Genomic DNA, 115,343 nt, shown 5'->3' on the forward strand with positions numbered 1-115,343 from the left:
ATTGGGTTATGGATCAAATCTTTGATCTATTCGACAACTTAGGCGCAACTGATGAGCAACTAGACTTCACTACTGTTTACGCATCAGCACTTAACGGCTGGGCGACAATGGAAGAAGGCGAGACTGGCGAAAACATGGAACCATTGTTCCAAGCAGTAGTTGATAACGTAGATGCGCCAAGCGTAGACATCGACGGTTCTCTACAAATGCAAGTTTCTCAACTAGATTACAACTCTTATGTTGGTGTTATCGGTGTTTGTCGTGTTACTCGTGGTTCTGTAAAAGCAAACCAACAAGTAACTATCGTAGGCGCAGATGGTTCTAAGCGTAATGGTAAAGTAGGTACAGTTCTTGGCTACCTAGGTCTTGACCGTCACGAAGTTGAAGTTGCAAATGCTGGTGACATCATTGCAATCACAGGTCTTGGTGAGCTGAAAATTTCAGACACAATCTGTGACGTAAACAACGTTGAAGCGATGAAGCCACTGTCTGTTGATGAACCAACAGTAACAATGACTTTCCAAGTAAACAACTCACCTTTCGCTGGTAAAGAAGGTAAGTTCGTTACTTCACGTAACATCCTTGAGCGTCTAGAAAAAGAACTAGTTCACAACGTAGCATTACGTGTTGAGCAAGCGTCAGATCCAGATAAATTCCGCGTATCAGGCCGTGGTGAACTTCACCTATCTATCCTGATCGAAAACATGCGTCGTGAAGGTTTCGAGCTAGCAGTATCTCGTCCAGAAGTTATCATCAAACATGATGAAAACGGTGTTCTAACAGAACCGTTTGAAACAGTAACTATCGATGTTATGGAAGAGCACCAAGGTGCAATCATGGAAAACATCGGTATCCGTAAGGGTGAGCTAACAGATATGGCTCCAGATGGTAAAGGCCGTATTCGTATGGACTTCATGATGCCTTCTCGTGGTCTTATCGGTTTCCAAACTGAATTCCTAACAATGACGTCTGGTTCTGGTCTAATTTACCACTCGTTTGATCACTACGGTCCACACAAAGGTGGCGAAATTGGTCAACGTGCTAACGGCGTATTAATCTCGAACGGTATGGGTAAAGCAGTAACTTACTCTCTATTCAACCTTCAAGATCGTGGCCGTTTATTTGCAGAGCACGGTGATGAAGTATATGAAGGTCAAATCATCGGTATTCATAACCGTGCTAACGACCTGACTATCAACTGTCTACGTGGTAAGCAACTGACTAACGTACGTGCATCTGGTACTGATGAAGCTCAAACGCTTTCTCCTGCTATCAAATACACACTTGAGCAAGCTCTAGAATTCATCGATGATGATGAACTAGTAGAAGTAACACCAGTAAGCATCCGTATCCGTAAGCGTCATCTTACAGAGAACGATCGTAAACGTGCTGGTCGTGCACCTAAGTAATTATTGATTCGGATTTAACTTTAGTTAAATCACAAATCAAATAAAATTTAAAATCCCTTTGCAGTTGACTGCAAGGGGATTTTTTTTATCTGTTATGATGTACAAAGGCCGATATTTTTAAAGAGTGAATTGATGGAAGAAAAAATCAAACATAAGCTAAGGATTAGCTGGTCATATCTGCTTTTCTTAAAGCAACGGATTATCCATGACAGACTAACCGTCAGTGCCGGATATATGGCCTACATTACGTTATTGTCTTTGGTGCCGTTAATTACCGTTTTATTGTCTGTATTGTCGCAATTTCCAATCTTCTCTGGTGCAGGAGACACAATACAGGCATTTGTGATTCAGAATTTTGTACCCGCTGCCAGTGATGCAGTTGAAGCCAGTTTAAAAGAGTTTATTTCTAATACAGGAAAGATGACGGCGGTCGGTTCTGGATTCTTATTTGTTGCTTCAGTAATGCTGATTTCTGCTATCGATAAAAGTTTGAATTATATTTGGCGAGTAAAGAAAAAGCGTCGTCCAATGTATTCATTTTCTTTGTATTGGATGATCTTAACTTTAGGCCCTTTATTGGTCGGTGCAAGTTTAGCTGCGACGTCATATGTGACTTCACTAAAGATCATGGATGATGAAATAGTGTCGAGTTTTTACCGGACTTTATTAGGTTGGTTGCCTATCATATTGTCGTTCTCAGCATTTGTTGGTTTGTATTTATTAGTGCCGAACAAAAAGGTTCGAATAACGCATGCGCTTGTTGGAGCTATGTCTGCAGGTTGCTTATTTGAGTTTAGTAAAGTGGGGTTTGCGCAATACATAACACAATTTCCATCGTACCAAGTGATTTATGGCGCGTTGGCTGCGGTACCCATTTTATTTGTTTGGGTTTATTTATGTTGGATTATTGTCTTAATTGGCGCTGAAATTACAGCAAGTCTCGGCGAGTTTGAGGGATGGAGAGCTGGTAAGGTAAGCACTAATATATTGGAATCAGACATTAAAGCATTAACAGAACAACAAGGGTTGATAGAAAGTGATAGCACTGATCCAGAGAGTAAGTGAAGCTGCTGTAAAAGTAGATGGCGAGATTACCGGTGAAATTAATCAAGGTTTATTAATTTTATTAGGCGTTGAAAAAGAAGATGATGAAGCAAAAGCTAAGCGTCTAATGGAAAGAGTATTAACTTACCGAATCTTTGAAGATCAAGACGGTAAGATGAACTTAAATGTGCAACAAGTAAATGGTAGCGTATTGGTTGTATCGCAATTTACGCTACCTGCAGATACCAAGAAGGGCACTCGCCCAGGTTTTTCAAAAGGGGCGCATCCTGTGGATGCAGAGCGCTTATATGACTACTTCTCTGACTTATGTGAAGAGAAGTTACATACTCAAAGAGGACGTTTTGCTGCGGACATGAAGGTGTCGCTAGTGAATGATGGTCCAGTGACGTTTTGGTTGCAGGTTTAAGGGTAGAGATTAGGTTCGAGGAGTAACGGCTGAGAGTTTAGATTCGCTTGCTGTTTTGCTCCTCCCTCTTAGTAAGGGGGAGGTTGGGAGGGGGTCAAGAACTAACAGCGTATAATCAAGGTGGATTGGTATTCAATTCTACTTGTCTCGCAATGACCCCTCCCTAACCCTCCCCTTATTAAGGGGGAGGGAACAGTATATTTTACGCTGAAATCACAACGATCACCCTTGAGCCCAGCAAGGGAGCTTGCGACCGATCTGAACCCTTAGCTCTTTCTCACCCTTAACAACAATAAAAGGATTTATATGTTTCGATTGATCACACCAACCACAGACGCGGAATTAAAAGCGTATTACCATTTTCGTTGGCAAGTATTGCGTGAGCCCTGGCGTCAGCCTGAAGGCTCTGAGCGTGATGCGTATGATGACATGAGCCAACATCGAATGATTTTAGATGGTCGTGATCAACCTGTCGCAGTAGGGCGTTTATATTTAACGCCTGATAATGATGGCCAAATTCGCTATATGGCCGTTGCAGCACATTGTCGAGGCAAAGGTATAGGCGCATTGATTTTAGTGGCTCTGGAGTCTTATGCGCGCCAAGAGAATGCTAAACGTCTGGTATGTAATGCTCGTGAAGATGCAATTCCTTTCTATGTGAGAAATGGATTTACTAACCAAGGTGAACTGAGTGATGAGAGAGGCCCAATTCGTCACCAACAAATGCTTAAACATTTAGATCCTCTGGCTGATGTACTTCGACGTCCAGATTGGTGCGCAGAGCTTCAAAAACGTTGGGAAAATGAAATTCCAATCAGTGATAAAATGGGCATAAAAATCACTCAATATACAGGTTATCGCTTTGAAGTCAGTGCGATTTTAAATGCGAATCTAAATCCGCATAATACGATGTTTGCAGGCAGCATCTTTACGATGGGAACCCTGACTGCTTGGGGGATGGTATGGCTGCTGCTAAAAGAGCAAGGTTTAGATGCAACCAGTATTATGTTGGTAGACAGTCATATTCGTTATCGCCAACCGATCACCGAAAATCCAAAAGGCATTACGTCATTAAACTGTTTGCAAGGGGACTTTGACCGCTTGAAATTAGGCAAGAGAGCCAGAGTGAAAGTGAAGGTTGATTTATGTAATGGGGAGCAGCCAGCGGCCGAGTTTTCAGGAACGTTTATGTTGATGAGGGATTGAGAGTAGGACGCAACAAGTTGCTGAAGGGCGCTTCGCTTGAGGACGGACTTCGTCCTAAAGGATTCAGGAAGAGCAAGAGCAGAGCTCAGAGGTTTTCTTTTTGGCTTTTAGCTCCTCCCCCTTACTAAGGGGGAGGCTGGGAGGGGGTCAAGAACCAACAGCGTATAATTAAGGTTGATTGGTACTCAATTTTACCTGTATCGCAATGACCCCTCCTTAACCCTCCCCTTATTAAAGGGAGGGAACAGTATTGTAATCTCTATTGTAATCTCTGAAATCACAACGATCACCTCTGAACTCTGCAAGGGAGCTTGCGACCGATCTGAGCCCTAAGCTCTAGCCCCTAATCCGCCGCCTGCATTCTTGCCCACCACGCTTCATCCGCCACGATCTGCCCAGTTTCATCAAGCTGCGGTAATTCAAGGCCTTTACGTTTGGCTACTTTCGCAAGTACAGGGTGGCCACGCTCAAACAACACCTTATTGATGTACTCTTTTGGTAACATACTCTCTTCACGGTCATACATACCGGCTAAATCGCGTTGACGTTGTGCTTCATACAAAACTAATGCACTAGCAACAGAAACATTCAGAGATTGCACCATACCGACCATAGGAATAATAATATCCTGATCTGCGAGGGCTAAAGCTTCTTTGCTGATCCCAGTTTTTTCACTGCCTAAAATGATAGCGGTTGGCTTGGTGTAATCAATTTCACGAAAATCGACGGCCGTATCAGACAAGTTAGTTGCTAAAATTTGCATGCCTTGCTCTTTTAAAACAGCAACAGCATCCTCAATACTCTTATGAGTTTCAACATCAACCCAGTTACGAGCCCCAGCTGAGGTATGCCCTAACATTTGCATTTGCTCTGTTGGCCATACCGCATGAATCTTATGGATGCCGGTTGCATCGGCTGTACGAACAATGGCAGAAACGTTATTGGATTTATGGGTTTCTTCTAAGCACAGAGTAAGATCAGTTTGACGAGCTTTTAATACGGAAGTAATTCGTTGATAGCGTTCTAAGTTCATGATTTTTATTTCTTGAAATAGGTGAGTAAGAGCAGGGCGCAGCAAGCTGCTTAAGGTTGCTTCGCTTAAGGAAGACTTCGTCCCACAGTCGCTACGCTTGAGAAGAGCAAATTAAAGAGATTACTATCTTTTTATTGATCTTGAATGTTTAAGCGTAGCGTCCTCAGGCAGCTTGCTGTTCCTTAAGCGAAGCGCCCTTAAGACGAAGTCGCACTGCCTTTAGTTCTTATGCCTACGAACTTTCAGTGCGTGTGGCATAACACGAATTCGACGCATGATCTCCGCTAAGTGCGTACGATCTTTAGCCGTTAATTCAACCGTAATTGTGTATAAACGGCCGTCTTTCTCTTCGGTACTAATACCACGGATATTTGAGCCCGTACCTGCAATTACATTGGCTAAATCGGCTAATGCACCTTGGTGGTTCTGAATATCAATATCCAGAGCAGTTGCGAATTCTTGATCGAACTCATCAGCCCACTCAACGCCCATGTACTTATCAAGTTCTTTTTGATAACCACGAACGTTTGCACACTCTTCCATGTGAACCACAAGACCACGGCCAGGGCTTACATGAGCAATGATGTGATCGCCAGGAATTGGACGACAACAATTAGCGAAGGTCAGCAAGATACCGTCAGCACCACGGATGGGTAATTTTTTACCTGTACTGGTTTCAATGTTTGATGAGTCTTGCTCTGTTAGTTCATCCGCATCGCCAAGTAGACGACGAGCAACCACAATACTCATTAACTCACCAAGACCAATGGCCGCCAGTAAATCCTCAGTGTCTGCAAGCTTAAGATCAGACAGAACATGAGTAATGTTATCTTGTGAAATATCATCCAGAGATACATTGTGGCCCAGCGCATGGTTAAGTAGACGGCGACCTAAAATCACAGAGTCTTCTTTACGCATGGTTTTCAGTACTTGGCGGATCTTAGTACGAGCTTTTGAGGTCACTACATAGTTTAACCAAGCTGCATTTGGACGCGCACCTGGAGCACTGATGATCTCAACCGTTTGGCCGCTTTTCAGTGGTTTACTTAGAGGGTAAGGTTGACGGTTAACGCGTGAACCAACACAGCTGTTACCAACATCAGAGTGAACGGCATAAGCAAAATCAACCGCAGTTGCGCCAACAGGCAGTTCAAAAATGCGGCCTTTTGGTGTGAAGACGTAAATTTCGTTCGGGAATAGATCCGATTTTACGTTTTCAATAAATTCAAATGAGCTACCTGCACTTTGTTGAAGTTCAAGTAAGCTTTGCATCCAGCGCTGAGCGCGGATTTGAGCGGTAGTACTAGAGTTATCACCCTCTTTGTACGACCAATGTGCCGCTACACCTTTATTTGCCATTTGTTCCATGTCTTCAGTACGGATCTGTACTTCAACTGGAACGCCGTGAGGGCCAACCATAGAGGTATGAAGAGATTGATAACCATTGGCTTTTGGTACAGCAATGTAATCTTTAATACGGCCTGGGCGAGGCTTATAAATACTATGAACCTGGCCTAGTGCGCGATAACACGTATCGACATTGTCAGTAATCACTCGGAACGCGTAGATATCCATAATAGTATGGAAACGCTGCTCTTTATTTTTCATTTTATTGTAAATAGCGAACAGGTTTTTCTCTCTACCAATCACTCGACCTTTAATGCCAGCTTCAGCAATACGGCCTTCAATTTCTGAGTGAATTTTTTGGATCATCTCTTTACGGTTACCACGAGCTGACTTTACCACTTCTTTTAATACGCGATAGCGATTTGGGTAAAGGGCTTCAAAACCTAACTCTTCAAGTTCAGTTTTAATGTTGTGGATACCAAGGCGATGCGCCAAAGGAGAGAATATTTCTAAGGTTTCACGAGCAATGCGACGACGTTTATCAGGGCGTAATGCACCTAATGTACGCATGTTGTGGGTACGGTCAGCAAGTTTGATCAAAATAACGCGGATGTCTTGCACCATCGCCATGACCATTTTTCGGAAGTTTTCAGCCTGTGCTTCTTTTTTATCGCGGAACTTGAGTTTGTCCAGCTTAGAAACGCCATCCACTAATTCAGCAACCGTATCGCCAAATTGTTCTGCTAGCTCTTCCTTGCTAACTTCAGTGTCTTCAATAACATCGTGAAGCAGTGCAGCCATTAGCGTTTTATGGTCGAGTCGCATTTCTGCAAGAATACGAGCCACAGCTACTGGGTGAATGATGTAAGGTTCGCCACTTGAGCGAGTCTGCCCTTCATGGGCCTCTTTTGCTACCAGGTAAGATCGACGAAGAGCCTCAATGTGAGGCTCTGGCAGGTAATCTTTGGCAACATCTTTCAGGCTATCGAATAAATCCAAATTTCGCCCCGTCAGGTTTGCTGTAATTTATAATCTATAAAAGATTATAGAGATTAACGATTGTGTGTGATTGAGCTTACTGCTGCTAATTCAGCGGCATCTTGCTCTTGTTGCTCTTGACGTTCACGAGCATCAAGTAATTCTTTAGTGATCAGGCCTTCTTCAATTTCACGAAGAGCGATAACAGTCGTTTTATCGTTCTCTTCAGGCACTAGCGCATCTTTACCACCAGTTTGCATTTGACGTGCGCGACGAGATGAAACTAAAACAAGGTCGAAACGGTTGCCGATTTTTTCAACTGCGTCTTGAACGGTTACACGTGCCATGAGGACTCCAATTTATTAACAAAAATAGTTATATGTTGAGAAAGTATACAAGTAACTAGTATAAGTTTCTAGCTAGGGTTACGAGATACTAATAGAAATACGAAGAAATTAGTCGGCTAATAGCGCGTCTAACATGCCTTTGTATTTCATAGTTTGTTTGTCTTGCTTTAAACGCTCTGCACGGATAATGGAACGGAAGTCCATTTGTGCAGTATCAAAGTCATCATTAATAATCACATAATCGTATTCATCATAGTGAGAAATTTCTGACTTTGCTTCGCTCATGCGCTTAGCAATAACAGCATCGCTGTCTTGACCACGTGCATTTAGGCGTCGTTCAAGTTCTCCATTTGATGGAGGTAAAATGAACACACTTTTTGCTAAAGGCATTTGTTCACGGATTTGACGAGCGCCTTGCCAGTCAATGTCCAAGAATACATCAATGCCTTTATCAAGCGTTTCTTCGATCCATACACGAGAGGTTCCGTAATAATTACCAAACACTTCCGCATATTCTAAGAATTCATTTTTTCCAATCAACTCTTCAAAATGCTCTTTCTGAATAAAGTGATAATGAACACCATCAGTTTCTCCTGGGCGCATACCACGAGTAGTATGAGACACAGAGACTTTCATAGCATAAGTTGGGTTGCTTTCTAACAGTGCCGAGATCAAACTCGACTTACCAGCACCACTTGGCGCTGACACAATATAAAGTGTACCTTTACTCATGATGGATTCTCTTGGGAGTTATGGCATTTCTCTTTACGTTACACTTTAAAAGGTAAAATAAAGATGGATGCGAAGCATAGAAAATTGGGTGGCGAAGAATAGCACAATCGAGAATTAATTTGAATGAAATAAATACGCTAATTGAAATAATAATTTTGTGTTAACTTGGCTTGGCACTATCATTAGAGCGTAACCAATTAATTATCATATTTATTATAGCAATAACGGTGGATAACTCCTTATGCCTTCTCATTTACCCAAATCATTTAGTAAGCCTTTCTTAAAAGTATTTCATATTTTAGAAGCGATCCTGTTGGTTGCGATAACGTTAGCGACCTTATTTGCGATGGTGAATGAATTTATTCATGTTTTTGTTGAGCAGCAAATTCAGTTAACTGATATTTTATTGATGTTTATCTATCTTGAAGTGTTGGCCATGGTGCAGCAATTTGTGATGAACGGAAAAATCCCGGTGCGTTACCCTATCTATATCGCTATGATGGCCATTGCTCGTTACATCACGCTAGGAATGAAAGAGATCGATGCGGTATTAGTGGTTTGGTTGGCGCTAGCGGCCTTTATCCTTGCAGCAGCGACATTATTGATCCGTGTTGGGCATCATTATTGGCCGTATGAAATAAACGAAAACAAACATCATGATGAGTAGTGAGTAATTCCAATCCAGATAATAAAAAGCCTCGAAGATATGCATCAACGAGGCTTTTTTGTAAGCGATGATCAGAACTGATTATTCAATATTCTGAATTTGTTCACGCATTTGTTCGATAAGTACTTTTAACTCAACACCCGATGCTGTGATGTCTGTGCTAATAGATTTAGACGCCAGCGTATTTGCTTCACGGTTAAATTCTTGCATCATGAAATCAAGTTTACGGCCACAAGCGCCGCCTTTCTTCATTACGTTGGTTGTTTCTTTTACGTGTGAATCTAAACGGTCTAGCTCTTCAGCTACGTCAGATTTTTGAGCAAGAAGGATAAGCTCTTGTTCAACACGAGAAGAGTCTAATTCAATTTTCGCATCTTCAAATTTAGTTAGCAGACGGTTACGTTGCCATTCTAGAATCTCAGGCATACGAGCACGAACTTTTGCGGCTTCTTCAGTGATCGCATCTAAACGCTGAACGATCAGTGCTTTCATGTTTTCGCCTTCGCTCGCACGTGCTTCAACAAAATCATTCACAGCCAGTTCAAATTCCGCCAATAATTCTTTATTGATTGAATCGAAATCTTGCTCTGGTGCTTCCATCACACCTTGCCATTGCAGAACTTGGAAAGGGTTAATGCCGCCTTCGCCAGATTCTGTTTTCACCCACTGCGCCGCTTTAATTACTTGGCGAGCTAAATCTTCATTAATTTTTAGTTCGTTGCTTGCTGCGTTGTTTGCTTCAAAACGTAGATGACATTCTACTTTACCGCGAGCAAGACGCTTACGGAAACGCTCACGAAGAACAGGCTCTAAACCTCGGAACTGTTCTGGCATACGGAAATAAGTTTCTAAATAACGTTGGTTCACTGAGCGGATTTCCCACACAGCGTTACCCCAATCAGCTTTTACTTCGCGGCGTGCATAAGCCGTCATACTGTAGATCATGTAAGCGTCCTCAAATCATCAATAGGAAGGATGATGAATAAAATATCGCAATACTATAACAGATAAGCGCAATAGTGAGTAACTAGAGAAACGGGAGCTATGCTTTATTATACGAGTTCGGTATAATCGCCGACAATTTGTCATAATCAAGGTATCTGCCATGCGTCCTAGCGGAAGAACAGCTCAGCAAGTCCGTCCAATTACTCTTACTCGTAACTTTACTGCACACGCAGAAGGCTCTGTATTAGTTGAATTTGGTAATACAAAAGTAATTTGTACTGCAAGTGTTGAAGAAAATGTTCCTCGCTGGTTAAAAGGCAAAGGTAAAGGTTGGGTAACGGCTGAATACGGCATGCTACCTCGCGCAACACACACTCGTAATCGCCGTGAAGCAGCAAGCGGTAAACAAGGTGGTCGTACGATGGAAATCCAACGTTTGATCGCTCGTAGTTTACGTGCAGCCGTTGACCTAGAAGCACTAGGTGAGCAAATGATCACAGTTGACTGTGACGTTATTCAAGCTGACGGTGGTACTCGTACGGCATCTATCACAGGCGCAAGTGTTGCATTAGCAGACGCTATCAATCACATGATTGCATCGGGCAAGTTAAAGACGAACCCTATGAAAGGCCATGTTGCTGCGGTTTCTGTTGGTATCTACAACGGCGAAGCGATTTGTGACTTGGAGTATGTAGAAGACTCAGCAGCCGATACCGATATGAACGTCGTAATGATGGAAGACGGTAAGATGATTGAAGTGCAGGGCACGGCAGAAGAAGCGCCGTTCTCTCACCAAGAATTGTTAGACATGCTGGCTCTGGCGCAACAGGGCATCAATGATATCATTGAGAAGCAGAAAGCGGCGTTGGCCGAATAATTGATTTTAATGGCTCCTGATTCAGGGGCTATTTTTTTATGTGTTAAGAGCTGAGTTCTAGGATTCAGGACGCTACGCTTGCAGGTTTCAGGTGTACTCGCTTTTGACCTTCCTGAAACCTGAGACCTGAACCCTTTGCTCTTATAGGAGCGAAGCGGTCTAGTTTCTAGTTAGCGTAGCGTATAGTTTTTTATTTTAAATATCACAATACCAAAAAGAGAGAATGAAAATGAAAGCATACCAGCGTGAGTTTATTGAATTTGCCCTTGAGAAAGAAGTACTAAAATTTGGTGGGTTTACTTTAAAGTCAGGCCGCACAAGCCCATATTTTTTCAACGCTGGCTTATTTAATACCGGTCGTGATCTAGCGCGTCTAGGTCGTTTTTACGCGGCAGCATTGGCAGACTCAGGTATTGATTACGATGTATTATTCGGCCCAGCGTATAAAGGTATCCCAATCGCTACAACCACAGCAGTAGCGCTAGCGGATCACCATGACACAGATAAGCCATACTGCTTTAACCGTAAAGAAGCAAAAGATCACGGTGAAGGTGGCAACCTAGTCGGTAGTGCTCTTGAAGGTCGTATTATGCTAGTGGATGACGTGATTACGGCTGGTACCGCAATCCGTGAATCAATGGAAATCATCCAAGCAAATGGTGCTGATCTGGCTGGTGTTCTTGTTGCGATTGATCGCCAAGAAAAAGGCAAAGGTGAGTTATCTGCGATTCAAGAAGTTGAACGTGATTTTGGTTGTTCAATTATCTCAATCGTAAGCTTAACTGACTTGATCTCATTCTTAGAAGAAAAAGGCGGTAATGCTGAGCAACTTGAAGCGGTAAAAGCGTATCGTGCAGAGTTTGGTATCTAATTTCAAACACCAAACAATAAGGCACTAATAACGCCTTTTCAATAGAGAACGATAAGTGGTTGGCTTCGGCTCAGCCACTTTTTTTATTTCTGGCTCTGCTGTTTGTGGTGGTGTCATATCAACATTTAGCCACTGTTTCATGTTTTGCCATAGTGGTTTATCTAAATCAGGGTGATGAATCAAAAAGCTGTTTTTTTCAGAAAACATATTTTGATATGCCTGACTTTCCGACATGGTTCCTAATAAAGGATATTTCATGTGTTGTAGTACTTTATTGACGAACTCAGTGCCTTGTTTGTTTTCTTTACAACGAGTGATCACAAACGCAAGCTCAACATTGTTTTGTTTAAAAGCAGGAGATTTAATTAAATCTTTAATAAACCCTAGCATAGAGTGGACATCAATGGGTGAGGGTTGTACCGGAAAGACAATTTTATCCACCATTGAAATGTATTTTTCCATCTCAAATTGACTAAAGTTAGAAGGCGAATCAATTACCGTAATTCGAGTATCTGCTTCTAATCGCAAAGCTAAAGAAAAAGGCACATTAGAAGAAGGTAAAAATTTAGTTGTTCTAACCCCATCGTTTTTGCTTCCCCAAAAGTGACTAGTACCCTGAGGGTCGAGATCGATAATTTCAGTTTTTACATTCTGATGAGCGTAGAAAGATGCCATTGCAATCGCAAAGGTTGATTTCCCAGCACCACCTTTACGGTTGATAACCAGAACCTTTTTGCATTGTGCTCGTTTATATCCGACTAACATATTTACTCACTAATCTATCGTGCCCATGATTGTTATTAACTAAATAGTCAATATGACATGTAAAGCTATCTTAATTCTTTATTTTATACGTAAAATTTGAAGCTGTTACATAAAAAGTAACAATTTCACCTCTCATTTTTTATGAAATAGCACTTCTATTGCTTAAAGTTACGAGTAAACTGAAATAAGACATATATTGAGGTTAAGCCCATGCAAGAAAACCATAAGATTTTAGTAGTTGATGATGATGCTCGCCTTCGTTCGTTATTAGAGCGTTATTTATCAGAGCAAGGCTTTCAAGTACGTAGTGTAGCTAATAGTGAGCAAATGGATCGCTTATTGGCTCGTGAAACGTTTCACCTAATGGTATTGGACTTAATGTTGCCAGGTGAAGATGGCCTATCTATTTGCCGTCGTTTACGCAGCGCGAACAATATGTTGCCGATTTTAATGCTGACAGCAAAAGGCGATGAAATCGATCGTATTGTTGGTTTAGAAGTGGGTGCAGATGATTACCTTCCAAAACCATTTAATCCACGTGAACTATTAGCGCGTATTCGTGCGGTTCTGCGTCGTCAAGTAATTGAAGCACCTGGAGCACCAAGCGCAGAAGACAAAATGGTTGAGTTTGGCGAGTTCCGTCTAAACTTAGGTACGCGTGAGATGTTCCGCAACGAAGAGCCGATGCCATTAACATCAGGTGAATTTGCAGTACTTAAATCACTTGTGACGAACATGCGTGAGCCAATGTCGCGTGATAAGTTGATGAACATGGCACGTGGTCGTGAGTATTCAGCAATGGAACGCTCTATCGATGTTCAGATCTCTCGTCTTCGCCGTATGATTGAAGAAGATCCAAGCCGTCCTCGTTATATCCAAACGGTATGGGGATTAGGTTATGTGTTTGTTCCTGATGGGGCAGAAGCGTAAGAGCGGGATTCAGGTTTTAGGAAGAGCAAAAGCAGGATTCAGATCGGTCGCAAGCTCCCTTGCCGGTTTCAGGGGGGAGCGTTGTAATTGAAGCGTCAAAAATACAGTTCCCTCTCCTTGATAAGGGGAGGGCTAGGGAGGGGTTATTGCGGTGAAGTTGGAGTTGAGTTCATAGCTAACTTGATTATGCGCTGTTAGTTCTTGACCCCCTCCCAGCCTCCCCCTTATTAAGGGGGAGGAGCTAAAAGCTAATACCTCCGAATTCTGCTAGCGAAGTGATCTGAACTCTGTTCTTCCTGAAACCTGCAAGCGAAGCGCCCTGAAACCTAGAATTTACTACATCAACCATACCTGCTGTTATCGTTTCTAGCTCTCTTCAACTTAACAACCACAGAGAACTCCCATGAAAAGTACCTTCGCCAGAACCCTTTTACTCCTCGCATCCCTTCTTATTGCTAGTCAGGTATTCTCTTATCTCGCTGTATTTAATTACGCTTTACTACCTAGTTTGCAGCAATTCAACCGCATTTTGGCTTATGAAGTTCGGTTAATGTTGGCTGAAGACGTCACATTGAAAAATGGAACAAATATTCAACTAGACCAACCATTGCGCCGTCAATTACTAGAGCAGCTTGGTGTCAGTATTCATGATGAGCATGATCCTGAAATGAGAGAGTATTATCAGGCGAACCCAGTTGAATTTTTAAGTGAAGAGATGACTCAGGAGTTAGAGTCACCAACAGAAGTGCGTTTGATATTAGGAGCTGAAAGCTATGTTCTCTGGATGAAAACAGAAGCAATGCCAGAGTTTTATATGCGAATACCGCTTTCGGAGTTACAAGAAGAAGACTTTGCTCCGTTATTCAGAAATAGTCTATTTATCGCGTTATTAGTGATTTTGGGTGGGTGGGCATTTATTAAAATTCAAAATCGGCCATTAATGGCTCTGCAAACCGCCGCACGTAAAGTAGGTAAAGGTGAGATCCCAGAACCATTACCAGAAAAAGGCGCATCAGAAATTCAAGCGGTAACTCGTGCTTTTAACCAAATGTCAAAAGGGATCCAGCAACTAGAACAAGACAGAGCATTATTAATGGCTGGGGTGAGTCATGATATTCGTACTCCATTAACACGCATTCGTTTAGCAACCGAAATGATGTCACCTCAAGATGATTACTTAGCTGAAAGTATGATTAAAGATACTGAGGAGTGTAATGAAATCATCGGTCAGTTTATGGATTATCTTAAGCCAGTAGCAAAACAAGACTTCATTGATGTTGATATCAACACTATCGTTAATGAAGTGATTTTGGCTGAAGGGGGCTATGAGCGTGAAATCAAAACCAACTTAGCTGAGATCCCTAAATCTCTTCACGGTAATGCGATTGCCATTAAACGAGTTGTGACTAATCTTGTAGTGAATGCGATTCGTTATGGCGGCGATTGGATTTCAGTCTCCACTCGTGTCTCTGCTGATCACAAAACAGCATGGATTATTATTGAAGATAATGGCTCGGGTATTGATGAATCCCAATTAGAATCGGTATTTGAACCATTTACTCGCGGTGATACAGCTAGAGGTAGCGAAGGAACGGGCTTAGGTTTGGCGATTGTTAAGCGAATTGTTGGTCAACACCAAGGTGCGGTGAGTTTGTCGAACCGTCGTGAAGGTGGGTTGAAGGTTCAGGTTGAATTGCCGCTGGGGTAGAGCAGTGGCGAAGAAGAGCAAAAGCGAGGGTTCAGGTCTCAGGTTTCAGGAAACTCAAAAGCGAGTACACCTGAAACCTGCAAGCGCAGCGTCCTGAAACCTAAAAACTCATCACATCAGCCATACTCGCTCTTATAGTTTCTAATTAGCGCAGCGTATAGCCTCTAGCTATTTCTCCTCAAGCATAAAAAAGGCCGCAGACGATCATCATCTGCGGCCTTTCTGTTTTTTCTTAAGGACGAAGTCCGCCCTTAAGCGAAGCGTCCTTTAGCAACTTGTTGCGTCCAGCTCTTCCTTTAGTACTTCATTACTTGGAAGAATAATATTCAGAAGAATGGCCGTCACACCACCAGCGGTTACACCAGATGAGAAAATATTCTTAATCATCTCAGGCATGAACTGAAGGATCTCAGGTTTTTGAGCTAAACCAAGACCCATAGAGAAAGACATTGCCATGATTAGGATTGCACGACGGTCTAGCTCAACACGAGAGATAATACGCACACCTGCCGCAGCAATAGTACCGAACATCACAATCGTTGCGCCACCAAGTACCGGCTCAGGAATGATTTGCACCATGCTTGCAACACCAGGGAATAGGCCAAGAATAACCAACATACCAGCAATAAAATAACCAACGTAACGACTTGCAACGCCAGTTAATAAAATTACGCCGTTGTTTTGGCTGAAGGTTGAGTTAGGAAAACTGTTAAACACGGCAGCAATGGCAGAGTTAAGGCCATCAGCTAATACGCCACCTTTAATACGCTTGATGTATATAGGTCCTTTTACTGGTTGGCCTGATACTTCAGACGTTGCAGTAATATCGCCAATCGCTTCTAGCGCGGTAATTAAGAAGATTAGAACCAGAGGAATAAACAGAGACCAATCAAAGCTTAAGCCATATTGCATAGGAATTGGCAGCGCGATAAGTTCAGCATCGTGCTCCATATTGGTATTAAGCATTCCCATTGCCCATGCAGCTAAAGTACCAACAGCCATCGCTATCACGATAGATGCCATACGTAGGTAAGGGTTAGTTGCACGATTTAATACCACAATAATAAGTAAAACAGTGCCAGCAAGAGCCAATTTATCAAGGCTACCAAATGTACCTTCACCCATTGCAGAGTAACCGCCCCCCATAGACACAAGGCCGACTTGAATAAGTGTTAAACCAATTAATGTCACAACGATACCAGACACTAATGGCGTTATAATTTTTTGTGCGTACTCAAGAACACGAGAAAGGAAAATTTCAGCAGTAGATGCAACTAAGATAGTGCCGAAAATCGCAGCCATCATAGTCGGAACATCAGCACCACCAGCTTTAAGCGCCAGACCTGCACCAATGATTGGGCCTAAGAAGTTGAAGCTAGTACCTTGAACAGAAAGAAGACCAGAGCCAATTGGGCCAAAGGTTTTAATTTGAATAAAAGAAGAAATACCAGAAGCGAACAGAGACATACTTATGATGGTATTGGTTTCTGCAGCAGGGACACCAAGCGTCTGACAGATGATCAGAGATGGAGTAATAATCGCGACAAACATCGCCAATAAATGCTGAAGTGCAGCAAATAAAGTTTGCGGAAGTGGTGGACGCTCATCTAATTGATAAATCAGTTCAGATGGTTTTGTGGTGTTGTTTTTAACGGTCATGGCCGATATTCCTAATAATATAACGTTGTCTTCAAAGCTCGCTGAATGGGAGTTTGAAGTGAGTAGGTGTCAATCTGTGATTGCTGTTAATCAGAACCTATCTCTATTGGGGTTGGTTGATTAAAATGAGTAGTTAATCAATTGGGACGGTATTCTATAGATAAACAAATGAAAAGCAATCGTTTGCTAAGGTTTTTAAGAGTAGACGGCTTCGCTTCTATAAGAGCAAAGCGAGGGTTCAGGTCTCAGGTTTTAGGAAGATCAAAAGCGAGCACCCCTGAATCCTGCAAGCAAAGCGTCCTGAAACCTAAAATATCATTACATCAGTCATACAGGCTTCTATAGTCTCTAGTTAGCGCAGCGTATAGTCCCTAGCCCCGCCCTGTTCGACAAATCGTATAAACATCAATTCTCTCAACCCCCGATTTTCTCAACTCAATACACAGCAGATCAATCGTGGCTCCTGTAGTCACCACATCATCAACAATAGCGACATGCTTTTCAGTAATCGGTTTAGCCACTTTAAACGCACCAAGTAGGTTGGTTTGTCGAAACGATCTTGAAAGTCCTTGTTGAGGCCGAGTTGCCTTAATGCGCTTTAATATCTTGTTGTCACAGCGAGAAGCCATACCGTTCAAATTAAACTGTTGTGCCAGAGTCCAACCAAGATGATCACTTTGGTTATATGAACGCCACCAAAAACGCTTCCAATGGAGAGGAACAGGAAGAATAAGCGGAGCGGGGTCAGAGATCTGTTTACTCAGTAATACCCCTAAATCTTGAGCTAACCAAAAATGTTGAGCGTATTTAAGGCGGCCAACGTATTCACGTAAAGGCTCAGTATAATCACTCACACAAAACAAGCGTTCCCATTGTGGTGGATGGGTTAAGCACTCACCGCACACCTCTGTTTCATGTTCGGTTTGCAAGCCACATTGCCGACAACGCGGAACTTTAGGAATTAAGGCGATACACTTTTGACACCAAATCGTTTCTGAAGCAGGCATAGCTAAACGGCAATAGTCGCAATGACTTGTACCTAATTTTTGCATTGACCTTCGAAGTAACCTGATGAACACTTAACCATCCATTATTTTTGAACACGAATAGGCAGTGTAGATGACAAGCTCTCTTTATTGGCAAACGGAAGGCGAAGGTTCCGATCTGGTTCTCATTCACGGATGGGGAATGAACGGAGCAGTGTGGCAACCTACGGTAGAGAAACTGCGCTCGCAATATCGAGTTCACTCCGTAGATTTATCAGGTTATGGACACAGTGCCGAGCTTGGCAGTGCTGATTTTGATGAGATGGTGAAACAAGTATTAACTCAAGCACCAGCAAAAGCGGCGTGGCTTGGATGGTCTCTTGGTGGTTTAATCGCAACTCAAGCGGCGTTAACGGCACCTGAGCGAGTAAGCCAATTGATTACCGTAGCAAGCTCACCACGATTCTCTGCTGAAAAAGGATGGAGGGGAATTAAACCTGTGGTGTTATCTCAGTTTACAGAGCAGCTTAAAGATGATTTTACCCTGACGGTTGAGCGCTTTATGGCATTGCAAGCGATGGGAAGTCCAAATGCTAAACAAGACATAAAACAGGTAAAACGTGCGGTGTTTTCAAGACCATCACCAAATCAAGCGGCTTTAGCTACAGGTTTGGCGATTTTGGCCGATATAGATCTAAGAGAACGTCTATCTCAATTAACGATGCCAGTATGTCGAATGTACGGTCGTTTAGATGGTTTAGTACCCATTAAAGTTGCTCAAGATATGGATACCTTGCTCCCTAATTCAAGTAAGGTGGTATTTGAGCAAGCCTCACACGCACCATTTATTTCGCACAGTGATGAGTTTATCGCTGAGCTGCGCTATTTTTTACAACAACAATAGCGGTTTTGTCTTAGTTTATTACGCCTAGTTTTTCGATAAGGAAACGTTTTATGAACTTTTCAACTAACAGTATTAGCGTGCCGCTTATTGCACCTTCTGTTAATTTGCCAACAGAACAAGTAGCACGTGAAAATCGTGTTAAAAAGCCTGTTGTGGCAACGACAAAGATGAGTGAGACGACGTCTGAAAAAGCGATTAAAGGCGACGATAAACAACATAAACGCGATGCGTGGGAACCATCAGATCACCCTGGTTATGATGTGCTTGAAGAGAAAGCAGAAAAAAAACCTCACATCGGCACCTTGTATGATGTAGACGATGATCTAGCAAAACTCGCTCGATTGTTGTCGTTAGATACGTATGCGCAAGGTGAGGGCACGGGGTACACCATGCGTTTCAATTTACCTAAAGAGCTACTAGAGAAACTGGCTGAGATGGGAAGAATGGTGCGCCGACGCAGTGTGATCAGTTTTCATTATGATAAAGCGGTGGTACCGAATAATCCGTCGGATATATTGGCAGTGCTTTGAGGCTAGAGATTATACGCTGCGCTAACTAGATCGCTGCGCTTCTATAAAAGCAAAAGCGAGGTTTCAGGTCTCAGGCTTCAGGAAGTTCAAAATCGAGTACACCTGAAACCTGCAAGCGTAGCGTCCTGAAACCTAAGTTATCACCACGCCAGCTATACACGATCTTATAGTCTCTAGTCAGCGAAGCGTATCGTTTCTAGCTTCACTTTCCATATTGTTACTTCTTCGCCTTCGCAAACGCCGCTGCAAACGCACCACCCATCGCTGCATTACCAACATCATTGCTTTGACGCTGTTGTCTTGTAGAAGAGGACGGTCTTGATGCATGAGCACGCTCATTACGTTGCTGTGGTTTATTTGATTGACGTTGAGGGCGGTTATCTTCCCCTGGCTGATCATTCAAGCGCATAGAAAGGGCGATACGCTTACGTTGCACATCGACTTCCATCACCTTCACTTTTACGATATCGCCTGCTTTAACCACTTCACGCGGGTCAGAAACAAAAGTATCGCTCAGTGCAGAGATATGAACCAAACCATCTTGGTGAACACCGATATCAACAAAGGCACCAAAGTTAGCTACGTTAGACACCACACCTTCTAGAACCATACCTAGTTCAAGATCCGACACCGTATTTACGCCATCTGCAAAGGTTGCTGTTTTGAACTCAGGACGAGGATCTCGGCCCGGCTTATCAAGCTCAGAGATAATGTCTGTTACTGTTGGTAAGCCAAAATCCGCACTAATGTAATCGTTAGCCGCTACTGAGCGTAAGAACTCAGTGTTACCAATAATTGCATCAATCGCTTTACCATTTTTCTCAGCAATGGATTTCACAACAGGGTAAGCTTCAGGGTGAACGGCTGAGGCATCCAGTGGGTTTTTACCATTCATTACACGTAAGAAACCAGCACATTGTTCAAACGCCTTAGGCCCTAAACGTGCCACTTTTTTCAGTGTGGTACGGTTTTCAAAGCGACCGTTTTCATCGCGGTAATCAACAATATTTTGTGCGATCGTCGTTGATAAGCCAGCAACTCGCGTTAATAATGCAGAAGATGCCGTATTTACATCAACACCAACGGCGTTCACACAGTCTTCAATAACCGCATCTAGCTTCTTCGCTAATTGGCTTTGGCTAACATCGTGTTGATATTGACCAACACCAATCGCTTTAGGGTCAATTTTTACTAGCTCTGCCAGAGGATCTTGCAAGCGACGAGCGATAGAGACCGCGCCACGGATTGATACATCTAAATCTGGGAACTCTTTTGCGGCTAATTCAGATGCTGAATAGACAGAAGCTCCTGCTTCACTCACGATGATTTTTGTTGCCGATAAGCCTGATTGCTTTAGTAAATCACCAACAAATGCATCGGTTTCGCGTGAAGCGGTACCATTACCAATCGCAATCAAATCCACGTTGTGTTTTTTAATTAACGTTTCAATTGTGTGTGCAGATTTAGCTATTTGGTTGTGAGGTTGGTTAGGGTAGATAGTATCTGTTGCCAATACCTTGCCTGTTGCGTCTACAACGGCAACTTTAGTACCAGTACGTAAACCCGGGTCTAAACCTAATGTCGTTTTAAGGCCAGCAGGCGCAGCCATTAATAAGTCTTTAAGGTTAGTGGCAAAAACATCAATTGCTTCGTTTTCAGAACGCTCTTTTAATGCCCCCATTAACTCGGTTTCCATGTGCATTAAAATCTTAATGCGCCATGCCCAGCTGATCACTTGCTTACGCCACAAATCCGCAGGTTGAGAACCTAGGGTAATGCCATAATGATTAGCGATGATGATTTCACAGTAAGAGCCACGAACGCCTTCTTCTTGATTCGGGTCTGCGTTAATTGATAGCTGTAAGAAGCCTTCGTTACGACCACGAAGCATCGCAAGCGCACGGTGAGAAGGAACACGGGTTAGTTTTTCATTATGCTCAAAGTAATCTTTAAATTTCTCACCAGCGTGCTCTTGGCCATCGACCATTTTAGAGCTTAATTCCGCATTTGTGGTTAAGTAGTTACGCACTTTTTCAAGTAAGTTAGCGTCTTCAGCCATGCGCTCCATCAAGATGGCACGAGCACCATCAAGTACGGCTTTGGTATCAGCAAACCCGTTATCGGCATCAATGTACGATTGAGCGGCATCTTCAGGATTATTTTCAGGCTGTGTCCACAGTAAATCAGCCAGTGGTTCAATACCGGCTTCAATGGCAATTTGGCCTTTCGTGCGACGCTTACGTTTAAAGGGTAGATACAAATCTTCAAGACGAGTTTTACTGTCGGCATCTAAAATCTCACGCTCTAATTCAGGCGTCAGTTTGTCCTGCTCTTTGATCGATTTTAAAATTGACTGACGACGATCATCCAACTCACGTAGGTAAGTTAAACGCGTATCAAGGGTACGAAGTTGAGTATCATCCAAGCCTTCAGTTACTTCTTTACGGTAACGCGCAATAAATGGGATGGTGCTGCCTTCGTCAATCAATTGAACGGCTGCTGCAACTTGTTGAGGGCGAACGTTAAGTTCTTTGGCAATTATGTTTATTATCATTTTTGATTCTTTTTTAATTAAAAATTATTGGATAGAAGCAAAGAGCAGGGTTCAGATCGGTCGCAAGCTCCCTTGCAGGGTTCAGAGGAGGTCGTGGTAGTTCAAGCGATCACAATACAGTTCCTCCCCTTGTTCATAAATGCTGATTGGTAGCAAATGTCTATCTAAGGGGAGGCTAGGAGGGGTTGCTAGCGATAATGTTTAGTTTATCTTAATCACTAGAGTATGGTGTCACCAACCCCCTCTAACTCCCCCTTATATTAACAATGCCACTTTCATAACTTTAGAGATAAAGGGGGAGAACCTTCTTTGGTGCTGTAATTTCAACGATCACTATTTTGCTCTTCCTGAATCCTTAAGGACGAAGTCCGCCTTTAAGCGAAGCGCCCTTAAGCAACTTGTTGCGTCCTGCTCCTAGTACCTAATCGAATTCACAAACCACTCTTTATCCCCTTCAGGCGTCTTTACTACCGCTTCTTCATCCACTTCTTTTTTGATCAGCGCTCGCGCCATAGGGGAATCAATCGAGATGTAATCGTGACGGCCAAATATTTCATCTGGGCCGACAATGCGAAAAGAGAGGGTATCGCCTTGTTCGTTTTCAATTTCAACGAACGCACCGAAAAAGATTTTGCCATCTTGCTGAGGAGAGTAGTCGACCACTTTTACTTGGTCTAAACGCTTACGCAAATAGCGCACACGGCGGTCTATTTCACGCAGGCGTTTTTTGTTGTATTGATAATCCGCGTTTTCACTGCGATCACCTAAGCTTGCCGCCCAAGTCACCTTTTTAGTGACTTCTGGGCGCTCTTCCTTCCATAGAAACGTGAGTTCATCTTGTAGCTTATTGAATCCCTCACGAGTAATTAAATTGGTTTTCATTTCTCTTCCTTGAAAGGCATATGCTTTCTGCGTTAATCGTAGCGAATGCCTTTCTTAATGCTTGGATCTTCCATGGTTTTAAAACGCTTATGTAGCCACATCCATTGTGGGATACAGCGTAAAATGACACGTTCTACTGCTTGGTTCATTACTGTTGCGACACCAACGGGATCTTTCTTCGGAAATTGCTCACTAATGTCATTATCAATTTGTAGGTGATAATTATTGTAAGTTCTAAATCCAGAAGCCGTAACGACAGCACATTTACTTGCGCTGATCAAAATGTCAGAGCCGACGGTGGTACAAGCATCTGGCACTGCAAAGAAAGGCACAAATACGGAGTTTTTACGGTTGTAGTCGTGATCAGGTAAATACCATAAACGCTCGCCTTTTCGTAATACACGTAGCATGCCTTTTACGTCTTTTCTGTCCACCATATGGTGACCAAAGCGAGTACGGCCCCAATATTGAATGAAATCATACGTAGGGTTAGTGTGCGGACGATAAACACCATAACCCGGTGCAAATAGAGAGAAGGCACGTGCAGTTAACTCAAGATTTAATGCGTGTACACAGACAACAAGTACGCCTCGGCCTTGAGCTTCAAGATCAAGCATGTGTTGTTTATTCTCAAAACTAAAATGTTTTTCAATACGCCAATTTGGCCATATCCATGCGATTGCGGTTTCAAAAATGGCAAGTCCTGAGTTTTTAAAGTTCTCAATAACAATGGCTTCGCGCTCTGAAGAGTCCATTTCTGGAAAAGCGAGCTCTAAATTTCGGCGTGCCACATGAGCTCGGGATTTACCTAACTTTAAGCCTAATAATCCAATCGCTCGACCAAGTTTATTGGTTGCCTTATAAGGAAGAAGAGTAACGGTAGCGAACAATAAACCAAACCCAAACCAAACACCCCAGTATTTAGGGTGAAGAAGGGCGGTAGAAAATTGCGGAGCTGGGTACTTTGACATCGTAAACCTATTTAAATCAAGCTATCGGATTTGAGCACTAAGCAGCGCCCAATATTCATTAAAATTAGCGGTTGGTTGGTATTTAAAATCAGAGCGCACAAAGCGACAGAAACTGCCTTCCACTTGACCAACAAGCTGTGCTGCCAAAATGGCTTCATCAACAGGAAACGCTTTACCTTCACGCAGCATACGCTCACGAAGGATCTGTTTAAATTGCAGTTCAATACGTTCAAATAACTGACTGATACGCTCACGAAGGCGCTCATTTTCAAACATTAAAGCATGACCCGTCATAATACGAGTTAACCCCGGATTACGCTCTGCAAATGCCAGTAGCAGTTTTAATAATAGTTCAATACGTTTTAATGTATCTTTTTCGTCTTCAATAATTCGATTAATACGAGAAAATAAAGACTCTTCAATAAACTCAATCAAGCCTTCAAACATTTTTGCTTTGCTTGGAAAGTGGCGATATAACGCGGCTTCAGAGACTCCCACTTGTTTGGCAAGTTTCGCGGTAGTAATGCGTGAAGCACCTTCGTTAGATTCCAGCATTTCTGCTAGCGCTTGTAATATTTCATCACGACGATTTGTTTTTTTTGTTGTCGTCATTGTGGTTCCTTTGTCTTTTTGATTTGATGGTTCTGAAACTAGAATCTAGGCTGCTTCGCTCCTATTAAAGAGCAGATTTCAGGATTCAGGTTTCAGGAAGATCAAAAGCAAGTGCCTCTGAACTCTGCTCTGGCTTTTCCTGAACCCTTTGCGCGAAGCGTCCTGAATCCTGCTTTTATAGTCTTTCAACTATCTCCAACATAATCGCCTTACCCAACTCTGTCTTCGAACTCAACGGTAAAGCTTTATCGCCGCCTTTCCAATATAGATGAAGGGCATTGTCATTACTATTAAAGCCTTGTCCTTGAATTGAAACATCGTTCGCGCAGATCATATCTAGATTTTTACGCTCCAATTTACCACGAGCATACTTCTCAACATCTTGTGTTTCTGCAGCAAAGCCAACCGTAAATGGGCGTTGCTCAATCATAGCAGCCACAGAAGCCACGATATCAGGGTTTTTCACCATGGAGATTGTCATGCCATCTTCATCGGCAGTTTTCTTCATTTTTTGAGTCGCCATTTGACTTGGTCTGAAATCAGCCACCGCAGCACAGGCAACAAAAATAGAGTGAGACGCCGCATTATTCATTACCGCTGTATGCATTTGCTCGGCACTTTCAATATCAATGCGTTTCACGTTATCGGGTGTCGCAAGGTTCACAGGGCCGCTTACTAACGTCACATCAGCACCTAATTGCGCTGCTGCTTGTGCAATCGCAAAGCCCATTTTTCCTGAACTGTGGTTTGAGATATAGCGAACCGGATCAAGCGCTTCACGAGTCGGACCTGCAGTAATTAACAGAGAGTGACCATAAAGCGGCTTATCTTCATCCTTATGAAAGAAGTCTTCACATAAATGAACTAGATCCATCGGCTCAAGCATACGACCCATACCCACATCACCACACGCTTGTTGGCCTGCTGCCGGCCCCCAAATACGCATACCACGACGAGTTAATGTCGCAATGTTCTCTTGTGTAGCGATATTAGCGTACATTTGTTGGTTCATCGCGGGAGACACCGCAATCGGAGAATCGGTCGCTAATATTAATGTACTTAATAAATCATTACCCATTCCCGCTGCCATACGAGCAATTAAATCTGCCGTAGCTGGAGCAAGTAATACGATATCGGCCCATTTAGCTAACTCAATGTGCCCCATTGATGCTTCAGCCGCAGGGTCCAATAAACTGTCTGCGACTGGGTGGCCAGAGACCGCTTGCATTGTTAATGGGGTAATAAACTCTTTAGCCGCCGTTGTCATGACAACACGTACTTCTGCGCCTCGCTCAATAAGCCGACGAGTTAGCTCGGCACATTTATACGCTGCAATGCCGCCGCTGATACCAAGAAGAATGCGTTTTCCTGAGAGAGATGCCATGACACTAATAACCTTAATAAGTGATTCATCGTAATGCGCTAACCATAGCATAATTTTTTTTCAGAGTGATGCACTTCAATCTCTTCAAGTAAGTAAATGAGCAAAAACATAATTGCAATCAAGCTTTGAACCAAGTCGAAGGGCATTAAATCAAAAAGGCAGTCGTTATTTATTATGCGTAGGCTGTATAAATAGTATCCACCGAACGAGTTATTTATGTCTTTAATGAATCTACCAGAGGAATCTCGCCCAAGAGAGAAATTACTCGCTCTTGGGCCAAAGTCATTAACCGATGCCGAGTTACTGGCTATTTTTCTTCGCACCGGTATCCGGGGGATGAATGCAATCGAGTTGGCAGATAAGCTATTAAAAGAGTTTGGGTCATTAAGAAGGTTACTTAGTTCCAATGAAGGGGAGTTTTGCAGCCATAAAGGATTGGGCACGGCAAAGTTTGCTCAACTGCAAGCCGTTGTGGAGATGACGGAGCGTTATTTATTTGAAACCATGGAGAAAGAAGATGCACTCACCAGTCCTGAGCATACAAAACGTTACCTAACAAAAATGTTAAGGGACCGACACAGAGAAGCGTTTTATGTTTTGTTCTTAGATAATCAACATCGAGTGCTAAAAGGGGAGGTGTTATTTGAAGGAACAATCGACGCGGCAGCGGTATATCCGAGAGAAGTTGTAAAAAGATCGATAGATTATAATGCAGCCGCCATCATTTTAGCGCATAATCACCCTTCCGGCGTCGCCGAGCCAAGTCAAGCCGACAGAAGAATTACAAAACGTATTTCAGATGCGGTAGAATTGGTAGATATCCGAGTCCTTGATCATTTTGTGATCGGTGATGGAGAAATAGTCTCTTTTGCCGAAAGGGGCTGGATTTGAGTGTTTTTTTTACCGATTGAATAAAAAAAACACAAAAAACAGTAAAAAGGATCCCTTTGGGTCTTGAGCAATGCGCATTCAGTTAGTATAATGCGCGACCTTTGATAGCCTTGAATTAGTTATTTCATTTGAAATATCTAGTGGTTTTTTGCCACCAAGGTGATATCGAGCTGAAACGATTTGGAGAAGACAGCAATGTCCCGAGTATGCCAAGTAACTGGTAAGCGTCCTGCAGTTGGTAACAACCGCTCACACGCAAAAAATGCCACCAAGCGTCGTTTTCTGCCGAACCTACAAACTCATCGTTTCTGGGTAGAAAGCGAAAAACGCTTCGTTAAACTTCGTCTTACCGCTAAAGGTATGCGTATCATTGATAAGAAAGGTATTGATACCGTTCTTGCAGATATGCGTGCTCGTGGCGAGAACGTTTAAGAGGAATCTGAAAAATGGCTAAAGGCGCACGTGAGAAAATCAAGTTAGTATCAACTGCTAACACTGGTCACTTCTACACAACAGATAAGAACAAACGTAACATGCCTGGCAAAATGGAGATCAAAAAATTTGATCCTGTTGTACGTCAGCACGTTCTTTACAAAGAAGCTAAAATCAAGTAATTCGATTACTGATTGCAACTTTGATAATATTGAAAACCCAGCCTTGTTGCTGGGTTTTTTTTTGCGCGGAAGAGCAGTAAAAGCAGGATTCAGGACGCTTCGCTTGCAGGTTTTCAGGAGTGCTTGCTTCTAGCTCCTCCCCTTTATCGGCATAGTTACTTGGCTGATAATATCAATATAAGGGGTTACTTGGCTGATAATATCAATATAAGGGGAGGCTGGGAGGGGTTGTAAGTAAAGATCTAGAATTCAGTTCGCTCCGCTTGCAGAGTTCTGAGGCGCTTGCTTTTGATTTTCCTGAAACCTGAAACCTTGCGACCGATCTGAACTCTGCTTTTAAAAAAAGGATTTAAAATGAAAAGACCATCACGCCGCAAATACAATAACATGCTGATCATCTTTGTATTACTCTTTATTGGCGTACTACAAGCCCCACAGCTGATCAAAACCTACTTACTTGAACCAGAACAACAAGTAGAAACAGTAACAGGCGTACAGCCTTTATTTGAAGGTGCTAATGCCATTCAAAAAATGCATTTTGCAGGTTATGATGTTGTTTCAGATATGTCAGTTCAAGATAGCAAACTTATTGAACGTTGGTTTACTCTTGAAGGCACCGTACTAAATGAAGCATCAGTGAAAGTACTCAAAACCAAATTACCCGCACCAAGCACGGTAGAAGTGTGGCTAGAAAATCAAGAAGAGCCACAGCGTGTGACTATCTATCAAGCCCCGAATTTTTGGATGATGCAGAACTGGCAGAGTGAATGGATTGCTGTTAGTGCGGAAGAAGGGTATTTGTTTAAATAGAAGAGCAGGTCTCAGGACGCTTCGCTTGCAGGATTCAGGAGTGCTCGCTTTTGATCTTCCTGAAACCTGAAACCTGAAACCTTATTTTACAAAGGATCAAAAATGCCAGAACTACCAGAAGTCGAAACCAGCCGATTAGGAATAACACCGCACTTACAAGGCCAAACGATCAAAGCGATCACAGTCAGAACAGAGAAACTACGCTGGCCGATCCCACAAGAGCTACAAAAACTCGTCGGGCAAAGAATTCAATCCATTCGCCGTCGGGCTAAATACCTAATGATAGACACCCCAACAGGGACAGCCATTATTCATCTTGGTATGTCAGGCAGCTTACGCATACTTGATGAGACGATCCCGCCAGCCAAGCACGATCATGTTGATCTTCTATTAGATAACGGCAAACTTCTTCGTTATAACGATCCACGTAAGTTTGGTGCTTGGTTATATTCTGAAGTAGGCGTACCACACGAAGTGCTTGCTAAGCTTGGTCCAGAGCCTCTAACCGATGTGTTTACTGCGGATTATTTCGCAGAAAAAGCAAAGAATAAAAAAACCGTCGTAAAACAGTTTATTATGAACAACGCTGTGGTGGTGGGAGTGGGCAACATCTACGCCAGTGAATCCTTATTTATGGCAAAAATACACCCTAAGACACCAGTAGGTAAATTGAAGCCAAAGCAAATACAAAGACTCGTGAGTGAAATAAAAAAAGTGCTTGAAACTGCAATTAAGCAAGGCGGAACCACCCTAAAAGACTTTAATCAAGTTGATGGTAAACCAGGTTACTTTGCACAAGAATTGCATGTGTATGGCAGAGCCAATAAACTGTGCTTAATTTGTAAATCTCTCATCCAAGAAGAGAAAATAGGACAACGAAATACATTTTGGTGTGATAAGTGCCAACCATTACCTAAAACAAAATAGAGAAATTATGAACTTCCAACAAAATTTCAAACAACTCAGTCGAGCCATTTGGTTATCCGTTTTCATCGCAGTAATTATATTATCGATTGGTCGTTTGGTGTTTTTAGCCAATGTTGTCGACACTGCAGAGCTTGCGCATCGAGGTGGAGATTTATGGCGCGCACTATTTATAGGCCTACGCTTTGATTTAAAAATTGCTGCAATCGGTTTTGCACCCTTAGTGCTCATTGGTCTGGTTCTCGCTATTTTCCCAAAAGCGTATCGCGTCTTTGCAAAAATAATCCCTTGGTACGCAGGGGTTATCTTCTTTCTTGTTGCAGGTTTCTCCATTGGTAATTACTACTATTACCTTACCTACGGTAATCACATTGATGTATTTATTTTTGGATTAGCAGATGATGACACCAAAGCCGTATTAGCCAATGCATGGGCAGATTATCCGATCTTTTTATCATTTATCAGCAGTGTGATAGTAGCTTTTGTATCTGCTTTTATTGTACGTATTGCAGTAAATAAAATGCAGCAATGGGGATGGAAGCCACAACATAAAGGGATCACGACATTAACTGTTATTGGTATGATTCTACTGATTTTCTTCTTTGCACGAGGCACACTCGGATCTCACCCATTAAAACGTTATCACGCTCAAGTTTCAGATTATAAAGTGCTTAATAGCATAACTCCGAATGGATTGATTGCACTTGAGTGGGCGAAAAGTGACTATAAAAAACAGAATAAATTTCACTCAGTAAGCAAAGTGGATTTAGAAGATCAGTTTACTAAGGTGGTTGGTAACTTAACCGGTCAGTTTACAACGCCCTATAATGCTTATTTGGCAGAAAATAAACCTCATGTAGTAATGGCGTTAATGGAAGGCATGGGAACTAATGTCTTAGTTGAAGATAATTACCCAGAGAATGATTTATTAGGAGCATTAAGACCTGCTTTTGAATCTGATTTTGTGTTTAAGCGATTTTTAGCAGAAACCTCAGCAACCATTAACACGTTAGTAAATATGCTAGGGCAAAGTAATGTACCAACCATCAGTCACTCCTCCGCTCAAAAAGTGGAAGTTGCCGCCGCGGCCGCACGACCATATAAAAACGCAGGCTACAAAACGCTGTTTATCACAGCAACCAATGGCATGTGGCGCAATGTAGCAAACTACTTACCTGCACAAGGCTTTGATGAGATCTTAGATGAAAATGCCATATTAAAAGCCTTTCCTGAAGCGGAAGCGTTTCGTGGTGAGTGGGGGCTTTCAGATGAATATGCCTTCAAATTAGCTGAAAAAGAGCTAAAAGAAGCCACGCAACCGCTGATGATTTATATCTTAACGATAACCAATCATACGCCTTATGAAGTGCCAAAAAATTATGATATTAAGCCACTAAAAGTGAGTGAGCAATTATTAGGACGTATGCAAAAAGGCGAAGAGGAAGCGATGCGATTGTTGGAAACGTATCAATACGCCAATAACGCACTCGGTGAATTTATTGCTGATATTAAGCAATCTTCATTAGGTGACTCAACTCTAATAGCAGCGACGGGGGATCATAAATTAAGAGGGTTTACGATGCAGTACCCAGATGATTTAGCCATCATCAATGCTGTGCCATTTTATCTGTATGTGCCTGAAAAAATACAACAGCAAGTGCCATATCTTTATGATGAAAAACGCGTAGGGTCACACAAAGATATCTTCCCAACCTTGTATGCATTCAGCTTGTCAGAAGCGACGTATTACAGCTTAGGTGGAGAGAATATGTTGAGCACAGCGGATACAAACCGATTTGGTTATAACCCAGAAATGACGTTGATAGAGCAGGGGATATATATAAATAACCAGCCAGATCGATTATATCCATGGGCATCAGAGGTGGCGATAACCCCTGAATCGATTCCAAATAACGGTAAGCTTTTAGATAATGATTACCACACATTGCAAACCTTATACATCAATAGTCAAGTAAAAGGCGCTCATTAATTGTAATCATAGGCCACTTATTTTGAGTGGCCTTTGTTTGGGCATTAAACTGGTGACTTTACTTTATGCTGTAATGCGTGATTTACCACAGAAGGAACAAAGGCTTCCACACTTCCCCCATGTAATGCCACTTCGCGAACAATGGTCGAAGAGAGAAAAGCATACTCTTCAGAAGGCGTAAGAAATACACTCTCTAACTCCGGCATTAGCTTACGATACATACTAGTTAAGCCAAATTCATACTCAAAATCCATCGTGGTTCTTAAGCCTCGAACCAGTAAGTTCGCCTCTTTTTCTTTTGCAAAATCCACCATTAGTCCAGAGAAACCCTCAACGGACACGTTTGGCAGATCCTGAGTCACGTCTTGCACCAATTGAACGCGCTCATCGAGCGTAAATAAAGTCTTTTTACTCGGACTGGCCGCCACCGCCACAATAATGTGATCAAACATGGCGGCAGAGCGTTTAATTAAATCTAAATGCCCATTAGTGATTGGATCAAAAGTGCCAGGATAAAGCGTTAATTTAGTCATGTTGTAAAGCTCGTTGGTAAACCTTGAAATACAGAGCCGCAGTATGCTCAATCATAAAGGCGGTTAATTTTTCACGCCCACCTTCAATTAAGTGCTCTTTTAGCGTGGCATTATTAGCTATTTTTTCAATGTTTTCTGCCAGTTCTACAGAGTTACCCGGCTCGATAAGTAGCCCTGATTTTTCATGTTCAATAATGTCAGGGATCCCTCCTGCACGCGAACCAATAGCAGGAAGCCCTGTACTCATGCCTTCTAAAATCACAGACCCGAGCCCTTCAGTATAAGATGGGTGGATTAACAAATCTGCAGCAGCAAACCAGTCACCCATATTATGTTGGCGACCCATAAACGAAATATTAGTTAATTCAGAAGCTTGCTTTTCGAGTTCACCGCGTTGTTTTCCATCTCCCAATAAACAGAGATGAACACGAGGATCTTTCAGTAGCATTGCGGCGCTAACGGTGACATCAAACCCTTTATGAGGGATCATATTACCGGCTTGTATCACCAAAAATTTACCCTTAAATCGCTCCCTAATGTTAGCAACTTCAGAATGATTGATCGGGTAAGTAACTGGTGAATCAGGAATGGTTACAACATATTGCTGTGGGAGGCGTTTTAGTATCACATCAGAAACACAAGTGCTGATCCCAACAATGGCCGCTGCATTTGAATACGCAAAAGTAGTGAGCCATTTTTTCTTAATAGGATTGTCTAAACGTCGAGTAATGATATAAGGCGTTTGACTGACTTTATGTTGAAGTGCAGCCCAATAGATAGCATGTCCCTCATGAACATGCAAAACCGCGTCTTTTGGAAGAGAAATCGTGTGGCCTAGTAGATAATGTCGAACAGTAATGACTTCACAACCTAAATCAGATACCGCATCATAAAAAGGGCTGTTAGTTAAAGCAATGACTGCGATATTTTGCTTCTCTTTTCGATGTTGCTGGATGAGTGCGAGGGTTTGTTGTTCTCCGCCACTGAAACCACGAGCAAGGTTAACATGATAAATTTTCATCATTATTCCTTGTTTGATTTATTGTAATCTCGCAGCCAGAGATCAGCATAACGATTAAATGTCACACTTGCGCTTAATGTGGCAAGCAATAGACCATGTCTGCCATCCAAAAAACCACGCTTTAAAATATACATACGGATAAAGCAAAAGAAGCCATGAAGAAAAGCACCACTGAGTGAGCCTTTCTTTTTTCCTTCGCGTTGGTCGACCCAAGATTTTATATACATGACATTTTTTGCATTATATTGCTGCAAGGCATCGTATGTGAAATGCAATAAACGGCCAGTTAATGCGTTGACTTGAATGTGGTTTGGAATAACGACACTTTCATGTACAAGAGAGTCGCTATATTGTGTTTCATTGGTTTTATATAAACGAACAACCCAATCAGGAGACCAACCAGAGTGCTTAATAAACTTTCCAAATGCAGAGCTTGAGCGGTTTATTTTATAGGCGATGTTTGCTTTGTTTGCTTTCACGGCAGCTAAAATTTCAGTTTTTAACTCTGGAGTGACTCTCTCATCGGCATCAAGCCATAATACATAATCGGAGGTAACGTGCTGTTGTGCTAATTGACGCTGTTTACCAAACCCTGGCCACTCTTTATTTATGATAAATTTATCAGTAAATTCACGAGCAATGGTTTCAGTCGAATCAGTACTACCTGAGTCCATTATCACAATTTCATCAACCCACCCTGCAACGGTATCAAGACAGGCTTTTAAATGTTTTGCTTCATTTTTAACAATAAGCGCAACCGCTAAGGTTGGAGATGATGTTGTCATTATTTATTCCCTTTTTCAGTACTATTGAAAGTACTTGCTAGTTGCTGAAATGAGTTAGTAACCATATCAAGAGTAATATCTTGCATTATGTGCTCGCCTTTAACGCGAGTGCTCCATTTTAACTCATTAATAGGCTTATTTTGTTGTTGCGTTACATGCTGTTCATACACACTCACCACATAAATCAAGCTATTGTATGGTCCGGTGCGTTTAGGATTACTGTGGCCATATAAGCCTATTACAGGAGTACCTTGTGTCGTGGCGATATGTGCAGGGCCTGAATCAGGGGCAATGACCACAGCCGCTTTATTTAATACAGCGGTCAGTTGTTTTAATGACGTTTTACCAATTAAATTAATAAGTGGAGAGTTGGCAAATGATTCAATACTGTTGCCAAGTTGCTTTTCACGATCACTTGGCGAACCACAAAGTGCCACTTGGTAGCCTTGTGCTGTTAACCAGTCAGATAATTGAGCATAGCGCTCAGTCAACCAATTACGCTCATCCTTACTCGCAGCAGGGGAAATAACCACATAAGGTTTGTCTGCTGGAATATGTGCATTCACAAATGAAAAGTCATCGTCAGATAATGGGATATTCCATGTCGGTTCACTTTTAGGTACACCAAGATACTCAACAAAAGAGTAGAAGCTATCTAGAACATGCGCTGAGGCCGTATCTTCAATTTTGCGATTGGTAAAAAGCCATTGGCCTTCTTTCGCGCGCTTGCGATTAAAACCGACTTTATATTTAGCTTTTATACCAAGCGTTAAGATACTAGCACGTAGCGCAAGTTGCATATGAACTAACGCATCAAAACGTTGGTTATTCAGTTGTGACCATATTGCTTTCATCCCTTTTAATCCCAGTTTTTTATCAAACGGGATTACCGTAATATCAGGTAAATCATGAATTAATTGCGCTTCTATTTTTCCCACAATCCAAGTGATTTTGGTTGTCGGCCACTCTTTTTGAATTGCTTGAACTGCCGCAACAGCATGGCACACATCACCAATAGCAGATAAGCGTAATATACAGAGTGAGTCAGGGGCAGAAGAGAATAAAGCCATAGAGATGTTTACCCAGAAAGAATGAGGTAGAATTATGCTATTAACGCTCATAAATGTAAAATGGCAAAAACGCAGGATTCAGATCGGTCGCAAGCTCCCTTAAAGGATTCAGGGGGAGTAGCTGTTATTTTCGTAATTACCGCGAATACCCCTGAATCCTGCAAGCGAAGCGACCTGAACCCTTGGCTTTTATATGAAAAAAATTCAAAACAAAAAACAAACCATTTGGTATGACGACTCAATCCTTAGTGAATCACCAGAGCACTGTTGTGATCCGGTATTTTGGCAGCAACAAAATAAAATCATCGGGTCAGCCCAAGGGCGCGGAACCACGTGGTTTATTGCATTAGATAAGATGGATGCAGCATTGCGCCACTATCGTCGTGGTGGCTTGTTTGGAAAGCTAATCAAAGATCACTACATTTTTACTGGTTGGGAAGCTACACGCAGCCATAAAGAGTTTCAGTTGCTAAAAGTACTGCGATCCGCCGGTGTCAATGTGCCGAGACCCATCGCCGCCCGAGCCACTAAGCGAACGTTTTGTTATCAAGCTGATTTATTAAGTGAGAAGGTCCCGAATGCACGAGATCTTGTCGCTATTTTACAAGAAAAACCATTATCAAAAGAGATGTATCAAAAAATTGGTAATGAAATTCGCAAAATGCATGCGGCGCAGGTCAATCACAGCGATTTAAACATTCATAACATTTTGATTGATGATTTAGATAACGTTTGGATAATTGATTTTGATAAATGCTACCAACAAAAAGGCGATAATTGGAAGCAAGGTAACTGGAGCCGATTGCAACGATCATTTAAAAAAGAAGTAAACAAAAGACAAATACATTGGTCAGAGAATGAATGGTCGCATTTACTCTCCGATCATCACATCATGTAATTTTACATTCACTTATTTACCGTTGGATTCATTATTTTGAATACGTTCACACTAAAACAGAAATTGCATAGCCATGGTTGGCTTATTTTAATCAACAGTTTGATAGCAATGGCAATCGCAAGTCGTTACTTTGCGTTTTTACCTGAGATCCCAACGGATGTACTGGGCTTGAGCTTCCTTATTTCAGGCACCTTTAGCCAAATGGTGTTGTTAGCCGGATTAATCGGTCTTGTCGCTTTACCTGCTATTTTCATCTCTAACGCCAAAATGCGTAATGCGACTCAGGCGATCATTGCTTCACTGGGCATAGCGACCTTGTTCATTGATACCATGGTATTTGCCCAATATCGATTCCACATTAATGCAGTTGTATTAGAGTTAGTCCTATCGGGTCAAGTGGTGAGCTTCCCGTTAATTACATGGATAACGGTTATTGGTGGAGTGGTAGCTCTGGTTGCTGGTCAATATTTATTGATCTCTTGGCTAGAAAAGCCAGCAGCAGTAACTCAGCATAAATTGGGTCGTAAATTTGCAATTATCACTTTTTTTGCATTACTCGCTACACACGGTATTCATATTTGGGCAGCAGCGAATGCCTACCAGCCAGTGACGACAGTGAAGCGTTACTTACCTGTTTTTTATCCTGCAACATCAACAAGCATGATGAAAAAATACGGATGGGTAAATGAAGAGGCGATAGCTCAACAACAAGCAATGAAACTTAATCGTAAAAGTGATTTAAATTACCCGCTTGCACCATTACAGAAAGAAGCGGTTGAAAAACCAATCAACATCATGATTTTGGCTGTTGACTCTTGGCGCGCAGACACCTTCAATGCCGAAAATACGCCAAACATGTGGGAATACGCACAATCAGGTGTGATTTTTAATAATCATATCGCCACAGGTAATGCGACGCGGACGGGTATTTTTGGATTGTTCTATGGCATACCAGGCACCTATTGGCATGGTTTCTTAGCCAACCAAAAAACACCGCTATTGATAGATCGCTTGCAGGAGTTGAACTACGACATGGGGATTTTCACCGCCGCTCAGTTAGAAAAACCAGAGTTTAACCAAACGGTATTTAAAAACATCCCTAATTTACGCATTAAATCAGAAGGTGGCTCACCATCAGAGTTAGATAAAGACTTAACCAAAGATTGGTTAGAGTGGTACAGCAAGCGTGACACGTCAAAACCTGCATTTTCGTTTTTATTTTATGATGCGCCACATGGGTATGATTTCCCGAAAGACTACGCGCATCGTTATGAGCCAATGCTGGATAATATCAATTATTTAGAGTTGAATAATGATAGCGATCCAACGCCATTCTTTAATCGCTATAAAACCAGCGTACATTTTGTTGATAGTGTTGCAAAACAAGTATTAGATAAACTAAAAGAAACCGGTGATTTAGATAATACTCTAGTGATTATTACTGGTGATCATGGTCAAGAAATGAACGATAATCGCATGAATTTCTGGGGCCATAATAGTAACTTTACTGATGCTCAAGTGAATGTTCCATTTGCTGTTTTTGGGCCAAAGGTAAATGGTAAAACGTTAGATTGGTCAGCGGATGACTTAACCAGCCATCAAGATGTGGTGCCAACATTAATGAAGCACTATTTAGGTGTCACTAATAACATTAAAGATTACTCTGTAGGTGAAGATTTACTGGGCAAGCATGTGGATCGTAATTGGATTATGTCTTCTAACTACAGCGGTTACGCTATTATAGATAAAGAGTCGATCTTAGAAGTGCATGCAACGGGTCAATATCAACTGTTGGATAAAACAAACCGCCCATTAAAAGACGGTGAATTGAATTACCAACACCTTCAAGAAGCGTTAGATCAGATCAGTCGATTTAATAAATAAGGCGCAACATATATTATCATCGTCCCCTCTTTTATCGATAACACATAAAAGAGGGGACGATACCCAGAGGTTTTAGGCTCTTTTAATGCTTGGAATCTCTGGTTTTTTCTTCAGTTGTCTTTCTCTTAATGACACTAATCCCTGCTTCACTTTTTTACTTAATGGTTTCTCTAAATAATGAGCAATGATAAAAGCCAAAAGTAACATGATCACACATACCATTCCAATCTTAGCTAAGGGTGATACCCAATCAGGCAATAGGTTAAACAAGACAATCCCCGCATTTTGATGAACCAAATAGAGTGGATAAGTCATTGCCCCACCAATTACTGTTATCTTGGCGAACATTGGGTTAGGTTGCCATGATGAGGTATAAAAGATGATCACTGCAAAGAGGCAGTAAGCCACAAAAATGATCGCCATTGCTGTTGTTTGAGATAAATCCCCTTTTGTATAATCATAAGCTTGATATAGCGAACAACACAGCGCAATCGATAAAGGAAGTATGCGTTTTAAGGCAAGACCATGCTTATGAATATAATAAAAATAAGCCCCTGCAATAAAATAGGAACCCCAATATAACAGTTTAGATGGGTTCTCTTTAGTCGCGAGTGAGAATGCGCACACCAACAGCCATAGATTTAAAAATACAGGCAATTTGTCGAGCTTCTTCAGCCAAATAAACACACCAATCAGCAGGTAAAAACGCAACTCAATGGTTAATGTCCAATACACGCCATCAAGGTGAGACTGTGAGAATTGACGGTGCAATAAGGTTAAGTTAGCAAGGTATTGAGCGATAGAAACTTCATATTTATCATTGACAATTAACAACGCAGAAATCGCCGTAATCGAGGCGCATATCCATAATGCGGGATAAATACGAGTGACGCGAGAAGTAAAGAATGACCATGTTGACGCACCTTCCGCACTCATTAAGATCACAAATCCACTTATCATAAAGAAGATCTCAACGCCAAAATAACCATATTGGAAGGGCGCAAGCCAAATCGGCAATGTATCTTGATTAAGCAATGGAATATAATGAAAAAGCACCACGGCAATCGCAGCAATAACTCTAAGCCAGTCAAGGGCGTACAGTCGATTATTTATATGGGAGTGTGTGGTGGTGTTCAGGTTATGCATAGTAAGACTAAGTATAGCGAATGGAAGATACCGTTATATCGGCAGTGCTGGTGAAAACTTAAACAATAATTAGAGCAGGTTGGCTATACTATATGAATGTGAAAAAAATAATACGTGTTTATCATTATCTTAGGTGATGGCTGTAATTTTTCTGGTGAAAGCGCGATTGTGTGTAGAAAAACCATTCGCTTTGGTCAATTTTGTTTAGTTTCTTGGCAAACGCTATTTATGGACAGCGATTTGCATAAAATAACCGATGCCTCCAGTGCGCAAACTAATCCAAATAACGCGATAGAGATTGGTGATAAGGTGTAGGTTGGTGTAAGGTTGACCGTCCTTAAAGGTGTGAGTATCGGAAATAATGCAGTGATATCCTGCGGTGCTGTTGTTGTCCACTTTTCTTCAGGTAACGTTATCTTTTTTTTGGGGGGGGGGCCGGCCAGTAAGGTAGGGGATTTTAATGGGAAGCAGTTTTTTTAAATGCAGAAGTAAAACCGTCACTTTTTTAAAGAACAAGGTATAAAAATGATTTATGTCATTAGTTTAAAAACGGCCACAGACCGTAGAGAAAGCATACAACAGCAATTTGATGCAATTGATATGGATTTCGAATTTTTTGATGCCATTGATGGCCGCAAGGGCGAACATCCACTATTTGAAAAATACAACCGTAAAAAAAGGTTGAGATACAAAGGTTGTGAGTTAACCAAAGGTGAATTAGGGTGTTTTGCTAGCCATTATTTATTATGGGAAAAATGCGTTCAGTTAAATCAGCCAATCGTGGTTATTGAAGATGATGCGCAACTGGAACCAAATTTTAAGGATGATATAGAAAAAATCCTAAACATAAAAAAACATGAGTATTTACACTTATTTGTAAATGGTAGATATCGACCATTTAATAATCTTGAGTATCATCATGGTTTTGATATTGTGCAATATAAACGAGGACCTAGCGCTGCAAGAGCATATTTACTTTCCCCTCAAGCAGCTCAAAAATTTATTTCAGCTTCGCAAGAATGGTATTTACCCGTAGATGATTACATGGACCAGTTTTGGCTAAACCATGTTCCGTGCAAAGGTATTAGACCTGGTGTGGTAAAGAATGAGACGGAATTTGATTCTACGATCGGAGAGTTAACTAAAAAAGAGAAAAAAAACAGACTGACTCGGGAGTTATATTCTCTGAAATGTACAGTGTTAAGAACGTTGTACTTTATGGCTAATAAAGAAGGTTAGTTATGATTTCTTTGATAATAAAATGGTTATTTACCTCTAATCCGATTAAAAAATTTCGTGCTGAACTTGATTTGATGTTTTGGGGAACTAGCCACTGTAAAATAATCAGAAAGTATTTTCAGCGCCGTATTTTTTATGTTTATAACTGTGATATTAGCCATGTTGCGGAAATTCACCCTTCAGTCATGTTTCCACATCCATGTGGTATTGTAATAGGTTCTCAAGCTAAAATTGAAGAGAATTGTCGTATTTACCATCAAGTAACACTTGGAGGTAACTTTGATAGTACAAATAATATGCCACAGATAAAGAGAGGAAGCTTAATAGGATCTGGAGCAAAACTGTTAGGTGGCATAACTATTGGAGAAAATTGTATTATTGGAGCTAATGCTATCGTTACGAAAAATGTAGGAAACGATATTACGGTTATTGGATTTAATAAAAAAAGTCCATCCATAATTAAGGTGTTAAATAAATAGGTGTTGTTATGAGTAAAGTAAATATAGCATTAGGGTTTGATAATGGTTTCTGTCGAGTAGCGGCATCAATGCTGTCCTCATTAAAAACTAGTGTGAATGAAAATATATTGTATGATGTATATATACTTCATGAAGATATATCTGATGAAAATCAAAATAAAATCACTTCAATATTTCAAGGCGCTAGTAATGTAAATGTCATTTTTACAGATGTATCTGTAGTATTTAATAGCGTGTTTAAAAAAGTTTATGAATCAAGGCAAGTAACACGAGGAGCTTATTATCGAATAATAACACCACTTGTATTAAAGGATATTAGTAAAGTTCTTTATATAGATCCTGATACAGTAATATTAGGCGATGTGTCTTTATTGTATTTAGAGGGGAATAATAGAAAGGCTATCTCTGGGGTCAGGGATATTAATTTGTCAAATGTTGAAAAAAATAGGGGGGTTTATACTAAGGAATTAAAGAGAAAGGGTTTTAATGGTTCGTTATATGATTATATGACTACTGAGTTAGGACTTGATGATAATGAGAAAGTTAATTATATAAACTCTGGCGTTATTTTGTTTGATTTAGATATTATACGGAATGGTTATATTGATTTATTGATAGATAATGCAACTAAATATGATTACTTATATCATGATCAAGATATAATTAATAAAACATTTAAAGATAGTAAAAATATAATTGATGAGTCTTGGAATTTTCCTAGTTTTAAGTTTGACAATAAAATGAATGTTAATATATTGCATTATTATTGTACTGACAAAGGAAAACCATGGATATCTATGGAAACAAATGGGGCTGATTTATATTGGAATGCGGTAAGTACAACACCATATTTTTTTGAAAATGCTAAATCTTTGGAAGTTAATATAATAAGAAAGAATCGGTTTTCAAAAACATTAAAAAGAAAAATTAAATCTATTTTTAAGTAAGGTGAGATATGTTGGAATTAATTGGAAGAGAAAATCAACTATTTAAAAGTGATATAGAACTGAGTGAAGAAGCATTACAGCAAATAGTATCCCAATCACGCTTTCTAGTTCTTGGTGGTGCTGGCTCAATCGGCCAAGCAGTGACCAAAGAAATCTTTAAACGTAACCCTCAAAAGCTACATGTTGTTGATATCAGTGAAAACAACATGGTTGAGCTAGTTCGCGATATTCGTAGTTCATTTGGTTACATCAATGGTGACTTCCAAACTTTCGCCTTAGATATTGGTTCTATTGAATATGATGCGTTTATCAAAGCCGATGGCCAGTATGATTATGTATTGAATTTATCTGCACTGAAGCATGTGCGTAGTGAAAAAGATCCATTCACTTTGATGCGTATGATTGATGTAAACGTGTTTAATACCGACAAAACCATTCAACAATCGATTGATGCTGGCGCGAAAAAATACTTCTGTGTCTCTACCGATAAAGCTGCAAACCCTGTCAATATGATGGGCGCTTCAAAGCGTATTATGGAAATGTTCTTAATGCGCAAGAGTGAAGAGATTGCTATCTCTACGGCTCGTTTTGCTAACGTTGCTTTTTCTGACGGTTCTTTGCTTCACGGCTTTAATCAGCGAATTCAAAAGAACCAACCGATTGTGGCTCCAAATGACATCAAACGTTATTTTGTTACTCCACAAGAGTCTGGTGAGTTGTGTTTAATGTCGTGTGTTTTTGGTGAAAACCGAGATATCTTCTTCCCTAAACTCAGTGAAGCGCTACACTTAATTTCATTTGCGGATATTGCGGTAAAATACTTAAAGCAAATTGGTTATGAACCTCATTTATGTGAAAGTGAAGATGAAGCTCGTGAATTAGTTAAAACATTACCCGCTCAAGGTAAGTGGCCATGTTTATTTACCTCTAGTGATACTACTGGTGAAAAAGATTTTGAAGAATTTTTCACGGATAAAGAAACACTAGATATGGCGCGCTTTGATAATTTAGGCATCATTAAAAATGATCCACTTTATCAACAAGAGTTACTTGAACTATTTGAACAAAAAATCGGTCAAATGAAGTCAGATCGTCAATGGACTAAAGAAGAAATCGTACAATTATTCTTTACCATGATCCCTGACTTTGGACACAAAGAAACTGGCAAATACCTTGATAGCAAAATGTAATTAAAAAGCAGAGAGCAGAGTAATGAGCAAAACACCATTAGTTGAGTTTGTGCGAGATATTTACCAAACCAATGATTTTATCCCACTGCATGCCCCTACATTTGATGGCAATGAGCAGAAATACGTACTAGAAACCATTCAAAGCACCTTCGTATCTAGTGTTGGTAAATTTGTTGATGAATTCGAACAAAAAATAGAATCCTATACAGGAACAGCAAAAGCGGTTGCGACGGTTAATGGAACCGCTGCGCTTCATGCTGCCTTGTATATGGCAGGCGTTCAGCATGGTGATTTTGTCATTACTCAAGCGCTTACTTTTGTAGCAACGTGTAATGCCTTGCATCATATGGGGGCAGAGCCAATCTTTGTCGATGTGTCTCCTGTGAGTTTAGGGCTTTGTCCTAAAGCGATGGATGCGTATTTAACCCAACACGCGCAAGTGACGGAGATAGGTTGTCTTCATAAGCAAACTAAACGTCCAATTCGTGCGGTTGTACCAATGCATACCTTTGGTCACCCAGTTGAGTTAGATGAGTTGATTGCTGTTTGTCATAAATGGAATATTACTTTAGTTGAAGACGCCGCTGAAAGTTTAGGGTCTTTCTACAAAGGAAAGCACACGGGTACTTTAGGTGATTTTGGTGCGGTTAGTTTTAATGGTAATAAAATTATAACGACTGGTGGTGGTGGCATGGTGTTGTGCAAAACTGCAGAGCTTGGTGCTCGAACAAAACATGTAACGACGACTGCCAAAGTACCTCATCCTTATGAGTTCTATCATGATGAAGCTGGTTTTAATTATCGAATGCCAAACCTTAATGCAGCGTTAGGTTGTGCTCAGATGGAAGTATTGGAACTATACTTAGCTCAGAAGCGAGTATTGGCAAATCGTTATCAAGAATTTTTTGCTGAAAATGATTTCCAATTTGTGGTTGAACCTGAATATGCACAATCTAATTACTGGTTAAATGCTGTAATTTGTCCATCGGCACAAGTGCGTGATGATATGTTAAAGCAAACCAATGAATCAGGTGTGATGACTCGTCCAATTTGGCAATTAATGCATCGTTTACCTATGTTTAAAGACGCTCCTCGTGGTGATTTAACTCAGTCTGAGCATATTGAAGCGCATTTAATCAACTTACCTAGCACGCCTATTGCTCTGTAATTGAAAAAAGATAACAAGAGGTAATTGGTTTATTATGAGTAAGTCATTAATAAATAAGAAAGTAGCCGTTTTCACAGGTACAAGAGCAGAGTATGGTCTGCTCTTTTGGCTTTTAAAAGACATTCAAAATGATCCAGAACTTCAATTGCAGCTTTTGGTATCGGGCATGCATTTATCTCCAGAGTTTGGTGAGACTTATCAGCAAATAGAAGCAGATGGTTTTGTTATTGATGAAAAAATAGAGATCCTTCTTTCATCCGATTCAGCAGTCGGCACAGCCAAAAGTATGGGACTTGGTGTATTAGGTTTTGCAGATTCTCTTGCACGCTTGCAACCTGATGTCCTAGTGATCCTTGGTGACCGTTTTGAAGCGTTAGCTGCGGCACAAACCGCAATGATCATGCGAATTCCCATTGTTCATTTACATGGCGGTGAGATCACCGAAGGCGCTTATGATGATGCGATTCGCCATGCAATAACTAAACTCAGTTATTTGCACGGAACATCAACTGAAGAATATCGTCAACGTGTAATACAGCTAGGTGAAGCACCAAATCGAGTACAAAATGTTGGAGCTATTGGGTTAGATCACTTAAAGCGTTCGACATTTATGAGCGTAGCAGAGTTATCTGAATCATTGAACTTTACTCTAGATAAACCTTTCTTTTTGGTTACTTATCACCCGGTAACCTTAGGTGATGAAGCCCCTGAAGAGAGTTTTCAAGCCTTATTAAATGCGTTAGATGAGTACCCAGATCATCAAGTTATTTTAACCTACCCAAATGCTGATGATGGTGGTCGACGTATAATCCCAATTCTTGAAGAATACGCTCGTAGCAATCCAACGCGAGTATTAGCAATCCCTTCTTTAGGTCAGGTTCGTTATCTTAGCTCGGTTATGCATGCAACTGCTGTTATTGGTAATTCATCAAGCGGAATAATTGAAGTGCCTGCCTTTGATGTTCCAACGGTAAATATAGGCTCAAGACAAAAAGGGCGTTTAGCCGCTAAGAGTGTGCTAAATGTTGAACCTAATCAACAGTCGATTTCAGACGCGATAGAAGTCGCGATAGATCGAACTTATAAACTTGTTGATGAGAAAATCCATAACCCATATGGTCAGGGTGATACTAGCGGTAAAGTGATTGAAATGATTAAATCGTTGCAATTCACACCAAGTAAAGCGTTTTACGATATAACTTTTAATGATGTAGAGTGAGAGAGTCATGACCCTAATTATTGCAGAAGCTGGCGTTAACCATAACGGTGATGAAAATCTCGCCTTTCAACTTGTAGATGCGGCTTATCACGCAGGCGCAGACATTGTTAAATTTCAAACCTTTAAAGCAAAAAATCTAGTAACGGAAGATGCGGTTCAAGCTGAGTATCAAGTTACTAATACTCAAAAACAAGAATCACAATTAGCGATGTTAAGTCGTTTAGAGCTTTCGTATGATGTTCACCATCAATTAGTTAAGCATTGTGAATCGTTAGGTATTGAATTTCTTTCAACCGCGTTTGATTCAGAAAGCCTTGATTTTTTAGTAAATGATTTAGGGTTAACTCGTCTTAAAATTCCATCAGGTGAAATTACCAATGCCCCATTGGTTTTAGAGCACGCTCGTACTGGATGTGATTTAATTGTCTCTACTGGCATGGCAACCTTGTCAGAAATTGAAGCGGTATTAGGCGTCATTGCTTTTGGTTATGTTGCAGATAAAACAGCAGAGCCAAGTGAGTTAGCCTTTCAGCAGGCTTATGCTTCAGAGCAAGGTCAGCAAGCGTTAAAACAAAAAGTCACGATATTACATTGTACAACAGAATATCCAGCGCCAATGGCTGAAATCAATCTCAAAGCAATGGATACATTAGGTCGTGCATTTGAGTTACCCGCAGGCTATTCCGATCACAGTGAAGGTATTACCATTCCTATTGCGGCTGTTGCTCGTGGTGCAGTATTAATTGAAAAGCACTTTACGTTAGATCAAAACATGGAAGGCCCAGACCATAAAGCTTCTTTAGAGCCTCAAGAGTTAACGGCTATGGTAAGTGCAATCCGTCAAGTTGAAGTGGCTTTGGGGATCGGAGTAAAAAGTCCAACGGTATCAGAAGTAAAAAATAAAGCCGTTGCACGTAAAAGTTTAGTCGCAGCTAAGGCGATTCAACAAGGTGAGCTTATTACAGAAGATAACCTCACAATTAAACGCCCGGGGTCAGGAATGTCGCCATACCACTATTGGGCGCTATTGAATCAACCTGCAAGCCAAGATTATAAAGCAGGAGATTTAATTGTTGAGTAATGCAGGGTTAAAGCCTCTGATTGTTATTGGCGGAGGAGGTCACGCAAGCGTATTGGTTGATATCCTTCGTCAGCAGCAGCGTGAAATACTTGCGATTGTTAGCCCGGAGGATATTAGCCTACGTCGTGTTTTCTCTGGCCTAACACATCTTAAAAATGATGACGATGTACTTGGTTTTTCACCAGACTCAGTACATTTGGTTAATGGCGTAGGTATGCTCCCTAAGTCAGGGTTAAAGCGTAAACTAAATGAGTACTTTCTCTCTCTGGGCTACACATTTGAAACCGTGATTTCTGATAGTGCTCAGATCTCCTCATTTGCTGAGATAGAGCAAGGTGCTCAAATTTTTTCAGGGGCTATCATTCAAGCGGGAGTCACCATTGGTGCCCATTCGATCATTAATAGTGGTACTATTATTGAACATGATAGTGTCATTGGGCAGTACAATCATATTGCACCGAGAGCGATATTATGTGGTCAAGTCAGTACATATGATAATGTTTATATTGGCGCAAGTGCGACCGTGATTCAAAATATGACGCTTGAGCAAGGTTCCATAGTTGGAGCGGGTGCTATAGTGACTAAAAATATATCTTCTGAACAAATTTGCTATCCAAGTCGTTCAGTATTGAAATAAGTAATAAGGTAAACCATGAGTCATTCTTGGAAGAAAACATTAATAAAACCTGAGTCTACTATTCTTGATGCACTTAAAGTAATTGATAATGAAGCATTACGAATTGCATTAGTCGTGGATGATGCTCAACATCTTTTAGGTGTTGTGACAGATGGTGATATTCGTCGAGGTATTTTAAATAGTTTACCTTTAGATACCTCTGTTATCGATATCATGAGTGATTCGCCAATTACTGCTTCAGTCAACACCGCCAAAGAGCAGTTAGTAAAATTAATGGAGAGTAAAAGCATACTTGCTATCCCATTAATGGATGATAATAAGGTAGTTGGGTTAGAAACATTACATAATTTATTTGAAGAAAAAACCTACCATAACCCAGTATTTATAATGGCAGGTGGTTTTGGTACACGCCTGCGTCCTCTGACTGATACTTGTCCTAAACCTATGCTTAAGATTGGTAATAAGCCAATTTTAGAAACCGTTATTCGTAGCTTTATTAAAGCGGGTTTTGTGAATTTTTATATATCCACACACTATATGCCAGAGCAGATCCAGAACCATTTTGGTGATGGCTCTGAATTAGGTGTAAAAATCAGCTATGTTCATGAAGATTCGCCTTTAGGTACGGGTGGCGCTCTTGGTTTACTTCCTGATGATTTGCCACAAGACTTGCCATTAATTATGATGAATGGCGATGTATTAACGAAAGTGGATTTTGAGCGTCTATTGGCGTTCCATACAGAAAACAATGCCGATGCCACTATGTGTGTGCGTGAATATGATTATCAAATTCCTTATGGTGTGATTAATGGTAAAGGTAGCAAGATTACCAGTATGGTAGAGAAGCCGATTCAACGCTTTTTTGTCAATGCGGGTATTTATGTTGTATCACCACAAGTGATCCAGTCGGTTCCTAAAAACCACCATATTGATATGCCAACATTATTAGAACAACACATGAAGGAAAGAGATAATATCCTTATGTTCCCTATTCATGAATATTGGTTAGATATCGGTCGTATGGATGATTTTAATCGTGCGCAAGCGGATATTCATACTTTGGGAGTTCTATAATGATCAATAACAAAAAAGTCATGGCAATCATTCCCGCAAGAGGTGGAAGTAAGCGATTACCAAGAAAGAACGTACTTCCTTTAAAAGGAAAACCACTGATTGGCTGGACTATTGAAGCTGCACAACAGAGTAAATATATTGATACCGTATTTGTGAGTACGGATGATCAAGAAATAACAGAGGTAGCTAAACAATTTAGTGTAGATGTTCCCGAATTACGACCAGAGCATTTAGCATCAGATACCGCGACCACACAGAGTGTAATATTTTATACTCTTGAAACGTTTGGGCAAGATGTTGATATTGTTTTGATTTTACAGCCTACATCTCCTTTACGTACAACTAAGCATATTGATGAAGCCATTGAGATGCTTATTAATAAAAATGCAGAATCGATCGTCTCGGTAACGCCTTGTGAGCATCCACCTCAGTGGGCAAATACATTACCTAGTGATGGTTCTATGGGCGAGTTTTTACGCCCAGAAGCATTTCAGAGATCACAAGATTTAGGTGAACCTTATCGTCTAAATGGCGCTATTTACATTTACGATGCCATTCAATTAAAGAAACGTAGTGAAATGCTTTATACAGATAAAACCTTTGCTTATGTGATGGAAAATCGTCACTCGGTTGATATCGACACCCAATTAGATTTTGAGTATGTGGAGTTTTTAATCAATAATAATGAAAAATTGCACATGTCATTAAAAAATTAATTATATATGCAAAGAGTGTCTCTTTGTTTGGTAAAGTGATAAATAGTAGGCCAGAGTGATGAATGATTTTTTTCTAGAACCATTGAGTAACGTAGAGTTAATAAGGAATCGAAACAAGATAAAAGAAAAATATCTTCCGTTAGCAACTAATAAAATAAAATTGCTTATTTTAAATGGTTCGACAGTTGGTGAGTTAAAAGAATTTATATATTTATTCCTATTGCAGCATGGTATTGAATCTGAAATTTTTGAATCTACATATAACTCTTATTATGAAGATGTTATGTTTGGAAGTATTATTGAAGATATAAATCCTGACTGGGTTTATATACATACGACAAATAAAAATATTTATCATTGGCCAATGCCAAATATGACCGATGAAGAGATTGATTTATTGTATTCAAACGAAGTGGATAAAATAAAAAATATTTATAATAGATTAGAAGAAAAAGGTGTTTACACGATAGTTAATAATTATGAAATGCCAATTGAGCGTGTTTATGGTAATTATGATTTTGTAAGTAATTCTGGATTTTGTAACTATATAAATAAGGTGAACTATTTCATTTCTGAAGAATTAGGTAAAAAAGAAAATATCTTTATCAATGATATAATGTATCTGTCATCTCTTGTTGGTTTAAATTTCTGGTTTAATGAATCGTATTGGTATTCATTTAAATATGCAATATCTCCAGCAGCTTTACCTAATGTTGCAAAGTCCATAGCAAATATTATTAAGTCAGTATATGGGAAAAGTAAAAAAGTCCTTGTTTGTGATTTAGACAATACGTTATGGGGAGGTGTAATTGGTGATGATGGAAAAGATGGAATTTTAATCGGTCAAGGAAACGGAAAAGCAGAAGCGTTTTTAGATGTCCAAAAATATATCCATCGACTCAAGTTAAGAGGTGTTATTTTAGCTGTTAACTCTAAAAATGATATCACGCTAGCAAAAGAAGGTTTCAATAATACTTATTCACAATTAATCGTGGATGATTTTTCTTCATTTGTAGCGAACTGGGATATGAAATCATCAAATATGAAGCGCATTGAAGAAGAGTTGAACTTATTTCAAGATAGCTTTGTTTTTATCGATGATAATCCAGCTGAAATAGAGCAGGTTAAATCATCATGTTCTTTTGTGAGTTGTATTAGTTATGAAAAATCACCCCATGAAATATTAAGAAAAATTGATAGGGATGGTTACTTTGAAACTGTAAAACTATCTAAAGAAGATCTTATAAGAACTAACTTATATAGTAAAAATAAAAAAATAAAAGAGCTTGAAAATAATGCGTCTTCTTTTGATGATTATCTTTTATCTTTAAATATGAAATCATTATTATCACCTTTAAATAAATCTAATATATCTAGGGTAGAGCAATTAATTAATAAGACAAATCAGTTTAACCCTACAACGATGAGGGTGAGTAGTGCGGACATTCTAGATTATATGAATAATTCAACGACTATATCTTTAGTTGGCTCATTACAGGATGTTTACGGAGATAATGGTATAGTAACTTCCTTGGTAGCTTGCGTGAATAAAGCTATTGCTAATATTGATATATGGGTTATGAGTTGTAGAGTATTTAATCGTGAGTTAGATTTTGCATTATTCGATCAATTTATAGTATTTTGCAAAGAAAGAAATATTGAAGAAGTTCATGCAAAATACTTGAAGTCATCTAAAAATGCTTATGTACAAAATTTATATGAAAGACTTGGTTTTATAGTGATTGATGCGAAAGAAGATAGTAAAATATACGTATTAAACGTATCTGAATACGTATCAAAAAACAAAGCTATTGAGGTTAATTATGAACATTGAAAATAAAGTACTAACTATTGTATCTGAAGTCCTAGAAGTTGAGTTAAATGCTATAAATTTAACAACGACAATTGATGATTTAGATTCATGGGATTCAATGATGACTATCAATTTGATGACAGTTATATGTGATGAGTATGGAATGATGCCATCATTTGAAGACTTTGAATATTTCACATCAGTATCAAAAATAGTTGAGTTTATTAATAAAAATAACAATCTATAAGGTTGGTGGTGTAATTAGATGAAAATTGCTTTAGCTAGCTTGGATGATATTGATGCTATTCAATGCTTCATTAGAGATAACTGGAAAGAAAATCATATTTTAGCACGAGACAAATCGTTTTTTATGTATGAAATGACTCAAGACTGTGCTGTGAATTATATGATAGCCAAAGATGATGATTCAAATATTGTTGGGTTGTTAGGTTTTGTTCCTAGTCGAAGAGACATATCAACCTCAAATTTATTTTTTGCTATCTTAAGAGTTTTAGATGAGTATGCAAAAAGTGGTCTTGGCTTAAAGTTAATTCAGAAGTGTAGGGAGTTAACATCAGGAACAGTTAATGTAGTTGGGATTAATGACAAGGTTTGGCCACTATATAAATTTCTTGGTTTTCATGTGGATTATTTAGAACACTATTATTGGATAAATCCTAATATAACTGACTTTCATATTTGTAAATATGACAATCAGCTCGTTTTTTCATTAGATAATAAAAATGATGACTATTTTTTAATAGAAGAACTTTCTGAGGGTTTATTTTCTCTTTTAAATAGTCGACGAGATTATTATACATTTACTAAGCAGTATTTAAATAATCCATATTATGATTATTTGTTATATTATTCAAAAGTGAATAATAGTCTTTTAGTTTGTCGAGAGGAATTAGTCGATTCACATAAGGCATTAAAGATAATTGATTACCATGGTGATTACAAATCGATAACAAAGGCTTTGAACTTTTTAAAAGGAATCGTTATTGATAATGGATATGAATTTGTTGATATATATGCAAATCATATAATTTCATCATCTATAATAGATTCTGGTTATCAGAAAAATACGTATAATGATGATGTAATAATACCCAATTATTATTCTCCTTTTGTTAAAAGTAATATAAAAATAGCCTATGCTACATGCGATCGTAACTTACTTATCATGCGTGGTGATGGGGACCAAGATCGACCGTCATAAATATATATAAAGTCTAGGAGTTTATATGGCCCAACCATTAACGGTCGTGATGTATCACTATGTCCGTAATATAAAAGAATCTCGTTACCCTCAAATCAAAGGGCTTGAACTGGATTTGTTTATCGAACAGCTTGAATTTTTTGCTAAGCATTACCATGTTGTCACAATGGAGCAAGTATTAGCGGCAAAATATCAAGAAATACCATTGCCAGATAAAGCGTTGCTGTTAACTTTTGATGATGCGTATGCAGAACATTTTACTCATGTTTATCCTATTTTGAAGAAAATGAACATGCAAGGCTCATTTTATGTTCCAGCGAAAACCGTGCTTGAACATAAGGTATTGGATGTAAATAAAATTCACTTTATTTTAGCGTCGGTAACGAATGTGCATGATCTGGTGCTTTCGCTAAAAGCAGAAATTGAAGTTTATCAACATGAGTATAACTTAAACTCATTCGATGATTATTTTTCAGAATTTGCTATTGAAAGTCGTTTTGATAACAAAGAGGTTATTTTCATCAAACGCATGCTACAACATGTATTACCTGAGAAGTTACGTAATATTATTTCTGATAAGTTATTTAAAAATTATGTCGGAATGGATGAGGGAGCTTTCTGTCGGGAGTTGTATATGAATAAATATCAACTTGAACAGTTAGTTCGTGATGGCATGCATGTGGGTTGTCATGGTTATGATCATTACTGGTGGAATAAGCTTGCGCCAGAAGCGTTAACGGATGAGTTAGAAAAATCAAAAGAGTTTTTGGCATCATTAGGCTGTGATATGCATAATTGGACAGCTTGTTATCCTTATGGTTCATCTAGTTATGATGTGGTTCTAGAACTTGAAAAACAAGGTTGTAGCTTGGCCGTAACAACAGAAGTGAGAGTGGCGGATTTAGATAGTGATCACGCATTACTCATACCAAGATTGGATACGAATGATTTGCCTAAGCAAAAAAATGCAGAAACAAATCACTGGTATCAACAGGCTTAAACTAAGGCTTTTCAGGGAGGTGTGCATTGGCTTTATTTAGAAAATTGCTTTGCACGCTTTTCAAAATGTTGAACTAAAAACTCAATCATTTCATTGCCAACATGTGAGTCGTAGGTATGTGCTGAAATGGGCACTTCTTTATAAAGTAATGAAAGGGTATATAGAGCGGTTGATGTTACCCCTGTTACTCCTGATATTTTTATTCCCTTATTGGCAATTTCAAGCTCAATCGGGGATTCACTTTGGTGGTAGATTAAATTGGGTAATGATTTGACCACCTTTGTTACTGCCTCTGATTCCGTTCTATGTGGGAAGTATAAAAAGGGTTTATCGCTAGCTTCAAATGTCTGCCTTAAACGTTCAATATATGCTTTCAAAGTCGGTTGGTTTTTATCACCAATAGCACCCTCACCAATAAATGCAATTGGTGCACTAGGATCATAGCATGCAGATGCCCCTATTTTTTCTCGGATCACATTTAGTTCGTTGAGTGTTAATGGACAAACTGGATCTTGGATATTAAATATTGAGAACATTTCAAAGTTATCAGCATAAGGCTGAATACCAATGGTTTGACAGCCTTGTAGCCTTATTAAGAAGTCTTGCAGTAAACGTTTACGACTAAAAGAAGACTTGTTTCTAATAAATTTAAAGTATTCATATAAATTGGCCATGCCATCATCAATAAAGACTAGTTTATTGGCAGGCAAATTTCGTTGAAACATACGAGTACGCCAAGAGGTGTATTCAGAGAAGAAAAAGTGCTCAACAGGGGTGCTGTCTGTTAACTTTTTTATCTTCTTGAGTAAGCGAGGAATTACAAAGGTTCGATGTCCTCTATTTACTTCATAGACATGATCCCACTTAGATTTATCATACACTTGTGCTAAGTGTCTTTTTCCTGCTTCGGTTTTTTGCAAAACTAAAATAAGAATATTATTCTCTGTCCCATAGGCAACTCTTGCCTCATTAGCACAAATATACTGAAAGGGAGATGTCACAAGAAAAACATTCATGATAATTAACCTTATTTGATCTAGATATTACTATTAATACAGTAATTATATATTTGAGATGGTAACCGTGCGGTGTAAGGCGCCTTGATTATTCTGAATAACATTAGAAGCCGCACTTTGAAGTGATTTATATTCAGCACAATCATCAATCAGTTTAACGATGTGATTACTAAGTCGAGTTGACTCAGAAATAACAATTCCTTGTTCACCTTGTAACGTATCGACTATCTCTTTAAAGTTATAATAGCTCGGTCCTATAACAACAGGTATCCCTAATACCGCAGGCTCTAGTACATTGTGTCCGCCCACTTTATCGCCAAGCAAGCTACCACCCATAAAGCAGACATCAGCAGCGCCCATTAGCACAAGCATTTCCCCCATGGTATCACCAAGATAAACCTGAGTTTCAGCGGTAACCGTTTTGTTAAAAGTGCGTCTTACACTCTTAAATCCAGAGTTTTTACTTAATTCAAATACAGTATCAAAACGCTCAGGGTGACGAGGCACCAAAATTAATAATGCGTTAGGGTGCTCTTTCAATACTTCTTTATGAGCCTCAAGAACTTGTTCATCTTCACCTTTATGGGTGCTAGCTGCAATCCAAATAGGACGGTCATTGCCCAATAAATGACGTAACTCTTGGCCTTGCTGTTTTATCTCATCAGAGATCTGAATATCAAACTTGATAGAGCCAGTGACGCATAACCTTTCTTTATTTATACCTAAGTGCTCAAAGCGATCTGCATCGGCTTGAGTTTGGCACAGTACTTTTGTTAAGTGTTTACTTAGCTCAGTAAAAACAGGCTGAACTTTGGCGTAGCCTTGGCAAGATTTTTCAGATAAACGGGCATTGACTACATAAATAGGAATATTCGATTTACCAACAGCATGTAAGGTATTTGGCCATAACTCTGTTTCTATAATTAGTAATTTACTTGGTTTCACCGTTTTTAAAAAACCGTTCACAGCAAATGAGAAATCAATTGGCATATAGCGGTGTTCAACTAAATCACCCAGCTTAGCAATCTGCTCTGCCCCTGTACTTGTGGTCGTGGTTACTAGGATCGGTTGCTCTGGATTCTGCTGTTTTAATGCTTTGATTAATGGTGTAGCGGCAATGGCTTCCCCAACAGAAACGGCATGGATCCAAAGTGGCTGAACACTTGTTTTTAGTGCAGGAGTAAGCCCAAAATGCTCTTTCCAACGTTTGCCAAATAGCGGTTTGTTTGGTTTTTTTTTATATAAACCAAACAATAGAACAGGGGAAAGAAGGGTTAACAGTAGAGTGTAAACTAATCGGATTAACATGAAGTAACCTGAATAACAGATTCATTCGAGATGTTTTTAGGACTAATTTTATCGAGTACTAATTGTGGGTTAAGTTCAGTCAAACACTTCAAATGCTTAAATTCACACTCGCGTTTAAAGCAAGGGCGGCATTTAATATCAGTACTCACAATATCGACCTTTTCAGCCAATGGTGGAGTATATTTTGGAGAGGTTGAACCATAAACACCAACAACATGACAACCAACAGCAGCAGCTACGTGCATTAAGCCAGAGTCATTACTTACCACAGTTTTACAAGCCGCTAATAAATCAACCGCCTCAATTAAACTGGTATCGCCAGCAAGGTTAAACACGGAGTTTTGATTATCAGAATCAACCAAAGACTTAATCGCCTCAGTGGTTTCTTTATCTTTAGCTGAGCCAAATAACCAGACTTGGTGGCCTTGGTTAATCATCTCATTAGCAACTGCTGCATAGTGCTCAACAGGCCATTGTTTTGCTGGGCCAAATTCCGCACCAGGGCATAAACCAAGTACCGGTTTATCAGTAGATAAAGAAAATTTAGTCAGGGTTGTTTGTTGAACATCAGTATCAATCGTAAGCTTAGGTCGAGGTAAAGTATCTAACCCACCTAACGAGCTTGAATTAATCATCTCAGATTTAGGATGTGCTAAAGCGACATAGCGTTCGACCATGTATTGAAATGACTTCTTATTTGGACGTAAATCGTTTAGCAGGCCATAACGCATTTCGCCTTTCCAACCGATACGTTTTGGAATATCAGCAAACCAAGGGATTAAGGCAGACTTAGCCGAGTTAGGGCAGATATAAGCATGAGTATAATTATTGGTTTTAAGTTGTTTACCTAAACGACGGCGACCAAACAAATCGAAATCACCATGACCAAGCGGCATTTCAATCGCTTGGTTCACTTCAGGCATGCGCTCTAAAATAGGCTTACACCATGCCGGGGCCATCACATCAATAATCGCGTCAGGATGTTGCTGTTTAAGCGTGATATACAGTGATTGAGACATCACCATATCGCCAACCCATGATGGGCCAATAATTAAAATTTTCATTGTTTATCTATATTACTCACTAGGTAACTTTAATTAGTGAAGGTTTCAGGTCGCTTCGCTCGCAGGTTTCAGGAGGCATATTGAGGCAATAGTCTACGCCATAAAAAATACGCTTTTTATTTACATTGTAAAAAGATGAATACAACATTCTACCTGAAACCTGAAACCTGAAACCTGAAACCTGAAACCTGAAACCTGAAACCTGAAACCTGAAACCTGAAACCTGAAACCTGAAACCTGAAACCTGAAACCTGAAACCTGAAACCTGAAACCTGAAACCTTATTTATTAACAATCGCCATATACTCAGCAACGCCATCAGCAACCGACTTAAACTCAACGTCACAACCCGCAGCGCGCAGCTTAGTTAAATCTGCTTGCGTAAACTCTTGGTAAGCGCCTTTTAGGTGCTCTGGGAAAGGAATGCTTTGAACTTCGCCTTTACCGTGGTGCTTAATAACCGCATCAGCAACAGCGCGGAACGGTTCAGCACGGCCAGTACCACAGTTATAAATACCAGATACGCCATTTTCTAAGAACCAAAGGTTAACCGCAGCCACATCACCCACATAAACGAAATCACGCTTAAATTGGTCGCTACCTTCAAATAACTTAGGATCTTCACCCGCATTCATTTGGTTATTTAAATGGAACGCAACCGAAGCCATCGAGCCTTTATGTTGTTCACGAGGACCATACACATTGAAGTAACGGAAACCGGTAATTTGAGAAACCGTTTCACCATGCGCTTCAGCATCGGCCCATAGGCGACGAACGTAGTTATCAAACTGCTGTTTAGAGTAACCGTAAACGTTTAATGCGCCTTCGTATTCACGCTCTTCAATAAACGTATCAGTATCGCCATAAGTTGCAGCAGATGATGCATATAAGAATGGAATTTCACGCTCGATACAAAAATGAAGCACTTCTTTCGAGTACTCATAGTTGTTCATCATGATGTATTTGCCATCCCACTCAGTCGTCGCAGAGCACGCACCTTCGTGGAAAATAGCATCAATTGTACCAAAGTCATCACCCGCCATAATTTGCGTAATGAAGTCTTCTTTATCCATGTAATCAGTGATATCAAGATCAACCAAATTCTTGAATTTCTTGCCATCTTTTAGGTTATCAACCACTAAGATATCGTTAAAGCCGTTGTCGTTTAAAGACTTAACAATGTTGCTGCCAATCATGCCAGCGCCGCCAGTTACAATGATCATTTTGATACCACGATTTATTAAGATAATTGATTCGATTGTAGCAGAGAAGAAAGGCAGGCGCTATGCTTGAAAAGTAGAGGAAAGAGGCGAGGAAAAGTAAAAATCGAGGTTTCAGGAGAGCGAAAGAGCAGAATTCAGATCGCTTCGCTTGCAGAGTTCAGAGGTGATCGCTGAACTTACAACGACAAAGAATAGTTCCTCCCCTTGAGAGATAAATCATTGGGATTGATGATGTTAATAGAAGGGAAGGTTAGGAGGGGTTGTGAATGAATAATTTTGAATATACTCGCAGTTACTCCAGTTCTTTATTTGAATGTTTTCTTTTTCTTCTATTGTTGAGGGAATATTTAGAAATGAAGGTTGCAACCCCCTCTAACTCCCCCTTGTATTGATTTGATCACTTTCATACATACAGCGATAAAGGGGGAGAACAGTTTTTGATGCTGAAATAACAACGATCACCCCTGAATCCTACAAGGGAGCTTGCGACCGATCTGAACCCTGAATTCTAAAAAAGGACTACTCATGCCAACACAATCACAAAACTCAAACTTGGAAATAAACCTCAAACACCACGGCGGAAAACTCGGCGTCACCGGCTCTTGCCATGAACTCAACATTAATAACAACGGTAACAATCACGGCATATTAATCGACTGCGGGTTATTTCAAGGAAAAGACGCCAAAGACAAGCATGGCAATGACAAAAAACTCGATATCGAATTTCCCATCTCACACCTAAAAGCCTTAATTTTAACCCATACCCACATAGATCACATTGGTCGTTTACCTTGGTTATTAGCCAAAGGCTTCAAACAACCCATCTACTGCACACCCGCCACCGCCGAGCTAGTCCCATTAATGTTAGATGATGGTTTAAAACTGCAACTCGGTCTAAATAAAGGCCAAAGAACAAGAGTATTAGAGCTAATAAAGAAACAAATAAAACCCATCCCATACAACCAGTGGCACCGAATCGTGCTTTCTTCCCGCTCTGCCCTGAAAGCGAAGCGTCCTGAACCCTTAAACCTGCTCTTAAGGTTCCAACCCGCAGGCCATATCCTCGGTTCGGCTTATGTTGAAATTAAACTCCCCAACAATGAAATCGTTGTATTTTCAGGTGATCTCGGCCCATCAAATACACCACTATTACCCGATCCAATTCCACCAAAACGTGCCGACTTATTAGTCATCGAAAGCACCTACGGTAACAAACTCCACGACAACGTAGAAACCAGAGCAAAACGCTTACAAGAAATTATAGAGCGTTCACTGCAAGATGGCGGCGCAATCATCATTCCCGCATTCTCAGTCGGAAGAACTCAAGAGCTACTGTTTGATATTGAACACCTAATTCACCACCAAAAAATTGATTCAAAAATCCCCATCATTCTCGACTCGCCATTAGCCAATAAAGTCACCAAGCAATACCGTCGCTTCAAAAAACTGTGGAGTAAAGAAGCGAAGACCAAATTAAACAACCAACGTCATCCACTCAATTTTGAACAATGCATCACCATCGAAAGCCACAAAGAACACATGAGTGTGGTGAATCGTCTAAAAAGTACTGCCGAGCCCTGCATTATCGTCGCCGCCAGTGGCATGTGCGCCGGAGGCAGAGTCATGAATTACTTAGAAGCCTTACTGCCAGACAAACGCACCGACATCATCCTCGCAGGTTACCAAGCCCACGGCACTTTAGGTCGAGATCTGCAAAACCAAAAATCAAGAGTGTGGATAGATAATCAACCCATCGATGTGAATGCACAAATCCATACCATGTCAGGCTATTCAGCCCACGCCGATCAAGCAGATTTAATTAAGTTTGTGGATGGGATTGAGGAGGGGAGGAAGGAGGTTGTTGTGGTGCATGGGGAGCGCGAAGCGCGAGAGGCTCTATGCGCTGCGCTTACTTAGGTTTCAGGATTCAGGTCGCTTCGCTTGCAGGAGATAATGATGAAATGTGAAAGTTTAGCTGTTTGGAAAAGAGCTTGCCGTTTATCGTGTAGTATTTATGAGTTAACTTCAGATATTAAAGATTATGGCTTTAGAGATCAGATTACTCGATCAGGGTTATCGGTACCATCAAATATAGCAGAAGGAGAAGAACGTGAAAGCGGTAAAGAAAAAGCGCGATTTTTAAATTATTCTCAAGGCTCTGCGGCAGAATTGATTACTCAGATTTTTATAGGTATTGAAATTGGTTATATTAGAAAAGAAGAAGGGTTGTTACTTATCCAGGAAACAAGAGAGATCTTAGCAATTATATCCAAATTAGCAAAACTGAAAAAGCAGACGAAATAAATGTTGTACACTGCTCTGCTCTGGTTCTTGATCTTCCTGAAACCTGAAACCTGAAACCTGAAACCTGAAACCTGAAACCTGAAACCTCTGAATTCGTTAATGCAGCGTATCGTTTCTAGTTTCATCTACCTTTTTCAGTTACAATTTTGAAATATTTGAATTTAATTGGCGCGGAAAAAACAATGAAAACAAAAGATAGGATCATTCACGGTGCCTTAACCCTCTTCAACCAAAATGGTGAGCGCAATATTACCACCAACCACATCGCTGCACACCTTGAAATCAGCCCTGGTAATCTTTATTATCACTTTCGCAATAAAGAAGAGATCATTAACAGCATTTTTGATAACTACGCAAACGAGCTAAAAACACGCTTTAAGCCAATGGCAAAAGAAGAACAATCGACTATGCCTAGTGTGCAAATCATGTTGAGCTACTTAGATTCGATTTTTGAATTGATGTGGAACTACCGATTCTTCTACGCAAATCTGCCGGACATTTTAAGCCGAGATGAGGCCTTAAAATTAAAATACGTAAAAGCGCAGGCAGCGTTAAATGATAACTTAATTGCCATCATGAATGGCTTTCGTGATTCAGGTTTAATAGCCCTTAAAGATGATGAACTAAAATCCCTGACTAAAACGCTGCATATCGTTGCTTCTTGTTGGATAAATTACCAAACGGCACTGCTTTCTGATAAAGAAATTACAGAGAACAGTATTTATCAAGGCATGCTACAAATGCTAAATGTCGTAAGACCAATAGCGACAGAGCAGGGGCGAGTGCAGATTTTGGAATTAGAAAAGCATTATCAGAGCAGAGTCGCAGCAAGCTGCTAAGACGGCTACGCCTTGAGAGCGCTTCGCTTAAGACGCAACAAGTTGCTTAAGAAGAGCAAAAATCTATACATCCATAAGGTCAAAAACGAAAAATAGGTTTCAGGTTTCAGGTTTCAGGTTTCAGGAAGATCAAAGGCTGCTCTCCTTTAGAGTTAGCTTCTTCTCTTGCCCTTATAGAAGCGAAGCGCTCTAGTCTCTAGTTAGCGTAGCGTATATCTACACCACAACTCATAACAGAATGACTTAAATGAAACGCATAATACTTAGCACACTCTTACTCACCTCAACCCCATCATTCGCTGAAGTTGAGCCTTTATTTGAAACGCCAAAAGACATGGAGCCAACGTGGGTTGATAACCTATTAGATGTCTTTGGTGCCGATGGTGGTTTTGATGACAGTAAAGCCATCGATATGAGCTACTTACCAACAGCCTATTACACGCCAGAGAAAAAGTTTGGGGTAGGTTTGCTGATGGTTGGTTTATATAAAACAGAAAATGCAGCCATTGAAGAGCAACCTTCCTCATTAGTAGTTAATTCATTTGTTTCAATGAACAAATCTTATGGCGTTTCAATCGAGAACATGAGCTTTTTTAATCAAGGAAAACAGAGGTTATTACTTGAATTAGAGCTGCATAATGAAGCCGCAGTGTATTATGGCAAAGGAATAGAACAAGGAAATCAAGACAGTAACCACCACGAGTTTGACGAGCAAGTATACAGTTTTAAACCGCGTTGGATGACAGAAGTCGCGAATAATTATTTTATTGGTGTTGGTGCAGACTTAACGTACGCCAAAGCCGAAAATTTAGAGCAGGTTGCCACTGGTTACACTTATCAATCAAACCAACACTTACCAGATAACCTTAGCTCAGGGATTATTGTCACTAGTGTATATGACTCTAGGGATTATCGCCTTAACGCCACCAAAGGCTGGTTAGTTCAGCTTGATGCTGGTTTATACCATAACGATAAAACAGATTCTTTTTCAACTTATGACTTAGAAATTGCCAATTATATTGATTTAAACGGTTTGCCCGGCCTTATCGCGTGGCAGATTCAAGGTCACTTCACTCAAGGTGATGTCCCTTGGAATGTAATGCCAGATCTTGGTGGTTCAAGTGCGATGAGAGGCTACATTAAAGGCAGATACCGAGACGATCAAATGATGATGGGGCAAGCAGAATACCGACTGCCAATTTTCCAACGCTATGGTATGGTTTTTTGGGGAGCGGTTGGCAGTGTCGCACCAAGCGTGAATGAGTTAAGTGATGAGTTAATGACATCTTACGGCACGGGTTTTCGATTCCGAATTAAAGACAACATCAATTTGCGTGCGGATATTGGTGTCGGTCAAAATGAAACCAATTTCTACCTAAATGTAAACGAAGTATTCTAATGCGGTTCCGTCTTATTTATCTCATTTTAGTGATGGGTGTTGGGGGACAATCTGCCGCCGCCAATGAATTATCGTCGTGCTCAATTACCTCAAGTTACGATATTTATTTAAGTGGTATCCACACCGGAGAAATGAAGCGAGTAGAAGCGTGGCAAGGTAAAAAGGCGAGCATTGTTTCAAACAGTAAAGCCAGTATTCTAGGTATTGGCACCGCTTATTCACAAAGCGCTGAAGTATCTTGGTCAGACTTAGATCATGAATGGATAACCGACAAGTTTCATCAAAAAGTATCCGGCTTTCGTTCAAGAGATATGAAAGTCACCTTTACTGACGGTGGACATCAATCAACCGTTGATATTGATGGCAAAGCATCGAGCTATATTTCTAAAGATATTCCATTAAGGGATGTAGATACGTTATCGATTCAAATTCGTGAAAACTTACTGCAAGGTAAACAAGCGTTTCGTTTAAATCGTCAAGCTTCTGATGGCATTGAGCCTTATCAATACCAAGTGCACCAAAAGCAAATTAAGATATTTGAAAAGTGGGGAGAGTTAGAAGTTATCCCTGTGGAGCAAACAGGCGCAGAGCATGTCACTTTTTTGTTTGCACCCGAGTTAGAGTATCAACTTGTTGAAGCGCGTTATCATGGATTTATTCTTCGAGGTCTTTTGACGCTTGAAGATTATGAGTCGACGTGTAAAAACTAGGAACTAGAAACGAGAGACTAGACCGCTTCGCTCCTATAAGAGCTTAAGATAAGAGCAGGATTACTCGCTTTTTATATGACTGAATGTCAAAACTTCGTCAATATTATTGGCACAGATTGTGCATTATTTAAACAAGATGATTTTGATAACAACGGATACGAATTACGATGAATAAGATGATCCCAATCGGGCTTTTCAGTACTTTACTTTTAACAGCATGCGGCGGCGATAGCGGCGGCGGCGGCGGTTCACCTGCTCCAACTAAATATACTTGGCAGTTTGTTCAGATGGAGACAAGAACTAAGGCAGACATGCTTGAGCAGTGTGGCGTTGAACCGACTATTTTTAATATTAATAAAGTAGATCCAGAGGATGTTCAAACGTGGAAATATACTTATGCTTTGAATGCTAAAAAAGTTAGAGCTATTTTGGTTTATGATGAAAATAATGATGTTGTTGATGACTCAACGATTGATGTTAATAATATCAGCTCTAAAGGTGTATTAACATTTACAAGTAATGATGTCCCAAAAGATTGGTCTATTGCTATTGTTGACACTTCAACGAGTAAAGATACACACATATTTTCTATTGAGGGTGCCCTCTTAACGGATTCAATTATTAAAATCCAGCAAGCTCAAGGTGAAGAGTCATCTTGTTATACTGATAATAAGTTACTTGTATCATCTACATCTAAGAATGTTACATTAAAAAATAATAGTAGCTATACATCTTCAGATACATATTTTGATGGTAAAAGTGCCATAAAACCAGGTAGTAGCCAAGAAAATTTAACAGTAATTAATGCTGGTGAACAAGTACTATTTACTGGATATAATATGAATTCTTATGGTGACTTGGTTGTAAATGAGTTTGCTTATCAAGATAGTAAAACATTATCAACAGCAGGAACAACGATAGAATTAGAAAAAGCTGAGGAACAATTAGTAGCATATATCACTAATATTACTAATACTGAATTTAATCATTTAACTATCAGATCTAAATATAAAAATGATACATTTGATTGGTTTGATTGGAACGCTTATGCTGATGATTTTTTTGTAAAGATTCCTGCTAGCCCTACAACATCGTATACTTATTCAGCTAAGTATGAAGGTACTCATAAGCAATGGGGCGTATTAGATATTAAAAATATTGTAGGTAATACTGTAGATGTAGATTTTGATGCAAATTTACTTAACGACACGACACCAACTGTATCGTGTGGATATATTTGCGAAGTTAATACAATAGGGCTTACTTACTTAGATAATATAAAGGCATCACATATTACCTTTACAACAGGTACAACACATTACTCAATGTTTAGTACTAAAGATCAAGTATTGGTTCCTTATGTGCCAGTATCATTACCTATACATATTGATGAAGCTAAATCTGGAGATGAAGTTACTATTTCATTGTTAAATACAGTTCATACAGATAAGAAATTAATTAATTCCTTTATCACTTATGGTAATGGTAGAAACTATACTGGTGATTCATTATACGCAGAAGCAATTTTACCACCTGCTTTAGCTTATTCGGAGCTTGCTGAGTTATTTAATTATGAATATACGATTGTAACTCGCTAATATAGATTTATGAGCCGTTTTTTATAGCCTCTAGTTAGCGAAACATATAGCGTCTAACCAACTCCCCCTTTACCACCATTACCCTAAAAAGTAAGGTAAAAAAGGGGGAGAACAAAAGCCAAACCAACCGCGTCCGCTCTTAAACCTGAACCCTGAAACCTCAACCCTGCTCTTCCTTTGCTCCTATAGTCTCTAGTCTCTAGTCTCTAGTCTCTAATTCTTCGGTCCCCATTCACAATCTTTAACCAATCACGCCTATTTTTTCATATCCGAATTACCAACTTATTGCTACAATACTGCTCTTTTTTAAAACAACTTTTGATAAAACTATGAATAAGCCACTTCGTGTAATATCACTTTTAAGCACATTCCTCTTCGGAAGTGTCGCTAATGCAGCCCCATGGATAGAGCCTAACGATTTACACTTACGTGCAGACATTCAACTTCTTGCCAATGCCGGCGTCATTACCGTACCTATTACCACCTACCCATTAATGTGGGATGGCATCATTAACAACATCAAAACGAATGGCAGTAATGTCGAGTCAGCCATGGTCTCTGATGCGGTTCGTCGAGTTCAAGCCGCTTTTTCTCAGTCACAAAACACCAATGTTAAGTTTGAAGTCGGTGGGGCAACAGAGCCCGTTCGATTCCAACATTTTGGCTCACCAGTACGTGAACAAGGTGAAGCCACGGCAGCCGTGACCGATAGCGGTTCATGGTGGTCATATAACCTTGAAGCAACCTATTCATATGATGCCTCTAATGACGAAGAAGTGCGTTTAGATGGTTCATATATTGCTGCTATTTGGGGTAACTGGGTTTTTAGTGCCGGCTATCAAGATCAGTGGTATGGCCCAGGTTGGGATACCACCTTATTAAAAAGCACCAATGCACGTCCATTACCTGGCTTATCACTCACTCGTCACAATCCAGAAGCGTTTGATGTACCCGTATTAGAATGGTTAGGGCCATGGACAATGACCACCGGTGTCAGCAAAATGGACGATGAACGTTACATGGACGACACCTTGTTATGGACATTCCGAGGCACCATTAAACCGCATCCTAACTTTGAATTTGGCGTTTCTCGTGCCGCGCAATTGTGTGGAAATAACCCAGAATCAGGCTATGAAAAATCGTGTAATCTCGATACCTGGTGGCGCATGTTTACGGGTGATACCAACGTATGGTCTGGTGAAAACCCTGCAAACCAGTTAGCTTCAGTTGATGCTCGTTGGGGAGACACCTTTAATGGCGTACCTTACAGCGTATATTGGGAATCAATGGGTGAAGATGCATTCCGTATTGATCGCTTTCCGCCTTTCCAAGCTAAAAGTTACCTGTATGGTGCTGATGTTTCCTATCAATATGCCAATCAAAGCATAACCACATTTTTTGAGTACTCAGAAACCATGCCAAGTTGTGGTGGTGTTTACGGTTGTGCTTATGAACACAGTGCTTACAAAACAGGGTATCGCTATAACAAGCGTGTAATGGGTTCAACCTACGACAATGACGCCAATACTTACACACTAGGTTTTATTGGGTTTGCGCACAAAACAGGCCATCGTTGGAAGGCGAATGTACGGTACCTAGAATTAAATAAAGACAACTTAAATAAAGGTGATGGGCATGGTGGTAATCAAGTCACACCAATAGCCGAAAACGCCTGGAATATGGATATAAGCTACCTATTCCCTATTAGTATCGGGGAAATAGAACTTGCCGCAGAGTATACGCACTCAGAGTACCCAGAAAGCAGCCAAAAAGACGATAATAACCTAGCCGCATGGGGCAATTGGACGCACCGATTCTAATGAACAATCACATGGTTAATGCAGTCACCAATAAAAAAAGAAGCCTCACGCCAATAGCGACGGCATTAGCGTGTTGCTTCTCGTCGATATTAGTAACCCCTTCTGCCGTAGCTTCACCTTGGCTAGAAGCGAACGATCCTTTTTTACGCTCCTCGTTGTTGGTGCTGTCTGATTCTGGTGTGATAGCCTCACCGACCAATCAATACCCATTGCGCTGGTCGTTGTTTGGTGATGACATTACCAACAATAACGTGTCTCATGACTTGTCTGTGACACAAGCGCAAAGAGAATTACGTTATAGTATGAACTCAGCGAAGTTAAATCGAGGTCAACGTTCAGCTAAATTTATCGCCAGTAATGAAGAGGCACCATCAACGGGCTTTGGCCAATTTAGTAAAGATAAGTGGGGCGCGTCAGCAAGTTATGAATACCTTGATACTAGCTATGCGTTTCGAGTGACGACTGGCTATTCAAGTTATCAAGGTGAAGATGATATTCGCTGGGATGACTCCTATCTATCACTTAATTTAGGCGCTTGGTTATTCTTTATCGGAACGGTAGATAGATGGTGGGGACAAGGGTGGCAACACAACCTAATTCTTGGGTCTTACGCCAAAGCCGCACCGGATATCAGTGCCAGTTATATTGGACAAAATAAGCTATTTGGTGTCTGGAATATTGAAACCTTCGTCGCAAAACCCGATGACGCAGAATTTAATTACCACAATGCGACACGCTTTGTATCTAAACCCTTTTCATTTTTTGAATATGGGTTAACGTATCAAGTCTGGTTTGATAGTAATAACAGCAGTCATTCAGACGACAGCATTAAGCAAGCCGCCTTTGATGCGAAGTTAACCTTACCATCGATAAACTTCTCTAATGACGATGCTGAGAACCAAACCAAACTGTATCACAGCGTGTATGCTGAGTTTGCCTCAACCGAGGACACCACAGAATTAGGTGCCTTGCTATTAGGTTGGAGTGGCAGTGTGAATATTGAAGGACAAACGGTACGCTTAGTACTTGAATCTCAACAAAGCACCTCAGATCATGAAGGGTCGTTTAGCTCTCACTCAAGCGGCTACCCATCAACGCATTTAAGTGTAGCCAAGACAACGTATGATTTTGATAATAGTTACTCAGTTGCTTTATATGTACAAATGAGCAATGACCATAACGTAAGTTTGAGTTATCAACAATCAGAATGGAACGGTACCCAAAGTAGCCATAATAACCAACGTAATACGACTCAAGCCAATTACCGATTACCGGCCGCCTCAGGCATGGTGCATTTAGGGCTTGGTTACACACAAATGAACACCACAACTAGCGATGACCAAATCAATGCATCGTTAGGTTACGAATTTAGATTTTAACTCTTTATTTTTTAAATCTTTATCTTTTAACTGATTTTAACAAGCGTATTGAATATCAATGATGATGAAAAAAACACTTACTGCTAGCTTATTTGCCATGATAAGCACCAGTGCTATCGCCTTTACGCCAAGCGCTGATCAAATTTCTCAATTTCAAAAATTACCAAAATCCCAGCAAGAGCAACTCGCTCGCCAATATGGGGTGGATATCAGTGTATTAACCGGAGCTAGCTCATCAAAAGGCAGCGCAACGAAAACGGTTCCTCAAGACCCAATCAGAGCCAATGCGCCAAAAGAATTGTCGTATGACGAGCAAATGAAAAAACTGGCAGAGGAAGAGGAAGGTAAATTACAACCTTTTGGTTATGAGATGTTTGCAGGGGAAGTCGATACATTAACGCCTGTTGATAACCTGCCAGTACCTAATGATTATGTTATGGCACCGGGTGATGAAGTAGCCATTCAAATTTATGGTAAAAGCAGCGAAGAGCTAAACCTAGTTATTGATAGAAAAGGCCGTTTAAACTTCCCTGAGTTTGGTCCTATTGCCGTTTCAGGCCAAACTTTTGCAGATATGCAAACCCATTTAACCAACATCATCAAACAGAAAATGTTAGGGGTAGATGTACTGGTCTCAATGGGCGCAATGCGAACTATGCAAGTGTATGTGGTGGGTGAAGCCACACAACCGGGGGCTTATAACGTCAACGGGCTAACGACCGTGACCCAAGCATTGATTGCCAGTGGTGGAATTAAAGAATCAGGCAGCCTACGTCATGTCGAACTTAAGCGTAAAGGCAAAGTGGTTGAGCGCTTTGATGTGTATGACTTACTGCTAAAAGGCGATTCACGCAGCGATGTTAGATTACTCAGTGGCGATACCCTGTATATCCCAACCAAAAACTCAAGCGTTGAGCTCGATGGTGCAGTAAAGCGCCCTGCAATTTATGAATTAAAAGGCAAAACCACTCTTTCTCGTTTACTCTCTTTTGGTGGTGGCTTACAGCCAAATGCTTTTTTATCTAAAATAAATATTACGCGCATGGGGTCAAATGGCTACGAGCAATTTACCGTAGACATGAGCACATCAAAGGGTAAAAACTTCATCATTAAAGATGGTGATAAAGTGGTGGTATCAAAAGCGGCAGAGTCATTAAATAATGCCGTAGCACTGCGTGGTGAAGTTGCAAGACAAGGCGCCTACAACTTTAAAAAAGGCATGAAGGTGAGCGATATTGTCTCTTCTGTTCGTACCGATTTAAAACAAAGTGCCGATTTAAACTACGCGTTAATTGTACGTGAAATCAATAAACAGCGTGATATTGAAGTGCTGCAATTTAACCTAGGTGAAGCCATCGCAAATCCTAACTCAAAAGAAAACTTGAGCCTGCAAGAAAGTGATCAAATCTTTGTGTTCAATAGCGGGTTAGATCTAGAGTATTGGTTTGGATCTTACGCCGATGAAAGAGAGCAAAAGCGTAAAGAGGAAGAGAAAAAACTAGCCGAGCAGCAATTAGCGCAAGCTCAGTTATATCAAAATCAAGCGTTATCTCAACACCCAAGTCAATCGCTTTCTCCTCAACAAGGTATGAATGGGGTTAATGACCTGAACGCGGTAGGACAGCAGCGCAGTATTGAAACCATTGACGCGGCAACGGGCGCGCTAATAAAAACAGAATCAGCAACCAAGTTAAAAACGGATGACGGTGATACGGTATCTAAAAGTGAAAAACTAAGACAAGAGAGTCGCGAAAAGCTGTTAACGCCAATTATTGACCGTTTAAAATCACAAGCGACATTAGATAACCCAGCCCCATTAATTGAAATCAGCGGAGCCGTTAAATACCCAGGTATCTACCCGTTATCAAAAACAGGAACTATTAAACAAGTCATTACTGCCGCAGGTGGCTTAACGGAAGAAGCGTATTTAGACAGTGCTGAATGGACGGTTCGTGACGTAAACGGCAGTGAGCTTATTACCGAACAGAGAAAAATCTCGTTAAGAGAGGCACTATCAGTAGATGGTGAACAGAACTTTACTTTAACAGGTCAAGATCGTGTAATTGTAAAAACCAAACCAAATTGGCAAGAAGGGTACACCATTGAACTGCAAGGTGAAGTGATGTTCCCTGGTACGTACTCATTTACCCGTGGTGAGACGTTGCAAGAGGTGATTGAGCGTGCCGGTGGTTTAACAGAATATGCATACGCTGATGGATCAGTCTTTAGCCGTGAACGATTAAAACGCTTAGAGGAAGAGCGTTTAAAAATCTTAAACATGCAACTAAAGCAAGAGATTGGTAACTTAGCGATGCGTCGCCAAACGTCAAGCGCGCAATATACAACACAGCCATCTGATGCACTGTTAATTGCAGATGAGTTAGCAAAAACAGAAGCGATGGGCCGCATGGTTATTTCTATCCCAAGAGCGATCGAAGGGGATAAAATTGCCAACTTAATGCTAGAAAAAGGCGATAAGCTGTACATTCCAGCAAGAAACCCGGTGATAAGCATTATGGGTGAAGTTCAGTTTGCCTCAAACCAACTGTTTGAACCAAACATGACAGTGGAAGAGTACATTGAAGCTGCGGGTGGCACCAAAAAACAAGCCGATACTGATCGTATTTATGTAGTACGAGCAGATGGCTCAGTGATGATCCCAAATAACTCATACTGGTTTAGCCGCAGCGATAAGCCACTAGCCCCTGGCGATACCATCATCGTACCGCTAGATACCGATTACCTAGATGGCCTAAGTACGTTAACTTCAGCAACGCAGATCTTGTATCAAATCGGTGTAGCGTGGAGCGCGATTAAAGATTAAAGCAGGTTTAAGGTAGGAGCAGGTTTAAGGAAAAGACTTGCTCTGTTACTTGTTCTTATAGAAGGGATTGTGATGAATTTTGAAAATCTTGATGTTTGGAAAAGATCTTGTCGTTTAAGTTGTACTGTTTATAAACTCACAAAAAACTTAAAAGATTTTGGTTTTAAAGATCAAATAACAAGGGCGGGTTTATCTGTTCCTTCTAATATTGCTGAAGGTGAAGAGCGAGAAAGCATAAAAGAAAAAATACGCTTTTTTAATATAGCCAACGCTTCATTAGCAGAGTTAATCACTCAGATTTATATCGGAATTGAAATCGAGTACTTAGAGTCTAATAAAGCTAAAGAGTTAGTGATAGAAGCAAAACAAGTATCAGCAATGCTAAAAGGCCTAATAAAAGCCAAGCAGGAAAGCGCAAGAAGAGAAGGCGAAAGCGGGAAAAGCAGGTAGGAGCAGGGAAGAAAAGGTAAAAGCAGATAAAAGCGGGTAGGAGCAGGTAAGATCATCTCTTTCCCTGCTCCTGCCTTAATCCTGCTCCTACCTTCTCTTACTTTTTTAACAATAAATATAAGGAAAACAAAGAGTATAAAGACTCAAAAAGCCAAATAAACCAAGCTTTTATAGTCTCTAGCCTCTAGTTTCTAGTTTCTAGCATGAATGAAAAACAACAACTTCAACACCCTCAACATTTAGCGTTTCCACAGGCAATGCCCACCGACGATGAGATCGACCTACGTGAGCTCTTTAGCGCACTGTGGAAAGGCAAATGGATAATCATCGCAACCACCTTTATTTTTGCCGTTGGCGGTGTGCTATTTGCTTTATCACAACCAAACACTTATAAAGCAGAAGTGGTATTAGCCCCCGCAGGCGAGAGCAGTGGCGGCGGTGGCCTTGCGGCAATGGCAGGGCAGTTAGGCGGCTTAGCCTCATTAGCCGGTATTAATATTGGCGGCGGTGGTACAGACAGTAAAGCGATGTCATTAGCTACCTTGCAATCTCGACAATTTATTAATGCTTTTATTACCAAGCATGATTTATTAGTGCCATTACTGGCAAGCACTGAGTGGAATGAAGGCTCTGGTGAATTAGTCATAGACCCAGAGTTATACAATACAGAAACCAAGCAATGGGTACGTGAAGTTGCACCGGGTAAATCCGTGATCCCAACCGATTGGGAAGCGCATAAAGAGTTTAAAGAAGTATTTAGCACCGCTGATTCGAAAGATTCAGGTTTAGTGACCTTATCGGTAACGCATTACTCGCCAATTGTTGCTCAGCAATGGGTAGAATGGTTAGTGGCTGATTTGAACCTATGGATGAAAGATAAATCCCTTACTGAAACCAAACGCAATATCGGCTATTTAGAGCAGCAACTACAAAAAACCGATATCTCAGACATGCGCTCAGTGTTTTATCAGTTAATTGAAGACCAAACCAAAAACTTAATGTTGGCAGAGGTTGAAGCGGAGTTTGCTTTTAAAACCATAGACCCAGCGGTTATCCCAGAAGAGAAAGCCGGACCAAAACGTGCGTTGATTTGTGTGTTAGCGACCTTGCTAGGTGGTATGTTGGGGGTTGCGGTTGTACTGGTTAGATTTGCGTTTAGAAAGGAAGATACTGAATTAGAAACTAGAAACTAGAAAGGTCAAGAGCAGTTGTGCGCTTCTGCTCTTGATCTTGTTTTTATAGGAGCGAAGCGGTCTAGTTGTATGGACTCCCTCCCTTTGAGGGTGTACGGTTTGAATTCGACAAAGAAAGCAACCAAAGGAGTCCACACATGAGTAATCCTACTATCATTGCTATTGATTTGGCAAAAGATGTTCTTCAGGTATGCAAGGTTACGTCAAAAAATAAGATCTCTTACAACAAAGCAGTCTCTAGAAAAGGATTAAAAGAGCTGCTTAGTAGGGAAAAAGATTGCTTGGTCGCTATGGAAGCATGCGCTTCCAGTCAGTATTGGTCGCGCTTTGCGTTAAAGCTAGGTCTGCCAGTAAAAGCGATGCATGCTCGTCATGTAAAAGCATTCAGAACGTCACAAAAAACAGATAGAAATGATGCTTTGGCAATAGCCGTTGCAGCAACACAAATAACGATAAAGCCAACCAGGATACTAACGATTGATGAGCAAGGCTTACAATCTTTAGAACGAATAAGGGATTTACAGAAATCTCAATGTATCGCCATTTCAAATCAAATTCGTTCATTGCTTGGAGAGTTTGGAATAACGATAGCAAAAGGCGATAAAGCACTTCGAGAAGCAATGCCTTATATTTTTGAAGATGCAGAAAATGAGCTACCTCATTCATTAAGAGCTGTTTTATTTTCCCAATGGGAAAATTACCGCCATCAAGTTGAACATTTAGATTCAATAACAGAGCAACTTGAGGTCGAAGTTCAGAAAAATCATCAGTGCCAAAAGTTCATGAAACTTGAAGGGGTAGGACCTTTAGGAGCTATTGGTTTAGTTATTGCACTAGGTGATGGTAAAGCGTTTACCAATGGACGAGCAGCTTCTGCTTGTATTGGTGTCACTCCAGTTCAGCACAGCTCTGGAGGAAAAGAAAATATTGGTAGTATTGCTAAGAAAAGCTCAGGACAAAGACTCCGCAGTGTTTTATTTAATGGAGCAATGTCAGTGGTATCTTTTTTATCGAAAAGAGCAGCAAGAACAGTAAAGGAACAATGGCTAAAAGCACTAATTGAGCGAAGAGGAAAAAAAGTAGCAGCTGTCGCTTTAATTAATAAAAATATAAGAACGGCTTACGCCATTCTAATAAGCAACACCGAATATAAGCCTCAATTGCTTGAGGCTTAGCCCGAATACGTCAATGTAATGCGAAAAAACAGGTAAGACCAACCAATAAAAATCAGTGAGAAACTATGGCATAAAAAGCCGTCGTCTAGTTTTGATTTATTGGTGCGAAAACATCTTAGGGCGAAGGTAGCTCCTTCAAAAGTAGCCCGTATATAAGTCCGCATCTAACCATGTTTTTATCAAATTACTCACTTGACGTTGTTAGGGAGTCCATATAAGTCTCTAGTTTCTCGTTTAGTTCTTAATCAGCATCACCGGACACGCCTTGCCACTATCCCACTCATTATGCCCCCTCACATCCTCATCCTTAATCTCAAATTGGTGTTGCAACTGAGCAATCAAACCGTAAGCGCTCAATGAACTAGTGATGCTTTACTCGGCATCACCCATTTCAACGAGCCACGGCATAAGATCTGACATATCATCGGCTGGATCACGTTTAGGTAACTCCGTAAATAAATACTGGAAGTAATAATACGGGTTAATGTCATTAGCGCGGCATGTCATTACCAAGCTATACAAGTTAGCACTCGCCTTCGCACCCTCGACAGAAGTCGAGAACATCCAGTTTTTTCTACCTGTGGTAAACGGCCTAATGTCTCTTTCTGTGACATTATTATCGATGCTGATATCACCATCCTCAAGATAGGTGAGTAATTTAGGCCATTGCTTTTGAGTGTAGGCGATAGCTTTACCTAATACCCCTTTGGGTAAGACATTTTGAACATCAAGCCACGCTTTAAATTCACTCAATATTGGCTCAGCTTCCTGTTTTCTTATCTTCTGTCGTTCATTTGCGGATAATCCCTTTGTCTTTCTTTCTACACCGTAAAGTTTGGCTATGAAGTTGAGGGCTTTTTCGGGTTTTCCCGCTTTTTTAGAGGGTGACGCTTTTTGTGCATCGGTGAACTTTCTACGGGCATGTGCCATGCACGCTGCTTGTGTCACGGCATCTAATGTGTCGTATACGCTGTAGCCATCAGAGAGTAAATACCCTGAGTAATCACCTAAAAAGTCTTTTGCACACGTTGCTGCACGGCTTGGGTGATAATCATAGATAACAACAGGGTTTTTAATGAACTCACCACTACGGTAAACCCACATATAAGATTTGCTTTGCGCTTTTCTATCTTCTTCGCGTAGCACTTGTACTGTGGTTTCATCTGCGCAGATAAGTTTTTCATTAAGCAGCCTTGATTTCATCTCATCAATGATTGGTTTCACTTTATTACCCAACTGAACACACCAATTAGCAAGCGTTGCTCGGCTTATATCAATGTCAGATCGATTTAGGATATCTACCTGACGATACAGTGGCAGTGCATCTACGTATTTTGCGGTGACTACCGCCGCGAAAGCACTTGCGCTTCCCATGCTTTTTGGGATCATGCTAGCGGGCTTTGGTGCGGTGATGATTTTGGATTTGGTTTGTGTTTTTTCACATTGGCGACAAGCGTACTTAGTGCGTTCGTGACGAATAACACTGACCTTTTGAGGAATGATTTTAAGCTCTTCTGAGGTTTCTACACCACATTCGTGCAATGGTTCGTCACAACACTCACAATAAGGTGCATTGAGTTCATGCTTGTGTATCTCACGCTCAAGCTCTTTTGGTAGAGGCTTGCGACCTGTTTTTTTCTTCTCATCGTTAGATTTAGGAAGCGACTTTTGCTGCTCAGCTTCATTAAAAGTACCTTTTGGTACTTTTTCACTTTGCGATGAGAAGCGCTTGGATTTATTCAGGTTTAATTGCTCAATCAAGAGTTCAACTTGAGTTTTTAATTCAGCGACTTCTTCTTGTTTGGCGACAAGCAGCTTCTCTTTGACTTCATTTTGATAATGAAGTTCAAGTAGCATCGCTTTTAGTTGCTCAATATCATCAGGAAGATCGGTCATGCTTTAGCTCAAGATTGTTTAATTACCCTAAGTGTGACATCGAAAAAGGATCGTTCAAGTCCAATTTGATGATCATTATCAGCGATCACACTTCTAGGTTAAATAACGGCTTATGAGCTTTGGCATGATATAAAGTCAGTCCAGATAAAAGCCAGTTGAGTTGTTGTCTGCTAATGTGGAGCGCACCATTAACATTGGGTACTGGCCATTTGAACGTCCCTTTTTCTAAGCGCCGATAATAAAGCCAAAAGCCATTGGTATCCCAAAACAAGATCTTGAGTTTATCTCGATTGCGATTACAAAAAATAAACCAGGCTTCACTGAATGGGTCCATTTCCAGCGTTTCGGCGACAATGAGTGATAAGCCATCAGTGGATTTTCTCATGTCGGTGACGCCAACGACGAGGTAAACCTTTCCTGACTGTATCATTGCAATGCCTCAATCCAATGTTTGATTTGTTTGGAATTAAGGTTTGCTGGTAACTCAGCACGAAGGCCATTATTGAATGTCAGCACTACAATATTTGACTGCTCTTGTGTAGGCTCTGTCACGATAATGGGGTGAATTTTTGTTGTGACTTCTGATTCGCTGAGCTTCTTTGACCAGTAATAAAAGGTTTGGTAGCTTATTTCATTATCAATACAAAATTGCTTGATAGATAGGTTACTTTCTTTCTGCTGCTCTAAAATATTAGCCCAATGATCGGGCTTACTTTGCTGATTCATAATACCTCCGATTAAAAAGATACTATGGCAAAGCATGATTCATATTAATATGTGTGGTTAGTTAAGCGCTTACGCCTTTATTATGACCGCGCACATGAGCCCCCATTTTAGACAGTGGGCGACCAAGCTCTACCACACCACAACGACGGATCACAAAATGATAGCCGATATCACGCCAACCTCGTGCTAGATGCCATTGACGGATCTCATCAACCCCAATATCTACGCCAGCCTGAGTCGCACTGCAATGTACCGTAATGTAACGAAGAGGAGGGTTATGCATCATGCTTCCCCTTAGTGTTATTTATCGTCACTACGGTATTTATCTCATCTAGCTCTAACCCTGCCACAAACGCATGATAACCCTGCGCTAACCAGTGGTATTGATTGAGAACCGCCTCTACCAGTACCGCATCAACCTCATCACAAGAATAAGCAGCCCCATAACAGCGTATCGCCTCTGAAATTGAGACTGCTCGAGTCACCCCCTCTTGATAATACTCATGGTTTAGCACCGCATCCGTTAATAAAAAATAGAGGGTAGCCAATACCACAGCGTGTTGATGCTGACGGCTTAAAGATAAAGGCAGATAAAGGTGTTGATGCAGCGCCTGGATTAATGCCGAGAAATAACGGGGATTAGTATCAACCCAACGTAAATAAGCGACATAAAAGCTAAGTGGATGAGCGTTGTACATCAAGTAAATGGTGTAAAAAATCCTCACGGGTAGGGGATAGTCCATCCTCATAGCGTGAGAAAAGCTCACCTCCTTGATGAGTTTCAATACTGGCAGACGTAGCAGAATAAAGAGCAATGAATCTTGGTATCGCTTTGGTCATAACCTCTCCTTTTTGTGTAGATTTACTGTGATTTTGTACAGTCGAAGCGCCACTGTATTGTGAAATTAACGAGTAGGGATAAATAAAACGTAAAATATTATCCTTATGAAAAACAAGATATTGGCATAAATAAAAACAGAAAAAGGGATGCGTAAAAAATATTGAATTGTGTGTTTTTCGAGCGAGAGCGTTGCTTTCTATGTGCTGACGTTAACGGAGTAACACCAAATGAGAAATGCGCACCAAAAGAATAAGAAGCAGATAAAAAACAAATCCCTCATTCGAATATCTCCCGTTAAGTCATGAGTCATTATTTTTATACGAGGAGAAACAGATGAGTCACCATTTAGTCTCGGCATGCATGGCACTAAAAACCGGATCACCCATCAGCAAGTTAATACTACTTAAGTTAGCGGATAACGCAGATGTTCATGGTATGTGCTTTCCTTCCTACGTTTACCTAGCGCAATATTGTGAACTCTCTGTCCGTACCGCAAAAAATCACATCAAACAATTAGAAACTTTAGGTTTTGTTGAGCGAGTAAAGCGGTTTGATAATCGAGGGCGACAGCGAAGTAACTTGTATCAACTGCGCATTCCAAAAGACAGTCATATTGAGGTGTGCAGTTTACGCACTGAGGAGGGGGAAGTAGAGACACTCACAGAGGGGGTCACAACTGCACACATAAGCAGTCAGAATGAAAAAAAGAAAGAGGAACAAACGCAAGCCGTTATCAGCTTGCCGACCACACAAGGTGAACAAGCCATTTACGATGAGTTTTATTAAGTGCTAGTGCAAAGTTATCCTAATCTAAAGGTCATGGACGAGCTAAATGCTATACGTGCTTGGTTAGTCGTTCACCCGAATAAACAACGCCCGCCTGAGCAGTTAGGGCATTTTGTTAACAACTGGCTACGACGCAGCGGCAAAGCTCTCTCTTCCTCTACAGCCAAAAGCCATAAATCCACTTATTATCCAATAGAAAAGTCAGCATCAACCACTGGATTACCGATAAGGCACATTGATGTTTTGGTGGACGCTCATAGAAAAAGCGGAACAAAAGAGCCAATAGAGCACCGCATTCAAGCCATGTTAGAGAAAACCAACAATAAGTAAATACAAAAATAAGACCGAATAAATAAGCTAGGGACCGCGAATGAAGATATTAAAACAATCTGAAAAACAACAAATTTTAGCAAGACATATTACATTAGCTAATGGCCGTCCGCGAGAGCTACTAGAGCTAATGCAGAAAGTCTACCCGACTCCGATAAGCAAAGCATACATTTGCCAGCAGTTATCAATGCACGGTGAATACGCATTTCGTTCTGTTTTGAGAAACGCCAGCATGTTTATTGATATAGAGGTCATTAATGGAACAGATAAACCCACGATGTATCGATTAGGAAACCAATACATACAGAGCGCACAAATACGCATGATATTACAAATAATGGCAAATTAAAGCGTAATATTAAGGGGTGAAAAGATGAATTATGTTAATAAATGAGTTAAAATGCAGCGCTAAAATGCAGCGCTAAAATGCAGAAGACTAGAGACTAGTTCGCTTCGCTACTATAAGAGCTAGAGTCGTTTATTTGGCTCTTTTTTCTTTTGATTTTATTGTTTTTAGAGCGAAGCGTTTTAGTTAGCACTGCGTAATAGCTTCTACCAAAACTCACATCAATGAATTTCATGCGCCAGGGATGCGCGATCACCTGCGGGCGGTAGCGTGTCTTGGTTGTTTGCTATAACTGAATCATTTCTACTTTTTCAATCTTCTTAGGCTTAATTATGACAAAGAAAAAAGTTCTTACTGTTTTTGGTACTCGCCCTGAAGCTATTAAAATGGCGCCTTTAGTTCATGCTTTATTAGCGGACGATCGCTTTGAGTCAAAATGCTGTGTGACAGCCCAGCATCGTGAGATGCTTAATCAGGTATTAGAGTTGTTTGAAATTACGCCTGATTATGATTTGAATTTAATGAAAGCAGGTCAAACATTAAATGATGTTACATCTCGTATTATTCAAGAGTTGAAACCTGTTTTACAAGACTTTAGACCAGATGTGGTTCTTGTTCATGGTGATACGGCAACAACATTTGCTGCAAGCTTAGCTGCTTATTATGAGCAAATTGAAGTTGGCCATGTAGAAGCAGGTCTACGTACGGGTAATATCTACTCACCGTGGCCGGAAGAAGCAAATCGACGCTTAACTGGCGTATTAACAAAATATCACTTTGCACCAACGGAAACCTCTAAAGAAAACCTTCTCAGAGAAAATTTTAATCCAGATGATATATCAGTAACCGGTAATACAGTGATTGATGCATTGTTAATGGTAAAAAATAAAATAGATACAGATGTAGTATTAAATGAGTCCCTTACTTCACAGTTTCCATTCTTAGATAAGTCTAAAAAATTAATATTAGTGACAGGGCATAGACGTGAAAGTTTTGGTGGTGGTTTTGAACGCATTTGTGAATCTCTCGCTCAGACAGCACAAGCGCATCCAGAAACACAGATTGTTTACCCAATGCATTTAAATCCTAATGTGCGTGAGCCGGTGAATCGTATATTATCTGGAATTGACAATATTAAATTGATTGAACCGCAACAATATTTACCGTTTATCTACCTAATGATGCAAGCAAATATCATCCTTACTGATTCGGGCGGTATTCAAGAAGAAGCGCCATCATTAGGTAAACCGGTTTTGGTAATGCGTGATACAACAGAGCGTCCAGAAGCGGTAAATGCAGGTACTGTTAAGTTGGTAGGTACAAGTGTTGAGAAAATCACATCTGAATTGAATAAATTACTTACCGATACTCAAGCATATGAAGAAATGAGCTATGCACATAATCCATACGGTGATGGTAAAGCTTGTAAGAGAATATTAGAAGAATTAAACAAATAATTATTAGGTATAAATAAATGTCATTTGAAACTATTTCAGTAATAGGCTTAGGTTATATCGGTCTGCCAACGGCAGCAATGTTTGCATCTCGCAAGAAAAAAGTGGTTGGTGTCGATGTAAATCAACATGCTGTAGATACCATTAATAAAGGTGAAATACACATTGTTGAACCAGAATTAGATATCCTTGTTCATGCAGCCGTAACAGAAGGTTATTTAAAGGCGGTTACGACACCTGAAACAGCAGATGCATTTTTAATTGCGGTACCAACACCATTTAAAGAATGTGCGGAAGGTGAAATTCCTGAACCAGACCTCTGCTATATTGAGGCTGCAAGTAAAGCGATTGCACCAGTACTTAAAAAAGGTGACTTAGTAATCCTAGAATCGACATCGCCAGTTGGTGCTACCGAGCAAATGGCAGAATGGCTAGCGCAGGAACGCACAGATTTAACCTTTCCTCAAAATGTAGGTGAAGAGGCTGATGTAAATGTTGCACACTGCCCTGAGCGTGTATTACCTGGCCATGTCGTTCGTGAACTTGTTGAAAATGATCGCGTTATTGGTGGCTTAACAAATAAATGTTCCGAGCGTAGTGTTGAACTTTATAAAACATTCGTTAAAGGTGATTGTGTTATTACAAATGCTAGAACAGCTGAAATGGCAAAGTTGACAGAGAATAGCTGTCGTGACGTTCAAATTGCATTTGCTAACGAGCTTTCAATTATTTGTGACAAGCTAGATATTAATGTCTGGGAATTGATCTCATTAGCGAATCGCCATCCGCGTATTAATATATTACAACCAGGGCCTGGAGTTGGCGGCCACTGTATTGCTGTTGATCCATGGTTTATTGTTTCTAAGACACCAGAAGAGGCACAGTTAATTCATACTGCACGTAGAGTAAATGATGCTAAGCCTGATTGGGTAATTAATAAAGTTAAATTAGCTATTGCTGATTTTTTACAATTTAATCCAAATAAAACAGCAAAAGAGGTAAAAATTGCTTGCTATGGCTTAGCATTTAAACCTGATATAGATGATTTACGAGAGAGTCCCGCGATGTTGATTACTCAACAAATTGTTGATATGCATGCAGGTAAAGTTATTGTTGTAGAACCAAATATCCATGAATTACCAAAATCACTAACTAATGTTGAACTTTGTGATTTTGACTTTGCAAGTGAAGAAGTAGATATTCATGTATTATTAGTAGACCATAAAGAGTTTAAAGCCAAGACAATTAATTCTGATTATTTGGTTGATACAAAGGGTATTATGAAAAATTAATTATGTTATGGATCTTAATTGAAAAGTTTGGTTCACAATTAATAACATTGTTAGCTAATATTTACATGGCTAAAATCATTCAACCGTCTGAGTTCGGTTTGATTGCAATGACTATGGTTTTTGTAGCAATAGGCCAAGCCGTAAGTGAATCTGGCTATACACAATACTTAATATATAAAAAGAAATCACTAAATAATGTGATGGAAAGTAGTATTTTTTGGCTAACTCTTTTCATATCTTTTCTATTTAGTGGTTTCGTTTTATGTATTTCCACATGGTTTTATGAAGCTGAAGTAATAAAAATATTACCATATATGCTATCAAATATTATAATTTCTTCTATAGCGATTGTACCTAAAACAAAGTTAATTATAGAAAGAAAAAATAGGCATATAGCATTTAATTTACTTATATCATCTTTGTTAGGGGCTTGCTTTGCAATATTGTTTACTCATCTAGAATATGAGGTATGGGCAATTATTGCACTAATCACAATAAAAAACTTAACATCGACATTCATATTCTTTTTCCAATCCTCTTGGAGGCCTAAGTTATATTTTGACATTCAATTTATTGCTAGAAGTTGGAGTTTTTGTTCGAGTTTAATTTTAGGATCGGTTCTTGCCTCATTTGTTAATAATATATCAAATATGATGTTAGGTAAGGTATATGATAAATCAATATTAGGAGCATATTATCAGAGTAATATGTACCTTTCCACTGCTAACGTTACGATTTTTACATATATCCAACGATATATTTATGTGAAAATGGTGGGTAAGAAAAGTAATGAAATCAATATTATAATAGAAAAAGAGGTGAGGGTGTATTCTACATATGTACTACCTCTTTTTTTTGCATTTAGCTTAGTTTCAAATGAATTTGTTTCGGTAGTGCTAAATGACAACTGGAGCTACGTATCTTTTATTATTAAATACATGGCAATTGGATATTCATTCTTACCACTTATCAGTATTAATATGCTTGGATTAACTGCCTTAGGGAAAACAAAAAAATACCTTAGAATAGATATTATTAAGCATATTATATCTATTTTGATTTTATTTGGGGCGTGTCTATTTGACTCAAATGTTTATATTCAGTGCTTAGCCCTTTCTTTTATGATTTCTTGGTTGATTGTTATTCATATGGGTAAGAGTGATGGTCTATATGATTACAGTCAAATAAAAACAATCATACCTTTTTATTTTATCGCATATCTGTGCTATCTAATAGTCGATAGCTTTATTACTATAGAAATTGCGGTGGCCTCCGCATTTTTAAAAATAATTGCATATTTAATAATTTATTACATGTTTGTTTACACACTGAATGTAGCTATATGGAGAAAGAATAAGTGAAAGTTAATGTAATCGAACCATTCTGTATAGGGAAAGAACATCTAATAAATAATATAACTTTTCTAAAGTCATTGCTTGATGACAAGAGCGTTATCGGAATAAATTTTTATGCAGATAAAAAACATGGGATTGAAGTATTAACGTTGCTGAGAATGACTCCTGAACAAGAAAAAAAAGTCAACTTTATTCCTATTAAGGTAGTGAGAGATAATTTTTTTAAAAGAGTTTTTAATGAAGTGATAACTATTTCTCGAATTTTTATTACGAGTAATAAAAGTTCTGTTTTTTTATTTCTTTCCGTAAATGAAACAAGTCAAGTTGTCATTAAATTGTTAAATATTATTTGTGGAAAAAAAATTGTACTTATTCCACATGCAATATTAACAACATTAAATCGAAACTCCTGTTCGGGGCGATATTCATGGTTGAAAAAAATGCTATGTTTCGAATTATGGTTAAAAATACTTAATTCAAAGAAAATAAAGTATCTAATATTAGGTAAGCATATTGAAGTGAGAATGAATGAGTTAAATAAGTTACATGGTGTGAATTACTCAGTTATACCGCTGCCTTATTTATACGATGAGAAACATAGGAATATTAGACACTGTAGTGAAGAATTGATTGTTTCTTTCATAGGAATAGGCAGTAAAGACAAAAATATTGAAAAGTTTTATCAGTTAGTCAATAAGTATAAAGGCACCATTAAGTTCAAGCATTTGGGGGTACTGGCTGAAGACGTTAAGTACTTGCCTGAAAAGTATGGTTTTAATATATCAAATGATAAAATGATAGCATTCGATTTGTTGCAAAGTGAGATTGTGAAATCTGATTATATATATATGAATTTAGAGAAGGAATCTTATGCTCTTCGAGCTAGTGCTACGTTTTTTGACTGCATAAATTTAGGTAAACCGATGATTATTGAAAAAGATAGCTTTTATTATGAAAATGAAATAATAACGGTAATCAATAATGTCGGGATAAGTTATGATGCCCAAGTGGATTTATATGAATCCCTTAAACGTGTTTCATCTGAAGAATATGAAGGCTTTCAAGAGAATATATATGAGATAAAAAGGCAAATATCAAATTTTGACTATGGTGAAGCTGTTTTAAATGATTAGCCTACCGAAGAAACACTACTTTGATTCAGCCTTTCAAATTTCAAGTATAGTGGCAATAAGTTTATTATTTTTATTATCTGTTGAATCTTTTAGGTATATCGCAATACTTTTTGTATATTTAATATTAATACCTTACTGTCTATACAAGAAACACACTTTAATGTTATTGGTGATTTTTCTGTTCTCCTCTGGTTATATTCCATGGAGTAACTTGTTAAATATTCCTGGCGTTGGTGGTTATTTGTATTTCATTAGTTACTTTTTCATAGTTTGTGTATATTTAGTCAGGTATAAACACTTCACATATCTTAACAGTAAGAAATATTTGATTGTTTTTTCTTCAATCGTTGGTGTTTTTTTAGTAAGTTCCATTGTGATTAATCTTTCTAGACCAGGTGTTTTTGATGGTGTTCATGAAAAGTTCATCATGAAAGATACATTTTTTCTTTTATTTATGACGCTCCTTGCTATATGGAGTTTGATGATTAAAAAGATAGATGTATTTAAATCGCTGTTAATTTGTAACCTCGTTTGGGTTGTAACTAACTTGCTATTGTTGATATCAGAAATATCTCTATTTGAACATAGAGCTTCGCCTGGATATTATATTACTCCAATAGCGTTAGATGAAATGCAGTTCCTTTATTTTCCAATGTCACTGATGTTGTGTTTTTTTTCACGTGTAAAGTCATTAAAAATTTACTCCTATCTATTAACAATTGCACACATATATATTATTACTAAAATTGGTATCTCCTCTCAAGTTATCTTAGTTTTGATATTTTTAATCCCGATGTGTTTCTATGTGAAGTTCAAAGCCGTAAGAATGATTTTTTTAACTTTATTTGTTGGAGGTGCTTTATTTGGAAGTTCGGATTTAGAATCAGAAAATTTAAAGCTCGATGTGGTTGATAATGACATTTTAGTGAAGAAATTTAATGCTGTTGTCGAATTATCTTCGTTGGACTATGATTACTTACCATGGTCACCTAAAGTTAGGGTTATAGAGTTGATCAATGTACTGGATAAAAACATATATGAAGTATTAATTGGAAATGTACTTGGTGGTTATATTCAAGAAACAAAAGCTATTTTTAACTTTAACCAAAGCTCTTTTCCAGATGACGACTTTAGTGTCGATCAGAGATCTATAAAAAGATATTATAGTTTGCATAATGTATCGAATGTTATTTTAAAATTTGGTGTTATTTTTTATATTTTTTTGTATTATCTTTTAATGAAAAAAGTAGCATTAGAAAAAGGTGAATATTTCGCTACATTCCTTATTGTTTTAACACTAACTGCTTTAAATTTTGGGTGGACAGTAAGAATTTCTGCATTATTTATATTAATACTACCAATGTTACTTTTAAAGGAAAAGAAAGATCATGTTAGTTTGGATGAGATCATCTAGAAACAATAAAGCTGTTAGGCATGCTTTTAACAACCTATTAATCAGGAAGTTTGAAAATAGTACCCTAGCGAACTGCTCTTCAGTGAAGGATATTATTGACCATACGTCTTTTCTAAGAGTAGGAAAAGAAATAGTAGTTGATAATCCTATTTCTGCAATTATATTTTCTATATTTAATTTTAAGGTCACCTTGTGGTTACAAGGTTCCGGTGCGCATGAAAGCTATCAAAGAAGACATTCCATATTAAGGTTTTTCTTATTACAATTAATCGATGCTGTTGGCTTGACGTTGTCTCATGATATCATTTTTGTTTCAGACCATATGGAGGATGTATATATTAAGCAATATCCATGGTTAAAAGATAAAACTGAAGTTTTATACTGCTCATCAGACTTAAAATATATAAAAAGAGATAAAATAGAAAATAGTTTTTGCTACGTTGGTGGTTTATCCACTTGGCAAATGATAGATGATACCTTACTGTTTTTTAATAATTTGAAAAAGTATAATAATGCTTGTAAAATTTATATTATTACTCGAAATGTTGATGAAGTCTTAGCTAAAATATCAGAAAGAGAATATTTTCTTTTAAAAAATGCAGTCATTAAATCCATTGAAGATCGGCTTGAAATGCAAAACTTTCTTTCTGCGATGCAATTCGGTGTGCTGCTAAGAGAAGATAATATGATAAATAATGTAGCATCTCCAATAAAACTGGCTGAATATTTATCTTGTGATGTCAATGTTATAACCACAACTGCTTTAACATCTTTTCACGAAAATATTAATCAGTATAAATGTGGGTATATAATGAATGAAGAACGCTCGATTCTTAGTTGTAATTTTTCTTATATTAAATATAGAGAAGGTAACTCATTAGCAATGTACAATGAGGTATTTGATGGCTTGTAAGAAGGTTATTCTGGTTGGAAAGATTCCGCCTCCTTTTGGAGGTGTCGCAGTCAGTATTAAGAACTACTTTGATGCTTTGAGCTCGAGAAATGAAGTAGATGTAATACTTTATTCGCCACTTGAGTTTTTTAAAATAATTTTTTCAGATGCGGAATTTGTACATTTTAACCTTTCAAGATCTTATAAGAGGTTTTTATATTCATTAGTGTGCTTTATTTTTAAGAAAAAAGTAATTCATACTGTTCATGGTCAACATTTTAATGTAAAAAACTTATTTAATTTTTTTTCCGGTAAACTATCTCATCGAATATTAGTTTTAAATAAAGAAGTATATAGAAAGCTTCGGCCTGTCTTTAATAATAAAGTTTTTATTGTATCACCAATATTAAAGATAGAGAATTTATCTTCTGCTAAGCATAAAGGATTTAAAAAAGTTAATTTTTATCCTAAATGTATTCTGCTTTATTCAAATAAAAGGACGGAAATTGATGGTAAAGACGTATATGGAGTTGACTTTATTCTTTCTATGTTAAGTGAGATAAAGGAGTTGGATTATAAGCTTGTAATTTTAGATTTGGGGAAAGATTATTCTTTTTTAAAAGAGGATAGTCAAATAATATACTATGATTCGCCGATGAATTTTTTAGATTTAGTTGCAAGCGTAGATATATATATTAGACCTACATCTACCGATGGCCAGTCTATAGCTGTACTTGAAAGTTTAAGTGTAGGAACTCCTGTATTAGCTTCAGATTCTGTACTTAGACCTGAAGCTTGTTATTTATATCAGCATGAGAGTAAAAGTGAATTTCTTAAAAAGCTATCTGGTATAAAAATAAACGATAATGAAAATACGTATAAGTTAACCTCTGTTGACGATTATCTTGAAATAATAGGATTTAAGGAAGTATTATGACATCTTTATACTTAAAACTGCCGTATGTCATCCAGTTTATAATTGTTAATGTTATAGGTTTTTTTAATGATAGAATGAAATGGAACAAACGAGTTGTTGAATTGATTCCTTTCTACGAAAAACAAGATTTTTTTCCAATAGACAAGGTTACTAGAAAAAAAATAATTAATGATAATGGAATGACAAGGAATAAATCATTGTGTGTAGAAAACTTTGATAGCATCTTTAATGATAAGTACTTTACAAAGGATTTATTTACCAGCGGTACGTCAGGGCAAGCTCTAAGGTATCCTGTTTCGCAAGAATATTTAGATAACTTATGGGCTGTCTATTGGAAATTTAGGAAAATACATAACGTCGATCATAATGACTGGTTTGTATATTTTGTGGGGAAATCAATTATATCCGTAGATAAGAATAACCCACCGTATTGGATTAGTAGCTATTTTTCAAAGCAACTATTAATGAGTCAATATCATATATCAAGTGAAACTGTATTTGATTATTTAAATAAAATAAAAGAAAGTAAAGTAAAGTGTATTCATGCCTATCCTTCAACGCTTTATTTATTCTCGCAACTGATCGTTGAAAATAATCTTATAGAACTTGCAAGCGCATGTAAAATTAAATTCATATCTGTTAGTTCTGAAAAACTGTCCTCTCATCAAAAAGAATTAATGGAGTTTGTATTCTCATGTCGAGTTGTGCAGCTTTATGGTACGACTGAAGGTATTATCAATGCTTTTGAATGCGAACATGGTTCACTTCATATTGATGAGGCTTTCTCTGATGTTTATTTTACACATGTTGAAGATAATAAATATAAACTTTCCGGAAGTAGTTATCATAACTTAGCTTTTCCTCTTGTTAATTATGAGATTAATGATGAAGTACTGTTTTTTGATAATTACGAATGTAGTTGTAATAGAAAGGGCCGCGTAATAAAAGAAGTTCTTGGCCGAGAAGATGATTATATCATTCTTGATAACGGTGTTAAGATAGGGCGACTTGATCATATATGGAAAGATACTTTTAACATATTAGAGGGGCAAGTCGTTCAATATGAAGACTTGTCTTTGGAATTTAAAGTCATAAAAAAATTAGGATATAGTAAAAAAGATGAAGAAAAACTTAATTCCAATATCATAGATAAGTTAGGCTCTAGGGTTATATTTAAAATTGAGTATGTAGATATAATACCTAGGACAGCATCAGGAAAACTAAAGGCTGTAATGTCTTATGTTAAATAAAAATATCATAACACACTATGTTGGTAATGATTGCTGTATTGGTGTGAAGAAAAATATAATATATATCAACAATGGTCCTGGAAGTGCTTTTACTGAATACTACAAAATAAAAGTTAACTTTTTTGTTGCTTTTTTGTTGAATTTTGAATTTCTAACTCGCTTATTTCGGTTAGGTTGTAGCAAGGTTATTTCTATTGAAGATGGCTTTTTTATAGTGTTTAATAAGTCTTGCTATGTTGTAAAAAATAGGAAGTTGTGGTTTAAAAGTTCATTTATAGGTTCTAGGCCGTTAGTTTGGGCATATGATGGTTATAATATTTATTATGGTGAATATACCTCAAATCCTGAAAGGAAACCTGTATCAATATATAGGTTATCTTTAGATGAATACAAATGGGATAAGATTAATACTATTCCTTGGATTAGGCATATACATGGTATTCATTTTGACAAGTATCAAAATTGTTTTTGGATAACAACTGGTGACTCTAATTCCGAGTCTTTTGTTTTTAGATCAAAAAATTTAATAGATTTGGAGGTTGTTTTATCTGGTGATCAACAAGCAAGAGTGGTTGAGTTGGTTTTTGATGAGAGTTTTATTTATTTTGGTTCTGATACACCTAATGAATCTAATTTCATTTATTCGTTAGATAGGAAAACAGGGAAGTTGAGTAAGTTATTCGAAGTAGGTAGTTCAGTGTTTCATGGCTATAAAACAGCAAATGATATTTATTTTAGCACAGTGATTGAACCTAGCGAACATAATAAGGCTAAAAGCTCCCAGATATGGAGTGTTAAACAACGAAAAGTTGTTTATTCTAGTAAGAAAGACATGCTTTCAATGAGGTTTTTTCAGTATGGGCAGTTTTTTTTTCCAGTGAGCAATGGTAACTCCAATTATTTGATTTTTACACCTTTGGCCTTAGAGTGTCAATATAAGACAAATATCATCATAGAGGGTTAAATATGAGAGTTATGATACGTAATTTCATTTCATCTTTTATAAATTCCAATACTAAGAAGAAATTAAAGAAGCTTGAGTTTAACGCGAAAAAAAAAATAAATATTTACTTGCCTAAAATTGGCGAGAAAGAGTTAATGAAAATAATTTGTGAAGATTTTAATATAAAACGAGGAGATCATGTTTTTATACATGCTTCTTTGTCCTTAGTAAACACTGACGTGACTTCACAAAAATTATTAGATTTATTATTAGGTGTTGTTGGTGAATCTGGTAGTGTTAGTGTGCCTTGTTTTCCTGCTATGAGTTCTGATAAATATCTCTTGAGGAAATCCCCCCATAATTACCTAACTTCTAAGTCTGGAATGGGGGAGTTTTCTGAATGTGTTAGAAAACATCCAGATGCAATAAGAAGTTTACATCCTACGAAATCTATCGCTTCTATTGGGCTTAAATCATCTTACTTGATGTATGATGACGAAAATTATCTATATCCTTTTTCGGAATTTAGTCCATTCAAAAAATTATTAAAAAAGAATGTTAAAGTACTAGGGATAGGTGTCCCTATGAGTTATTTGTCATTTGTTCATGCAGCAGAGGACTTTATGCGTAATGAGTATCCTGTAAATATATATAATGAAGATAACTATGTTAAGTCCTGTGTTAACTATCAAGGTGAAACTTTTAATTTGACAACAAAAGCTCATAATCTTTCAATTGTTGGAAAAGCTAACCCTTATAAATTTGTAAAAAAGTATTTAGATCGTAAATATTGGATGTGTAGAAAGTTGTACTTAACACCATTTTTTTATGTTGATGGTGCTGAATTGACAAATGTTATTCTTACAGAAGCTAAAAAAGGGAATACTATTTATGACTAACCCAAAATTATCAAAATAAATAACAGGAACGTAGTATGTTAATTCCAATTATTATGGCTGGAGGTACAGGCAGTCGCCTTTGGCCGTTATCCCGAGAGCTTTATCCGAAGCAATTTTTAAAAGTTGTAGGTGACGAATCTATGCTACAACAAACCTTTGCTCGTTTGCATGGGCTTGACTACCAGTCACCACTGGTTATTTGTAATGAAGAGCATCGTTTTATTGCGGCAGAGCAAACTCGCTTGGGTGGTTTTGAACATTCAGGAATTATTTTGGAACCGGTTGGTCGGAATACAGCACCAGCCATCGCGCTCGCGGCTCTTCAAGCTCTAAAGCAAGTAGCGAATTCAGAGGTTGAACCTATATTATTAGTACTTGCCGCAGATCATTTGATTGAGAATCAAGTGGCATTTCAGCTTTCAGTGAATCAAGCCTTGGTTCATGCAGAGTCAGGCCAGTTAGTCACGTTTGGTATTGTACCGACGTCCGCTGAGACGGGATATGGTTATATTAAACGTGGTTCTTCACAGAATGATACAGCGTTTAAAGTTGATAGTTTTGTAGAAAAACCGGATTTAGCCACCGCTCAGAGGTATTTTGATTCGGGTGAATATTACTGGAATAGTGGTATGTTTATGTTTAAAGCTTCGCAATACTTAAATGAACTAAAAAAACATAACCCTGAAATGCTTAAAGCTTGTGAAAGATCTATGAGTAAAATCCAAGTTGATTTAGATTTTATACGTGTAGATAAAAAGAACTTTGAAGCTTGTCCGTCGGACTCTATTGATTATGCAGTGCTGGAACCTGTTTGCTCAGTTAATGGGTCAGGTAATCTTGTTGTTGTTCCAATTGATGCTGGTTGGAGTGATATTGGTTCTTGGTCGGCATTATGGGATGTATCTGCAAAAGATTGCAATAAGAACGCTCATAAAGGTGATGTGATCTCGGTTAAATCGACGAATAACTACGTGTATTCTGAAAATAAGTTAATTGCTACCGTAGGGGTAGATAATTTAGTGATAGTTGAAACCAAAGATGCCATTTTAGTCGCTGATAAATCACAGGTGCAAGACGTTAAAGCTATTGTTCAGAAACTAAAAGACACTGAGCGATCAGAATATAAGATCCATCGTCAAGTTTATCGTCCTTGGGGCAAATATGATTCGATTGATTTCGGGGATCGTGATCAAGTCAAGAGAATTACGGTTAACCCAGGTCAAAAGCTTTCTATTCAAAAGCACTATCATCGCAGCGAGCATTGGATTGTTGTTGCTGGTACTGCAAGTGTAACTAATGGTGATGAAGTAATTTTAGTGACTGAAGATCAATCAACATACATACCTTTAGGTACAATTCATGCTCTCGAGAACCCTGGAAAGATCCCACTCGAAATGATTGAAGTGCAAACGGGTTCGTACCTGGGAGAAGATGATATAGTTCGCTTTGAAGATAGGTATGGTCGTATTTAATAGTTCGAATTATATTCGCTTATTTCAAGGCGTCTATAATTAATTATATTTATTTAAATATTCAGCAATAAGTGTAAATGTTTCTTATGTTAATTAGCTCAGAAGTAATTAGAAAGTCAAATATTCAGTTTGGCACGAGTGGTGCGCGTGGCTTAGTCGAGCAGTTCACTGCTGATACATGTGCAGCTTTCACTTACGCATTTATAAAATGCATGCAAGGGAAGTTTCGATTTGAAAATGTTGCACTTGCCATTGATAATCGCCCAAGCAGTCCAGTGATGGCCCAAGCTTGTATTAAAGCTTTAGAGCAATTAGGACTTGAAGCAGATTATTATGGTGTGATACCCACACCAGCGCTTGCTTATGTCGCTATGCAAGACAATATTCCGTGTATCATGATTACTGGTAGTCATATTCCTTTTGACCGCAACGGTCTTAAGTTTTATCGACCTGATGGTGAGATTAGTAAAGCCGACGAGCAAGCGATTTTAAACACAGATGCATCATTTACTGCAATTAATGAATTACCTGAATTAGTTGTAAGCGAACGTGCTGCAACGGAATATATATCTCGTTATACTGGGTTGTTTGACGCATCATCACTTAGTGGTAAACGTATTGGTATTTATGAACACTCAAGTGCTGGTCGTGATTTATATGCGCCGTTATTTACAAGCCTTGGTGCTGAAGTTGTTTCATTAGAGCGTAGTGATGAATTTGTACCAATTGATACTGAAGCTGTAGCTGAATCTGACAAACTAAAAGCTCTAGATTGGTCTAAGCAATATCAACTGGACGCGATTTTCTCAACTGATGGTGATGGTGACCGTCCACTTTTGGCTGATGAGGGCGGAAAGTGGCTGCGCGGTGATATTCTTGGTCTGTTGTGTTCACGTGCGATGAACATTGAAGCACTTTCAATACCTATTAGTTGTAATACTGTGATTGAGACTTTAGAGGCGTTTAAACACGTCGAGCGAACAAAGATTGGTTCGCCATATGTAATAGCCGAGTTTTCATCACTCGTTAAAATTTATGATTCTGTTGCCGGTTTTGAAGCCAATGGTGGCTATTTACTTGGTAGTGATATTGAAGTTAATGGAAAAACGTTAAAAGCATTACCAACTCGTGATGCGGTATTACCAGCATTAATGCTTCTAGTTGCATCAGGTAATGCAGGTATATCTCAGCTGGTTGAGGCTTTACCTAGACGAGTGACAGATAGCGGTCGTATTCAAAATTTCGCAACGGAAAAGAGCCTGAAAATTTTAGCTGATGGTCAAGCTAATCCGGAGTTATTAATGGCTAAGCTAGGTTTTGAAAATGCAGTGATTAAAAATGTAGATATTACTGATGGCTTGCGCTTAACTTGTGATAATGAAGATGTTATTCATCTTCGTCCTTCGGGTAATGCACCTGAGTTACGTTGCTATATAGAATCTACCACTACTGCTTTAGCTAAGTATTATCTTGACAATACTTTAGCGAAAATACAGTTAATTTAAGGTGTGTCTATTTCGGTTTTTGTGTTTTTCTTTGAAAATAAAGTAACTAACACCGATTTTTACTGCTAAGCGAAATTTTCGTGGGATGTAAACTGCAGGGGCAGCGCATGATTTTCCGTAAAGAGAATCTTCTTAATCTTGCGCAGCTATTGCAATAATTAACTCATTGATAAATGATTCATTTATCATTAGGTGGCGTAAATAATGAGGTCTAAAATAGAAAAATTACTTCAAGTATTTCACACTTTGAAGTACTTGAAGTTTGAACAGTTTTGGTTTCGCTTACTTTATCGTTTTAAAAAACCTAATGTACAATTACTTACTATTCCGGTTTTGAATGAGCATTGGCGCTGGAGTGGACCTGCAATCTACAAGCAGAGTATTTTCGATAAAAATAGCGTTGAGTTCTTATCTTTACCTGGGAGTTTAGACACTGCTTGTAGTTGGAATGATCCCACTAAAGAAAAGCTTTGGTTATACAATCTCCATTACTTTGACGATTTAAATGCAAGTAATTTTTCTTCGCGAGAGCAATTACATTTCAATTATATTAATCGCTGGATATTAGAAAATCCTCCTTGTATTGGTAACGGTTGGGAGCCTTATCCACTGTCATTAAGAATATTAAATTGGATTAAATGGTTTAGTAAGCAAGATGGTGTTGAACAGAAATACCTTAGTAGTATGCTTCAACAAGCAAGTGCATTATCGCAGCAGCTTGAATACCATATTTTAGGTAACCACCTTTTTGCTAATGCTAAAGCGCTAACTTTTATTGGTTGTTATATTTCAGATGGAAAAGCTGAACGCTATTTAGATTTAGGCTTGAAATTACTTGATAGGGAAGTTCCTGAGCAGTTTTTAGCTGATGGTGCGCATTTTGAACTGTCCCCTATGTATCATGAGATTCTGTTGTGGGATCTTCTTGAATTAATTGACTTAGCTAATACAAGCCAACATACAAAATTAGTACAGCGTTTATCTTATTGGAAAAAAGTCGCGACTAAAGCTTTATTTTGGCTGAAGTCGATGGTTCACCCTGATGGTGAAATCAGTTTCTTCAATGATTCAGCGATTGGAATAGCAGCTAAACCCCAACAAATATTTGATTATGCCCAATCCCTTGGATTAGAGATTGTAGATAATTTGTCAAACTTGATCACCAATGAGCATAGCGGTTATAGCCGAATATCTTCGTCTATCTATACATTAATTATTGATCACGCCAATGTAGGTCCGGATTATTTACCTGGACATGCACACGCAGATACCTTGAGTTTTGAGCTGTCAGTTGGTTGTGAGCGAGTATTTGTTAATTCAGGCACCTCTTTATATGGTGTAAGTAAAGAGCGGCTTAGGCAGCGACAAACAGCTGCTCATAATACAGTGGTTGTTGATGGTGAAAACTCTTCTGAAGTGTGGTCAGGCTTTAGGGTTGCCCGTCGTGCATACTCTAAGCTAGTAAAAGTGAGTCAAAATGATAATGACGTTTGTTTGCAGGCTGAACATAATGGTTATCAACGCTTAAAAGGTAAAGTCACTCACTCTCGTTGTTTTGCTACTAATAATCAAGAAATTCAGATTAAAGACGAATTAATTGGTCAAGTTAATCAAGCTTGTGCTTTCTTTCATCTTCATCCTAATATTGAGGTAGAAAGAATTACTCAACAGATTATTAAACTAGTAACTAAAAGTAACGTTAAATTAACCATACATAGTACAAGTAGAATTGAAATATTAGATGGCACTTATCACCCTGAGTTCGGTGTATTCATTAATAATAAACATTTAAGAATGGATTTAGTTGATAATAAACTAGATACTATTATTAGTATAATTGAGGATTAATTTTGCGTATTTTAGTTTTATCTTTTTATTATCAGCCAGATCTATGTGCTGGTTCATTCCGAACAACGTCTTTAATTGAACAATTAAAACAGCATGATAATGTTGAAATTGAAATAGTAACGACAATGCCTAACCGTTATGCTTCTTTTTCTGCTACCGCTAATTGTTTTGATCAGGTTGAAAATGTAACCATAAATCGAATTGAATTACCTTCTCATAATAGTGGAATGTTAGACCAAATAAAGTCATTTACTCGATTTTATATTGAAGCGATAAAGTTAACTAAAAATAAAAAATATGATTTGGTTTTTGCTACTAGCTCTAGACTATTCACTGCATTCTTAGGTGCTCGTTTAGCAAAAAAGAAAAGAATACCGTTGTATTTAGATATTCGAGATATCTTCGTTGATACGATTAAAGATGTACTAAATCCCAAAGTTAGTTTGTTTGCTAAACCTATTTTATCGCTGATTGAAAGCTATACATTTAATGCTGCAAAGCATATAAATTTAGTTTCAAGGGGTTTTGAAAGTTACTTTGTTCAACGATTTAAGCAAGCCAAATACAGTTGGTTTACCAATGGTATTGATGATGAGTTTCTTGGATTAGACGCAAGAGCTGAAAATAACTCTGAGGAAAATATAATTCTTTATGCGGGAAATATTGGTGAAGGTCAGGGGTTACACACAATACTACCTGGTTTAGCTAATGGCTTAGATAGGAAGTTCAAGATTACTGTAATAGGCGATGGTGGCCGAAAACCTATTTTGGAAAGAGACTTATCGGATGTTGAAAATGTTAATTTGCTTCCTCCTGTGCAGAGAAAAGAGTTATCAGATAAATACATGAGTGCAGATGTTTTGTTTTTACATTTGAATGATTATCCTGCATTTAAAAAGGTATTACCCTCTAAAATATTCGAGTATGCAGCCACTGGTAAACCTATACTCGCTGGCGTAAGCGGCTATGCAGCCAAATTTATCACTGATGAAGTATCTAATGCCGAGGTATTTCATCCAGGAGATGCTAAAGGGGCACTATCTGCACTTGATAAACTTAATCTTGAATATACAGATAGAAGTGAGTTTATAAATAATTATACTCGAACACATATAATGAAAGAAATGGCGAAATCTATCATTCAGTTAAGAAGTAAAAATAATGCATAAAATATTGCTTACCGGTTACTCTGGTTTTGTTGGGTCTTCTTTATTCAAAGTCCTACAAGAAAATTGTCATCTTTCATTATTAGGACGAAAATCACCTAAGAGTAGTGTTTTTAACTTTCATCAATCGGAATTTAATAATTTATTTGATTTTAGTAAAGCCCTTACTGATGTTAATGTAATTATTCACTGCGCTGCTCGCGTGCACATAATGAATGATGAATCCAGTGACCCTCTTAATGACTTTCGATCAGTGAATACTGAAGGTACATTAAACTTAGCAAGACAAGCGGTTACTAAAGGTGTTAAACGCTTTATCTTCATTAGCTCGATTAAAGTGAATGGGGAGTCTAATAAGTTGCATAAACCATTTAAATCCACAGATGAACGCAATCCTAAGGACTTTTATGGACAGTCTAAGTCAGAAGCGGAAGAACAACTGTTAGAGCTTGCTGAAGAGACTGGTTTAGAGGTTGTCATTATTCGACCAACATTAGTTTATGGCCCTGGTGTAAAAGCAAATTTTGCGTCTTTATTAAATTTAGTATCGAAAGGGCTACCACTACCGTTTGGTTGTATTATTAATAATAAACGCAGTTTAGTTTCTGTTAACAATTTAGTTGACCTTGTTATTACATGCATTGATCACCCTAAAGCTGCTAATCAAGTATTTTTAGTGTCTGATGACCATGATGTATCAACATCAGAAATGGTGCGTGAAATGGCTAAATCGCTCAATAAGCCTCAATGGCAGCTTCCTATCCCTAAATGGTGTTACAAATTGGCGGGCAGTATTTTTGGGAAACAAGATGTAGTCGATAGATTACTAGGTTCACTGCAGGTTGATATTACACACACAAAAGAAACACTTGATTGGAAACCGCCACAAACATTAGAAGAAGGCTTCAAAGAAACTGCTGAAGCTTTCTTGTTAAATAAAGAGAACAAAAAATGATACGCATTATCGATTTCCTAGCCGCTTTTTTCGGCCTGCTTTTCTTATGGCCAATACTGCTTATCGTAACTATTATTGGCATGTTTGATACTGGCTCGCCAATCTTCATTCAAGAACGAGTAGGGCGTAATAAGAAACCATTTAAATTGATTAAGTTTCGCACCATGTCTGTTGAAACTAAATCAGTAGCTAGTCACCTAGCGAGCAATGCTTCGATTACAAAGTTGGGTAATTTTCTACGTAAAACTAAGATTGACGAACTGCCGCAATTAATCAATGTTGTGAAAGGTGAAATGAGCTTGGTTGGTCCTCGCCCTAACTTATTTAACCAAGAAGAGTTAATTAAAGAGCGTGATGCATTAGGTGTTTATGATGTTTTACCGGGTGTGACTGGTTTAGCTCAAGTTCAAAATATCGATATGTCTACACCACAATTGTTAGCTAAAACTGACAAGCAGATGATTGATACGTTAACCATTAAAGATTATTTTAAATACATCATTATGACAGCAACTGGCAGCGGCTCTGGTGATGCAGTAAAATAATTTACGTGAAATAAATTTAAAATCCCAGAAAGGTGATCTATTCACTATAACTTCTGGGATTTTTTGTATCTAATCCGTATCATTCACTTTGCTGAATTTTCTTATAAAAATATAAACGGTTTATTATGTCTAATTTAAACGTCATTTGGTCACTTCCTCGCTATAAAAAACGCCTAATAAGCTTATTGATTGACTTCTTCTTTATCTGTATTTCATTTCTTGGTGCTTACTGGGTTCGCATTGGAAAGATTGAGGCCTTACCTTCAGTCGAAGGTCAGTATGTTTTAGTTAGTACTGCTATCTTAACTTTATTTATATTCACAAAGTTAGGTTTATATCGAGCAGTATTAAGATACCTAGGTTTGCATGTACTGGCTTTAGTCGGGTTAGGCACTGCTTTGTCTGCGGTTGCGATGGCAGGCTTAGCGTTTTTGTTTGATGCGGATATCCCTCGCTCTGTGCCTATTATCTATGGATCTTTTTTAGCGATTAGTGTTGGCGGTAGCCGTCTTATTGTTCGTAGCTTGGTTGCACAATCATCAAATAAAACAGGCAACCCGGTATTAATTTATGGTGCGGGCAGCGCGGGTCGTCAACTAGCGTTAGCGCTTCGTCAATCAAGGACTCATAAAGTGGTGGGTTTTGTTGATGAAGATGAAACGCTGCAAAATACCATGCTGATGGGCTTGTATGTCTACACCACCGCGTGTGCAGAGAGCGTTATAGTCAAGCATGGTGTTAAGCAAATATTATTGGCGATACCGAGTGCGTCTCGTCGCCGCCGTAAAGAGGTGATTGATACTATCTCTTTATTACCTGTAGAGATACTGACGGTTCCTGATATGTCCGATATTGTTGCGGGTAACGCAAGTATTGATGAGTTAAAAGATGTCTCTATTGATGATCTCTTAGGGCGTGATCCCGTTGCACCACAGCAAGCCTTAATGGAAGCAAACATTAAAGATAAAGTAGTTATGGTCACAGGGGCGGGGGGCTCTATTGGCTCTGAGCTGTGTCGTCAAATTATTCGAAATAAACCTAAAGCGTTAGTTTTATTTGAGTTATCTGAATTTGGCTTATATCAGATTGATAGAGAGCTATCTTTGCTTGTTGAGGCTGAAGGCTTAGATACTCAAATTATTCCTCTGCTTGGTTCGGTTCAACGTATTAACCGTTTATCAAAAGTAATGGGAAGCTTTAAAGTTCAAACCATTTATCATGCAGCTGCCTATAAACACGTACCATTGGTTGAATATAACGTCGTTGAAGGGGTGCGTAACAACGTTTTTGGTACGAACTACACAGCGCGTGCTGCCATTGAAGCAAAAGTGGAGTCGTTTGTTTTAATCTCAACGGATAAAGCGGTACGTCCAACGAATGTAATGGGCACGACCAAGCGTATGGCGGAGTTAGGTTTGCAAGCGTTGGCAGATCAGCAAAATAAGATCCGTGCAAAAGACGCAAGTGTAGGTACGCGTTTTTGTATGGTGCGTTTTGGTAATGTATTAGGCTCGTCTGGCTCTGTTGTGCCGGTGTTTAAGCGTCAAATTGAAAACCGTGAACCTATTACGGTAACGCATGAAGAGATAACTCGTTACTTTATGACCATTCCTGAAGCGGCGCAATTGGTTATTCAAGCGGGCGCGATGGGGAAAGGCGGTGATGTCTTTGTTCTTGATATGGGTGAATCGGTTAAGATTGTGGATTTAGCGAAGAACTTAATTCACCTTTCTGGTTTGGAAGTAAAAGATGAATCGAACCCATACGGTGATATTGAGATTAAATACACAGGCCTACGTCCTGGTGAAAAGTTATATGAAGAGTTATTGATAGGTGACAATGTCGATTCAACCGCACATGAGCGGATCATGACGGCACAAGAAGACTTTTTGCCCCTTGATGAATACAATGCGTTGTTGGATAAGCTAGATACGGCGTGTCATGATTTTGACCATGAAAGGATTCGCCAGCTGTTATTAGATGCGCCAACTGGTTTTGCGCCTGTTGATGGTATTGGTGATTTGGTGTGGAAGGCTGAGCAAGAATAGGACGCTTCGCTGCGAGACTAGAAGCTATACGCTGCGCTGACTAGAGACGATAAGAGCAAAAGCGGGTACAGCGCTTGCTTTTGATCTTATAGGTGCGAAGCGGTCTAGATGTATGGACTCCCTCCCTTTGAGGGTGTACGGTTTGAATTCGACAAAGAAAGCAACCAAAGGAGTCCACACATGAGTAATCCTACTATCATTGCTATTGATTTGGCAAAAGATGTTCTTCAGGTATGCAAGGTTACGTCAAAAAATAAGATCTCTTACAACAAAGCAGTCTCTAGAAAAGGATTAAAAGAGCTGCTTAGTAGGGAAAAAGATTGCTTGGTCGCTATGGAAGCATGCGCTTCCAGTCAGTATTGGTCGCGCTTTGCGTTAAAGCTAGGTCTGCCAGTAAAAGCGATGCATGCTCGTCATGTAAAAGCATTCAGAACGTCACAAAAAACAGATAGAAATGATGCTTTGGCAATAGCCGTTGCAGCAACACAAATAACGATAAAGCCAACCAGGATACTAACGATTGATGAGCAAGGCTTACAATCTTTAGAACGAATAAGGGATTTACAGAAATCTCAATGTATCGCCATTTCAAATCAAATTCGTTCATTGCTTGGAGAGTTTGGAATAACGATAGCAAAAGGCGATAAAGCACTTCGAGAAGCAATGCCTTATATTTTTGAAGATGCAGAAAATGAGCTACCTCATTCATTAAGAGCTGTTTTATTTTCCCAATGGGAAAATTACCGCCATCAAGTTGAACATTTAGATTCAATAACAGAGCAACTTGAGGTCGAAGTTCAGAAAAATCATCAGTGCCAAAAGTTCATGAAACTTGAAGGGGTAGGACCTTTAGGAGCTATTGGTTTAGTTATTGCACTAGGTGATGGTAAAGCGTTTACCAATGGACGAGCAGCTTCTGCTTGTATTGGTGTCACTCCAGTTCAGCACAGCTCTGGAGGAAAAGAAAATATTGGTAGTATTGCTAAGAAAAGCTCAGGACAAAGACTCCGCAGTGTTTTATTTAATGGAGCAATGTCAGTGGTATCTTTTTTATCGAAAAGAGCAGCAAGAACAGTAAAGGAACAATGGCTAAAAGCACTAATTGAGCGAAGAGGAAAAAAAGTAGCAGCTGTCGCTTTAATTAATAAAAATATAAGAACGGCTTACGCCATTCTAATAAGCAACACCGAATATAAGCCTCAATTGCTTGAGGCTTAGCCCGAATACGTCAATGTAATGCGAAAAAACAGGTAAGACCAACCAATAAAAATCAGTGAGAAACTATGGCATAAAAAGCCGTCGTCTAGTTTTGATTTATTGGTGCGAAAACATCTTAGGGCGAAGGTAGCTCCTTCAAAAGTAGCCCGTATATAAGTCCGCATCTAACCATGTTTTTATCAAATTACTCACTTGACGTTGTTAGGGAGTCCATATAAGTTTCTAGTTAGCGCAGCGTATAATCTTAAATCATTTATAACCAACCCCTCCCAGCCTTCCCTTATATCAACATTTTCAGCCAAGTGATTAGTTCGATGAAGGGGAGGAGCTTTCTCGTTCCTACTCTAAATAACTACATATAACTCTTCATATTTATGCAAAATGTTTTCTTGAAATGATTGGGGAATGTTAGCCCATTCTAACACTTGAATAAAAATGGGAATATTTGAGTTTTGTAGGGCTTCTTTAAATTCGATGAGGTCATTATTCATATTAGTAGGCGTAATTAGGACTATATCTAAATCACTCGCTTCATGATTTGTCTGTTTTACTCGGCTAGCATAAGCCCATACTTTCGTGTTTTTACAAAGTGTTTTTTGCGCGATTGAAATCAGTGTCGCTTTGTCTTTTTCTCGTATATTAATCATGTTTGCTGTGGCTAATTAGGTTGGCGAGTGTTTTGGCATCAATAATAAATTGAGGAATTAACACGAGGGTTTGATTTGCAAATTCAACACCATAATCATGGGCTGTATTATTTCTATTGTCTCTGTATTCTAACCAACGCTCAGTATCCTCAATTGTGATCAATTCAAACTGTGCTGCATGACGAAAGATATCTTTAAAGAAAAGCTTATTAACTGCATTTACACTATGAAAATAGGGATTTATTACTTTTTTTAATAGCTTACCTGACTGTTCAAGAATGATTTCAAATTCTTTTACACTGGCAGAGCGATATATTTCATATTCAATGCTCTGAGGTTCTGCTTTTATCAATAATGTATGAGCTTGCTCAAGAGCGGTAATACAACGATTTAAGAAGGTTACATCGATATTCATTGGAACCTTTAAAGTTGATGAGATATGTGTAGAAGGTAACAGATTTTTAGTGTTTTCAAAAGAGTGAAACAGAAAAGCAAAGCGAGGTTTCAGGTATCCTTACCGAGCACAGAGGTGACAGATGTTGAGGGTAAGATGTATACCCGCGATTTGTTTGGTAGTGATTAAGAGGGAGAGCAGGGTTTAGGTCTCAGGTTTCAGGAAGTTCAAAAGCGATTACACCTTAAACCTCTGCGCGTAGCGTCCTGAAACCTAGTTTTTTCGTTTTTATAACCAACCCCTCCCAGCCTCCCCTTATATTGATATTGTCAATCAAGTCGTTATATCGATAAAGGGGAGGAGCTAAAAGCGGCTGCGGCACTTGCTTTTGCTTCCATCCCCAAACTTGCTATACTTTCATCCATATTTAGTCATGTTAGATTATTCATCAGTCAGTGAAAGTCGTGGAGGTGGGATGAAAGAGCAAGTTAAAAAACTCATTGAAGAGATAAATAGAATTCACAAAGAGTTTTCAGAGTCTTGCTTTAATCAGGGGATGTTTGAGCAAGTGAAGCTATCTAGGACAATCTCGAATGTTCCTGCCTCTCATATCTATAAATACCGCTTAGTGCTTCATGAAAGCATCAATGATTATCTTATGACTTCCCATATTGAGTTGAAATACTTTTATCGAGTAAAAACAAGAGAAAGTATCGATGATAAAATTGCACGTTATAGTGAGCGTGATAATCAGTACCCGGTGAACAATTGGCTCAATGATATTTTTGGGGCAAGGATTATATTAACCAAGCCCGAGATCGCAGAGGTGATGGAAGAGCTGGATAACTGGCAAGATGAGCTTGGGTTGAAAAACTGGTATTTGCGCGATAAGGAAGGTTATAAAGGGCTTCACATCTATTTTAAAAATAGAAGTAACTTTTATTTTCCGTGGGAGCTTCAAATTTGGGATAAAGAAGATTTGAGGTCGAATGTCGAAAACCATGAGAAGTTTAAGCGAAGCTTTATGTAAGGTTTATCACGGCTACGCTGCGAGACTAGAAACGATAAGAGCAAAAGCGGGTACAGCGTTTGCTTTTGATTTTATAGGAGCGAAGCGGTCTCGTTTCTCGTTAGCGCAGCGTATAGTATCCGAATTTTATTCTTCAATAGATTTTAGTGAGATCGTTGTGATTACAGCGAGTAATATACTGTTCCCTCCCCTTAGTAAGGGGAGGGTTAGGGAGGGGTAATTTCGATAAAGGTAGAATCGAGTGCATAGTTAACTTGATTTACGCGCTGTTCGTTCTTGACCCCCTCCCAGCCTCCCCCTTAGTAAGGGGGAGGAGCAAAGAGCAAAAGCGATCACTTCTGAACTCTGCTTTTGCTTTCCTCAATCGTAGCGTCTCAAGGACGAAGTCCGCCTTAAGCGTAGCGCCCTTAAGCAACTTGTTGCGTCTGTCTCTTTATAGTTTCTAATATCCACCTTAAATTGCCACAGTGATGGCAATTTAGTAAGAAAACACTATAATATTGTCACTATAGTAACAGTTGGGTTTGATATGCTATCTCTTTATACCGCTTTTGATGTTCAACTTGAGTTAAAAGATTTTATTAAACAACGTCGTAAACAACAAAAACTCAGTGTTGAAGCATTAGCTGAATGCTCTGGCGTGCCTTATAGCACAATTCGAAAATTTGAAAATACTGGAAATATATCTTTAAGACAGTTTCTCATGTTGCTTGAAAGCGTTGGTAGTCTTAACGATATACACAATTTAACAAAGCCATCTAATCAAGAACCGACGAGTATTGAGGAGGTATTAAGAAATGCTTAATACACCTTTAATCGTAAAAAGAGCAGTGTTTAATTACATCACAATTAATCAGGATGATCACAGCAAGAACTTTGCTTTTCTCGCTGATGATAACGATAATTGGAGATTGTCGCCATTTTACGACATTGTTTATAGTCCTTCCCCTTATAAAGAACACATGACTTCGTTTAATGGTAATGGTCGGTTACCAACAGCTAAAGCGTTAGAATTAATGGCAGGGCATGCTGGGTACGCGAATGTCACACCTCTGATAAATATGATTGAAGAGATTTATCATGAGACTCGGAGTTTCAAACAAGAGGCATTAAATCTCGGTATATCAAACGCGTCAATTTCGACGATTGATTCACATATATCTCAGCAATATCGTCAATTCAATAATTGAGGCGTGGAAGAGCTCTTGCTTTTGATTTTATAGAAGCGAAGTGGTCTCTTTTCTAGTTAGCTCGCAGTCGAATGAAAGAGGCTAAATAATGAGTTTATCTAAATTGAAAAGAGTGCTTTTCTGAGCGTTGAAGTAAAGAAAGCTTATGATCTAGGTGCAGAATTCGAGCTTATTAGTTCTCTTATTACATTATGACGGAATGTATTAATGAGAAATAAGTTCTAATTCACGAGAGCTAAATCCTGTTGCTTTCATGATTGCGGCTTTATCTACACCTGATAAAAGTAGGTTACGAGCCATTTCTTTTAATGTATCTTGACGGCCTTCTTGGCGGCCTTGTTGAAGTCCTTTTTGTTCGCCTTGTAAAAGTCCTTCTTGTTTTCCTTGCTGAATTAGTTGCTCTGCTATAGTCATTAGTGTGCCCTCATGTTTTGGTACTTGATGCGCCAACTCTTCCAATAACGCATTCACGTTCTGAGTTTCCCCTACCGTTACTAAGTATTCAATCAGGGTTCGGACTTGGCTGTCTGTATGGTAGTCATTTAATAATAAGATGGCTAACGATTCAAGAATATCATTGATGTCTTTTTGGTAAATGTGTTTCTGGACGAGCTCTAATAGTGCAATGCGCTTGTGCTGCATTATCGCACTGTCATCCATTACAGTAACATCTACTAATGGAAAATCATTGTTATAGAGCGCTTTCGCCATTTCTGGTTTAGTAAAACAATCTAACCAATTCATGCTGTATGGATATGGTGATGTTTTACCATGATAGAATAGCAGTGGAACGACTAAAGGCAATTTTTTGTTTCCAGCATCAAGATGTTTTTGCATGGCTGCAATAGCATATCTGAACATACGAAAGGCCATGTGCTCGTCAGGGCTACTTTGGTGCTCAATAAGAGCATAAATATAGCCGTCACCACATTCTGTTTTCATTGAGTAGAGCACGTCTGAATAATACGGACGTAAGTCGTCTTCTAAAAAAGAACCTGATTCCAGTTTCAATGTTGATAAGTCACATAACGTTTTCAGATGTGTTGGTAAGTGTATTTCCAACATATCTTTAGCGGTATCAGGCGTTGTTAAAAAGGCTTTAAACAACCCATCATGGGGCGTTGTTGTGTTTTTCTTACTCATGAAAAGTGATCCACTCTACTGACTGAGTTAAGTATACCACTAATCGAATGGAAAATAATTTAGTGTCTGAGAGTACTTAAAATGTGGTTTTTGTTTGGAATTGATGTCAATTTTATTATTCATGATTATATCGCCACCTGCTTACGGTTTAAGTATTGAAGAGATCCAAAGATTAAGATAGTAGAGGAAAGCGGGATTCAGGGCTCAGGTTTCAGAAAGATTAAAAGCGAGTACCCTGAAACCTCTGCGCGTAGCGTCCTGAATCCTTATTCATGCTATAGTATTCAAATAAACAGCAATAATGGATTGAGTATGATTGATTCTATCGTTAGTTTGGCCAAAATGGATGAGGATATTGAAGCTATGTGGCTTTATGGCTCACGTGCAAAAGGGAATGCGAGTAAAGAAAGTGATTATGATTTGGCTGTATTGTTTCGACAATTTGAGCAAGATCCACTACAGAGGCGAACTCGGCCTGAATGCTTAGCTCTTGATTGGGTTCAGTCTCTTGGGTTGCCTGAAGGAAAAATTTCAGTATTAGATATTGAGATTGCCCCTATTCCGTTAGCGATGGCTGTTTTAACCACTGGTCGTCAGTTGCTATCACGAAATCAGTCTAAAGAGTTGTTTGTAACACAGCGAATCTTGTCTAAATGGGAACTTGATTACCAATATCATTATAAAGTTTATGGATAATACTTATACACAATCGATGAAAGAGCATGTGGCACTTGTTATTTCTGAGCTTGAAGGGTTACACGAGATCCTTGCTGAACGTCCTTTTAATCGTTATGAATATCGTGCAGCGGAGCGAACTATTCAAATTTTAATAGAAGCATGCATTGGTATAGCTAAGCATTGGAGTAAAGCCGTTATTGGTGTTTCCCCTGCTGATGCTTACAGTGCTTTTCAGCGCTTGCAAGATCATAATATCCAAGAAGTGATAGCAACGGATTGGAAGCCGATTATTGGTATGCGTAATGCTCTAGTGCATGATTACCTCAATATTGATCAATCAACGGTTGAATTTATTATTAGTGCGCGAAAGTTTGATGATTTAGAAAAATTTGCTATGTCTGGACTGGATTATTTAGCGCTGAACTAGTTTTCAAGGAGGGCGTTTTGATCTTCCTAAAACCTGAAACAGTAGAGATGTAAGAGCTGAATTCAGAGCTTGCTTTTGATTTTATAGCAGCGAAGCGGTCTCATTTCTAGTTAGCGCAGCGTATAGTTTCTTGTTATAGTCTATTTATTGACCAAGGCTTTAAGGTGTACTTATGAATGAAACAGTAAATAAAACAGGATTATTTGATTCTCATTGGGCCATTCTTGATACACAGATAGCAACAAGAGCGGATATTTATCAAGTTGAAAAGAATTTAGAAAAAAGAATTGAATCAAATTCAAATAAGATTTTAGCGGTGATAGCGATTGCCGTTGCTTTTTTAGCTTTATTTTTAAGCTAATTTTAAAGAAATAATTTAGATCGTTCCCAGCCTCCCTTCCAGATTAGTGGTCTTTATTCAAATTTTAAATATTTAATTTTTTTATACGTCGATTAAAGGTAGAGTGTTGTCATCATTCTCAACCGTATCGCAGCCATGACTACTGTAACTCTTTCTTCTTTAACGACCACGCAATCTACTAAAACCAAAAAGAGTAAGCTTAATCAACTATGGGACGATGTTGAGAAAAAGCGACAACGTAATCAACGCTATCAAGCTAAATTAGATGATTTTTATCACTACTTCAAAACGTCCACAGAAGAGCAAGAGCAAGAAGTTTGCTTTGCAACTGAGAAGTGGATCCATCATTTGTTTTCTTTTATCCCGCGTAAAACAATTAAAGGGGCGCAACGTGAAGCGCTGTACGATTGGATACAAGAAGAGTTGGCCATTTTAGAGGCGAACCCATTCAATACGGTTAACACGACAGAGTTACGTGATACTTTTACTGAAGCGCTTATGGCTGATTCAGCAAACCAATCCGAAACAGATTCGATTACAGATGAGGAGCTAGGTCATTTCCGTGAGGAGATGTCTATGATGCTCGGTTATGATATTGATCTCAGTGATGAAGAGTTATTGGAGATGGTTAAGGAACCCCAGAAGTTTCATGATTATCTACAAGAATTAATAGCAGAAAAAATGGAAGGCGAGCACTCAGAAGGAGAGGACGAGATTGATTGGGGAGCAGATGACTTTTTCTCTGAAGGGAATGGTCAAGCAAATGTTGACTCGTCACATAATGAGACCAGTAAAGCGTTTTTCAGCGATAAACAGATAACGAAGCTCTATCGCCAATTGGCAAAGCAGCTGCATCCTGATAGAGAAATGGATGAAATCAAGAAGTCAGAAAAAAGTATTTTAATGCAGCAGTTATCACAAACCAAGAAAGAGAAAGATGTGATCGCCTTGCTATTGATGGCTCAGCAGTATCTTCCTAATCATGAGATGGTGATGGATAAAGATATGATTGAGCGTTTGCAAGCGACACTCAAAGAAAAAATTATGCAATTAAATATCGAGCATCAAGAACTTCAATATGGAGATGATTTAAAGAATGTTATTTGGCGAAAATTTGGTGGTGGTAACAAGGCGGTTCGTGAAAAAGAGTTAAGACAGTACAGAGATATGTTACTGAGAGAAACGAAAGCGTTATTTGAAAAGTGCCAAGAGATAAAAACGGTTAAACAATTACAGCTGCATTTAAAAGATCGAGTTAATTCTTCTCGCTTTGAGGCTCAATTTTTGAGAATGGACCCTTCAGAATTATTTGGTTTCGATGACGATTGGTTTTAATTTCTCAGTATAAACTATACTGTTCTCATTACTATAATAGTTAAGGGAAAGAGCAGAGTTTAGGTCTCAGGTTTCAGGAAGTTCAAAAACGAGTGCACCTGAAACCTCTGCGCGTAGCGTCCTCAACCTAACCTTGACTCCCAATCAGGACCGTAGGACCATAGGGCTGCTCTTCCCGTTCTTAAAAAGGATTTTCATGAACTACGACATCTTTAACGGTGATGCTGATGGCATCATCGCACTTCTTCAACTTCGTCTGACTAACCCTCAAGAATCCACCTTAATCACTGGTGTTAAACGTGATATCAACTTAGTGTCTAAAGTGGATGCCAAAGCGGGTGATAACCTTACAGTTTTAGACATCTCAATGGAAAAGAATAGGGTAGGTCTAGAGCTTGCTCTAAGTTCTGGCGCTGAGGTCTTTTATGCCGATCACCATCGTGCGGGTGATGTTCCAGAGCACGAGAATCTATCTGCTCATATCGATTTAGATGCTAATACCTGTACTGCGTTAATCGTTGATAAGCTATTAAATGGCCAGTTCCATGAGTGGGCAATTACTGCGGCTTATGGCGATAACTTAATTGCTAAGGCGGATGAGCTGGCAAGTGTTGCCGGTTTATCTTTTGAGCAAAAGTCACAGCTAAAAGAGTTGGGTACGTTAATCAACTATAATGGCTATGGGGCAAAGGTGGATGATCTGCATTTTGATCCTGCTGAGTTATACCAAGCCTTATTAAAATACACTTCTCCTTTTGATGTGATTGCGGATAAAGCGTCGCCTTTTTACCAGCTGCAAGCGGCGTATCAATCGGATATGGATAATGCGTTGGCGATTGAAGCGCAGTACAAAAGTGAGAAACTGAGTTTATTTGAGTTACCAAATGAGGCGTGGGCACGTCGTATTAGCGGTGTTTATGGTAATCTTTTAGCAAATCAATCTCCTGATTCTGCTCATGTGGTATTAACGCAAAATAGCGATGGCACGTGTATGGTGTCACTGCGCGCGCCGTTAAATAATAAGCAAGGTGCGGGTGAGATCTGTAGTTCGTTTGCAACCGGTGGTGGGCGTGAAGCGGCGGCGGGAATTAATGCGTTGCCGAAAGCGTCTATTGCTGAGTTTATTGAAGTGGTTGAGAATAAATACTAAAGCAAAAGCGTAGGATTCAGGTCTCAGGTTTCAGGAAGATCAAAAGCGAGTACCCCTGAAGCCTGCAAGCGAAGCGTCCTGAAACCTAGTCTTTAGTTAGCGCAGCGTATAGACTCTTATTCAATAAATTTAAAACAGAGAAAAACAATGAACATATTAGTCACTGGCGGAATGGGTTACATCGGTAGCCACACATGTGTACAAATGATTGAAGCGGGATTAACGCCAATCATTCTAGATAACTTATACAACAGTAAAGAAGTGGTGCTTGATCGCATTGAAGCTTTGGTGGGTGTAAAGCCTAAGTTTTACCAAGGTGATATTCGTGATCCTCAAATTTTAGAAACCATCTTTGCTGAAAACCAAATTGATAGCGTGATCCACTTTGCTGGTTTGAAAGCGGTAGGTGAGTCGGTTGAAAAGCCAATTATGTATTACGATAACAATGTATCGGGTACATTAGTTTTAGTTGAAGCGATGCGTAAAGCGGGTGTGAGCAGTATTGTGTTTAGTTCATCTGCAACGGTTTATGGTGATCCTGCATCAACACCGATTAGTGAAGATTTCCCAACCTCAGCAACTAACCCTTATGGTCGCAGTAAGTTAATGGTTGAAGAGTGTCTAACGGATATCCAAAAAGCACATCCTGAAATGAGTGTAACGTTACTACGTTACTTTAACCCGGTTGGCTCTCATAAATCAGGAACTATGGGTGAAGATCCTCAAGGAATTCCAAATAACTTGATGCCGTTTATCTCTCAAGTGGCTGTTGGCCGTCGTGAGTTTTTATCTGTATTTGGTGATGATTATCCAACGGTTGATGGTACGGGCGTTCGTGATTATATCCATGTGGTGGATTTGGCTGATGGCCACTTAGCTGCACTAAAATACAAAGGCCAACAAGCGGGTCTGCATATCTATAACCTAGGTACGGGTAATGGTAATAGTGTTCTTCAGATGGTTGCTGCGTTTGAGAAAGCCTCTGGTGCGAAAGTGCCATATCAAGTTGTAGATCGTCGTCCTGGTGATATTGCCGAGTGTTGGGCTGACCCTGCTAAGGCGCGTGAAGAGTTGAAGTGGGAGGCGAAGTTGTCTCTTGATGATATGACTGAGGATACATGGCGCTGGCAGTCGAATAATCCGAAGGGGTATTAAGTAAAGGCAGGGTTCAGATCGGTCGCAAGCTCCCTTAAAGGATTCAGAGGTGATCGTTGTGGATTCAGCGATCACAATATTGTTCCTCCCCTTGATAGATGAACGGTTGAGATTGGAAATGTTGATATAAGGGGAGGCTAGGAGGGGTTGTTAGTGATGAAGTTTAGTTTATCTGTATCATTAAATATGGTGTAACCACCCCCCTCTAACTCCCCCTTGTATTAACGCTATCGATCTCATTACTATAGCGTTTAAGGGGGAGAACTTTCTTTGGTGCTGTTAGCTCAGCACACTCTTCTGAATTCAGCTCTTTGTTGTGATCTTGGCTTTACGCTTTTCCTGAAACCTGAAACCTGAAACCTGAAACCTAAGATAAAAAAATGCCCACAGGCGATAAACCTGTGGGCATTTTATTTTGATTTTCTTAAGCGTAGCGTCTCAAGGACGAAGTCCGTCTAAAGCGAAGCGCTCTGCTCTTTTCTTATTTAAAAAGAATCTCACCAGACATCTCAGCAGGAATTGCTGTATCAGTCAGAGCTAGCATAGTAGGAGCTAGATCAGACAGTTTGCCGCCTTCTTTAAACTCAACCGCTTTGCTACCAACGTAGATAAGAGGAACAGGAAGGTTAGTGTGAGCTGTGTGAACGCCACCTGTTTCAGGGTCGATCATCATTTCCGCGTTACCGTGGTCAGCAGTGATAAGCATTTGGCCATCCACTTCTTTGATAGCGTCAACCACTTTACCAATACACTCATCTAGAGATTCAACCGCTTTAACTGCTGCATCGTATACGCCAGTGTGGCCAACCATGTCACAGTTAGGGAAGTTACAAACGATAGCGTCGTATTTACCAGACTTGATAGCAGCAACTAATTTCTCAGTTAGCTCAGGTGCGCTCATTTCAGGTTGTAGATCGTAAGTCGCTACTTTTGGAGAAGCTACTAGTTGACGCTCTTCGCCTTCAAATTCGTCTTCGATACCACCGTTGAAGAAGAAAGTCACGTGTGCGTATTTTTCAGTTTCAGAAATACGTAGTTGAGTTTTACCTTCTTTAGATAGCCACTCACCGTAAGTATTTGCTAGAGACGCAGGAGCGAATGCACAAAGAAGAGGGATGTTTGCTGCGTATTGAGTCAGCATAACAAAATCGATTGCTGGGAATACGTTACGAGCAAAACCATCGAAGTCAGGAACGAATGCACGTGTGATTTCACGAGCACGGTCAGCACGGTAGTTCATGAAGATAACCGCATCACCATCAACGATAGCTGCTGATTCTTCGCCGTCTGCTTTGATTTCAGTTGCTTGTACAAACTCATCGTTCTCTTCACGAGCGTAAGCCGCTTCAAGACCTTCAACAGCGGTTGCGAATGTGAATTCTGCTTTTGCTTCTGTCATTAAGTCGTAAGATTTTTGTACGCGATCCCAGTTGTTGTCACGGTCCATTGCGTAGTAACGACCAATTAGAGAAGCAACACGGCCTTTGCCTAGTTTAGCGAATAGCTCTTGGAAGTTTTTCAGAGAGTTTTCAGCTGAACGTGGTGGTGTATCACGGCCGTCTAGGAAACAGTGTAGGTAGATTTTTTCTGCGCCACGTGCTGCTGCCATTTCTACTGCTGCGTAGATGTGATCTTCATGAGAGTGAACGCCACCTGGAGACATAAGACCCATGATGTGTACCGCTTTGTCAGCTTTCACTGCTTTGTCGATAGCGTTAACTAGCGTTTCGTTTTGTTGGAACTCACCATCAGAGATTGCTTTAGTGATGCGAGTAAGGTCTTGATATACAACACGACCAGCGCCGATGTTAGTGTGACCTACTTCAGAGTTACCCATTTGACCATCAGGTAGACCAACGTCCATACCTGAAGCTGAAATTAGCGTGTTTGGCTGAGTTGCCATTAGGCCATCAAGAACTGGTGTTTTTGCGTTTGTGATTGCGTTATCTGCTTGAGTTTCACGGTGACCGTAACCATCAAGAATAACTAGAGCCATAGGCTTTTTAGCTGACATAAAGGTGTTCCTCGTCAATAACTTAATAAATTCGAATAAATAACTTTGTGTAATTTTACTACAAAGTTTGAAAATGGGCCATAGTAGAGCGAGGAAGAGCAGGATTCAGGTTTCAGGAAGAGCCAAAGCAGAGTAGAGTTCAGATTGGTAATGTTGATATAAGGGGAGATTAGGAGGGGTTGTAAATGATGAACTCGGTTTCAGGGATAAACGCTTTTGATCTTCCTGAATCCTGCAAGGGAGCTTGCGACCAATCTGAACCCTAAGATCTTATAGTCTCCAACAACTTACTATGCCTCACAAACATCCACGCACTTACCCCACCCATCACATTCCCAATCGCAATCCCTACAAACAACCCTTCCACTCCATAAAAGTGACTACCAATCCACGCTGTTGGCAGAGTAAACACAAACAACCTCATGAAACTCCAACTGAAAGAATGTAACGGCTTTTGCATTGCATTTAGGCTGCTCACAAGCACCATTACAATGCCTTGGAATCCATAGCTGAATGGCACACAAATCAGATACATCCATAAGCTATGTTGTACGGCATCATCTTGGCTAAATAGATGGGATAGCGGAATGCTCAGCGGAACAATCAAAATATAGAGAAATAGTTGGAATAATACAGAGAACTTCATCGCTAAGAAAATCGCTTCTTTGACTCGCTCTGGCTGTTTGGCTCCAAGGTTTTGCGCCACAAAAGGACTTAATGAAGACGTAAGTGCCATTATCACCAACAACATTAATGACTCGACTCGTTGTGCTGCTCCATAAGAGGCGACCGCAACCGTACCTTGGCTGGCAAGCATCATCATTAAAATGGCTCCAGAGATAGGGTTTAATGCGTTTGATAGTGCTGCCGGTGAACCGATTTTTAATATCTGATGCCAATCTTGCTTCATTTCTGATGGTTTTGCTGGCGCGAGCAGTTTTACTTTACGAGTTAGAACGTAAAAAGAGGCACATAAAGCACCAAACCAACTGATGCCACTGGCAATCGCTGCACCTTGAATACCAAGTTCAGGAAAAGGCCCATAACCAAAGATAAGTAATGGATCGAGTACGCCATTGATTAATCCTGCCAGCATCATAATTTTTGCCGGAGTGGTGGTATCGCCCGTTGCGCGAATGGCACTGTTACTCGACATTGGAATAACCAGCAGCGGAATAGTGAGATACCAAATTGACATGTATTGGTGAATCAATGGCAGCAGTTTGTCTTCTGCACCTAATAATCGAAATAGGGGATCTATGGTAAAAAAACCAATGCTACAAGCAATGAGGATCAGAATGACGGCTAAGATTAATCCATGTGTCGTTAATTGAGCGGCGTGTCTGCTGTTGCCTTGTCCGAGTAATCGCCCAATAGAGGCAGATAAACCAACCCCAATGCCCATGGTAATGCAGTTGACCGCAAAGGTAACCGGGAAGGTAAAACTCACCGCGGCAAGGGCGTCTGTACCAAGCAGTGATATGAAAAAAGTATCCACCAAGTTGAATAGCAGAATGGCAACCATGCCAAAGACCATAGGCGTCGTGAGTTTACGAAGCACATCGCTAATAGGTTGAGTGAGTAACCCGTGTTTATCTAGCATGGTTTTCTCGAGTGGTGGTGGGATGGATAGTGTAGCAGTAAGAGCAGAGGCGCAACAAGTTGCTTAAGGTTAAAGGGCGCTTCGCTCGCAGGCTTCAGGGGCACTCGCTTTTGACCTTCCTGAAACCTGAGACCTGAATCCTGCTCTAGTTCTTTAAATATTTAGCCATAAACCCTTGCAATCCCCCCCTAAAAACCCCATTAATAAACCAAAGCCAAATCATGGCACTTTATTCTTAAATGGAAAATTATCAGGAGAGACGACCAATGAATATCCGTCCTTTACATGACCGTGTGATCGTTGAACGCCAAGAAGTTGAATCAAAATCTGCAGGTGGCATCGTGCTAACTGGCTCAGCGGCTGAAAAATCAACTCGCGGTACTGTTCTAGCTGTTGGCAAAGGCCGCATCCTAGAGAATGGTTCTGTACAACCATTAGACGTAAAAGTTGGCGATTCAGTGATCTTTGCAGAAGGTAATATCAAAGCAGAGAAGATCGAAGGCAAAGAAGTGCTGATCATGTCTGAATTTAACATCCTAGCGATTGTTGAATAATAAACGATATTAAGAAAAGAATTTAAAAAGGAAATTAAAGATGGCTGCTAAAGACGTTAAATTTGGTAACGACGCACGAATCAAAATGCTAGAAGGTGTAAACGTTCTGGCTGACGCGGTAAAAGTAACATTAGGTCCTAAAGGCCGTAACGTTGTTTTAGATAAATCATTTGGCGCACCAACTATCACTAAAGATGGTGTTTCTGTTGCACGTGAAATCGAGCTTGAAGACAAGTTCCAAAACATGGGCGCACAAATGGTTAAAGAAGTGGCATCTCAAGCAAACGATGCGGCGGGCGACGGTACAACAACTGCAACAGTTCTTGCTCAAGCTATCATTACTGAAGGCTTAAAAGCGGTTGCTGCTGGCATGAACCCAATGGATCTTAAGCGTGGTATCGACAAAGCAGTCATTGCAGCAGTTGAAGAACTAAAAGCGCTTTCTGTTCCATGTGCAGATACTAAAGCTATCGCACAAGTAGGTACTATCTCTGCTAACTCTGATTCAACAGTGGGTAACTTAATTGCAGAAGCGATGGATAAAGTAGGCCGTGATGGTGTTATCACAGTTGAAGAAGGCCAAGCGCTGCAAGACGAATTAGACGTTGTTGAAGGTATGCAGTTTGACCGTGGTTACCTATCTCCATATTTCGTAAACAACCAAGAAGCGGGTTCTGTTGATCTAGAAAGCCCATTCATCTTGCTGGTTGATAAAAAAGTATCAAACATCCGTGAATTACTTCCAACGCTAGAAGCCGTAGCAAAAGCATCTCGTCCTCTTCTTATCATCGCTGAAGATGTAGAAGGTGAAGCGCTTGCTACTCTAGTTGTGAACAACATGCGTGGTATCGTTAAAGTTGCTGCGGTTAAGGCGCCTGGTTTTGGTGACCGTCGTAAAGCTATGCTACAAGACATCGCGGTTCTAACTGCGGGTTCTGTAATTTCAGAAGAGATTGGTCTAGAGCTTGAAAAAGTCGTTCTTGAAGATCTTGGTCAAGCTAAGCGTGTAACTATCACAAAAGAAACAACGACTATCATCGATGGTTCTGGTGAAGAGACAATCATCTCTGGCCGTGTTTCTCAAATTCGTCAACAAATCGAAGACGCAACATCTGACTACGATAAAGAAAAACTTCAAGAGCGTGTAGCTAAACTGGCTGGCGGTGTTGCAGTAATCAAAGTTGGTGCTGCGACTGAAGTTGAGATGAAAGAGAAGAAAGACCGTGTTGAAGATGCACTTCACGCCACTCGCGCTGCGGTTGAAGAGGGTGTTGTTGCTGGTGGTGGTGTTGCACTTATCCGCGCTGCATCTAAAGTTGCAGGCCTTGAAGGTGACAACGAAGAGCAAAACGTAGGTATCCGTGTAGCACTTCGTGCAATGGAAGCGCCTATTCGTCAAATCACTAAGAATGCGGGTGAAGAAGATTCAGTCGTTGCTAACAACGTTCGCGCTGGTGAAGGTAACTACGGTTACAACGCAGCAACTGGCGTTTACGGCGACATGATCGAAATGGGTATTCTTGACCCAACGAAAGTAACGCGTTCTGCACTTCAGTTCGCTGCATCAGTTGCGGGTCTTATGATCACAACTGAAGCGATGGTTACTGATAAGCCACAAGACTCAGGTTCTGCAATGTCAGATATGGGTGGCATGGGCGGAATGGGTGGTATGGGCGGCATGATGTAATCATCCCCTGAGCCTATTGTCTAAATAGACAAGCGTTCAAATTGAGAGCCGAGGTTAACTTATTCGTAAGTGCCTCGGTTTTTTTATGCTTTGAAACTAGAGGCTATACGCTGCGCTAAATAGAGACTATAAGAGCGAGTATTATTGGCGTGGCAATGAATTAGGTTTCAGGTTTCAGGAAGAGCAGAGTTCAGATCGCAGCGCTTGCAGGGTTCAGAGGTGATAGCTGTAATTACAACGACCACCTCTGAACCCTGCAAGGGAGCTTGCGACCGATCTGAAACCTGAACCCTGCTCTTAAAAA

At 39.4% G+C, this 115,343-nt stretch carries 110 protein-coding genes and 1 pseudogene (1 of these 111 cut by a window edge); 78 read left to right on the forward strand and 33 right to left on the reverse strand.

Features of this window, described 5'->3' with window-relative positions:
- The 4 genes from typA to PVK63_RS08965 form a co-directional block, all read left to right on the forward strand.
- Nucleotides 1-1,409: the 3' portion of a translational GTPase TypA gene (typA, locus tag PVK63_RS08950; protein WP_151654919.1), read on the forward strand. Its footprint begins 427 nt before the window's first position; only the last 1,409 of its 1,836 coding nucleotides appear in the window; its start codon lies off the left edge, out of view; the stop codon is at nt 1,407-1,409.
- A 132-nt stretch (nt 1,410-1,541) separates the two neighbouring features.
- Nucleotides 1,542-2,474, forward strand: coding sequence for a virulence factor BrkB family protein (locus PVK63_RS08955; protein WP_130047973.1), 933 nt, complete (start codon nt 1,542-1,544; stop codon nt 2,472-2,474).
- On the forward strand, nt 2,446-2,880 hold the full coding sequence (gene dtd, locus PVK63_RS08960; protein ID WP_130047972.1) for a D-aminoacyl-tRNA deacylase: 435 nt from the start codon (nt 2,446-2,448) through the stop codon (nt 2,878-2,880). Before PVK63_RS08955 ends, dtd begins: the two co-directional genes overlap by 29 nt.
- A gap of 306 nt (nt 2,881-3,186) precedes the next feature.
- Nucleotides 3,187-4,086 (forward strand): bifunctional GNAT family N-acetyltransferase/hotdog fold thioesterase, encoded by a 900-nt coding sequence (locus tag PVK63_RS08965; RefSeq protein WP_274440285.1) that lies wholly within the window; start codon nt 3,187-3,189, stop codon nt 4,084-4,086.
- 343 nt (nt 4,087-4,429) lie between these two features.
- Here PVK63_RS08965 and trmH read toward each other — a convergent pair whose 3' ends face one another.
- The 4 genes from trmH to gmk form a co-directional block, all read right to left on the reverse strand.
- On the reverse strand, nt 4,430-5,119 hold the full coding sequence (gene trmH / locus PVK63_RS08970; RefSeq protein WP_274440284.1) for a tRNA (guanosine(18)-2'-O)-methyltransferase TrmH: 690 nt from the start codon (nt 5,117-5,119) through the stop codon (nt 4,430-4,432).
- Nucleotides 5,120-5,338: 219 nt separating this feature from the next.
- A complete protein-coding gene (spoT, locus tag PVK63_RS08975; protein WP_274419049.1) occupies nt 5,339-7,465 on the reverse strand; it encodes a bifunctional GTP diphosphokinase/guanosine-3',5'-bis pyrophosphate 3'-pyrophosphohydrolase in 2,127 nt (708 codons plus the stop codon).
- A 53-nt stretch (nt 7,466-7,518) separates the two neighbouring features.
- Nucleotides 7,519-7,791 (reverse strand): DNA-directed RNA polymerase subunit omega, encoded by a 273-nt coding sequence (gene rpoZ, locus PVK63_RS08980; RefSeq protein WP_060993374.1) that lies wholly within the window; start codon nt 7,789-7,791, stop codon nt 7,519-7,521.
- A 108-nt stretch (nt 7,792-7,899) separates the two neighbouring features.
- Entirely contained in the window at nt 7,900-8,523 is a 624-nt protein-coding gene (gene gmk / locus PVK63_RS08985) for a guanylate kinase (protein ID WP_130045097.1), read from the reverse strand.
- Between the two features lie 241 nt (nt 8,524-8,764).
- Between gmk and PVK63_RS08990 the strand changes: the two genes are divergently transcribed.
- Nucleotides 8,765-9,190, forward strand: coding sequence for a phosphate-starvation-inducible PsiE family protein (locus PVK63_RS08990; RefSeq protein ID WP_130045095.1), 426 nt, complete (start codon nt 8,765-8,767; stop codon nt 9,188-9,190).
- An 81-nt stretch (nt 9,191-9,271) separates the two neighbouring features.
- Here the strand turns inward: PVK63_RS08990 and PVK63_RS08995 are convergent, their stop codons facing one another.
- Nucleotides 9,272-10,135 carry a YicC/YloC family endoribonuclease gene (locus tag PVK63_RS08995; RefSeq protein ID WP_130047966.1) on the reverse strand — a complete coding sequence of 288 codons (864 nt, stop codon included), beginning with the start codon at nt 10,133-10,135 and terminating at the stop codon, nt 9,272-9,274.
- Between the two features lie 160 nt (nt 10,136-10,295).
- On the opposite strand from PVK63_RS08995, the gene rph reads away from it, so the two are divergent.
- Nucleotides 10,296-11,012, forward strand: coding sequence for a ribonuclease PH (gene rph / locus PVK63_RS09000; RefSeq protein ID WP_130045092.1), 717 nt, complete (start codon nt 10,296-10,298; stop codon nt 11,010-11,012).
- Nucleotides 11,013-11,241: 229 nt separating this feature from the next.
- Nucleotides 11,242-11,883 (forward strand): orotate phosphoribosyltransferase, encoded by a 642-nt coding sequence (gene pyrE / locus PVK63_RS09005; protein WP_274440283.1) that lies wholly within the window; start codon nt 11,242-11,244, stop codon nt 11,881-11,883.
- A 24-nt stretch (nt 11,884-11,907) separates the two neighbouring features.
- Here pyrE and PVK63_RS09010 read toward each other — a convergent pair whose 3' ends face one another.
- Nucleotides 11,908-12,648: a ParA family protein gene (locus PVK63_RS09010; RefSeq protein ID WP_274440282.1), complete on the reverse strand. Its 741-nt coding sequence runs from the start codon at nt 12,646-12,648 to the stop codon at nt 11,908-11,910.
- A gap of 210 nt (nt 12,649-12,858) precedes the next feature.
- Here PVK63_RS09010 and ompR point away from each other — a divergent pair, with 210 nt between their 5' ends.
- Together ompR and envZ are read left to right on the forward strand one after the other, a co-directional pair.
- Nucleotides 12,859-13,578, forward strand: coding sequence for an osmolarity response regulator transcription factor OmpR (gene ompR / locus PVK63_RS09015; RefSeq protein ID WP_130047964.1), 720 nt, complete (start codon nt 12,859-12,861; stop codon nt 13,576-13,578).
- 403 nt (nt 13,579-13,981) lie between these two features.
- On the forward strand, nt 13,982-15,286 hold the full coding sequence (envZ, locus tag PVK63_RS09020) for a two-component system sensor histidine kinase EnvZ (protein ID WP_130045085.1): 1,305 nt from the start codon (nt 13,982-13,984) through the stop codon (nt 15,284-15,286).
- A 267-nt stretch (nt 15,287-15,553) separates the two neighbouring features.
- Here envZ and PVK63_RS09025 read toward each other — a convergent pair whose 3' ends face one another.
- Entirely contained in the window at nt 15,554-16,945 is a 1,392-nt protein-coding gene (locus PVK63_RS09025; RefSeq protein ID WP_274440281.1) for a uracil-xanthine permease family protein, read from the reverse strand.
- 371 nt (nt 16,946-17,316) lie between these two features.
- Complete coding sequence (locus PVK63_RS09030) at nt 17,317-17,997, reverse strand: ComF family protein (RefSeq protein ID WP_274440280.1); 681 nt, start codon at nt 17,995-17,997, stop codon at nt 17,317-17,319.
- Nucleotides 17,998-18,064: 67 nt separating this feature from the next.
- Here PVK63_RS09030 and bioH point away from each other — a divergent pair, with 67 nt between their 5' ends.
- Together bioH and PVK63_RS09040 are read left to right on the forward strand one after the other, a co-directional pair.
- Complete coding sequence (bioH, locus tag PVK63_RS09035) at nt 18,065-18,835, forward strand: pimeloyl-ACP methyl ester esterase BioH (protein WP_274440279.1); 771 nt, start codon at nt 18,065-18,067, stop codon at nt 18,833-18,835.
- A 50-nt stretch (nt 18,836-18,885) separates the two neighbouring features.
- On the forward strand, nt 18,886-19,365 hold the full coding sequence (locus tag PVK63_RS09040) for an ATP-dependent Lon protease (protein ID WP_274440278.1): 480 nt from the start codon (nt 18,886-18,888) through the stop codon (nt 19,363-19,365).
- 217 nt (nt 19,366-19,582) lie between these two features.
- Here the strand turns inward: PVK63_RS09040 and PVK63_RS09045 are convergent, their stop codons facing one another.
- The 5 genes from PVK63_RS09045 to coaBC form a co-directional block, all read right to left on the reverse strand.
- The gene (locus PVK63_RS09045; protein WP_274440277.1) at nt 19,583-21,919 is read right to left on the reverse strand and encodes a Tex family protein; all 2,337 of its coding nucleotides are present in this window, start codon (nt 21,917-21,919) and stop codon (nt 19,583-19,585) included.
- A gap of 414 nt (nt 21,920-22,333) precedes the next feature.
- A complete protein-coding gene (gene greB, locus PVK63_RS09050; protein ID WP_130045074.1) occupies nt 22,334-22,801 on the reverse strand; it encodes a transcription elongation factor GreB in 468 nt (155 codons plus the stop codon).
- A 32-nt stretch (nt 22,802-22,833) separates the two neighbouring features.
- Nucleotides 22,834-23,772, reverse strand: a complete 939-nt coding sequence (locus PVK63_RS09055; protein ID WP_274440276.1) for a Kdo(2)-lipid IV(A) acyltransferase — start codon at nt 23,770-23,772, stop codon at nt 22,834-22,836.
- A 21-nt stretch (nt 23,773-23,793) separates the two neighbouring features.
- The gene (gene slmA, locus PVK63_RS09060) at nt 23,794-24,384 is read right to left on the reverse strand and encodes a nucleoid occlusion factor SlmA (RefSeq protein WP_130047956.1); all 591 of its coding nucleotides are present in this window, start codon (nt 24,382-24,384) and stop codon (nt 23,794-23,796) included.
- A 175-nt stretch (nt 24,385-24,559) separates the two neighbouring features.
- Nucleotides 24,560-25,768 carry a bifunctional phosphopantothenoylcysteine decarboxylase/phosphopantothenate--cysteine ligase CoaBC gene (gene coaBC, locus PVK63_RS09065; RefSeq protein WP_274440275.1) on the reverse strand — a complete coding sequence of 403 codons (1,209 nt, stop codon included), beginning with the start codon at nt 25,766-25,768 and terminating at the stop codon, nt 24,560-24,562.
- A 216-nt stretch (nt 25,769-25,984) separates the two neighbouring features.
- Here coaBC and radC point away from each other — a divergent pair, with 216 nt between their 5' ends.
- From radC to PVK63_RS09095, 6 genes are all read left to right on the forward strand, one after another.
- Complete coding sequence (gene radC / locus PVK63_RS09070; protein ID WP_130045068.1) at nt 25,985-26,659, forward strand: RadC family protein; 675 nt, start codon at nt 25,985-25,987, stop codon at nt 26,657-26,659.
- 195 nt (nt 26,660-26,854) lie between these two features.
- Nucleotides 26,855-27,091, forward strand: a complete 237-nt coding sequence (gene rpmB / locus PVK63_RS09075; protein ID WP_130045066.1) for a 50S ribosomal protein L28 — start codon at nt 26,855-26,857, stop codon at nt 27,089-27,091.
- A gap of 14 nt (nt 27,092-27,105) precedes the next feature.
- Nucleotides 27,106-27,273 (forward strand): 50S ribosomal protein L33, encoded by a 168-nt coding sequence (rpmG, locus tag PVK63_RS09080; RefSeq protein WP_012549068.1) that lies wholly within the window; start codon nt 27,106-27,108, stop codon nt 27,271-27,273.
- A gap of 354 nt (nt 27,274-27,627) precedes the next feature.
- The gene (locus PVK63_RS09085; RefSeq protein ID WP_274440274.1) at nt 27,628-28,083 is read left to right on the forward strand and encodes a hypothetical protein; all 456 of its coding nucleotides are present in this window, start codon (nt 27,628-27,630) and stop codon (nt 28,081-28,083) included.
- A 102-nt stretch (nt 28,084-28,185) separates the two neighbouring features.
- On the forward strand, nt 28,186-29,010 hold the full coding sequence (mutM, locus tag PVK63_RS09090) for a bifunctional DNA-formamidopyrimidine glycosylase/DNA-(apurinic or apyrimidinic site) lyase (protein WP_274440273.1): 825 nt from the start codon (nt 28,186-28,188) through the stop codon (nt 29,008-29,010).
- Nucleotides 29,011-29,017: 7 nt separating this feature from the next.
- Entirely contained in the window at nt 29,018-30,997 is a 1,980-nt protein-coding gene (locus PVK63_RS09095) for an LTA synthase family protein (RefSeq protein ID WP_274449252.1), read from the forward strand.
- A gap of 44 nt (nt 30,998-31,041) precedes the next feature.
- Here the strand turns inward: PVK63_RS09095 and coaD are convergent, their stop codons facing one another.
- Genes coaD through PVK63_RS09115 form a run of 4 tightly spaced genes read right to left on the reverse strand, consistent with a single transcriptional unit; the run spans nt 31,042 to nt 34,406 of the window.
- Nucleotides 31,042-31,530 (reverse strand): pantetheine-phosphate adenylyltransferase, encoded by a 489-nt coding sequence (coaD, locus tag PVK63_RS09100; RefSeq protein WP_130088251.1) that lies wholly within the window; start codon nt 31,528-31,530, stop codon nt 31,042-31,044.
- Entirely contained in the window at nt 31,523-32,551 is a 1,029-nt protein-coding gene (locus PVK63_RS09105) for a glycosyltransferase family 4 protein (RefSeq protein WP_274440271.1), read from the reverse strand. Before PVK63_RS09105 ends, coaD begins: the two co-directional genes overlap by 8 nt.
- A 2-nt stretch (nt 32,552-32,553) precedes the next feature.
- Nucleotides 32,554-33,336, reverse strand: coding sequence for a glycosyltransferase family 2 protein (locus PVK63_RS09110; protein WP_274440270.1), 783 nt, complete (start codon nt 33,334-33,336; stop codon nt 32,554-32,556).
- Nucleotides 33,336-34,406 carry a glycosyltransferase family 9 protein gene (locus tag PVK63_RS09115; RefSeq protein WP_274440269.1) on the reverse strand — a complete coding sequence of 357 codons (1,071 nt, stop codon included), beginning with the start codon at nt 34,404-34,406 and terminating at the stop codon, nt 33,336-33,338. The genes PVK63_RS09110 and PVK63_RS09115 overlap by 1 nt, the downstream gene beginning before the upstream one ends.
- Nucleotides 34,407-34,599: 193 nt before the next feature.
- On the opposite strand from PVK63_RS09115, the gene PVK63_RS09120 reads away from it, so the two are divergent.
- Together PVK63_RS09120 and PVK63_RS09125 are read left to right on the forward strand one after the other, a co-directional pair.
- Nucleotides 34,600-35,304 (forward strand): 3-deoxy-D-manno-octulosonic acid kinase, encoded by a 705-nt coding sequence (locus PVK63_RS09120; protein ID WP_274440267.1) that lies wholly within the window; start codon nt 34,600-34,602, stop codon nt 35,302-35,304.
- Nucleotides 35,305-35,334: 30 nt separating this feature from the next.
- Complete coding sequence (locus PVK63_RS09125) at nt 35,335-37,188, forward strand: DUF3413 domain-containing protein (RefSeq protein WP_274440339.1); 1,854 nt, start codon at nt 35,335-35,337, stop codon at nt 37,186-37,188.
- A 72-nt stretch (nt 37,189-37,260) separates the two neighbouring features.
- Here PVK63_RS09125 and PVK63_RS09130 read toward each other — a convergent pair whose 3' ends face one another.
- On the reverse strand, nt 37,261-38,334 hold the full coding sequence (locus tag PVK63_RS09130) for an acyltransferase family protein (RefSeq protein ID WP_274440266.1): 1,074 nt from the start codon (nt 38,332-38,334) through the stop codon (nt 37,261-37,263).
- 114 nt (nt 38,335-38,448) lie between these two features.
- Between PVK63_RS09130 and PVK63_RS09135 the strand changes: the two genes are divergently transcribed.
- The 15 genes from PVK63_RS09135 (at nt 38,449) to PVK63_RS09205 (ending at nt 52,119) form a co-directional block, all read left to right on the forward strand.
- Nucleotides 38,449-38,649 (forward strand): hypothetical protein, encoded by a 201-nt coding sequence (locus PVK63_RS09135; RefSeq protein ID WP_274440265.1) that lies wholly within the window; start codon nt 38,449-38,451, stop codon nt 38,647-38,649.
- A 210-nt stretch (nt 38,650-38,859) separates the two neighbouring features.
- Nucleotides 38,860-39,573 carry a glycosyltransferase family 25 protein gene (locus tag PVK63_RS09140; RefSeq protein ID WP_274440264.1) on the forward strand — a complete coding sequence of 238 codons (714 nt, stop codon included), beginning with the start codon at nt 38,860-38,862 and terminating at the stop codon, nt 39,571-39,573.
- A gap of 2 nt (nt 39,574-39,575) precedes the next feature.
- Entirely contained in the window at nt 39,576-40,052 is a 477-nt protein-coding gene (locus PVK63_RS09145; RefSeq protein ID WP_274440263.1) for a serine O-acetyltransferase, read from the forward strand.
- Nucleotides 40,053-40,060: 8 nt separating this feature from the next.
- Nucleotides 40,061-40,999 (forward strand): glycosyltransferase family 8 protein, encoded by a 939-nt coding sequence (locus tag PVK63_RS09150; protein WP_274440262.1) that lies wholly within the window; start codon nt 40,061-40,063, stop codon nt 40,997-40,999.
- Nucleotides 41,000-41,007: 8 nt separating this feature from the next.
- A complete protein-coding gene (locus PVK63_RS09155; protein WP_274440261.1) occupies nt 41,008-42,189 on the forward strand; it encodes a UDP-N-acetylglucosamine 4,6-dehydratase in 1,182 nt (393 codons plus the stop codon).
- A 22-nt stretch (nt 42,190-42,211) separates the two neighbouring features.
- Nucleotides 42,212-43,357 (forward strand): LegC family aminotransferase, encoded by a 1,146-nt coding sequence (locus PVK63_RS09160; protein WP_274440260.1) that lies wholly within the window; start codon nt 42,212-42,214, stop codon nt 43,355-43,357.
- A 34-nt stretch (nt 43,358-43,391) separates the two neighbouring features.
- A complete protein-coding gene (gene neuC, locus PVK63_RS09165) occupies nt 43,392-44,576 on the forward strand; it encodes a UDP-N-acetylglucosamine 2-epimerase (RefSeq protein ID WP_130045044.1) in 1,185 nt (394 codons plus the stop codon).
- Between the two features lie 7 nt (nt 44,577-44,583).
- Nucleotides 44,584-45,657 (forward strand): N-acetylneuraminate synthase, encoded by a 1,074-nt coding sequence (neuB, locus tag PVK63_RS09170; RefSeq protein WP_274440259.1) that lies wholly within the window; start codon nt 44,584-44,586, stop codon nt 45,655-45,657.
- A complete protein-coding gene (locus tag PVK63_RS09175; RefSeq protein ID WP_274440338.1) occupies nt 45,650-46,294 on the forward strand; it encodes an acetyltransferase in 645 nt (214 codons plus the stop codon). Before neuB ends, PVK63_RS09175 begins: the two co-directional genes overlap by 8 nt.
- 15 nt (nt 46,295-46,309) lie before the next feature.
- A complete protein-coding gene (locus PVK63_RS09180) occupies nt 46,310-47,368 on the forward strand; it encodes a nucleotidyltransferase family protein (RefSeq protein WP_274440258.1) in 1,059 nt (352 codons plus the stop codon).
- Nucleotides 47,368-48,084, forward strand: coding sequence for an acylneuraminate cytidylyltransferase family protein (locus PVK63_RS09185; RefSeq protein WP_274440257.1), 717 nt, complete (start codon nt 47,368-47,370; stop codon nt 48,082-48,084). Before PVK63_RS09180 ends, PVK63_RS09185 begins: the two co-directional genes overlap by 1 nt.
- Before the next feature lie 58 nt (nt 48,085-48,142).
- Complete coding sequence (locus PVK63_RS09190) at nt 48,143-49,918, forward strand: HAD-IIIC family phosphatase (protein WP_274440256.1); 1,776 nt, start codon at nt 48,143-48,145, stop codon at nt 49,916-49,918.
- The gene (locus PVK63_RS09195) at nt 49,908-50,144 is read left to right on the forward strand and encodes an acyl carrier protein (protein ID WP_274440255.1); all 237 of its coding nucleotides are present in this window, start codon (nt 49,908-49,910) and stop codon (nt 50,142-50,144) included. The genes PVK63_RS09190 and PVK63_RS09195 overlap by 11 nt, the downstream gene beginning before the upstream one ends.
- 18 nt (nt 50,145-50,162) lie before the next feature.
- Complete coding sequence (locus tag PVK63_RS09200) at nt 50,163-51,119, forward strand: GNAT family N-acetyltransferase (protein ID WP_274440254.1); 957 nt, start codon at nt 50,163-50,165, stop codon at nt 51,117-51,119.
- A gap of 25 nt (nt 51,120-51,144) precedes the next feature.
- Nucleotides 51,145-52,119 carry a polysaccharide deacetylase family protein gene (locus PVK63_RS09205; RefSeq protein ID WP_274440253.1) on the forward strand — a complete coding sequence of 325 codons (975 nt, stop codon included), beginning with the start codon at nt 51,145-51,147 and terminating at the stop codon, nt 52,117-52,119.
- Nucleotides 52,120-52,151: 32 nt separating this feature from the next.
- Here PVK63_RS09205 and PVK63_RS09210 read toward each other — a convergent pair whose 3' ends face one another.
- The 4 genes from PVK63_RS09210 to rfaD form a co-directional block, all read right to left on the reverse strand.
- Nucleotides 52,152-53,135, reverse strand: coding sequence for a polysialyltransferase family glycosyltransferase (locus PVK63_RS09210; protein ID WP_274440252.1), 984 nt, complete (start codon nt 53,133-53,135; stop codon nt 52,152-52,154).
- Nucleotides 53,136-53,180: 45 nt separating this feature from the next.
- Nucleotides 53,181-54,443: a lipid IV(A) 3-deoxy-D-manno-octulosonic acid transferase gene (gene waaA / locus PVK63_RS09215; protein WP_274440251.1), complete on the reverse strand. Its 1,263-nt coding sequence runs from the start codon at nt 54,441-54,443 to the stop codon at nt 53,181-53,183.
- Nucleotides 54,437-55,507 carry a lipopolysaccharide heptosyltransferase II gene (gene waaF / locus PVK63_RS09220; protein WP_274440250.1) on the reverse strand — a complete coding sequence of 357 codons (1,071 nt, stop codon included), beginning with the start codon at nt 55,505-55,507 and terminating at the stop codon, nt 54,437-54,439. Before waaF ends, waaA begins: the two co-directional genes overlap by 7 nt.
- Before the next feature lie 280 nt (nt 55,508-55,787).
- Entirely contained in the window at nt 55,788-56,729 is a 942-nt protein-coding gene (rfaD, locus tag PVK63_RS09225) for an ADP-glyceromanno-heptose 6-epimerase (RefSeq protein ID WP_274440249.1), read from the reverse strand.
- Nucleotides 56,730-57,254: 525 nt separating this feature from the next.
- On the opposite strand from rfaD, the gene PVK63_RS09230 reads away from it, so the two are divergent.
- The 12 genes from PVK63_RS09230 (at nt 57,255) to PVK63_RS09285 (ending at nt 72,420) form a co-directional block, all read left to right on the forward strand.
- A complete protein-coding gene (locus PVK63_RS09230) occupies nt 57,255-58,646 on the forward strand; it encodes an MBL fold metallo-hydrolase RNA specificity domain-containing protein (protein ID WP_274440248.1) in 1,392 nt (463 codons plus the stop codon).
- Nucleotides 58,647-58,685: 39 nt separating this feature from the next.
- Nucleotides 58,686-59,033, forward strand: coding sequence for a four helix bundle protein (locus tag PVK63_RS09235; RefSeq protein WP_130045032.1), 348 nt, complete (start codon nt 58,686-58,688; stop codon nt 59,031-59,033).
- Nucleotides 59,034-59,215: 182 nt separating this feature from the next.
- Nucleotides 59,216-59,872 (forward strand): TetR/AcrR family transcriptional regulator, encoded by a 657-nt coding sequence (locus tag PVK63_RS09240; protein ID WP_274440247.1) that lies wholly within the window; start codon nt 59,216-59,218, stop codon nt 59,870-59,872.
- 247 nt (nt 59,873-60,119) lie between these two features.
- Nucleotides 60,120-61,271: a BamA/TamA family outer membrane protein gene (locus tag PVK63_RS09245; protein WP_274440245.1), complete on the forward strand. Its 1,152-nt coding sequence runs from the start codon at nt 60,120-60,122 to the stop codon at nt 61,269-61,271.
- Entirely contained in the window at nt 61,271-61,981 is a 711-nt protein-coding gene (locus PVK63_RS09250) for a hypothetical protein (protein ID WP_274440244.1), read from the forward strand. Before PVK63_RS09245 ends, PVK63_RS09250 begins: the two co-directional genes overlap by 1 nt.
- A 167-nt stretch (nt 61,982-62,148) precedes the next feature.
- Entirely contained in the window at nt 62,149-63,579 is a 1,431-nt protein-coding gene (locus tag PVK63_RS09255) for a hypothetical protein (protein ID WP_274440243.1), read from the forward strand.
- Between the two features lie 329 nt (nt 63,580-63,908).
- Nucleotides 63,909-65,399, forward strand: a complete 1,491-nt coding sequence (locus PVK63_RS09260) for a capsule assembly Wzi family protein (protein ID WP_274440242.1) — start codon at nt 63,909-63,911, stop codon at nt 65,397-65,399.
- A gap of 11 nt (nt 65,400-65,410) precedes the next feature.
- Nucleotides 65,411-66,778, forward strand: coding sequence for a capsule assembly Wzi family protein (locus PVK63_RS09265; protein WP_274440241.1), 1,368 nt, complete (start codon nt 65,411-65,413; stop codon nt 66,776-66,778).
- Between the two features lie 58 nt (nt 66,779-66,836).
- Nucleotides 66,837-69,602 carry an SLBB domain-containing protein gene (locus tag PVK63_RS09270; protein ID WP_274440240.1) on the forward strand — a complete coding sequence of 922 codons (2,766 nt, stop codon included), beginning with the start codon at nt 66,837-66,839 and terminating at the stop codon, nt 69,600-69,602.
- Nucleotides 69,603-69,674: 72 nt separating this feature from the next.
- Nucleotides 69,675-70,052, forward strand: a complete 378-nt coding sequence (locus tag PVK63_RS09275) for a four helix bundle protein (protein ID WP_274440239.1) — start codon at nt 69,675-69,677, stop codon at nt 70,050-70,052.
- 203 nt (nt 70,053-70,255) lie between these two features.
- Entirely contained in the window at nt 70,256-71,245 is a 990-nt protein-coding gene (locus PVK63_RS09280) for a Wzz/FepE/Etk N-terminal domain-containing protein (RefSeq protein WP_274440238.1), read from the forward strand.
- 137 nt (nt 71,246-71,382) lie between these two features.
- On the forward strand, nt 71,383-72,420 hold the full coding sequence (locus PVK63_RS09285) for an IS110 family transposase (protein ID WP_274440211.1): 1,038 nt from the start codon (nt 71,383-71,385) through the stop codon (nt 72,418-72,420).
- A 372-nt stretch (nt 72,421-72,792) separates the two neighbouring features.
- Here PVK63_RS09285 and tnpC read toward each other — a convergent pair whose 3' ends face one another.
- The 6 genes and pseudogenes from tnpC to PVK63_RS09315 form a co-directional block, all read right to left on the reverse strand.
- Complete coding sequence (tnpC, locus tag PVK63_RS09290; RefSeq protein ID WP_274440237.1) at nt 72,793-74,316, reverse strand: IS66 family transposase; 1,524 nt, start codon at nt 74,314-74,316, stop codon at nt 72,793-72,795.
- 85 nt (nt 74,317-74,401) lie between these two features.
- Nucleotides 74,402-74,746 (reverse strand): IS66 family insertion sequence element accessory protein TnpB, encoded by a 345-nt coding sequence (gene tnpB / locus PVK63_RS09295; RefSeq protein ID WP_274440236.1) that lies wholly within the window; start codon nt 74,744-74,746, stop codon nt 74,402-74,404.
- Nucleotides 74,743-75,042: an IS66 family insertion sequence element accessory protein TnpA gene (tnpA, locus tag PVK63_RS09300; protein WP_130045268.1), complete on the reverse strand. Its 300-nt coding sequence runs from the start codon at nt 75,040-75,042 to the stop codon at nt 74,743-74,745. The genes tnpB and tnpA overlap by 4 nt, the downstream gene beginning before the upstream one ends.
- Nucleotides 75,043-75,118: 76 nt before the next feature.
- Nucleotides 75,119-75,322, reverse strand: a pseudogene (locus tag PVK63_RS09305) (N-acetylmuramoyl-L-alanine amidase); the annotation flags it as partial.
- Nucleotides 75,318-75,740: a hypothetical protein gene (locus PVK63_RS09310; protein ID WP_274440235.1), complete on the reverse strand. Its 423-nt coding sequence runs from the start codon at nt 75,738-75,740 to the stop codon at nt 75,318-75,320. The gene PVK63_RS09310 and the pseudogene PVK63_RS09305, both read right to left, overlap by 5 nt.
- The gene (locus PVK63_RS09315) at nt 75,718-75,882 is read right to left on the reverse strand and encodes a hypothetical protein (RefSeq protein WP_274440234.1); all 165 of its coding nucleotides are present in this window, start codon (nt 75,880-75,882) and stop codon (nt 75,718-75,720) included. Before PVK63_RS09315 ends, PVK63_RS09310 begins: the two co-directional genes overlap by 23 nt.
- Nucleotides 75,883-76,216: 334 nt before the next feature.
- Between PVK63_RS09315 and PVK63_RS09320 the strand changes: the two genes are divergently transcribed.
- From PVK63_RS09320 to PVK63_RS09420, 21 genes are all read left to right on the forward strand, one after another.
- The gene (locus tag PVK63_RS09320; RefSeq protein WP_274440233.1) at nt 76,217-76,669 is read left to right on the forward strand and encodes a helix-turn-helix domain-containing protein; all 453 of its coding nucleotides are present in this window, start codon (nt 76,217-76,219) and stop codon (nt 76,667-76,669) included.
- Nucleotides 76,670-76,702: 33 nt separating this feature from the next.
- Nucleotides 76,703-76,999, forward strand: coding sequence for a hypothetical protein (locus PVK63_RS09325; protein ID WP_274440232.1), 297 nt, complete (start codon nt 76,703-76,705; stop codon nt 76,997-76,999).
- A gap of 40 nt (nt 77,000-77,039) precedes the next feature.
- Nucleotides 77,040-77,348 (forward strand): hypothetical protein, encoded by a 309-nt coding sequence (locus PVK63_RS09330; RefSeq protein WP_274440231.1) that lies wholly within the window; start codon nt 77,040-77,042, stop codon nt 77,346-77,348.
- A 329-nt stretch (nt 77,349-77,677) separates the two neighbouring features.
- On the forward strand, nt 77,678-78,802 hold the full coding sequence (gene wecB / locus PVK63_RS09335; RefSeq protein WP_274440230.1) for a non-hydrolyzing UDP-N-acetylglucosamine 2-epimerase: 1,125 nt from the start codon (nt 77,678-77,680) through the stop codon (nt 78,800-78,802).
- Between the two features lie 17 nt (nt 78,803-78,819).
- Nucleotides 78,820-80,091 (forward strand): UDP-N-acetyl-D-mannosamine dehydrogenase, encoded by a 1,272-nt coding sequence (wecC, locus tag PVK63_RS09340; RefSeq protein WP_274440229.1) that lies wholly within the window; start codon nt 78,820-78,822, stop codon nt 80,089-80,091.
- 2 nt (nt 80,092-80,093) lie between these two features.
- Nucleotides 80,094-81,452 (forward strand): oligosaccharide flippase family protein, encoded by a 1,359-nt coding sequence (locus tag PVK63_RS09345; RefSeq protein ID WP_274440227.1) that lies wholly within the window; start codon nt 80,094-80,096, stop codon nt 81,450-81,452.
- Nucleotides 81,449-82,579, forward strand: a complete 1,131-nt coding sequence (locus tag PVK63_RS09350) for a hypothetical protein (protein WP_274440226.1) — start codon at nt 81,449-81,451, stop codon at nt 82,577-82,579. The genes PVK63_RS09345 and PVK63_RS09350 overlap by 4 nt, the downstream gene beginning before the upstream one ends.
- Before the next feature lie 211 nt (nt 82,580-82,790).
- Complete coding sequence (locus PVK63_RS09355) at nt 82,791-83,993, forward strand: hypothetical protein (protein ID WP_274440225.1); 1,203 nt, start codon at nt 82,791-82,793, stop codon at nt 83,991-83,993.
- Complete coding sequence (locus tag PVK63_RS09360) at nt 83,968-84,906, forward strand: hypothetical protein (RefSeq protein WP_274440224.1); 939 nt, start codon at nt 83,968-83,970, stop codon at nt 84,904-84,906. The genes PVK63_RS09355 and PVK63_RS09360 overlap by 26 nt, the downstream gene beginning before the upstream one ends.
- On the forward strand, nt 84,896-85,822 hold the full coding sequence (locus tag PVK63_RS09365; protein WP_274440223.1) for a hypothetical protein: 927 nt from the start codon (nt 84,896-84,898) through the stop codon (nt 85,820-85,822). Before PVK63_RS09360 ends, PVK63_RS09365 begins: the two co-directional genes overlap by 11 nt.
- Complete coding sequence (locus tag PVK63_RS09370) at nt 85,819-87,072, forward strand: hypothetical protein (RefSeq protein ID WP_274440221.1); 1,254 nt, start codon at nt 85,819-85,821, stop codon at nt 87,070-87,072. Before PVK63_RS09365 ends, PVK63_RS09370 begins: the two co-directional genes overlap by 4 nt.
- Nucleotides 87,062-88,036 (forward strand): hypothetical protein, encoded by a 975-nt coding sequence (locus PVK63_RS09375; RefSeq protein WP_274440220.1) that lies wholly within the window; start codon nt 87,062-87,064, stop codon nt 88,034-88,036. Before PVK63_RS09370 ends, PVK63_RS09375 begins: the two co-directional genes overlap by 11 nt.
- A gap of 2 nt (nt 88,037-88,038) precedes the next feature.
- Nucleotides 88,039-88,914, forward strand: a complete 876-nt coding sequence (locus tag PVK63_RS09380; protein WP_274440219.1) for an AAC(3) family N-acetyltransferase — start codon at nt 88,039-88,041, stop codon at nt 88,912-88,914.
- 35 nt (nt 88,915-88,949) lie between these two features.
- Nucleotides 88,950-90,386, forward strand: a complete 1,437-nt coding sequence (locus tag PVK63_RS09385) for a mannose-1-phosphate guanylyltransferase/mannose-6-phosphate isomerase (RefSeq protein ID WP_274440218.1) — start codon at nt 88,950-88,952, stop codon at nt 90,384-90,386.
- 86 nt (nt 90,387-90,472) lie between these two features.
- Nucleotides 90,473-91,891: a phosphomannomutase gene (locus PVK63_RS09390; protein WP_274440217.1), complete on the forward strand. Its 1,419-nt coding sequence runs from the start codon at nt 90,473-90,475 to the stop codon at nt 91,889-91,891.
- A gap of 204 nt (nt 91,892-92,095) precedes the next feature.
- Nucleotides 92,096-93,739, forward strand: a complete 1,644-nt coding sequence (locus PVK63_RS09395) for a heparinase II/III family protein (RefSeq protein WP_274440216.1) — start codon at nt 92,096-92,098, stop codon at nt 93,737-93,739.
- A 2-nt stretch (nt 93,740-93,741) separates the two neighbouring features.
- Nucleotides 93,742-94,908 carry a glycosyltransferase family 4 protein gene (locus PVK63_RS09400; RefSeq protein WP_274440215.1) on the forward strand — a complete coding sequence of 389 codons (1,167 nt, stop codon included), beginning with the start codon at nt 93,742-93,744 and terminating at the stop codon, nt 94,906-94,908.
- Nucleotides 94,901-95,860 (forward strand): UDP-glucose 4-epimerase family protein, encoded by a 960-nt coding sequence (locus PVK63_RS09405; protein WP_274440214.1) that lies wholly within the window; start codon nt 94,901-94,903, stop codon nt 95,858-95,860. The genes PVK63_RS09400 and PVK63_RS09405 overlap by 8 nt, the downstream gene beginning before the upstream one ends.
- Nucleotides 95,857-96,405: a sugar transferase gene (locus PVK63_RS09410; protein ID WP_274440213.1), complete on the forward strand. Its 549-nt coding sequence runs from the start codon at nt 95,857-95,859 to the stop codon at nt 96,403-96,405. Before PVK63_RS09405 ends, PVK63_RS09410 begins: the two co-directional genes overlap by 4 nt.
- Before the next feature lie 125 nt (nt 96,406-96,530).
- Nucleotides 96,531-98,453, forward strand: a complete 1,923-nt coding sequence (locus PVK63_RS09415) for a polysaccharide biosynthesis protein (protein WP_274440212.1) — start codon at nt 96,531-96,533, stop codon at nt 98,451-98,453.
- Nucleotides 98,454-98,633: 180 nt separating this feature from the next.
- A complete protein-coding gene (locus PVK63_RS09420; protein ID WP_274440211.1) occupies nt 98,634-99,671 on the forward strand; it encodes an IS110 family transposase in 1,038 nt (345 codons plus the stop codon).
- 344 nt (nt 99,672-100,015) lie between these two features.
- Here PVK63_RS09420 and PVK63_RS09425 read toward each other — a convergent pair whose 3' ends face one another.
- Nucleotides 100,016-100,318: a hypothetical protein gene (locus PVK63_RS09425; RefSeq protein ID WP_274440210.1), complete on the reverse strand. Its 303-nt coding sequence runs from the start codon at nt 100,316-100,318 to the stop codon at nt 100,016-100,018.
- Nucleotides 100,311-100,733: a nucleotidyltransferase substrate binding protein gene (locus tag PVK63_RS09430; RefSeq protein WP_274440209.1), complete on the reverse strand. Its 423-nt coding sequence runs from the start codon at nt 100,731-100,733 to the stop codon at nt 100,311-100,313. The genes PVK63_RS09425 and PVK63_RS09430 overlap by 8 nt, the downstream gene beginning before the upstream one ends.
- Nucleotides 100,734-101,187: 454 nt before the next feature.
- On the opposite strand from PVK63_RS09430, the gene PVK63_RS09435 reads away from it, so the two are divergent.
- The 3 genes from PVK63_RS09435 (at nt 101,188) to PVK63_RS09445 (ending at nt 102,932) form a co-directional block, all read left to right on the forward strand.
- The gene (locus PVK63_RS09435; RefSeq protein ID WP_130046182.1) at nt 101,188-101,742 is read left to right on the forward strand and encodes a GTP pyrophosphokinase; all 555 of its coding nucleotides are present in this window, start codon (nt 101,188-101,190) and stop codon (nt 101,740-101,742) included.
- A gap of 529 nt (nt 101,743-102,271) precedes the next feature.
- Nucleotides 102,272-102,547 carry a helix-turn-helix domain-containing protein gene (locus PVK63_RS09440; protein WP_274440208.1) on the forward strand — a complete coding sequence of 92 codons (276 nt, stop codon included), beginning with the start codon at nt 102,272-102,274 and terminating at the stop codon, nt 102,545-102,547.
- Nucleotides 102,540-102,932, forward strand: coding sequence for a HipA domain-containing protein (locus PVK63_RS09445; RefSeq protein ID WP_274440207.1), 393 nt, complete (start codon nt 102,540-102,542; stop codon nt 102,930-102,932). Before PVK63_RS09440 ends, PVK63_RS09445 begins: the two co-directional genes overlap by 8 nt.
- A gap of 204 nt (nt 102,933-103,136) precedes the next feature.
- On the opposite strand, the gene PVK63_RS09450 is transcribed toward PVK63_RS09445, so the two are convergent.
- A complete protein-coding gene (locus tag PVK63_RS09450; RefSeq protein WP_274440206.1) occupies nt 103,137-104,075 on the reverse strand; it encodes an Rpn family recombination-promoting nuclease/putative transposase in 939 nt (312 codons plus the stop codon).
- A 312-nt stretch (nt 104,076-104,387) separates the two neighbouring features.
- On the opposite strand from PVK63_RS09450, the gene mntA reads away from it, so the two are divergent.
- From mntA to galE, 6 genes are all read left to right on the forward strand, one after another.
- Nucleotides 104,388-104,771 carry a type VII toxin-antitoxin system MntA family adenylyltransferase antitoxin gene (gene mntA, locus PVK63_RS09455; RefSeq protein WP_130046178.1) on the forward strand — a complete coding sequence of 128 codons (384 nt, stop codon included), beginning with the start codon at nt 104,388-104,390 and terminating at the stop codon, nt 104,769-104,771.
- Entirely contained in the window at nt 104,764-105,180 is a 417-nt protein-coding gene (gene hepT, locus PVK63_RS09460) for a type VII toxin-antitoxin system HepT family RNase toxin (protein WP_130046177.1), read from the forward strand. The genes mntA and hepT overlap by 8 nt, the downstream gene beginning before the upstream one ends.
- 172 nt (nt 105,181-105,352) lie before the next feature.
- A complete protein-coding gene (locus tag PVK63_RS09465) occupies nt 105,353-105,541 on the forward strand; it encodes a hypothetical protein (protein ID WP_130046176.1) in 189 nt (62 codons plus the stop codon).
- A gap of 135 nt (nt 105,542-105,676) precedes the next feature.
- Nucleotides 105,677-106,876 carry a J domain-containing protein gene (locus tag PVK63_RS09470; protein WP_274440205.1) on the forward strand — a complete coding sequence of 400 codons (1,200 nt, stop codon included), beginning with the start codon at nt 105,677-105,679 and terminating at the stop codon, nt 106,874-106,876.
- Nucleotides 106,877-107,072: 196 nt separating this feature from the next.
- The gene (locus PVK63_RS09475; protein ID WP_274440204.1) at nt 107,073-108,026 is read left to right on the forward strand and encodes a DHH family phosphoesterase; all 954 of its coding nucleotides are present in this window, start codon (nt 107,073-107,075) and stop codon (nt 108,024-108,026) included.
- Between the two features lie 147 nt (nt 108,027-108,173).
- A complete protein-coding gene (gene galE / locus PVK63_RS09480) occupies nt 108,174-109,181 on the forward strand; it encodes a UDP-glucose 4-epimerase GalE (RefSeq protein ID WP_274440203.1) in 1,008 nt (335 codons plus the stop codon).
- Nucleotides 109,182-109,662: 481 nt separating this feature from the next.
- On the opposite strand, the gene gpmM is transcribed toward galE, so the two are convergent.
- Together gpmM and PVK63_RS09490 are read right to left on the reverse strand one after the other, a co-directional pair.
- The gene (gene gpmM, locus PVK63_RS09485) at nt 109,663-111,195 is read right to left on the reverse strand and encodes a 2,3-bisphosphoglycerate-independent phosphoglycerate mutase (protein WP_274440202.1); all 1,533 of its coding nucleotides are present in this window, start codon (nt 111,193-111,195) and stop codon (nt 109,663-109,665) included.
- Between the two features lie 262 nt (nt 111,196-111,457).
- Nucleotides 111,458-112,798, reverse strand: coding sequence for an MATE family efflux transporter (locus tag PVK63_RS09490; RefSeq protein ID WP_274440201.1), 1,341 nt, complete (start codon nt 112,796-112,798; stop codon nt 111,458-111,460).
- Between the two features lie 266 nt (nt 112,799-113,064).
- Between PVK63_RS09490 and PVK63_RS09495 the strand changes: the two genes are divergently transcribed.
- Together PVK63_RS09495 and groL are read left to right on the forward strand one after the other, a co-directional pair.
- Nucleotides 113,065-113,352 carry a co-chaperone GroES gene (locus PVK63_RS09495; RefSeq protein WP_060993308.1) on the forward strand — a complete coding sequence of 96 codons (288 nt, stop codon included), beginning with the start codon at nt 113,065-113,067 and terminating at the stop codon, nt 113,350-113,352.
- A 40-nt stretch (nt 113,353-113,392) separates the two neighbouring features.
- Nucleotides 113,393-115,039, forward strand: a complete 1,647-nt coding sequence (gene groL / locus PVK63_RS09500; protein WP_130088158.1) for a chaperonin GroEL — start codon at nt 113,393-113,395, stop codon at nt 115,037-115,039.
- Nucleotides 115,040-115,343 lie beyond the last annotated feature (304 nt).

Origin of the sequence: Aliivibrio sp. S2TY2 (assembly GCF_028765525.1) — a bacterium.
GTDB lineage: Bacteria > Pseudomonadota > Gammaproteobacteria > Enterobacterales > Vibrionaceae > Aliivibrio > Aliivibrio finisterrensis_A.

Bases quoted from the DNA above. Each gene is read 5' to 3' on its own strand.
- trmH (WP_274440284.1), bottom strand. From the start codon at position 5,119: ATGAACTTAGAACGCTATCAACGAATTACTTCCGTATTAAAAGCTCGT.
- PVK63_RS09380 (WP_274440219.1), top strand. From the start codon at position 88,039: ATGAGAGTTATGATACGTAATTTCATTTCATCTTTTATAAATTCCAAT.
- PVK63_RS09205 (WP_274440253.1), top strand. From the start codon at position 51,145: ATGGCCCAACCATTAACGGTCGTGATGTATCACTATGTCCGTAATATA.
- neuB (WP_274440259.1), top strand. From the start codon at position 44,584: ATGACCCTAATTATTGCAGAAGCTGGCGTTAACCATAACGGTGATGAA.
- PVK63_RS09105 (WP_274440271.1), bottom strand. From the start codon at position 32,551: ATGAAAATTTATCATGTTAACCTTGCTCGTGGTTTCAGTGGCGGAGAA.
- bioH (WP_274440279.1), top strand. From the start codon at position 18,065: ATGACAAGCTCTCTTTATTGGCAAACGGAAGGCGAAGGTTCCGATCTG.
- PVK63_RS09470 (WP_274440205.1), top strand. From the start codon at position 105,677: ATGACTACTGTAACTCTTTCTTCTTTAACGACCACGCAATCTACTAAA.
- PVK63_RS09025 (WP_274440281.1), bottom strand. From the start codon at position 16,945: ATGACCGTTAAAAACAACACCACAAAACCATCTGAACTGATTTATCAA.
- gmk (WP_130045097.1), bottom strand. From the start codon at position 8,523: ATGAGTAAAGGTACACTTTATATTGTGTCAGCGCCAAGTGGTGCTGGT.
- PVK63_RS09315 (WP_274440234.1), bottom strand. From the start codon at position 75,882: ATGACCAAAGCGATACCAAGATTCATTGCTCTTTATTCTGCTACGTCT.
- PVK63_RS09475 (WP_274440204.1), top strand. From the start codon at position 107,073: ATGAACTACGACATCTTTAACGGTGATGCTGATGGCATCATCGCACTT.
- PVK63_RS09345 (WP_274440227.1), top strand. From the start codon at position 80,094: ATGTTATGGATCTTAATTGAAAAGTTTGGTTCACAATTAATAACATTG.
- PVK63_RS09150 (WP_274440262.1), top strand. From the start codon at position 40,061: ATGAGTAAAGTAAATATAGCATTAGGGTTTGATAATGGTTTCTGTCGA.
- groL (WP_130088158.1), top strand. From the start codon at position 113,393: ATGGCTGCTAAAGACGTTAAATTTGGTAACGACGCACGAATCAAAATG.
- coaBC (WP_274440275.1), bottom strand. From the start codon at position 25,768: ATGGCATCTCTCTCAGGAAAACGCATTCTTCTTGGTATCAGCGGCGGC.
- gpmM (WP_274440202.1), bottom strand. From the start codon at position 111,195: ATGTCAGCTAAAAAGCCTATGGCTCTAGTTATTCTTGATGGTTACGGT.
- PVK63_RS09195 (WP_274440255.1), top strand. From the start codon at position 49,908: ATGAACATTGAAAATAAAGTACTAACTATTGTATCTGAAGTCCTAGAA.
- PVK63_RS08965 (WP_274440285.1), top strand. From the start codon at position 3,187: ATGTTTCGATTGATCACACCAACCACAGACGCGGAATTAAAAGCGTAT.
- PVK63_RS09260 (WP_274440242.1), top strand. From the start codon at position 63,909: ATGAATAAGCCACTTCGTGTAATATCACTTTTAAGCACATTCCTCTTC.
- PVK63_RS09045 (WP_274440277.1), bottom strand. From the start codon at position 21,919: ATGATAATAAACATAATTGCCAAAGAACTTAACGTTCGCCCTCAACAA.
- PVK63_RS09370 (WP_274440221.1), top strand. From the start codon at position 85,819: ATGACATCTTTATACTTAAAACTGCCGTATGTCATCCAGTTTATAATT.
- PVK63_RS09240 (WP_274440247.1), top strand. From the start codon at position 59,216: ATGAAAACAAAAGATAGGATCATTCACGGTGCCTTAACCCTCTTCAAC.
- PVK63_RS09010 (WP_274440282.1), bottom strand. From the start codon at position 12,648: ATGTTAGTCGGATATAAACGAGCACAATGCAAAAAGGTTCTGGTTATC.
- waaA (WP_274440251.1), bottom strand. From the start codon at position 54,443: ATGTTAATCCGATTAGTTTACACTCTACTGTTAACCCTTCTTTCCCCT.
- PVK63_RS09200 (WP_274440254.1), top strand. From the start codon at position 50,163: ATGAAAATTGCTTTAGCTAGCTTGGATGATATTGATGCTATTCAATGC.
- PVK63_RS09130 (WP_274440266.1), bottom strand. From the start codon at position 38,334: ATGCATAACCTGAACACCACCACACACTCCCATATAAATAATCGACTG.
- PVK63_RS08990 (WP_130045095.1), top strand. From the start codon at position 8,765: ATGCCTTCTCATTTACCCAAATCATTTAGTAAGCCTTTCTTAAAAGTA.
- PVK63_RS09465 (WP_130046176.1), top strand. From the start codon at position 105,353: ATGAATGAAACAGTAAATAAAACAGGATTATTTGATTCTCATTGGGCC.
- PVK63_RS09490 (WP_274440201.1), bottom strand. From the start codon at position 112,798: ATGCTAGATAAACACGGGTTACTCACTCAACCTATTAGCGATGTGCTT.
- PVK63_RS09115 (WP_274440269.1), bottom strand. From the start codon at position 34,406: ATGGCTTTATTCTCTTCTGCCCCTGACTCACTCTGTATATTACGCTTA.
- PVK63_RS09365 (WP_274440223.1), top strand. From the start codon at position 84,896: ATGGCTTGTAAGAAGGTTATTCTGGTTGGAAAGATTCCGCCTCCTTTT.
- PVK63_RS09030 (WP_274440280.1), bottom strand. From the start codon at position 17,997: ATGCAAAAATTAGGTACAAGTCATTGCGACTATTGCCGTTTAGCTATG.
- waaF (WP_274440250.1), bottom strand. From the start codon at position 55,507: ATGAAAATTTTAATTATTGGCCCATCATGGGTTGGCGATATGGTGATG.
- PVK63_RS09385 (WP_274440218.1), top strand. From the start codon at position 88,950: ATGTTAATTCCAATTATTATGGCTGGAGGTACAGGCAGTCGCCTTTGG.
- mutM (WP_274440273.1), top strand. From the start codon at position 28,186: ATGCCAGAACTACCAGAAGTCGAAACCAGCCGATTAGGAATAACACCG.
- tnpA (WP_130045268.1), bottom strand. From the start codon at position 75,042: ATGAATCAGCAAAGTAAGCCCGATCATTGGGCTAATATTTTAGAGCAG.
- PVK63_RS09415 (WP_274440212.1), top strand. From the start codon at position 96,531: ATGTCTAATTTAAACGTCATTTGGTCACTTCCTCGCTATAAAAAACGC.
- tnpB (WP_274440236.1), bottom strand. From the start codon at position 74,746: ATGATACAGTCAGGAAAGGTTTACCTCGTCGTTGGCGTCACCGACATG.
- PVK63_RS08955 (WP_130047973.1), top strand. From the start codon at position 1,542: ATGGAAGAAAAAATCAAACATAAGCTAAGGATTAGCTGGTCATATCTG.
- PVK63_RS08995 (WP_130047966.1), bottom strand. From the start codon at position 10,135: ATGATCTACAGTATGACGGCTTATGCACGCCGCGAAGTAAAAGCTGAT.
- PVK63_RS09445 (WP_274440207.1), top strand. From the start codon at position 102,540: ATGCTTAATACACCTTTAATCGTAAAAAGAGCAGTGTTTAATTACATC.
- PVK63_RS09110 (WP_274440270.1), bottom strand. From the start codon at position 33,336: ATGACAACATCATCTCCAACCTTAGCGGTTGCGCTTATTGTTAAAAAT.
- PVK63_RS09255 (WP_274440243.1), top strand. From the start codon at position 62,149: ATGAATAAGATGATCCCAATCGGGCTTTTCAGTACTTTACTTTTAACA.
- PVK63_RS09410 (WP_274440213.1), top strand. From the start codon at position 95,857: ATGATACGCATTATCGATTTCCTAGCCGCTTTTTTCGGCCTGCTTTTC.
- PVK63_RS09450 (WP_274440206.1), bottom strand. From the start codon at position 104,075: ATGAGTAAGAAAAACACAACAACGCCCCATGATGGGTTGTTTAAAGCC.
- PVK63_RS09275 (WP_274440239.1), top strand. From the start codon at position 69,675: ATGAATTTTGAAAATCTTGATGTTTGGAAAAGATCTTGTCGTTTAAGT.
- PVK63_RS09280 (WP_274440238.1), top strand. From the start codon at position 70,256: ATGAATGAAAAACAACAACTTCAACACCCTCAACATTTAGCGTTTCCA.
- envZ (WP_130045085.1), top strand. From the start codon at position 13,982: ATGAAAAGTACCTTCGCCAGAACCCTTTTACTCCTCGCATCCCTTCTT.
- PVK63_RS09210 (WP_274440252.1), bottom strand. From the start codon at position 53,135: ATGAATGTTTTTCTTGTGACATCTCCCTTTCAGTATATTTGTGCTAAT.
- PVK63_RS09310 (WP_274440235.1), bottom strand. From the start codon at position 75,740: ATGTACAACGCTCATCCACTTAGCTTTTATGTCGCTTATTTACGTTGG.
- PVK63_RS09160 (WP_274440260.1), top strand. From the start codon at position 42,212: ATGAGCAAAACACCATTAGTTGAGTTTGTGCGAGATATTTACCAAACC.
- slmA (WP_130047956.1), bottom strand. From the start codon at position 24,384: ATGACGACAACAAAAAAAACAAATCGTCGTGATGAAATATTACAAGCG.
- wecC (WP_274440229.1), top strand. From the start codon at position 78,820: ATGTCATTTGAAACTATTTCAGTAATAGGCTTAGGTTATATCGGTCTG.
- PVK63_RS09440 (WP_274440208.1), top strand. From the start codon at position 102,272: ATGCTATCTCTTTATACCGCTTTTGATGTTCAACTTGAGTTAAAAGAT.
- ompR (WP_130047964.1), top strand. From the start codon at position 12,859: ATGCAAGAAAACCATAAGATTTTAGTAGTTGATGATGATGCTCGCCTT.
- PVK63_RS09140 (WP_274440264.1), top strand. From the start codon at position 38,860: ATGATTTATGTCATTAGTTTAAAAACGGCCACAGACCGTAGAGAAAGC.
- rpmG (WP_012549068.1), top strand. From the start codon at position 27,106: ATGGCTAAAGGCGCACGTGAGAAAATCAAGTTAGTATCAACTGCTAAC.
- PVK63_RS09390 (WP_274440217.1), top strand. From the start codon at position 90,473: ATGTTAATTAGCTCAGAAGTAATTAGAAAGTCAAATATTCAGTTTGGC.
- pyrE (WP_274440283.1), top strand. From the start codon at position 11,242: ATGAAAGCATACCAGCGTGAGTTTATTGAATTTGCCCTTGAGAAAGAA.
- PVK63_RS09435 (WP_130046182.1), top strand. From the start codon at position 101,188: ATGAAAGAGCAAGTTAAAAAACTCATTGAAGAGATAAATAGAATTCAC.
- PVK63_RS09235 (WP_130045032.1), top strand. From the start codon at position 58,686: ATGAAATGTGAAAGTTTAGCTGTTTGGAAAAGAGCTTGCCGTTTATCG.
- tnpC (WP_274440237.1), bottom strand. From the start codon at position 74,316: ATGACCGATCTTCCTGATGATATTGAGCAACTAAAAGCGATGCTACTT.
- PVK63_RS09420 (WP_274440211.1), top strand. From the start codon at position 98,634: ATGAGTAATCCTACTATCATTGCTATTGATTTGGCAAAAGATGTTCTT.
- galE (WP_274440203.1), top strand. From the start codon at position 108,174: ATGAACATATTAGTCACTGGCGGAATGGGTTACATCGGTAGCCACACA.
- PVK63_RS09320 (WP_274440233.1), top strand. From the start codon at position 76,217: ATGAGTCACCATTTAGTCTCGGCATGCATGGCACTAAAAACCGGATCA.
- PVK63_RS09270 (WP_274440240.1), top strand. From the start codon at position 66,837: ATGATGATGAAAAAAACACTTACTGCTAGCTTATTTGCCATGATAAGC.
- rpoZ (WP_060993374.1), bottom strand. From the start codon at position 7,791: ATGGCACGTGTAACCGTTCAAGACGCAGTTGAAAAAATCGGCAACCGT.
- PVK63_RS09040 (WP_274440278.1), top strand. From the start codon at position 18,886: ATGAACTTTTCAACTAACAGTATTAGCGTGCCGCTTATTGCACCTTCT.
- PVK63_RS09230 (WP_274440248.1), top strand. From the start codon at position 57,255: ATGCCAACACAATCACAAAACTCAAACTTGGAAATAAACCTCAAACAC.
- PVK63_RS09495 (WP_060993308.1), top strand. From the start codon at position 113,065: ATGAATATCCGTCCTTTACATGACCGTGTGATCGTTGAACGCCAAGAA.
- PVK63_RS09250 (WP_274440244.1), top strand. From the start codon at position 61,271: ATGCGGTTCCGTCTTATTTATCTCATTTTAGTGATGGGTGTTGGGGGA.
- greB (WP_130045074.1), bottom strand. From the start codon at position 22,801: ATGAAAACCAATTTAATTACTCGTGAGGGATTCAATAAGCTACAAGAT.
- PVK63_RS09245 (WP_274440245.1), top strand. From the start codon at position 60,120: ATGAAACGCATAATACTTAGCACACTCTTACTCACCTCAACCCCATCA.
- PVK63_RS09085 (WP_274440274.1), top strand. From the start codon at position 27,628: ATGAAAAGACCATCACGCCGCAAATACAATAACATGCTGATCATCTTT.
- PVK63_RS09430 (WP_274440209.1), bottom strand. From the start codon at position 100,733: ATGAATATCGATGTAACCTTCTTAAATCGTTGTATTACCGCTCTTGAG.
- PVK63_RS09265 (WP_274440241.1), top strand. From the start codon at position 65,411: ATGGTTAATGCAGTCACCAATAAAAAAAGAAGCCTCACGCCAATAGCG.
- PVK63_RS09185 (WP_274440257.1), top strand. From the start codon at position 47,368: ATGATCAATAACAAAAAAGTCATGGCAATCATTCCCGCAAGAGGTGGA.
- coaD (WP_130088251.1), bottom strand. From the start codon at position 31,530: ATGACTAAATTAACGCTTTATCCTGGCACTTTTGATCCAATCACTAAT.
- PVK63_RS09330 (WP_274440231.1), top strand. From the start codon at position 77,040: ATGAAGATATTAAAACAATCTGAAAAACAACAAATTTTAGCAAGACAT.
- PVK63_RS09325 (WP_274440232.1), top strand. From the start codon at position 76,703: ATGGACGAGCTAAATGCTATACGTGCTTGGTTAGTCGTTCACCCGAAT.
- neuC (WP_130045044.1), top strand. From the start codon at position 43,392: ATGAGTAAGTCATTAATAAATAAGAAAGTAGCCGTTTTCACAGGTACA.
- wecB (WP_274440230.1), top strand. From the start codon at position 77,678: ATGACAAAGAAAAAAGTTCTTACTGTTTTTGGTACTCGCCCTGAAGCT.
- PVK63_RS09180 (WP_274440258.1), top strand. From the start codon at position 46,310: ATGAGTCATTCTTGGAAGAAAACATTAATAAAACCTGAGTCTACTATT.
- PVK63_RS09405 (WP_274440214.1), top strand. From the start codon at position 94,901: ATGCATAAAATATTGCTTACCGGTTACTCTGGTTTTGTTGGGTCTTCT.
- mntA (WP_130046178.1), top strand. From the start codon at position 104,388: ATGATTGATTCTATCGTTAGTTTGGCCAAAATGGATGAGGATATTGAA.
- PVK63_RS09395 (WP_274440216.1), top strand. From the start codon at position 92,096: ATGAGGTCTAAAATAGAAAAATTACTTCAAGTATTTCACACTTTGAAG.
- rfaD (WP_274440249.1), bottom strand. From the start codon at position 56,729: ATGATCATTGTAACTGGCGGCGCTGGCATGATTGGCAGCAACATTGTT.
- PVK63_RS09375 (WP_274440220.1), top strand. From the start codon at position 87,062: ATGTTAAATAAAAATATCATAACACACTATGTTGGTAATGATTGCTGT.
- hepT (WP_130046177.1), top strand. From the start codon at position 104,764: ATGGATAATACTTATACACAATCGATGAAAGAGCATGTGGCACTTGTT.
- PVK63_RS09145 (WP_274440263.1), top strand. From the start codon at position 39,576: ATGATTTCTTTGATAATAAAATGGTTATTTACCTCTAATCCGATTAAA.
- rpmB (WP_130045066.1), top strand. From the start codon at position 26,855: ATGTCCCGAGTATGCCAAGTAACTGGTAAGCGTCCTGCAGTTGGTAAC.
- PVK63_RS09425 (WP_274440210.1), bottom strand. From the start codon at position 100,318: ATGATTAATATACGAGAAAAAGACAAAGCGACACTGATTTCAATCGCG.
- rph (WP_130045092.1), top strand. From the start codon at position 10,296: ATGCGTCCTAGCGGAAGAACAGCTCAGCAAGTCCGTCCAATTACTCTT.
- PVK63_RS09190 (WP_274440256.1), top strand. From the start codon at position 48,143: ATGAATGATTTTTTTCTAGAACCATTGAGTAACGTAGAGTTAATAAGG.
- PVK63_RS09095 (WP_274449252.1), top strand. From the start codon at position 29,018: ATGAACTTCCAACAAAATTTCAAACAACTCAGTCGAGCCATTTGGTTA.
- PVK63_RS09360 (WP_274440224.1), top strand. From the start codon at position 83,968: ATGTTAGTTTGGATGAGATCATCTAGAAACAATAAAGCTGTTAGGCAT.
- PVK63_RS09120 (WP_274440267.1), top strand. From the start codon at position 34,600: ATGAAAAAAATTCAAAACAAAAAACAAACCATTTGGTATGACGACTCA.
- PVK63_RS09055 (WP_274440276.1), bottom strand. From the start codon at position 23,772: ATGTCAAAGTACCCAGCTCCGCAATTTTCTACCGCCCTTCTTCACCCT.
- PVK63_RS09285 (WP_274440211.1), top strand. From the start codon at position 71,383: ATGAGTAATCCTACTATCATTGCTATTGATTTGGCAAAAGATGTTCTT.
- PVK63_RS09155 (WP_274440261.1), top strand. From the start codon at position 41,008: ATGTTGGAATTAATTGGAAGAGAAAATCAACTATTTAAAAGTGATATA.
- radC (WP_130045068.1), top strand. From the start codon at position 25,985: ATGTCTTTAATGAATCTACCAGAGGAATCTCGCCCAAGAGAGAAATTA.